Source organism: Nocardiopsis moroccensis (genome assembly GCF_055763695.1).
Genome location: NZ_CP199747.1, coordinates 2042792 through 2158134, shown reverse-complemented (window position 1 = coordinate 2158134; position 115343 = coordinate 2042792). Strand labels below are relative to the sequence as shown.

Here is a 115343-nt window from a genome sequence, read left to right as displayed (position 1 = left end):
AGACAACGCCTTGGTCGAGGTGTTCACATCGCTGTTCGAGGCCGAACTCTTGGACCGAAGGAGGTGGCGGATCCGGTTGGATTTGGCCAACGCGGTCTTCGAGTACCTGGAGATCTTCCACAATCGGCAGCGCCGGCGCTCGGTTGGCTGACACCCCTGGAGTTCGAGAAGGGGCAACCGAGCACCGTGGTCTGAGTTTGCTCTTTAACCTTTGCCCTGGTGGTGGGCCTCCAGGGTTGACGCGCGTTTGACGGTTTTGCCGACGTCGTAGCGGAACGCCGGGCGGTGGTTCTTCACCCCGGGCGGGCGTCCAGGACCGGGCCGGGAAGGTTTCGGTGCACTGGCCGGACAGGCCGCCTTCGCTCGGAAGTGGCGAAACCCCCGACGCACCCGGCAGGGGTGAGTCGGCCCGGTTCGGCGGGCCGCTCCCAGGGACGACGCAGATCCTCGGCCAGCCGACGGGCCAGACACAACTGGGCACGCGCAGCGATGACCAGCCAGGTCCACCGGTCGGCCGCCTCGTAGGAGCGGACCCTCGGGCAGGCCTACCCCGGGGTCTGCTTGAACAGGCGGAAGGTGTGCTCCAGATCGAACCGGCGCAGGAACGCCGGCCAGAGCACGTCGACCAGCTTGCCGCTTGCGCCGGTGACTGAGGACCACAGCCACACCGGTTTGGGGCCCGGTCGCCGGGCAGATACTCGACTTCCAGGCGCACCAGGGTCCCCTTGACGACGGGGAGCTCACCGTCGTGGTCCAGCCAGGGGCCGCGGTGGGTGAGCCGGGGGTGCAGCCGGTCCCAGGGGCATAGCCGTGGCGGTGCCGTAGCGGGTGGTGTCGGTGGTGGTGTCCTGGTCGGGAGCGTGCCAGCTGTCCGGCTCGGCTAGGGTGAACACCCCGCCGTACTTGCGCGGGCGTCCGATGGTGCCCGGCGGTCGGGGCAGCGTGGGCCGCAGCATGACGCGGTCGCAGCGGATCCGGCCCACCAGTTCCACGGGCAGGTCGGCCAGGACGAAGGCCAGGCGGGTGACGTCGTATTCGGCGTTCATGACGATCCAGATGTCCGGATCACCTTGGTGCCAGTGCCCGGCGGCGATGCTACGGACCACGACCTCGTGCAGCTGGGAGCCGGTGAGGGTGGTGGCGTCGCCGGTCGGGCCCAAACGCACGGCGTCCAGGACCTGGGTCCAGGAGGTGGCGGGCCTTGACCCTGGATCCTGGGGGCTCCGTAGGTGCCGCGGGAGCGTTTGTGGTGGTGGCTGATCCTCTCGGTCAGTTCGGCGTTGGCGCGCTCTCGCGAGGGGGGCCTTGCTGTGCGCGGTGGTGGTGTTTGTAGTAGCCCTGCCGCGACACACCGAGCAGCTGGGACAGGCGGGAGACGGGGTGGTGTGCCTTTTCTTCGTCGATCAGCTGGTAGATCACCTGCTGGTCTCCTCAGGCGAAGAAAGCCGTGGCCTTGCGTAGGATTTCGCGTTCCTCGCGCAGTTGGGCGTTCTCACGGCGCAGGCGGGCCAGAGCGATGATCTGCTCGCGCTACTCCGGTGGGTACGCGGGTCGGGTCTTGGGCACTGCAATCTCCTCGTTTGGTGAAAAAACACCCGAAAGCGGGCATCTGTCCACCGAACCGAAGCAACATCAGACAGTCTCGGCGGTATCGTCTTTCCCCACGCCAGGCTGGCCATCAGGGTTCACCGCCGTCGTCAGTAAAGGGGCAAGAAGCAGACCCGCGAAACCGTCTACGCCCTCACCAGCCTGGATGCCCACCAGACCACACCGGACGAGTTGGCCGCTTACCTGCGGGGGCACTGAGGTGATCCCAGCGACTTTGAAGTGGGATGAAAACGGCAACCCGGACCCTGGAGGAGGAATGGCCGTTCAGCAGACATAGACGTGGAGCCCCAGGTAGAAGGCGAGGTGTCGAATCTTGCCGGGCTACCGTGAAAGGCTCCACGTGGTCACCTATCGTGCCATCCTCGACGTCCCCAGGGAAGCCGTTCTCTTCCTGGCCCGCCTCCTGGCCGTCGAACGCACACTGCGCGGCACCCGCAAGGGGACCCGTGCCCTGCCTGCTACCACCAGGCGATCATGGTCCTGCGCCACTTCCGTGAGGGGACCGACCCCGCCACTTTGGCCCGCGACCACGGTATCGGCCGATCCACCGGCTACCGCTACATCGACGAAGCCACCGACGTTCTTGCCGACCAGGCCCCGGACCTGCACCACACCCTCCAGCAGGCTCACGAGGCGGGCGTGCCCCACCTGGCACTCGACAGGAAAGTGATCCCGACCGACCGCTGCCTGGCCAAGACCACCAGCGTCAAAGGAAAGAGCATCGACCTGTGGTACTCGGGAAAGGCCCGACACCACGGAGGCAACGTCCAAGGCATCATGGAACCGGAGGGGTTCCCCCTCTTCATCAGCGATGTCGAGCCCGGATCAGTGAACGGTCTGCCCGCGGCCCGCTCCCACGTGCTCGGCGCGCTCTACGCCTTCGCGGCCAAAGGTCTGCCCACGTTGGCTGATCTGGGGTACGAGGGTGCCGGAGTCGGCGTCCTCACCCCCATCGAGCAGCCGAGTCAGGGGCCACCACTGGCTTTGGACGACCGCACCCTCAACAAGCTCCAACGGGGTTCGCGCTGTCTGGGCGAGCGTGGGTTCGCACTGCTCACCCAGCGGTGGCGGCTGCTCCAGCACATCACTGCCAGCCCCAGCAAGATCGGGGATATCGCCAAAGCCGCCCTTGTTCTCACGCACTTCGAACACGGGCGCCTGACATGAAACTCGCTGGGATCACCTCACTGGTGTTGAGGGCCAAATTCTTCGTCGTTCTCGACCAGGCATCCGGAGGGGTCCAATTTTCGTCTAGCCCGTGTTCTTTGAGTATCGTCTACGACTGTCTGGGGCAAGAGGTCGCCGTCTTCGCTCCATTCGTGTTTTCCGCTGAGGGCGGGTTGGTTTATTGCCATGTGGAAAAATTGGATCAAGCTGCCGTCTTCGGTTACTGTGTACCGGTCCCCGGGCGACGCCTCGAATGAAATTCTTAAATTCGGTGAATCCTGGGTCCTCCTCCACTGAGTGCCCAGTGAAACCTCTGCCCCCGTTCCTTGTTCGAAACTCATCGATGTAGTCGAGTTCGTCGGCATTGATCTTTTTCAATGTCAGGGTGTACATCCTGTTGCTTGCCGTCCGAGAGTGGAGCATGTACTGCCGTAATCGGTGTTCAGGCGTACCCGCCAAGCACGGACTCGGTCCTGTCACTACCGCAGGCAAGCATCCCGGGGATCATAAAAAACGGACCTGGAACCGGAACACTAATCATCAAGCGCGTCAAGAGCATCATGCTCCATGGGCGCCTTCGGTTCGCTCGCCATGTGCTGGACCATCAGCCCCCGTGATATGCCTACACCGTCCACATCGATAGTCTTGGTGGAAGACAAAGAAAAACCACCACCACGCTCATACATGAGGACTAGGGGTTCAAACATTTCTGGCAGCTTCGGAAGCACAATCCCTGAGGCCTCCACGGCTCGCATATGCAAAGACCACAAGCATGTGTCCCGCACCAGTGGGCCATTCTCAAAAACATTGGGATTCGCAGCTACGGCATCGATCGCATCTTGGCTTGCACGAATCTCTGGAGCGATCAAAGCAGCAGCATCAAAGAAAGGCCAACCCGTCGTGTTCAGTTCCCGAGCCCACAAGGCTGACCGTCGCAGATACTCGCGCATGAGGGCCACACGAGACTTAGTGCGATCCACACGGGGATCCCAGTCAATCGCAAGAATCCTTTCCGCGAGATCTTTCACTTCTTCACTCATGCGATTCCCTTGCCTTTCAAAACAATGTCAACAATACTATCCAGGTTGGACAGGTTGTCGGCAATCTCAAACGTTGGTTTGGGCAGTCCCCACTTTGGCCACAAAGCGAAGCTGTTCCGACTACCCTCCAGAGGGGCAAGGTCGTGAGCTCCTTGGCGCTCCGGAGTCGGGGTGTAGGTGCCTTCTTCATCCCATAGGTCAGCGCTGTGGTCACGGTAAGGCATGCCCGCTTCCATGAGGCGGCTCTCCACGTACTCATGCATCATGAGACGTCGAAAATGGGCAGCCTCAGCCGCATACTTGGGTTCGTTGATACGGCCACTCTCTGCCAACTGCCAAAATTGACCGATATGATCCATCGGCGCAAATCGACCAGAACGCTGAGCACCTTCTGGAGGAACCGAAACCCCCGCGTGTTCACGGAAAAACAAGTGCTCTTTAACCTGGTTTAGAATGTCAATATCAAATCCCGTGTTGTCAGAAATATTGCGGGTGCCATATTCGAACTCACGGATCTCATCATACCTCCTCAGTGCATCCGCGCTCTCCGGGACATCGACATAAGGATGACCGTTGTAGAAGTAGGTGCCCGTCTCGTCGCGATGGCCGATATCAACCTTGTGCCCATTCTGATCAATAAAACCTTCCCCAGGGTCAAGGTTGGATTGATCGTTAGGGCTGGTTGAGCCACCTGCCCGATCCACGAACACCCTGTCTTCCGGCGCCGAATCCTGGCCGCCACTCAAAGAGGAATCAGCGTCGTTGTCATTCAGGAAATCCGGACGTTCAAGATTGGAATGCTGGCCAGCCAGTACCCCATTGTTGTTCGGCAGGGAAGTGTCTTCATTTCCGATTCGATTATTTTGGCTGAATTCCGAGTTTCTTTCTTGGTGCGTGGAATGTGCTTGGTTCGTGTCGTTCTTCTGAGGACTGAAACCAGTGGTTTCCTGATTGATGAGCGCAGGTGCACCATGCTTAGGGTTGGCGCTGCGGTCGCCGGTCTGCTGCTCAGGGGGCTCGTTGCCTGAACGGGTGTCCGAGCCGGGGGCGTCGATCTTGGTGGCGTTGGCCTGGGTTGGGGTACCGGTGGGGGTCTTCTTGGGCTCGGCGAAGGTGTCATCATCGCCTCGGCCACCCGCATAGGCGGGTTCTTCCTCGGAGCCGTTCTTCTTGGGGTTGGGCTCGACGGAATCCTTGGGGTCACCAGTCCAAGTGGGGGCTTTCTTGGCGTCGGACTTCTTGGAGCCGTCGCCTGAGTCGGCCTCACGGTTGCTTGACTCGGGTGAGACGGCTTTGTCCGCCTGGTTCAGCTCTGTGGCAGTCGGATCGGCGGACTGGCGCGGCTGGGAGGGGCGGCCAGCTACAGAGGGCTCACCGCTGCTCGAACTTCCACCGCCACTGCTGGTGCTGGCGTTCAGCCGGTCCAGGGACGCCGTCACATCGGCCATCTGGGCCGGGGTGAAGTTGCTGGCGTCCACGTTGACCACCGGGGCACCGTTACCGCCAAAGGTGGGCACCTCCGGGAGCTGCGGCAGGTCCACATCCGGACCGCGGCCGGAACTGCCCATGCCGTCCAGGATGGCCGCGCCGCGCCAGAGCATCAACGGCACACCCACCACCGCGCCCACACCCGTGGCGGTCAGCACCGCACCACCCACGGTCGCCCCGATGTTGAGCAACGCGGTACCGATCACATAACCAGGGCGCTCCCCCCACTCCTCCCAGGGCACCACCGAGTGCGCCAGGTCCTTCCAGGCCTCACCCGCCGAGCCCAACCCCGACCAGCCCAGGGAGTCACTCTCGGCGTCATACATCCCCACCAACGAGGCCGCCGAGGTCAGGTTGTCCCAGTGGTACTCCTTGAGCGAATCCCCCCAGGACTGGTTGAACCACCCCTGTGAGGAATGCGCACCCACCATCGCGCCCACATCCTCGGCCGCGCCCACACCGAAGTCCCACACCGCATCACCCACGTCGCGGACCCACCCGTGGTCGGTCTCTGCGGCGGCCTCACCCCAGGAGGTGGGGATCTCCTCCAGATCGACGCCCACCCCGTGCACGAACTGGTTCGCCTGGGGCATCGCACCGCCCAGGTCGTCCTCGCTGACGAAGTCGGTGCGCCCGGCGATACCGATGTTGATCTTGTCGGCGCAGGCGACCTCGGCTTCCTTGAAGTCCTCCACCAGGTTCGCGGCCCGCAGCAGCAGCTCTTTGTTCCTGGCGACGTTGGAGCTGTCCCCCAAGCCGAGAGGGCCATCGCCCTTGTCCCAGTCCTCGCCCTCGTCGGCGATCTCGATCCGGAAGGCGTTGACGTCGTTCTTGAGGGTGCGCCAGTCCGCCTGGATCTCGCGGACGGTCTCGGCGAAGGTCTCCAGGGCGCTGGCCACACGTTCGGTGGCCAGCTCGATCACGGCTCCGTTGGAGGTCACCGGGGCCAGGGCCGAGTACAGGTCCTCGGCCTCGGGGGCGCTGTAGCACTCGCTCAGCCCGCCCCAGGCCGAGACGATGTCATCGCCGGTCTGGGACATGTTCACGCCGCCGGTGCGCAGCTTTCTGGCGTGTGATTCCAGTATGTGGGTAAGGGTTTCGGGAACCGGGAACAGGCTGGGGTCGATCTTGCCCGCGCAGTCGATCGGCTCGATCTCTTCGGTGGGCACGGCACACCACTCCAAAAGGGGGAAAGGCAAGAGGGGAAGGGGAGGCTGCGGGGTCAGTCCGCAGGAGCCCAGGGGGTCAGGGGAAGCAAGAGGCCAATGGTGGATCCGGGGCAGAGCGACACCACCGCCCGGCGGGGGCCGGTCAGGCCCCAAGAGGTCAGACGAGGCGGCCCGCGCCAGGTCCGCCCACCGGTCCGGAGGGGGCCGTGGGGTCGGGGACCTCCCCCGCGGTGCTCTGCGCCTCGGCGGCCATCTCCAGATCGCCGTTGACGTAGGCGTTGGTGGCATCACTGGCACCCTCGATGCCACTGGCCGTCTTGGCGACCATCTCGCCCATCACCCCGAAGTAGTGCCCGCAGAACTCACCCAACGCGATACTGACCGGTGTGCTGTGCGCGGCCGACTCACTGCCGGTGATGGCCTCCTGGATGGCGTCCATGTGCCCGAGCAGGCCCTCGCCCCCGCCCTCCTCGCCGATGTAGCCGGCGACCTGGGTCAGCACCGTGCCCACCTGGCCCGGGTCCACACTCCAGCTACCCAACGCCGCCTCCCCGGGGTCGGGGGCCGAAGGCCTCGGGACGGAAGAGCCCGCTCTCCTGCTCGGGGGGTGAGTCCCACTTCTTCTGCGGGATGAACTGGAACTTCACGGGCCTGCCTCTCCGTTCTGATCCGCACCACGAGATGGCTTTGTGTTCTATGAGTCGCGCCGTGCGTAGCCGCAGTTCTGATTCTGGCGGGTTTTGTCCCGATGCGTCAGTGACTATTCAGCGGCCCGGAAGGTGGCCGAGAGAGGGGTTCGGGCGTCGGGGGAGGTCACACGCACACCAAAGGCGTGCTGCACCTCGGAGAAGACGGGCTGGCCGAAATCGGCCATGTGATGCGCTTCACGCGGTTCGGCTGGCGCGGTTCCGAACTCACCCTGGAGGAGCGGTCGTAGGGGTTCAGGCTGCACGAAGCCAGCACAACCTGAACTCTGAACTCCTGATAGCCAGAAGGGGGGACTGTCAGCACCCTGTCCACGCAACCAATGGGCATCGCCGAGCGGTTGAAACCCGGTACTCGCCAGGTCCGGTGCGTAGCCCTCGCCCACCACCTGGCCACGGTTGTGCTGTAGCCATCCGCCACCGCACCCCCGACAGGGCCGCCCCGGAACATCCGCCCCGGCGCGTCCTCTACTCGTATACCGAGGCGGGGGAGAGCGGGGCTCCCGACAAGGAGTCCGGCACGGAAACGCTGTGTTCGTGGCATGGAGGTGTGCCGGCATCACGGTGACGGGTGGGTCTGGGGCCCGTGCCTTTATTGATCCCCCGATTCCTGCGGACCACCTGGTCGTGCACGCGGCGTGGCCGACAGGGGTGACGGGTAGGACCGGGGGAGTTGTGTTCGTGCCATGGCTGTTGTGCCCGGAGGTGTGAGGGGAGGCCGGGATGCGTGTGGACGTGGGGTCGTGGCTCGCCCTGGTGAGCCGGAGCGGTTCCTTCGACGCCCGTGCGACGCTCGTGCGCGCCGGGTCCGAGGTGCACGGTGGGGGAGAGGGGCTCAGGTCCGAGCACCGGTTGGGCGTGGCCGACCCACTGCACTGGGAGTACACGGTTTCCACGGGGGGCCGACAGGCCCGCTGGTCCTGTGACGGGGACGAACTGTTGCACGTCACCGACGAGAGGACGTTCCGCAGTCCGGTTCCCGGCGGGGTCGATCCCGACGAGCCCTGGTACTTCTCCTCGTGGCCGGCGGTCGTGGACACGTGGTTGGTGGAGATGGTGCGTCCGGTGGATCTCCTCGCCAGGGTCCTGGTCGATTCCGTCGAGGAGGAGGGCGAGGGCGAACGCGGGTTCGTGCGCGTTGCGGCCCGGCCCCTGGGCAACGAACCCTCCCCGTACAGCGGTTTCTCGGTGCCCGACGGGCGGTCGTTGAGCCTGCGGCTCGACGTCGGTCTCGGATGCCTGACCGAGGTGGCGGTGACGTCCTCCGATGGCGGGCGCTCGATCCACACGCTCGCTCTGACCAGCCGGGCGGCATAGCGCGGCGCCGGGCAGGACCCCGCTTCTCCTGGAAGGGAGCGAGGGGCCGAGTTGTGAGGCGCTGCCCGTGCAGGGTGAACCGGTGCGTGCCTGCGGGCGCTGTCGGCCTTTCTGCCGCCACAGCGGCGCCCCCGGCGGAGCAGCGCGGAACGTCTGTCCCGGCGCTGTCTCTCGCCGCCGTGCGGGTTCGGCGGCATTCGGTGGCGCTCGGAAAATAATTTGATGCACATCCGGAATCCCGGAGGTGCATAGATCACTATGATTTTACCGCATTGTCTCTTATGTCGGTGCGATAAATTCGCTGGATCCTATTGATTTGCTGCGCTCCTGTGGGCATGGTGGAAGGGTGATCCACCACCCAATTATCTTGGGGGATCATGAAATCCTCTGCTGCTGCCGTTCTGGAATTTCTGTCCCCGGGTGTTGGGTCAGTGGTATCTCCGGTGGCAGGGGTAAGCGGTGTCGACGGTTTCCGTGGTTCGTTCGACCCAGGCCCCTGTAGATCCAGCCCCGCCTTTCCCTGGGCCTGAGTCGCAACGGGTTCAGGAGAACTGGGCGAACTCTTTAATTCACCGACGGCGGGCACCTTTCTCAGGAGGGTGACGGCCCCCGGGGTCGGATGCGGAGAAGGTCAGGGGCGGCAAAAGATCCGGACCCTGCCGAAATAATTCGAGTCGGTACGGATATGCCATCGGACGGAATCAGGGCTGTCATGGGCGGCCGCCTCTCGAGAAAATCATGAGGAGAATCCATGTCCTTCAAGAACATCTTCGACAACGGCGAGAACGAAGCCGGATCCGCGGAGGAGTCGGCCCGAGCCGTGTACGACAGGATCCCGGGAGCGCGGCCCGAACGGGAAGGGATCGACCCGGAGCTCGCCGAGGGGATCCCCGAGGTCGAGCGCGACCCCAAGATCGTACGTGAGACGTCGCCTGAAGCGCTCAACGTCATGAACAGCTTCATCTCCCCCATGTTCAGGAACACCCGGACCGCCGCCGCCGAGCAACGGGAGGCCGGCGAGGACCCCGCATCGACCACCGCGATGGCGTCCTCGGCCAAGGACGAGGCATTCAAGGAGGTGGAGGTGGAGATCAGCGACGAGGACCGCCCCGAGATCAGCGATGAGGAGCGGGCGAACCTGAAGAAGGACAACCAGAAGTCAACCAGGAACGTCAGGAGGACCGAAAAAGGGTTCACCGAGGGGTGAGGGAAGTCCAACAGCCTGCTCCTCGGCCCGGGAAACTGTTCACAGGAGCCGTTTTTCCGGCCTGGGTCCAGGCCTGAGAAAACGGGCCCGACCGCTGCACTGGCGATGCCGCTTCCGGTCGCGCCGGAACGGAAGTATTCCAAAGAACCGGAAGATTATCGATTTCTGCTCTGCAAGGAGGTCGATGTTTCATGGGCGAGGCCATCAAGAACAACGTGAGCACTGCTTATCTCGGCGAACGGTTCATGCGACACCCGCTGACCGGGAGGAACCTGAAGGAGCTTGAAATCGCCGAAAAGGCGTCGGGGATCCTGGAGCGGAACAGGGAAAAGCTGAAGGCGAAGGCTGAGATGAAGGCGCCCGACGGGTCGGACCGATTCGTGTATCCCACCGGGTTCTCTCTGAACAAGGGGCGGTTCGAAGATTACCCCAAGGGAGAGGACACGGCACACCAGCTCGGGTGGCGGGCCTACATGACGGTGGGCGTGCCGCTCGTCGAAGAACGAAACGACATCGTGCAGCCGCCGCCCGACGTGGTCTCCAAGCAGACGTACGTCAACCGGACGGACCCCAAACCCACCACCTGGTCGCAACACCGTGGAGTTCTCGGTCGCGAACACCATCAGCTGGTCGCTCCAGGGACAGGTGCAGCTCACCTTCGGGGCCAAGGCCATCGCGTCGCTGCAGCAGCAACTGCAGAAGAGCATGGCGCTGAACAACTCACAGAAGACCACCCTGAAGAACAGCAAGGACAACCAGGGTGTCGACATGGAGTCCCAGTCGCAGTCGACCAGCACGACCACGGCCACGAGCAGCGCGACGGGGACCGGGGAGCTGTCGGCACAGCTGATGTTGGGGATCACCGGCTCTGTCAGCGGTTCGCTGACCACCTCGTTCAAGACCTCGTCCACGCTGAGCGGGGAGGTCGGCAGCCGGGTCGACGTCCTGGCCACGCAGCGGCGCCAGGTGAGGAGGTTCGACTACGAATACCCGGTCTCCTTCGGCGGGGGAGTCGCTCTGTACTACCCCGAGCCGGTAGAGGTGAAGAGGACCCGACCGGACGGACCACCGCCGAAGGAACCGGAGTACTCGCAGGTGATCCCGTGGGAACTCGGCGAGTCCGGTGCTGGGGGCAAGACCTTCGACCTGAACGACGAGGGCAGGCCGTTCATACAGAAGGGCGAAGCCGAGCTGGTCTCCACGTTCGCCGGCGTGCACGAGGTCTTCGAACTCGAGAAACTCCACTTCGAGCTGAAGGACCACCCTCTGCACAAAGACGGTGGTGAAGAGCGCAGGAGCCCGAAGGAGGCCCCCGTCGAGGTGCGCACCGGCCTCGGGACGGCGGACGGCCTGGTGTTGGACCCGGTGGCGCAGAAGGCCTACGTCACCGACCGGTACAACGGTGGAAAGCTCTACAAGGTGGACCTTGCCAGCGGCGGAACCGACTGGGTTCTGGAGAAACTCGGCGAAGTCAACGACGTGGCGCTGGACCTGCCCGGGAACAAGGCCTACGTGGCCGACTACGGCGGCCAGCGCGTGTTCACGGTGGACCTGTCCGACCACACCGCCCCTCCGGTCACGGTCGCCGAGGGCATCCGCGTGTACGGCCTCGCGCTCGAGCTGCCGGGTAGCAGGCTCTTCGCCTCCGACTACGTACGGGGCGAGCTGGTCGAGTTCGATCTGAGCAGCGGAACCGCAGAACGGCAGCGCACCTGGGACGTGCCGAATGCCGCCGGGGTGGCATTGAACGGGGGAAAGGCGTACGTGGGCCAGTATGACCGCGGCGGGCTGTACGAGATCGACCTGGGTGCGGAGGGAGGTGCTCCGCGCGAAGTGGCCACCAACCTCGGACGAAGTGTCCGCGTGGCGCTGCACGACGGAGCCGTCGCCTACGTCTCCGACTCGACCGGCAGGCTGCATGAGGTCGTCGTGGCCGAGGTTGACGCCAAGGGTCTTCGTCGTGTCGTGGCTGACGGTCTCGGCCCGGTCTGCGGTCTCGGGCTGGACGGCGACAACGGACGGATCTACGTCAGTAACCGGCAGGGCAAACTGTTGCGGATCACCGGTGTGCTGCCCGACCGCTCGACCGAGTCCTAGAGTCTGTGCCCGCCCCCGGTGTGAGGTGGAGCCGACGCGCGGCATGGTCTTCGGCCAGCTCCAGGCCCTGCCGATTCGTCCCGGGCTCTCCCTGTTCCGGGTCGTGCGCGCCCCGGAACGGCCTCACTGAAGTCCTCGGTGCTCCGAATGGTCAGCCTGAACCCGGCATCGACGCAGTAGGTCGGTTCGCGGCTGTCCGGTACCGGTGGAACCCCGGGTTCGATCATCGCCGACAACTTCGGCCTCGGCCGTCGGGTTGCGACGATCGGCGGTTCGGACGCGGGTTCGAGACCAGCGGTTGCGGTGGCTGGAAGCGCGTCTGAGCTCCGAACGGCAGTGTCGGCCCATCGAGGCGGCACCCTCGTCCACCCCCGTGTGGCAGGCGCCCGGAAGGGGAGGGCCGCCGCGGATCCTCCGGGTGTGACGCACCGAGCGCCTCCGAAACCTCCCCGGCCGGAGGGCGGTGGCGGAACCGGTTCGTCTGTCGGACACGGCTGAGAACATGTGGGGAGTTCGACATCCCGCTGCCGCAGTGCTCCCACGTCTCGCCCCCGAGTAACAGGAGGCCCGGTGCAGTCACGCACCCTCAGCCCGACGGACATCTTCAGCCACCACACCAGGTACGTGGTCCCCCTCTTCCAACGTCCCTACGTCTGGAGCCGGGACGAACAGTGGGAACCGCTCTGGGAGGACATGCGCGTGGTCGCCGAGCGCCTCCTGGACCCCGGGAACGGAGGCTTCCCGCCCTCACCGCACTTCCTCGGGGCCGTGGTCCTGGACCAGCAGAGCACCCCTTCCGGCTACATCGCCGTGCGTAGGGTCATCGACGGGCAACAGCGCCTCACCACCCTGCAACTACTCCTGGACGCGGTACGCCGGGTCGTCCAGCGGTACGGGGAGGCCATGGACGAACAGGCACTGAAAATCCTTGTGCGCAACGAGTCGCAGATCGCGCGCCATCCCTCCGAGGTGTTCAAGGTATGGCCGACCGACCGTGACCGGGCCGGTTTCCAGGCGGTGATGGGTGAGGAAGTCGACCGCGGCCAGACGAATTCGACACTGGTGCAGGCGCACGGCTTCTTCGTCGAGGTGATCACCGAGTGGGCTCTGGGCGGTGCGCAGGACCATCCTCTCGACACCCCGGCCAAACGCCTGGGAGCCCTGGTGCACACGGTCCGGGACCACCTGCGCCTGGTCGTGATCGACCTGGAGCCGGGTGACAACGCCCAGGTGATCTTCGAGACCCTCAACCACCGGGGCAGTCCGCTCCTGGCAGCCGACCTGATCAAGAACCTGCTGTTCCAGGTCGCCGAGGGGCAGGGGGTCGACATCGATCGCCTGTACCACGAGTGCTGGGGGCCGATGGACTACGACTACTGGCGGCAGAAGGTCAGCCAGGGCAGGCGTCTGAGGCCCCGGATCGACATGTTCTTCCAGGCCTGGCTCACCATGAGACTCCGCCGGGAGATCGCCCAGGACCGCATCTTCCTCGAGTTCCGGGACCTGTTGCGACGCGAGGAGACCGGGGTCGCCGAGCTGATGGCGGAGATCGCCGCCGACGCACGCGTCTACCAGGGCATGACGGAGATGCCGTCGCATACCGTCGAGGGCACCTTCCACTACCGGGTGGTCAGGGCGCTGGACACCGCGGTCGTGGCGCCCCTGCAGTTGTGGCTGATGCGCTGGAACGAAGCCCGTATGCCCGAGGAGCAGAGGCACGTCGCGCTGCGTGCCCTGGAGAGCTGGATCGTGCGCCGCTCCCTGTGCCGGGCGACCGTCAAGGACATCAACCGGTTGGTGGTCGAACTGCTCAGGGCGGTCCACGAGTCAGGTCCCCAGCAGGCCGGCGAAGCGGTGCGCCGACACCTGGAGGACCAACGCGCGGACTCCCGCTTCTGGATCGACGACGAACAACTGCGCACGCTGCTCAGCACGGCTCCCCTCTACAAGAGCCTGACCCGTCCCAGGCTGCGAATGCTCCTGGAAGCCCTCGAGGACTCACTGCGGGGGCCCATGGGGGAGGGGCAGCAGTGCCCCCGTCAGCTCACCGTGGAACACGTGATGCCCCAGGGGTGGGGTGAGCATTGGGGTGAGGGAGTGGCCGGCGATCCCGAGGCCGAACAGCTCCGAGAGGACCGCATCCACGTTCTGGGCAATCTGACGTTGGTCAACGGCAAGCTCAACCCCGCGATGTCCAACCGCCCCTGGACGGACGAGACCGCCGCCGCGCGAGGTCTGCCCGGGAAGGGTAAGAGGGCGCTGCTGCTGGAGCACAGCACCCTCAAACTCAACGCTCACCTGGCGGTGGGCCATGAGAAGGAATGGACCGAGACCGACATCGACCAGCGCACCGAGACCCTGGTCGACCACATCGTGCGGATCTGGCCCCGATCAGGGTCGGCATCGCGCTCGGTGGTGACCACGGCCCACATCGCAGCGGGGGAGACCGAAGAGGACGACGTTCAGAACGGGTTCTCGCACAGCGTCCACCAGGGCAAGTACCGGCCCCTGTGGCGTTGGCTGCGCGACCAGGCCCAGGACCGGGTGCTGATGGCCTTCGCGGAGGTGGTCGAGGTTACCGGGATCCCGTTGCCCGAGTCCGCCTACAACCACCCCGCCCACTGGTACGGCTACCAGGGGAGCGCGCTGGCACGGGCCATTCGTGACGCCGGATGGCGGGCCACCGAGGTGGATCTGCTGGCCGAGACCGTCTGCTTCGTACGCGAGACCTCCGAAGTCTGACTCGCACCGTACCCGGGGCGGGCCTGCAACCCGCCCCGGAGTCCGGCCCTGCTTGGGAAGTCGGCGGCCGTGCCGGTTCGAGCCGGATCCTTCGTGCTGTGAAGCACACCACGGGCGCCGAGGGTGATTGGCGGAATGGATACACCCGGGGGTATGTTGTGGCCTGTATGCGGGACGGAAGGGGAACCAGATGAAGCCTGAAATGGTGGGCGACGCCATCACACGACTCAAGCGCGCCCAGGGGCAGCTCTCCGGTGTCATCTCGATGATGGAGGAGGGGGAGGACTGCGCCGCCGTCCTCCAGCAGCTGGCCGCGGTCTCCCGCGCCCTGGACCGGGCCGGGTTCAAGATCGTCGCGAGCGGCATGCGGCACTGCAACACCGCGCGTGAGCAGGGTGAGCAGCCCGAGGTCACCGAGGAGGAGTTGGAGAAGCTGTTCCTGGCCCTGGCCTGAGTGTTCGCGGGCCCCGGCCGTGCGATCGGGCGCCCGCACACCGGCCCTGACTGGCTGCCCCCCGTTCCCTACGGAGATGTACCTGCGGCTTTTGGATACTCCCCCCTGTATGGGGGGGTGGTTCCGGCTGGTCGGTCCCCCGAACCCAAAGCTCCCGTCTGCTTTCTTGATACCCCCAGGGGTGTCAGCAAGGATTTGACCCCAACGAAGGAGAGACACATGAGTGACCGCGGCATCGACGTGTACGCCGTGCGCGACCTGCTCGAAACCGATCCCCACACCCTGCTCGTCGACGTGCGTACGCCCGCCGAGTACGAGAGCTCCCACATCCCCGGTGCGGTCAACCTGCCGTTGGGGCGCGTGGACGCCCACCTGGAGCGCATCGTCGCCGACGCGGGGGGCCGCCTCGTCCTGGTCTGCCAGTCCGGCGGCCGGGCCGGGCAGTGCCAGGACAAGATGGCCGCCGCGGGCCTGCACGACACGGTCGTGATGAACGGCGGCATGAACGCCTGGGAGGCACAGCACGCCCCCGTCGAGCGCGGCCGCAAGCGGTGGGCCCTGGAACGCCAGGTCCGGCTGGTGGCCGGAGGGCTCGTCCTGACCTCCGTGCTCGCCTCCCTGGTCTGGCCCCCGGCGGTCGCGGTCGCCGGTCTCGTCGGCGCCGGCCTGGTCTTCGCCGCCGTCACCGACACCTGCGCCATGGGCATGGCCCTGTCCCGCCTGCCCTACAACCAGCCGCGCAACGACGTCGACATCGAGGACTCCCTGGCCCGGATCAGCGCCCGCGGATGACCGCAGCGGCCTGAACGACCGGGTGCGCCTCGAGGCCGAAGGTGGCACGAGGCGTTCCCTACCAGGGCCGAACTCCGCCATCTGGATACCCCCCGGAGTATCTGATCAGCAAAAACACGCCACCACACACAAGGAGCAGGACATGCTGCTGGAACGCGTCTACGATCACGACCTCGCCCAGGCGGGCTACTTCATCGGCTGCCAGGCCAGGGGAGAGGCCATCGTGGTCGACGCCCGCCGGGACATCGGCGACTACCTCGACCTGGCCCGCCGAAACGGCATGCGGATCGTGGCCGTGACCGAGACCCACATCCACGCCGACTACCTCTCCGGTACTCGTGAACTCGCCGCGGCGACCGGCGCCGCGGTCTACCTCTCCGGCGAGGGCGGTCAGGACTGGCAGTACGGCTTCGACGCCGAACGGCTCCTGGACGGTGACACCATCACGATCGGCAATCTCACCGTCCGGGCCCGCCACACCCCGGGCCACACCCCCGAACACCTGTCGTTCCTGGTGACCGACGGAGCCTTCAGCCAGGACCCGGGCTACATGCTCTCCGGCGACTTCGTCTTCGCCGGAGACCTCGGCCGCCCCGACCTGCTCGACGAGGCCGCCGACGGGGTCGACACCCGGTTCGAGGGAGCGCGTCAGCTCTTCACCAGCCTGCGCGAGGTCTTCCTGAACCTGCCCGACCACGTCCAGGTCCTGCCCGGGCACGGCGCGGGCAGCGCCTGCGGCAAGGCGCTCGGCGCGCTCCCGGGCACCACGGTCGGATACGAGCGGCTCAACGCCTGGTGGTCCCCCTACCTGCGCGAGGACGACATGGAGGGTTTCGTCGCGGAACTGCTCGACGGGCAGCCCGACGCCCACGCCTACTTCGCGCGGATGAAGCGTCAGAACAAGGAGGGGCCGCGGGTCCTGGGCCCGCTGGCCGCACTGCCCGAACTCCCCGCCGAGGAGATCGGCCGTTCCCTGGACGAGGACTCGATCGTCCTCGTCGACACCCGGTCGCACGCCGAGGTGCACCGGGGCACCGTGGCCCGGGCGCTCAACATCCCCGGGCCGGACAAGGCCGCGACCTTCGGCGCCTGGGCCCACGACCCCGAGACCGAGACCCGGCCCCTGGTCCTGCTCACCCCCGACGGGGAGACCGCACAGCAGGTACGCGACCACCTGCTGCGGGTCGGCATCGACCGCGTGGTCGGCTACACCACCGCGGTGGAGGACCTGCCGACGGTCGTGCCGCCGCTCGTCAGCCCGGAGGAACTCGACGGTTTCGGCGCCGCGCTCGTCCTGGACGTACGCAACAGGGGCGAACACGCCGAGGGCCACATCCCCGGCTCCCGCCAGCTCAGCGCGGGCCGGCTGCTGTGGCACCTCGACGAGCTTCCGACCGGCGGCACCATCGTGAGCTACTGCCAGACCGGTGTCCGCAACTCCGTGGCCGCCGCCGCCCTGCGCCGCGCGGGATACGACGTCGTCGAACTCGACCGCGGTTACCCGGACTGGGCGGCCTGGAAGCAGGACCGGGGCACCGCGGCCGAGGCCGCCACCGGTTGAACGGAGGGACGGGGGCGGAGCCCGCCCGTGCGCGTCCGTCGCGTTCGGGGCGCGGGCTCCGCCCCCGGTCCCAGGGCGGGACCGAAGGCCCCGCCGCGAACCACAGCCTCGGCCGACCGCGTTTGCGGTCCCCGGTCACGGAAGAAGAGTCAACATGGAGTTCCAGATCGTCCTCGCCCTGTGTCTCGCCGTGGTGGTGGGGCTCGCGCTCGGACTGCTCGGGGGCGGCGGTTCCATCCTGATGGTCCCGCTGCTCACCTACGTCGCCGGTATGGACCCCAGGGAGGCCATAGCCGCGTCCCTGTTCGTCGTGGGCGCCACCTCGCTGGTCAGCGTCTTCGCGCACGCACGCGCCGGAAACGTCCGGTGGCGCACCGGACTGGTCTTCGGTGCGGCCGGCATGGCGGGGGCGTTCCTCGGCGGACTGGCGGGTGGCCGCATCCCCGGCACCCTGCTGATGATCGCCTTCGCGCTGATGATGGTGGCCACCTCTGTGACCATGATCCGCGGAAGGAAGAAGGTGCCCGCCGAGGGGGCGGAGGGCGGGGTGCTTCCCCTGCGCCGCATCGTCCTCGACGGTCTGGCGGTCGGCGCGGTCACCGGCCTGGTCGGAGCCGGCGGTGGTTTCCTCGTCGTGCCCGCCCTGATGCTGCTCGGCGGACTGGCCATGCCGGCCGCCGTGGGTACCTCCCTGCTGGTGATCGCGATGAAGTCCTTCGCCGGACTCACCGGGTACCTGACGACCGTGAGCCTGGACTGGGCGCTGGTCGGCGCGGTCACCGCTCTCGCGGTCGCGGGGTCGCTCGTCGGTGCGCTCCTGACCTCGCGCCTGCCCGAAGCCGCCCTGCGCAAGGGTTTCGGGGTCTTCGTCCTGGTCATGGGCGTTCTCGTGCTGGCCCAGGAGCTTCCCGCGCCCTACGGCCTGGTTCCGGCGGTCGTGGCGGCGGTGGTGGCGGCCCTGGTCCTGGTGTGCCGCCTGATCGGCGAGCACTGTCCGCTGGTGCCGTTTTTGCGGCCGCAGACGTGACCCCCGCGTTCTCGGAGAAGGGAAGGAAATCTATCTTCCAGGATAGATTGTGCTGCTGGTGGAGGGGATCGGAAGTGAGAATGGTGAGAGGTTTCCGGATAGACCACGGAAGGATTTGATAAGAGTCTTTCCAGTTCGGAGGATCGGCTGGGCGAACCTTCGGGCAGTACCAGTGGAGGGGGCGCTTCGGTGCCCCCTCCGTGCGGCTTTTCCGGTACGTGGTCCCAGGTGGGGGAGAGGTCTTGACCGGTTAATCGGATGCTGCCTAGCCTGCTTGTCAACAGGTCGTGGAAAGCACGGAGAAATTCTGGATTTCTGCAGACGACGCCCCTCGCGAACATTGGGAAATGTTCGAACCCCATGGGCGCGAAACAGACCGTCCTGGGTCGGAGAACGGCTCGGGTCCCCCCGCTACGACCCCGGTGTGCCTCCGGGAGTTCGTGACCCAAAGAAGGACGAAAACCCATGAAGAAGTACAGGTTCCGCTCCGCCGCCGCGGTGGCCGCCGCCACCGCGCTGGTCTTCTCCCTCATGCCGGCCGGAACGGCGAGCGCGCACGGTTACATCTCCAACCCCGCCAGCCGGCAGGCCCAGTGCGCCGCCGGTGTCGTCCAGTGCGGCCAGATCCAGTGGGAGCCGCAGAGCGTCGAGGGCCCCAAGGGGTTGATGAGCTGTTCGGGCGGCAACGCGCGCTTCTCCGAACTGGACGACGACAACTACGGCTGGCAGGTCGCCAACATCGGTACCAACGCCACCTTCAACTGGATCATCACCGCCAACCACTCCACGGCCACGTGGGAGTACTTCATCAACGGCCAACTCGTGGACAGTTTCAACGACCACGGTGCCCAGCCTCCGTCCAGCTTCAGCCACAACGTCGACCTGTCCGGCTACAGCGGCAGGCAGACCGTCCTGGCCCGGTGGAACGTGGCCGACACGGGCAACGCCTTCTACGCCTGCGTGGACGTCAACATCAGGTGACGACGGCTCACCGGACCCGAGAGCGCCCCGGTTCGCATCCCCCGAGCCGGGGCGCGGTCGGGGGCAGGCGAGAACCCCGGGCACCGCTATCCCCGGGACACTTCGGGCAGCCTGTGGCCGGCCACCACGCCGATCAGGCCCAGGACGGCGAGGAAGACCAGGGCCCACACCACGCCGAGCAGTGCCAGCAGCGAACTGAGGCCGCCGACCACGAGCAGGATGAGCCCCATCGCCGAATTCGACACCGCCACGTAGGTGGTGCGCCGGTCGCCTTCCGCCATGTCGACGACGTAGGTCTTACGTCCCACCCGGATGCCGGTGTGCGTCAGCGTCAGCAGGAAGTAGCAGCTGATGAACAGCGCTGACCCCCACACCGTCGTGCCGCTGAAACCGGGCAGGGAGACGACCAGCACCAGGACGAGGACGACCGCCGAGGCGGTCGCGGCCCCGAACGTCATCAGTTTCCGGCTCGACCTGTCGGCGAGCCGACCGGCCAGGCGCCCGCCCAACAGCGCGGCGACCCCCGAGGCGATGACGTACCCGCCCAGGCCGGACAGACCGCTGGTCCCCGACCGGGTGGCCAGGGTGACCACGAACGGCGGGCTCAACGCCGACACCAGCAGGAAACCGCGCACGGCGACGAAATGCCGAAAGGAGCGGTCCTCGCGCAGCAACCGGTAGGTCCGGACGAGCCAGTCGTGCCACCGCACGGGCGGCCCGTCATCGGAGCTGCGGCTCTGCCCGGCCGAGGCCTCGTCGTCGGCCGGTTCCCGAACCCGGGCGTAGACCCAGGCCACGCCCACCCACAGGGCCGCGCCGCCGGCCAGCAACCAGGCGAGCGGCCCGGCGTCCAGTTCCTCACCACCGAACACACGGATGCCCAGCCCCAGGGTGACGGCCACCAGCCCCGCCGCGGCGGTGGCCAACCCGTTGATCTGGCCGCGCTCTCCACTGGGCACGGTGCGGCCCTGGACGTCCTTCGCGGAGACCGAACACAGGCACCGGCCCAGGGAGAACGCCGCCAGGGCGACCAGGATGACCGCACCGGCGGGGAGCCCCCGGCCCAACGCCGCGGTCGCGGCCATCACCGCCACCGACGAGGCCTGGATGAGGGAACCGGTGACGAACACCCACTTGCGGTGCCGGGCCCGCAGGATCAGCGGAGTCAGGAACGCCTGCGGCAGCATCGAACCGGACTCGCGGATGGGGACCAGCGCACCGACCAGCGCCGCGGGCACCCCCAGGGCGTGGAAGAGCCACGGCAGAACGGTCGAGGCGTTGACCACCTGGTCCCCGGAGGACTGCAGGGCGTTGGCCCAGACCAGGCGTAGACCGTTGCCCGGGACGTCACCGCGCACCCGCTCGGGCAGTTCCTCTTCCGACTCCCGGTCGCGCCTGAGCAGAGCGGAGTAGATTCTCTCGGTCGGTTTCATGCCTTCACGCTAGAGGGACGGTGCTCCCGTGCGCCGGATACGCCACCCCGCCGCACGGTCCGCGCTCCACCGGTGTCCTCACCGAGGTGCCGGGCCGGGCTTCACCCCCGTTTTCCGGCCCCGTGCCGGATACTGGTGCCATGGCGATCATCTACCGGGCCACTCTCACCCCGAGCAAACCGACTCTGATCAGTACCTGGCTGGACGGCCGGCCGTGGGCGGGCCCGGGGCCCGACGAGGTACTCGGCACGTACAGGTTCGACGACCCGGAGGGGGAGGTCGGAGTGGAGGTGTTCCTGCTCCGGCGCGGGGAACGGCTCCTCCACCTGCCGCTCACCTACCGGGCCGCGCCCCTGCCCGAGCACGGGGACCATCTCGTCGGAACCATGGAGCACTCCGTCCTCGGCACCCGCTGGGTCTACGACGGGACCGGTGACGAGGTGGCGCTCGCCTGCTTCCGGCGGGCCCTGCGTGGCGAGCAGGAACAGGCGGAACTGGAGGTCTGGGAGGAGGGCCGCATCCTGGCGCGCCGGCCGCAGCAGGTCCTGGTCTCCCGGGAGGCCGGTGGTGACGGCGCCGAGGCATCGGAAGAGGGGCGGTTGCTGCTTCCGCGGGTACTGGACGAGGAACCCGAGGGGGAGCGGCGGCTGATCGCCCGGTGGGGCGACCAGCACAGGGCGGTCGCGGCGCTGGCCCTTCCCGGCGCCGGAGGGGTTCGGTAGGGGCCGGCCGGTCAGTCGAAGTCCCAGCCGCCGTCCTCATCGGCCCCGACGTCCGCCCCGTCACCGGTTCCCGTGCCCTCGTGCAGACCGCCCAGGCTCATTACGGTCCACAGGCAGAGCAGGGTGGGGGCGGCGATCACCAGGAGACCCGTGACCATGGTTCCGCCCTGGCCCTCGGTGCCGAGGGGGTGGGAGACCAGCGCCCCGGCGAGGAGGACGGACAAGCCGAGAAGTGCCGCCAGGACGGGGCGCTTGTACTTGAAGGCGACCAGGGCCCACAGCACGGACGCGGCGGCCACGATCCCTGCCAGGAGTACGCTCAGGGACGCTGTGTTCACACGTTCCTCCTGGTCCGTTGCGCCGGGTTGGGCACTCTTCCGAGGACAGCACCCGCACCTGTCCGCCCGGCGAACCCGGGGTGACCGACGGATGGACGAACGGCGTCCCCGTGTCCGGGGGCGGTCGACAGCACGGTGCCCTGTCGGTGGTGTGTGGTTACCTTCGTCCCATGGGTGTTGAGATCGAGCGGTTCCTGCGGTTGACGGACGCGCTGCCGGAGTGCGAGCAACAGGAATCGGAGCGGTACACGACGTTCCGGGTGCGGGGCAGGCCCTTCGGATACCTGTGGCCGAGGACCGCCACCGTGGGTTTGAAGCAGACCCTGTTGGAGCAGACGGCGCTCGTGGCGGAGCGGCCCGAGGTGTTCGAGGTGCAGTTCACGGCGGGCGGGTTCGGGTGGGTGGTCGTCCATCTGGACGGGATCGACCTGGACGAACTCAGTGAGCTCACCCTGGAGGCCTGGTACCTGACCGCACCCGAGGAACTGCTCGCCGCACCGCCCACCCCGGTCTCACTGGTCCGGGCCTGAACCGGGCCAGGGGCGGGGCCGCAGCGCTGCCGTGATCACTTCGCGAAAGGCGGGTGGCGGGTGCGGCGCGGGCGTTCTCCGCCCCGCACCCGCTGAATGCCCTGGCCGCGTCGCGGTCAGGCGGCGGCGCACCGCACGTCGGGCACGCCGTTGTTGCCCTCATGTGTTCCGGTGAGGCCGAACCCGGTGCTTTCACCGGCGCCGAGGGAACCGTTCCAGCCCAGGTCGGTCGCGCTCACCTGTGCCCCGCTGCTGCTGATGTCGGCGTTCCAGCCCTGGCTGACCCGTTGGCCGTCGGCGTAGGTCCACGTCACGGTCCATCCGGTGAGGTCGGAGCCGGCGGTGACCGTCACCTCCGCCTGGAAGCCGCTCTCCCAGTCACCGGCCAGCCGGTACTCGGCCGTGCAGTCCTCGCCCGGGTCGGTGGGGTCCCCACCGGGGTCGGTGGGCTCCTCGCCCGGATCGGTGGGCTCGTCCGGAGGCTGGGGCGCGTCCACCGCCATGTCGTAGGCGGCCTGTGGCACGAACTGTCCGGCGGGTGCGATGCAGCCGTCGGCCTCGCCCGGGAGTTTGGTCCAGATGAAGGCGTCGATCAGCGGGTTGCCGGTGTCCGTGGTGCTGGGCCGACCGATCATCCGCCCGGGCGGGTCGCACCACTCGTCGTCGGGAGCGGGTCCGTTGCCGTTGCGGCTGGTGTCGACCACGGCCCCGAGCCCGGCCACACCGGTGGCGGAGATGACGGCCTCCGCGAAGGCCACCTCGTCCCCGGTCCAGTTGTAGTTGGAGGTGTTGGTGGCCACCCCGTGGGCGCTGTTCGCGATGTCGGCGCCGTTGAGCAGGTCGGCGGCCGCCTGGGGTGCCAGCCAGGAGGAATGCCCGATGTCGAAGTAGACCCGGGCCGCGGAGGAGCCCGCGATGAGCGCCTTGCCCGCGTGGGCCATCGACTCCAGGAGTTCGGAGGGGTCACTGCAGCCGCTCACCAGGGGGAGGGCGTCGGGTTCCAGGACGATGGTGGCGGGACGGTCCTCCAGGCCCGCGGCGACCTCGTCCACCCAGGCGCGGTAGGCGTCGTGGTCGGGCGCCCCGCCGTCGCTGTGGTTGCCGCAGTCGCGCCCGGGGATGTTGTAGACCACCAGGATGGGGACCTGCCCCTGGGCCTCGGCGGCGCTGACCACCGCGTCCACGTCACCGCGGACCTCGTCGGGGTTGTACTGGGTGAACCAGGTGGCCTGCGCGACCGAGGCGATACGGTCGCCGATGACCTCGGCGCGCGGGTCGTCCGGGTTCTCCTGGACCCAGACGGCCGCTGACGTGTTGGGGTTGACGTAGAACTCGGACTCCTGGGCGGCGGCCGGCGACAGGCTGAGCAGCGCCGTGCCGGTGGCCAGGGCCGTGACGGAGCCGAGGGCGGCTCCGATGGCTGTGCGTGTGCGGGACATAGCCTTCCTTCGGTGGATTGCCTCCGTTATGAACCCCCGTGTCCCGGTACCTTGCGGTGACGGGTATCCCCGAACAGGCTGGGAGCGCTCCCAGCCAGGGTCAGGCTACCGGGAGCAGCCCTCCTGCCCCAGGGGGTAACGGCTATTTTTCGCACTGATTTCCTGGAGTGGGAGGGAAGAGGGACCATCCCGGCGCGCTGCCCCGGGTGGCGGACCCGCCTGCCCGTCCCGTTCTCCGCCTCGTGCGGAGAACGGGACGGGCAAGCGCCGAGGGGACGCCGCTGTCAGGGCTCAGGTGCTCGCGGCCGCACCGGTGGCTGCCGGGGTGCGGAAGTACTGGTGGGGCTGGAAGACGCAGATGTTGGTCTCGCTCTGCACGTTGGCGTCGGTGGCCTCGACGAAGTAGGCGTAGCGGGTCTCGGCCGCCAGGTCGGCCCGTACCCGCACCGAGGAGCGGTTGAGCCCCGCGTCGGACCGGCCCCGCATCCTCTGCACGAAGATGTTGTCCCACCAGGTCAGGTTCTGGGTGTCGAACTCCCGGGCGGAGCCGCCGGTGGACAGCCGGTGGATGTAGTAGGCGTCCGGGCCGCCCAGCTGGTCCAGGGTCGTCCAGGAGCACTCCAACTCGCCGTCCACGGGCACGGTCTCCAGCTCCCGGTGGCCGGAGGGGGCGAAGGAGGCCAGGACCTCCTCCCGTCGTGCGGTGTAGTGCTCGACCAGGCGGCGGGAGGCCGCGATGTCCTGGTGCCGGGAACGGTTCCGGACCGAGCCGTCGGTCCCCACCACCTCGATGCTGTACACACCACCGGGCAGGAACCCCTCCGGCAGGTTGACCATGTACCAGTAGTAGTCGAGGGTGCGGTCGTAGATGTGGCCGTTGGTGTTCGCCGGTGTGAACGGCTGGTTGGCGAACTCCACCCGGTACCCGTCCGGGCCGCGGGCGGTGATGGAGCGCACCAGTTCGGGTGTGGGGACCCCCGGGGTGGGGTGGAAGGAGACCAGGAACTTGTGCTGTTCCCTGGGCAGCGGCGTCCCGTCGAAGTCCCAGTAGACGTCGCAGGCCATGATGTCGTGGATGCGTAGCGGGCTGTCTTCCAACGCGGTTCTCCCTCTCCGGGGGCGTTCTGGGGGCCGGGCGCCGCCCAGTCTGGGCCGGGGAGGGTGTCGCGCGCATCGGTGGAACAACCGCGATCCCGTCGGTTTCCCGCGAGGGCATCAGTGATGCCACCCGTTGGCGCCGAACCCCTGTTGACACTCGTGTCGGCGGAACGGATATTCGCTTTCCGGCGTGCCGGAGGAAACCGGTGCGCACCTCCACCCGCAGGAGAACGCAATGGGAACAGCGAAGCTTGCCCGAAGATGCCTGGCCGTGCTCGCAGGTTCGCTCATGGCCGGAGCCCTGCTCTGGGCACCCTCGGGTGCGGCGGTGGCCGCCGCACCCGAGACCGCCGGCGGCACCGGCCCCTACGAGGCCGGATACGTCACCGAATGGCGGCTGCGCGAGCACACCGTCTACCGCCCCCTGGAGCTGCCCGACAACGAACCGCTGCCGGTGGTGGCCTGGGGCAACGGCGCCTGCCGTGCCGACGGGACGTGGTTCGAGAACATCCTCACCGAGTTCGCCTCGCACGGTTTCCTGGTCATCGCCAACGGTAGGCCCGGCGGTTCCGGCAGCACCGACGCCGAGATGCTCACCGAGGCCGTCGACTGGGCGGAATCCGCGAACACCCGCCTGTTCAGCGAGTACCGCGGCAAGATCGACACCGACCGGATCGCCGTCATGGGCCAGTCGTGCGGCGGCCTGGAGACCTATGAGGTCGCCGACGACCCCCGGGTCACCACCACGGTGATCTGGAACAGCGGTATGTTCAGCGACCGCGACCCCGACCGGCTCTCCCACCTGCACGCCCCCGTCGCCTACTTCACCGGCGGCCCCGACGACATCGCCTACGGCAACGCACTCAACGACTGGCGGGACCTGCCGGACGGGCTGCCCGCCTTCATGGGCCACCTCGACGTCGGCCACTACGGAACCTTCGCCGAGCCCAACGGCGGCGAGTACGGGCGGGTCGGGACCGCCTGGCTCGAGTGGCACCTCAAGGACGACGCGGAGGCCGCGGAGCAGTTCGTCGGGCAGGACTGTGGGCTGTGCGTCGACCCCGAGTGGGACGTCGACCAGAAGAACCTGTGACCGCGTCCCCTCCCGGCGCTGACTGACCCGGCGGTGCCCGGGGACGTGTCCCCGGGCCCTTCGCGGTGGACCCGGTCGCCGGAGGCGACCAGATCCACGTTCGGCGGTTCCCCGGCTCATGGGCGGTGCGGGGAGGCCGATCTCGGGAGCGCCGGGGCACTCCACGCCCTGTTCAGGCGTAGGGATCCGCCGCCGGGAACCGTGCCTCGTCACACCCGACCCTGAGTTTGCCGACCGTGTAACCGCCGTTGATCGCGTGGAACAGGTGGAACCGGCAGTTCGAGTAGCCGGGCACGTTGGGGGCTCCGCAGCACCGTTCGGGGCCTGCAGTCCCGTAGGTCAGACAGGCATCGCACTCCCCGGGCCCGAGCTCCTCCCTGGGGACACGCCGGCACTCCGAACGGTCCGGTTCCGGGCCCTGGACGAACTCCTCGATTTCCTGGGGGGACATTCCGCTCCTTCGGGGGTGGGGCCGCGACAGGGGATCCGGTGGGCCGCCTGTGCGGGAAAGGGTTTTCTGTCGTTTCCACCCTAGGAAAACACCGTCACGGAAGTGGCCTGTTCGCCTGGTCCCGAGGTGTTTTTCGCGGCGTGGACTCCGTTGGTTTCTGCGGGATGTCGGACTATTCGGGTTTACGGAGTTCGGTGATGCAGTCGCGGTACTTGTCGACGGTGTACTGGTCCTCGGGACCCCAGGAGGTGCGCCGGCCGACCACGGTCAGGCCCGCGTCCCGGGCCCAGGCGGCGAAGGCCCCGGGGGAGACGTCGGAGCGGTTGCCGTCGTCGCGCCAACGGCGCTGGCTCAGCCAGCGCTGCGCGATCCTGCCGGGGCGCCCGGCCCTGCGGGTCAGCGGGGACATCCTCAGGGTCCAGTCGGGTTTGCCGGCGTGGTGGACGACCGCGCTCGCGCCGGGTGCCATGACGCGGGAGACCTCGCCGAGGTAACCCGTGATGACGTCGGGGTCCAGGTGCACGAAGACGTCGAAGGACCAGACGAAGTCGACCGAGGAGTCCGGTACCGGGTCCATCGAGAAGCCGGGGGTGTGGTGGACGTTGAGTTCCGGGCGGTCGGCGAAGCGCTCGCGGCAGCGGTCCAGGCAGCTCTCGTTGACGTCGACGATCCACACCTTGGGGGAGTGCGCCAGCAGGTGCTCGGTCCAGCGCCCGTGCCCGGGCCCGATCTCCAGGGCCGTGCCCCGGCCGGCCCCCGGCACCAGCAGGGTGTCGATGAGGCTGCCCTTCCACGCCTCGTAGGGTTGGCGGCAGTAGGCGGCCATGAAGGCCCACTCGTCTCCGCTCCGTTCCCAGGAGTGGGTTTTGCCCCAGGTTTTTCGGTTCCATTCTACGGTGGGCATTTTCTCTTCTTCTTCCTTTTTCTGGGTTCGGTGAATTCTTCGCGTCGTGCCGGATGATCGCCTCGGATCATATCCCGGCTCCGGTCGGGTGTTCTTCGCTGTTCGGGTCTGCAGGTGCTTTCTGTTTTTCCGTGGCTTTTGTCGGAGGGCCGGTCCCCGCTCCGCGGTAGTGCGAGACCGGTACCGGGGCGGGGTCGGGGACGGGTGCGTCCCTGCTTTTCCGGCCCCGAGCCCGGCGGAGGGCTTGCGCGGCCGGTGCGCAGGGCATGACGTTCGGGTGGGAGAACTGGTACTCGTCAGGCACGGACAGACCGAATGGAGCAGGCAGCGCCGGCACACCGGGCGCACCGACCTGCCGCTGACCGAAGAGGGGGAACGTCAGGCGCGGGCACTGCGCCCGCTGCTGGCGCAGCGGGGGTTCGAACTGGTGCTCACCAGCCCGCTGGGCAGGGCGGCGCGCACCGCGCAGCTCGCCGGGCTCACCGACACCGTGGCCCATGCCGACCTCGCCGAGTGGGACTACGGGGCCTACGAGGGGGTCACCACCGCCGAGATCCACCGGGACCGGCCGGGTTGGAACCTGTGGACCGACGGGGTGCCACCGGGGCCGCCGGACCATCCGGGAGAGAACCCCGAGCAGGTGGGGGCGCGGGCCGACCGGGTCCTCGCCGACGCGGCGTCGGCGCTCGAACGCGGCGACGTGGCGCTGGTGGCCCACAGCCACATCCTGCGCGCGCTCACGGCCCGGAGGTTGGGGCTGCCTCCTTCGGGCGGGGCCCTGTTCCGCCTCGACACCGGCTCCGTCAGCACCCTGGGTACGGAACACGGCCGCTCCGTCATCACCTCGTGGAACCGTCCCGGAGCCTAGCCCGGCAAGCGTGCCCGCCGCGGCGGTGGGACGGGCGGAAACGGAAGGAAAGCCGAAAAGCCGGTGATCCCGGGTTTCGGCTCCGTTGGGGGACTGGGTACTGACCCTGTGGATGGACATCGCAATCCGGCACGGAAACGCCCTCCCGATCCCTCGTCCACGCCCCGCACCCGATGACGGGCCACCGCCCCGGTGGTTCCCGCCGCCCGAACCACGACGTCCGATCCGCTAGGGGCGTCGTGGTCGCAGGGCCGAGCCCGATCCCCTCGTCGGGCGCGGCCCTGTGCGGGCAGCGGGCCGCAGGGGGCGGGCCGAAGGGGTGGCGAACAGCCGCCAGAATGGGGGGATGTCCAAGCGCAGCTTCCGCACCCGGCCGGCCCACTCCGCTGACCTGCCCTGCCCCTGCGGCAGGCCCACGGTGTACGGGCGGTGCTGCGGCCGGTTGCACGAGGGCTCGGCGAAGGCGGCCACCGCGGAGGACCTGATGCGTTCGCGCTACAGCGCCTTCGCGGTCGGCGACGAGGGGTACCTGCTGCGCTCATGGCACCCCGACACCCGGCCGTCCGGTGTGGACCTGGACCCCCGGACCGAGTGGGTGCGGCTGGAGATTCTCGGCACCGGTGCGGGAACCCCCTTCCACAACGAGGGCACGGTCGAGTTCCGGGCGGTCTTCCGGGAGGCAGGCCGGGAGGGTGAACTCCGCGAACACAGCCGTTTCCTGCGTCACGGGGGTGCCTGGACCTACCTCGACGCGCTGGACGGCTAGCGGCCTGACCGTAGGCGTTCCCGGCGGGCACCGGGGTCTTTGCTCCGGGACCCCGGCCCGGGTCTGTGAATCTACGTCGTAAAGACGCTGATTCCGGGAAACTGAAAAACAGCCGACCGAAGCGACCGTCGGAACGCCGCCGGCCCCCTACCCCGGGGGCCCCGCCCGGCGGGGCCGGACACCGGGTGCGGCCCCCGGGCCCCGGCTCGGACCGCCGTGCGGATCAGTGGTCCTCGCGTATCCGCTCGGCCAGCGCGCGGGCCTTGCCGGAAGTGGCGGGGTCGGGGTGGTGCCGTCCCAGGGCCTCCAGCACGGGCAGCGCGTCGGGGTGGGCGCGCAGACGGAGCAGGTCGGGGGAGTCGAGGACGATCTGCTCGACGTCGGGGGTGCCCTCGGAGGAGAGGAAGTCGGGCAGGCCCGCGTTGTCGGGGGTCATCGCCGCGGCGATCATGTCGAGGACCACCCAGGGGCCGTACTCGCCCAGCATCCGGTCGAGGCCGCGCTGGGTGAGCATCCCGGAGGAGAGAAGGACGACCGCCGCCATGCTGGCGACGGCGGGGTGCGGTGAGCGCAGCAGGGAGCGGAGTTCGGGTTCGAGTTCGGAGCTGGTCGTGTTGAGGACCTGGGTGCCCACCCAGCGGCGCAGGGCCAGGCCCTGGCCGGAGACGACCGCGGCGATCTGACGCAGCGCCCGGTGGGGGCCGCGTCGGTCCAGCCAGGGGCCGGCCTCGGCGAGCCGGTCCTCGAAGGGCAGGACGGACAGCGCGTCCAGGAACCGGGCGGCCCCGGCCTCGGCGAGGGTGTCCACGAGGGGTGCGTGGATGCCCACCTCCAACAGGAGGCGGCGGACCCCGTAGCGGCCCAGCGCGGTGAGTTCGACGGTGCAGTGGCCGTGGCCGTCCTGTTCGGGGGTGTCGGCGGGGCGGTGGTCCAGGGCGACGGCGCCGGTGTCGGAGAGCTGCCACAGCACGTGCAGCAGGGGTGAGGTCGTCCGGGGGGCCGACGGCGTGGGGGAGTCCAGCGCCTCCCTGGCCAGGGTGTCCAGGTCGGGCCGGGAACCGTCGGGGGCCTCGTAGAGGTGGCGCAGGACCCCGGGGAGCAGTTCGGGGCCGGTGGTCCCGGGGGTGGGCCGGTCGGGGCGGACCAGGTCGCCCCGGGCGTTCTCGATGGTGTGCTCGAACTCCCGGAACCACCAGGACAGCACCCGGTGGGGGTCGCGTGTCTGCTGTTCCAGGTCGTGGGCGGGCCGGGCGTGCGAGGCGTTGATCTCGACCAGGCCCAGGCGCAGGGCCGCGGACCAGGGTACGACGAAGTGGGCGACGTCGGCCGCGGAGTGGAGTCCGCCGAGCCAGGTGGTGCGTTCGGCGGGCCGCCCGGGCAGGTCGTGCGGCCAGAGCGAGAATCTGGTGATCGCGGTGCGGGCGTCGTCGATGCCGGGCACCCCGTGGTGGGTGACCGGGATGGCCGGGGCACTCCACCGGGCCAGGCTGAGGGCGTCGCACAGCAGTGGGGAGTCCAGGGCCATGCGGGCGAGGACGTCGGTGGGCAGCAGGGACACGGGCCTGGCGGCGAGCGGCGGGTGCTCCGGGTCCGACGGGTTGTGAGAGGGCACGTCCGCTCCCGGTTTCTCTTCTGGGGGTATGCGTTCTCTTCGGAGGATGTTGGTCCACACCTCTTCTACCGCTCCGGGGCGGGGCCGCGGGGCGGTTTCGCACAGATCGGTACGAACCCGGGAGCCCGGGGACCCGGTCCGCGTACACGGCCGCGGCCCGCCGCCGTCTTCGGGCCGGGCGGCCCCGGGCCGGGGCCGGGGGTGTTCGGGGCGGTGGGCATGATGATCCTCACCGTGGTTCCCGGCGCCGGGGACGTGTGGATTCGGGCGGGGCGGGTAGCCGCTGCCGGAGTCGCGCGGGGCCCGGTCGAGTGTGAACGCTTCAACCGTCGTACTTTCCGGTTCCGTCGGGGCCTGCGCTGGTGGGAGGGGTGTGTCGGAGCTGTGGGTGCCGCAGGCCGACCGGTGTTTCGCCGGGGCCGGGGCCGGGGTCGGAGGGGTCGTCACCGTGTGTAGGATTCCCCAGGCGTTCGCGTAAGTTGAGCCGCTTCCCCGTGCGCGATCTACCTCCCAGCCACAGCCCCTGCCCGGTCGGGCGCCCCGCCGCGGGCCCCGTGTGCCCGCAGGGGCACACCCATGCCCCTGCACGCCTGCGGGACCGTATTGAGAGGTAGATATATGTCCCCTGACACCGTTGGTCTCGCGCTCCTCCTGCTGGGGGTGCTGTTGCTGATCTCGAAGTTCGTCCGGGTCAGGTGGAAGCTGACGCAGCGGCTGTATCTGCCGAGCTCGATCATCGGCGGCGGTATCGCGCTGCTGCTCGGCCCGGACGTCCTCGGTTGGGCCACGGGCCTGCTGGCCGACCGGGGCGTCGCGGTCGGCTTCGCGGAACGTGCGGCCGAGGGCGGGCTCTTCGGGGCCGACATCATGTCGGTGTGGTCGGCTCTGCCGGGCCTGCTCATCTCGGTGGTCTTCGCCAGCCTCTTCCTGGGCAAACGGATGCCCAGGCTGCGTGAGGCGGTCGACCTGGCCGGGCCCAACCTGTCCTTCGGGATCACCGTCGCCAGCGGTCAGTACGTCATCGGTCTGCTGTTGGCGCTGCTGGTCCTGGGACCGTTCTTCGACGTCCCGGTCATCTCGGGTGCGCTCATCGAGATCGGTTTCCTCGGCGGCCACGGCACCGCCGCGGGGCTGGGCAGCACCTTCGACCAGGTCGGTTGGGCCCAGGGCCAGGACGTGGCCCTGGGGATGGCCACCGTCGGGCTGCTCTCCGGCGTGATCATCGGCATCATCCTGATCAACTGGGGTGTGCGCCGGGGCAGGACCAACGTGATCAGCGCGGACAGCAGGGGTACCGAAGGGGAGCAGGCCGGTCTGGTCGAGCGGGAGAACCGCACCGCCGGGTCGCTGCTGACGGTCCACCCCTCGTCGATGGACCCGTTGACCCTGCACTTCGGCCTGGTCGCCCTCGCGGTGCTCATCGGCCAGCTGCTCCTGTCGGCCCTGCAGTGGGTCGAGCAGCTGGTGTGGGCCGACTCCATCGAGGTCATGGCCTTCGTGCCGCTGTTCCCGCTGGCGATGATCGGCGGCATCATCGTGCAGCTGTTCATCGACCGGTTCGACCGCAACGACATCGTCGACGCGCGGTCGGTGGAGCGGATCCAGGGGATGTCCCTGGACGTGCTCGTCATCGCCGCCATGGCGACGCTGTCCCTGCAGGCCATCGCCGACAACATCGTCGCGTTCGCGGTCCTGTCCGTGGCGGGTGTGCTGTGGTGTCTGTGCGCCTTCCTCTTCCTGGCGCCGCGGATCATGCCGGACTACTGGTTCGAGCGGGGTATCGGCGAGTTCGGCCAGTCCCTGGGCGTCACCGCCACCGGCATGGTTCTGATGCGGGTGGCCGACCCCGAGGCCAGGACGCCGGCCTACCCGGCGTTCGGGTACAAGCAGCTCGTCTTCGAGCCGTTCTTCGGTGGTGGTCTGGTCACCGCTGCGGCGATCCCGCTGATCGTCAGTCCGATGGTCGGACCGTGGGGTTTCCTGGCGATCATGGTCGCGACGATGGCGGCCGCGCTGTTCTTCGGTCTCGTCGTGCTCCGGCGCAGGCGTCGTAGGCACGGGGCGGGTCGGGAGCGGGACCTGGTCTCCTGATCCCGGCGGTGTCCGCTGTCCGGTCCGGGGCCGGGGAGGTCGTCCGTGGGGCGGTCTCCCCGGCCCCGCTGACGTCGGTGGGGCTGCGGTTCCGGGGTGTTGCGCCAGGTGTGCTGGGCGGGACTCAGGCGGGGGGCGGTGCGTGGATTTCGGCCGCGCGGGCCCTGGCCGCGATCGACGGGTCGGGGTGGTGGCGTCCCAGGAGGCGCAGGACCTCGCGGGTTTCGGGGTGTTCGGGGTTCCACAGGCGTGGGACGTCGTTGAGCAGGAACCGGTCGATGCCCTCGGCCGCCTCGGAGCCCAGGAAGGACTTCAGTCCGGTCTCGCCCAGGCAGGTGGCCGCTGCGAACATGTCGATGGCGGTCCAGTGGCCGTAGGCGGAGGTCAGTCCGTCCTGTTCGGGGGCCGTGAGCATCCTTGAGGCCAGGAGGACCACCGAGGTCAGGCTGACCACGGTGGGGTCCCTGTTGCGGAGCAGGGCGCGGAGTTCCGGTTCGATTCGGGAGCTGATGGAGCCCAGCGCCATGGTGGCGTTCCAACGGCGCAGGGCCAGCCCGGGGCCGGACGAGGCCGAGACGATTTCCCGCAGGGCGTGGTCGGGCGGGCGCGCGTCCAGCCAGGCGGTGAGTGCGACGAGTTGGCCGTCGGGGGAGAAGTCGGCCAGGGCGTCGAGGAACTCGTCGGCGCCGAGCCGGATGAACTCCTCGGTCAGGGGTGCGGGTTGTTCCTCGGCGAGGAGTAGTTGGCGGATACCGAAGCGGCCGAGGTCGGTGAGCTGTACCCAGGCCGGTTCCGGTCGGTGGCCGTGTGTTCCGGGGGTGTGCCGGCCCAGGGTGAGTGCTCCGGCGTCGTTGAGCTGCCACAGGGCGCGGGTCAGCAGGGCGGTGCTCCAGGGCGGGTGGCGGGTGGGCAGGTAGTGGGTTTGCCGGGCGGGCAGGATTTCCTGGGTGAGCAGTCGCAGGGGGACGCGGGCTCCGTCCGGGGATTCGTAGAGGCGGCCCAGGGCGGTGTGGGGGTCGAGTCCGGCGGTGCCGCGCAGGGCGCGTTCGGCGCACTGGCGGAAGGCGAGGGTCCACCAGTGCAGGACGCGTCCGGTGGAGCCGAGCCACCGTTCGAGTTCGGGGGCGGGGCGGGCCTGTCCGGTCTCGCATTCGATCATGCCCAGGTGTTGGGCGGTGTGCCAGGGGATGAGGAAGTCCTCGGCTTGGGCGGGTGAGGTGATCTTCGCTGTCCAGGCGGAGCGGCGTTCGGGGTCGCGGCACAGGGTTCGGGGCCACAGGTCGAACTCGTTGATCGCGGTGAGGGTGTCGTGCAGGTCCGGCAGGCCGTCCGCGTCCACGGGGGTGACGGGGCCGCACCAGCGGGAGAGGCCGACGGTGGCGCGCATCAGCGGGGAGTCCAGTGCCCTGCGGGCGAGTTCCTCGGTGGGCAGCAGGGAGACCGGGCGGGCCGAGAACCGGCGGGGGGAGGGCGCTTGCGGGTGGTGGGATGACATGGGTGCCCCCGGGTTGTCCTCGCGCTGCGTTTCCTCCTCTCCTTCTACAGCGAGTGTGTGGGGCTGTGGTGCCATTTCGTGGACATCGTGGGAAGAAGGCCGCCGAAAGGGGTTTTCAGGCCTTGGACAAAAGGGGCATTCAGTAGGAAAAGCCGTATCCTGGTTCCGTTAACGGTCTGTCCGTGCCTCCGAATCCTGGAATCCCGATAGTGGGCAGGGGAGCCTCGGCCCGGACCCCGTTCCGGCGCGGCCGTGCCCGGGTCAGCGAAGGTGGGAGGCGCCGTTCAGGTCCAGGACGGCGCCCGAGGTCCAGGTGGCCTCGGGAGAGGCGAGGTAGCGCACCGCGGAGGCGACCTCCTCCGGTGCCGCGACCCGCCCGAAGGGGCTCTGGGCGCGGACCCGGTCGGTCAGTCGGGCGGACACGCGCTCGGTCTCCACGAAGCCCGGGGCCACCGAGGCCACCGTGATGCCGTGCGGGGCCAGGGCCACCGCCAGGGACTGGCCGAGCGAGTGCAGGGCGGCCTTGCCGGCCCCGTAGGCGGGGTGGTCGGGTTCGCCCTTGAAGGCGCCGCGTGAACCGACGTTGACGATGCGGCCCCCGTGGCCGCGGTCGATCATGTGCCGTGCCACCAGGTAGGAGACGTTCGCCGCCCCGAACACGTTGACCTCCACCGTCTCCCGCCAGGCCGCCTGCCACTCCTCGTAGGAGGTGTCGGCGACCGGGTGCGGGAGGTTGACGGCGGCGTTGTTCACCAGCACGTCCACGCTGCCCAGGCCCTCGACCGCCCGCTCGACCAGTGTGGCCGCGGCCTCGGGGTCGCGCAGGTCGGCCCCGGCCAGGAGGTGGCCCTGTCCGGGCAGGGCCGCCAGGGTGGCCTCCGCCTGCGCGCGGCGGGTGCCGTAGTGCACGGCGACGCGGTCCCCCGTCTCGGCGAAGGCGGCCGCCACGGCCCGGCCGACCCCTCGGGCGGCACCGGTGACCAGGACGTTGCGACTCATGGGGACCTCTCGACGGGTGCGGTGGCGCCTGTGAGGTTACCGGTCCGCGGCGGACGGCAGAAACCTGTGGAGGCGCCGCCCCGCGGCCTGGTTGAATGCGCCCATGTTGATTCGGACAGCGCTGCCCTCCGAGCGGCGGGCCATCGGTGAGCTCCGGGTCCTGGCCTACGGGGCCCGGGGTCTGCTGGACGCGAGCCCCTCCTACGCCGACACCCTCCGGGAGCTGGGCTGGCAGGGGCGGGACGAGGTGCTGGTGGCCCTGGTGGACGGGCGTGTGGCCGGCACGGTCGTGTTCGTGCCCTGGGGGCCGCACAGCGAGACCGCCCGGGGGCCGGAGGAGGCGGAGGTACGCGCCTTCGCGGTCGATCCGTCGGTGCAGCGGCGCGGGGTCGGTGCGGCTCTGGTGGGTGCGGTGGTGGACCGCGCCGGGCAGGAGGGGGTCTCCCGTCTGGTGTTGAGCACCCAGACGGTGATGCGGGGCGCGCAGCGCCTGTACGAGGCGCACGGGTTCGTCCGTCTGCCCGAACGTGACTGGTGTCCTGTTCCGGGTGTCGACCTGCTGGCCTACGGGCTCGTTCTCAAGGACTGACCTTGGACGCCCATGAGTACGCGAACCTGGACGCGACCGCTCTGGCGGCGGTGCTGCGCTCGGGTGAGGTGACCCCCGACGAGGTCGAGGCGGTGGCCAGGAAGTGTCTGGCCGCTGCCGACGCCGACCTCAACGCGCTCACCCGACCGCTCTTCGAGCCCGGACTCTCCCATGACCCGGACGGCCCGCTCGCCGGTGTGCCCTTCGTGGTCAAGGACAGTGGTCCCGTGGCCAGGGGTGTGCCCTTCACCCTGGGCAGCCGGGCGCTGCACGGGGCGGTGGGCGTGGTCGACCAGGAGGTGATGGCCCGGTTCCGGTCGGCCGGTCTGGTGGCCCTGGGGCAGAGCACCGCGCCCGAGCTGGGGTTGAGTTTCGCGACGGAGTCCTCGGCGTACGGCCTCACCCGTAACCCGTGGGACCCGGGGCGGGGGGCCGGCGGTTCCAGCGGGGGTTCGGCCGCGCTGGTGGCGGCGGGGGCGGTGCCCTTCGCGCACGGCAACGACGGCGGGGGTTCGCTCCGGGTGCCCGCCTCGGCCTGCGGTGTGGTCGGGCTCAAACCCAGCCGGGGGCGGGTGCCCTGCGGGCCGCTGGTGGGGGAGGCGGCTTTCGGGCTGGTCTGCGAGTTCGGTCTGACCCGGACCGTGCGTGACGCCGCGCTGCTGCTCGACCTGGTGGGTGCTCCGCCCGTGGGGGAGAAGCACGCGGCTCCGCCGCCGCTCCGGGGTTCCCACCTCGAAGCCCTGCGCGCCGGTCCCGGTCGGTTGCGGGTCGCGGTGAGTACCCGTCCCTGGGCGGAGACCGGGGTGGATCCGCAGGTCGCCGAGGCCGCCCGCGACGTGGGCCGGGTGCTGGAGTGGATCGGGCACGCGGTGGCCGAGGGGGCGCCGGAGCTGGAGGCCGAGGACGTGGTGGAGGCGTCACTGCTCGCCGCGATCTCGACCACGGCCGCCCTGTGCAGCGGTCCCAGGCCCCCCGACCCCGCCCTGATGGAGGCGGTTCCGGCGCGGATCCTCACCGAGACGCGGGCCTACGGCGCCCTGGACGTGGTGGCCTGTCTCCAGGCCCAGCACCGGATCACCGGGCCGGTGGGGCGCTTCTTCCAGGGGTACGACCTGTTGGTGACCCCCACCCTGGCGGGGCTGCCGCTGCCGCACGGCACCCTCGACCACGGGGCCGGGCACACGGTGCGTTCCTGGTTGCGCGACATCTACGCGCACGGCCCCTTCACCGCGCCGTTCAACGTCTCCGGCAATCCGGCTGTCAGTCTGCCGTTGGCCCAGAGCCGGGAGGGCCTGCCGGTCGGGGTACAGCTCGTGGCCGCCCACGGCCGGGAGGACCTGCTGTTGGCGGTCGCCGCCCAGTTGGAGGAGGCCGTCCCCTGGCGGGACCGTCGTCCCGTGCCGGCTCTGGGCTGAGCGGTTTCCGGCCCCCAGGGGCGTCCGGGGGCTGTGGGGGCGGGGAGGGTCTATCGGGCGAGTTCGGCGGTGCCCTTCAGCGGGCACTCCGCGGTCAGGGCCAGGACCACGTCGGCCCAGGGGCGTTCGGCCACGGTGCGGACGAAGGTTCCGGCGTCCGCGCCGACCGGTGGCAGACCGGCGTTGACCAGGGTTCGGGCGGCGGTCTCCGGTGAGGGCTGCCCGGTGATCCAGCGGTCCAGGAGGGTCTCCACGTCCACGGGACGGACCTCCTCCAGCACGGCCAGGAAGGCTTCGGCGTCCAGGGCCGTCACCGACGGGGCCAACGGCACCTCGATGCCGGACGCGTGTAGGCGGCGGGCGGCGCAGTGGTCGCCCAGGGCTGAGATGCGGTACCGCCCGTTGGCGACCTCCTGTACCGCGTCGAGGCCGGCCAGTGTTGTCAGTATCCGCTGTACGTGCTGTTCGGCGGATTCCGGGCCCGGGGTCGTACCGGGCCCGCAGGCGTGCACCAGTTCGGCGGGGGTGTGCGCACGGCCGGACAGGAAGAGTTCGGTGAGTACCAGGAACGGGGCTGGGCCGGGGATCGCGGCCATGGTGGTCAGGGCGTCCGCCCAGGCGCCGGCGGCGGCTCCGGGCCGTTCGTCCGCCCAGGCGTGCGCGGCCGGTCCGGGCAGTACGTGCAGGTAGGTGGTGCGGAGCAGGCCGGCCGAACGGGCCACGGTGAACAGGAAACGCACGTCCTGGGGCGTGGTTCCGAGGGCCTCGGCGGCCTGGGCGGTGTCGGTCGCGCAGAGGTCGTCGTGGTCGGTGCCCGGGCGCAGGAGCCGGTCCGGGTCCACCCAGGCGGCCAGTCTGGCGGCCCGGTGCAGGGTGTTGACTGCCCCGGCCCGGGCGTCCAGTTCGCTGAGGGGGGCGGGCACGAACGGCAGCAGGAGCGGGGGTTCCCCGCTCTCCCCGTATCCCAGCCGTTCCAGGAGTGGTGTGGCGGCCTCGGCCAGGGGCTCGGTTCGGGGGTCGGTGGGGGTGCCGGGGGTCAGGTCGACCTGTTCGATGGCGGTGCGCAGCCTGCGCGGGCTCTCCGTGGACAGTAGTGCGCCGCAGGAGACGAGGTGGTCGCACCAGGACAGCCAGGTGTCCCGGAGGTGTTCGGGCAGTTCCTCCCGTTCGGCGAGCAGGGCGGCGACCTCGTGCACGTCGTCGACCGTCCAGTCGCCGGGTTCGTGTGCGCCGGCGTCCTCATGGGCGCACAGGAGGAGGACGAGTGCGTCCACCTGCAGCAGGGGCGGCGGGTCGGCTTCGTTCGCCCAGTCGAGGCAGCGGGAGATAGCGGTCATGAGTCGCTCAGTCATGGCAGTGTCACCGAACGTGATGAGGGTGGCCGAAACGGGATCAGGGTAACCCGTGCGGGGACTCCCGCAGGGCGGAACGGCCAAACCCGGTCTGCGGGAGCACGCGCTCCGGTTGTCGCGCCGGCCGGTGGAAACGGGTCGGCGGCCCCGGTGTCAGGGGTTCGGGGGTGGAAATGCGGAAAAGGAACCGGCGGAATCATGAGTGCTGTGCGCCGGGCAGGGTTCGTCTGGTGCGGGTGGGCGATGGTCAATCATTGTTTCATTGGCCGGAATCGGTCATTTCCGCCGAGGGGGTGACGTTTGGGGGTGGTGGGTCGGGAAGAATCGCCGGAGGTGGTTGACGCGGCCCGTCCCCGGGGGTGGGCCTTCGGGTCAGCCCTGCTGTACCACGGCGCGAGTTCTGACTGCCCGGGGGTGATGTTTGTGGTTACCCGTGGGGAGTACATAGACCGGTAAATGCGATAACCAGTCGTATTTCTCTTTTCCGTCATCCCAGGAGGTCGTCAGCGTGGTCGGCAACAGTGAGCCGGAAAGACGCCCCGAATGGCCCGAGGACTTGGATGTCGACCAACTCCTCGGCCAGGGGTGGCGGCCCACACCCTTTCGTGAGTTCATCCTCAAGATCCACAGCCGCTGCAACCTGGCCTGCGACTACTGCTACATGTACGAGATGGCCGACCAGGGCTGGCGCCGCCAACCCCGGCGCATGGCCCGACCCACGGTCGACCGGGTCGCCGAACGCATCGCCGAACACTCCCGGGCCCACGGGCGCGAACGGGTGGACGTCGTCCTCCACGGCGGCGAGCCCCTCCTGGTCGGCCTCGACCACCTGCGGTACACGGTCCAGGCCCTGCGCAAGGCCTGCGAACCCGACGTCCACGTCGTGCTGAGGATGCAGACCAACGGGGTCCTGATCGACTCCCACTTCCTCGACCTGTTCGAGGAGCTCGGCATCCGTGTCGGGGTGAGCATCGACGGGGCCGAGGCCGACCACGACCGCCACCGCACCCGGGCCGACGGGCGAGGCACCCACGCCGAGGTGCGCTCGGGGATCGAACGGCTCAACACCCGCGGCAGCCACCTGATGTCGGGCCTGCTCACCACCGTCGACCTGGAGTCGGACCCGGTCACCACCTACGAGCACCTCCTGGAGTACGGCCCGTCCGGCGTCGACTTCCTCCTGCCCCACGGTAACTGGGACGAGCCGCCTCCGGGGTGGTCGCCGACCGAACCGCGCTACGGGGCCTGGCTGGCATCCGTGTTCGACCGGTGGTACGGAGCGGCCGAGCGCGAGACCAACATCCGCATGTTCAACGAGATCATCCGCCTCGTCCTGGGCAGTCCCTCCCGCACCGAGAGCGTCGGCCTGTCCCCGGCCGCCCTCGTGGTGGTGGAGACCGACGGCAGCATCGAACAGGTCGACAGTCTCAAGTCGGCTTTCGAGGGGGCGGCCGGTACACCCCTGCACACCTTCACGCACAGCTTCGACGACGCCCTCTACCTGCCCTCGGTCGCCGCTCGGCAGATCGGGGCCAGGGCCCTGAGCCCCACCTGTGCCGCCTGCCCGCTGTCCCGTGTCTGCGGCGGCGGGCTCTACCCGCACCGCTACCGGAGCGGGAACGGTTTCCGCAACCCCTCCGTGTACTGCGCGGACCTGTTCCACCTGATCACGCACATCCACCAGACCGTGGCCGCGGACGTGGCCCGGATCAGGGAGGGACTTTGATGCCAGACCCGGTTCCGGCTCCGGTGTTCGATGCCCTGGCACGCGGCGGCGGTGGAAGCGGGGCCACCTCCTTCCTGCGCCTGGCCCAGTTCGGCAAACACCTCATGCTGCTGCGCCGGGTCGTCGACGCGGCGCGGGAGGCACAGCACCCCGAGGCCGACCGGGTCGGCGACGCCTACGAGTTATTGGTCCGTGCCCAGGAGAACGCACCCGAGCGGGTGGCCACGGTGCTGCGCCACCCCACCGTGGGGGTGTGGGCGCGGCGGACCGCCCTGGCCCTGGCCGGACACCGTTCGGAGGAGCCCCGGACCGCCGGGATGGCGGCGGTCGCGGCCGCCGCGGCGCTGCGCGGCGGTGTCGACGCACGGATCGAGGTACCGCTGGACGGCCCCACCGTGCCGCTGCCGTCCCTGGGCCGCGCCCTGGTCGGTACGCGGGGCGGCCGGGCGCTGTTCGAGAGCGGTGGCGGCCCGGCCACGGTACGGGCGGAGCGCGGCCCCCGGGTGGTGGTCCCAGAGGACCCGCACGAGGACGCGCCCGGCTGGCACGCCCTGCGCCGGCTGTCCGCCGAGCACCGGGGCAGGCGGATCGAGCTGCTTCTGGACGACCAGGACCCCGACCGCATGCCCGGCGCCGTCCCGGTGGCCCGTCGGCTCGGTGCGCGGGAGCTCGACCACTGGCGCCGGACCCTGTGCGGGGCGTGGCGGTTGTTGGTGGACCACCACTGGACGGTGGCGGCCGAGACCGAGGACACCGTGGTCACCCTGACGCCCATCACCGCCCCGGGCGGGCGCCTGCACACCAGCGCCACCTCCCGGCACGCCTTCGGTAATCTGGGGTTGTCCACACCGCCCGACCCGGTGCTGCTGGCGCTCACCTTCGCCCACGAGGTGCAGCACGCCAAGCTCACCGCCCTGCTCGACCTGGTGGACCTCACCCTGCCCGAGGACGGGAGCCGCTACTACGCGCCCTGGCGCCCCGACCCCCGGCCCGCCTCGGGACTGCTCCAGGGGGTGTACGCCCACCTGGGGGTGGCCGGTTTCTGGCGCAGGCACCGGCACACCCTCGCGGGGGAGGGGGCCCGCAGGGCCCATGCCGAGTTCGCGCACTGGCGCCGCTCCACCGCGGACGCCTCCCGGGCCCTGGCCGGATCCGGCAGGCTCACCGCCGAGGGCCGGAGGTTCCTCGGCGCCGCCGACCGGACCCTGCGCCGCTGGCTGGCCGAGCCGGTCCCGGCCGAGGCCGAGGAGACGGCCGGGGCCGCCGCCCGCGCGCACCTGGCACGGTGGCGTGAGCGCAACGGTTGAGCCGGTTCAGAGCAGGGGCGGGTCGAAGTCGGCGACGAGCCTGCGTCCCTCGGCCAGGGCGCCGGTGAAGGGGTGCTCGCGGCCCAGGGTTCGCACGTAGCCGGTGAGGGTGCGTTCGGCCAGTTCCTCGGCCTCCTCGGTCTCCTGTTCGCCGCGCAGGTCCAGCACCAGGTTGGAGGCGCAGGCCAGGGTGCTCGGGTGCTCCTCGCCCAGCAGGGCGCGGTAGCGGCGCAGGGTGCCGCGACCCAGCCGGGCGGCGTTCTTGGCCTCGCCGAGGGCGGCCAGGTCGCCGGCCAGGTTGGTGGCGGCCGCCAGCGTGTAGTGGTGATTGCGGCCGAGCCTGGCCTCCAGGGCGGTCAGCGCCGATTCGTTCATCGACCGGGACCGGGCCGGGTCGCCGGTCAGCCGGTACAGCAGGGCCACGTTGCTGGTGCACCCGTGTTTGTAGGGGTGGTCGGCGCCGTAGGCCTGGGCGTAGCGCATGTCGGTGTCCTCGGCCAGCTCCAGGGCACCGGCCAGTTCGCCGGTCATCCGCCACAGGTTGGCCAGGCACATCGCCGCGGCGAGGGTGCTGGGGTGGTTGATGCCGTGCAGCCGCAGGTAGCGCGAGTGGGCGTCCTGGCCGAGTTCGAGCGCCTCGTCCAGTTCCCCGGACAGCCGTCGGGCGATCGCCAGGTCGACCTGGGTGCGCAGGGTGCGCGGGTCCTCGACGCCCAGCTGGTCCCGGCCGTAGGCGAGCGCGTCCTCGCCCAGGTCGCACGCCTCGGTGAAGTCGCCGGACAGGCGCACCGCCTGGGCCAGTCCGAACCAGAACGTCAGCAGCGTGGGCGAGCCGCCCGCCGGCCCGCTGCGCTTGAGCAGCATGTACGCGCGTTCGTGCTTGCGCTGTGATTCCGCGAAGTCGCTGGTCAGCGCGTAGTCCAGGGCCAGGTTGTACAGGGCGCGCAGGGTGGCGGTGTCGCCCGGCCCGAAGGCCTCCTGGTGCTGGCGCAGCACCTCCTCGTCGTGTTCGCGCGCCTGCCAGAAGTCACCGTGGGCCCGGTAGTCCGCACCGAGACCGGAGAGCACCGACAGGGTCTCCGGGTGGGCGGGGCCCAGCGTGCGGCGCATCCTGGGCAGGATGGCCCGGTTGAGGTCGTGCGACTCGACGTAGCGTCCCAGGTCGCGGAGCCGGTTGGCGTACTTGGCCTGTGCCTCCAGGACGAAGGGGTCCTCGTCGCCGGAGTCGGCCGTCCACTTCTCGATGAAGTCGCGGGCGTAGCGGCTGGCGGTCTCGTAGTTGCCGGACACGTACAGGAAGTTCAGCATGTTCAGCGCGAAGCGCCGTACCTGGGGCAGGTCGGATTCGGCGATCCCGGCCGGGCGCATGTGGGAGAGCAGTTCGAGGTAGCGCGCCTGGGCGGGTGCGTCGGTGAAGGTGTCCGGTGCCGCCGCGCTGAGCAGCGACCACACCTCGACCCGGATCGACTCCTGGGTCTGCTCGTCCAGTTCCTCGCGCAGCAGGGCCTGGATGAGCCGGTGCACCTGGATGGTGCGGTTGGCCTGGTCGAGCCGGACCAGGGCGTAGCGGCCGAGGCGGCCGATGGCCTTGCTCAACCGGATCGGGTCGGCCAGCAGTTCCGCCATCTCCGGGCGCACGGGGCCGTTCTCCACCGGGAAGAACAGGTCGCGGGGGATGGGTTCGGGGCCGAAGAAGGCGCAGCAGCGCAACAGCTCCATCGCCTCGGGCAGGTTCTCCTGGAGTTTGGCCACCGAGAGCTGCCAGGCCGCGGTCATCGGTTTGGGGTACTCGGGGGGTTTGCCCTCGCGCAGGAGCGGGCCGGTGCGCTCGGCGAGCAGGTGCAGGTACTCCCGGGTGGACATGCCCGTCTCGGACTGGAGGGCGCCGGCCTGTTCCAGGGCCAGGGGCAGGTGGCCCAGGGCCTCGGACAGTTCGACGGCCTCCTCGACGGTGATGCCCCGGGGGATGCGCCTGGTGAGGAACTCCACGCTCTCGTGTTCGGCGAACACGTTGACCGGGACGGTTTCGGCGACCCCCTCCCACCGGTGGTTGCGGGTGGTGATCAGGACGTGTCCCGGCCCCTGCGGGATGACGTCGGAGAGCTCCTCGGGTTCGTCGGCGTTGTCGAAGACCAGGAGCCAGCGCGCGTACGGTTCGCCCTTGCGCAGGGCCTCCAGGACCCCGTTGGTGGCCTCCTCCACCCCGGTCACCGCCGGACCGGGCAGGTTCAGGTGCGGTGCCAGGTGGGCCAGCGCCGAGCGCACCAGGCCCGGCTGGTCGGCCATGATCCACCAGACCAGGTCGTACTCGCTGCGGTAGCGGTGGGCGTACTCCACGGCCATCAGGGTCTTGCCGACACCGCCGTAGCCCTGGAGCGCGCGGGGGACGGCCGGGTCCGCCGGGGCGTGTGGGATCACGGCCGTGACCTGGTTGAGCAGGCCGGCGCGGAGTTCGTTGATCTGTTCGCTGCGACCGGTGAAGTTCTTGTGGCGTGGCGGGACCCTGCCCCACACCTCCGGGAATCGGTTCTTGCCCCGGTCGGGGAGGTCCCCTTGGGAAGCGGTCACGCGGTGTCCTCCGGTTTCACATAGGCCCCACCAGGCTTTGTTTTCCCGTCGGTGAAAAAAGCCCGGTGTTGTGTTGTGTGGGTGGATGTTGCCTGAGGGAGACGTATGCACAATCAGCGTAGGCGAAGAGGTTAGGGAGCGACAGGTGTGTGGTAGGAACTTCGTACGACAAAAACAAAAACGGTTCTTGGGAAAGGGCGGTGCTCACCGTCCTTTCACGGTTGGCTGTCAAAAGGTGGACGCATGGAGGGAAGCTGATGGGAGAGCACGGTTTCGCCGGGGGGTCCGCGCTGGTGGACGTGGGGGGTCTGTCGCTGCGTGACCTCGACGGGATCGGCGCTTCGGCGATCGCGGAGGCGCTGCGTACGGTGCTCGACCCCCGTGAGGCGGGCGCCGAGGCGGTGGCCGGTTTCGTGAACGACCCGGAGTAGGAAAGCGGTTTCGGAGCTTCGGGAACCGGGCCGGTTCGGGCCGTTGGTGTGGTGTGTTCCGTGCCTTCCGCCGCCGCGGTGGGGGTTCCCGGTGCGGTGCTGCGAAAAGGACACAGGAATGTCGCCGGGGCTCGAAAGGGGGGCCTGATTCGTGGCACCATGGACAGCGCTGTTTCGCGCCAGAACAGTCCCCATTTCCGCTGGCCGGGAGCTGCTTCATGACACGAGCCGCCATCGGGCGCGCGCACGGCCCGTTCGTCGGGGCCCGGCCTTTCCTTGCCCGGGACCGCCGTTTCTTCCTGGGGCGCGAGGAGGAGACGGAGGAACTGGTGCGTTCCTGGAGCCGTCACCGGCTCACCGTGCTCCACGGGGCCAACGGGGTCGGTAAGACCTCTCTGGTGTGCGCCGGGGCCGTCCCCGCCCTCACCGACCGCGGCGACACGGCCCTGGGGTCGGGGGAGCTCCGCTTCGACCCGGCTTTCCCCAGCGCGGTCCTGCCCGGGCACAACCCCTACACCCGGGCCCTGTTGGCACTCTGGGGCCCGGCGGAGTTCCCCACCCATACCCCCGGCACCTCGATCGGTGATTTCCTGCGCACCCATGAGAGCACCGACCGGCACGGGCTCGCCCGCCCCCTGTTCGCGGTCCTGGACCAGACCGAACTCCTGCTGCGCCGTTCGGCCGCGCCCGAACAGTGGCGCAGGGACTTCCTGGACGAACTGTTCGCCGCGGTGGAGGAACGGGCGGACCTGCACCTGCTGCTGACCGTGCGCACGGGCCACCTCGACGAGCTACGACGTCTGGTGGACAAACGCGAGGTCGACCACGCGGAGGTCGGGTTGGGGCCGTTCGCTCCCGGCACCGCCGTCGACGCGGTCGAGCGCTCCTTGGCCCTGGTCGGCTCCCGTGCCGGTCCGGAGGAGCCCGGCCGCCTGGTCCGGGAGGCCCGCACGGTCCGTGACCCGCGCGGTCGGCCCCGCTTGTGCTCCGACGCCGTCGACCCCGCCCTGCTGCAACTCCTGGGGGCGACCCTGTGGCAGGAGGCGGACCGGGAGGGCGCCGGCCTGGTCCCGGCCTCCGGTACCGAGGTCGACCGGGCCCTGGCCGGGTGCCTGGCCGGGGTCCTGGCGGAGGTCGCCGCCGAGCACCTGGTGCCGCCCGACGTCCCGCACGCCTGGCTGCGCCGGGTGGTGGCCGCCGGGGAGCGGGGTGTGGGCCGCTCGGCCTGCGACGATCCGGACGGGGTGCTCACCCCCGGGGTCGTGCACGCTCTGGAGGACCGTCACCTGGTCACCACGAACCGGGACGGCTCCGCCTACCTCCTGCGGCACCCGAGGCTGGCCCGCCCCCTGATGGCGCCGGCCCCGTCGTCCCACGCGCCCGGCCCGCCCCCGTGGAGCGGGTGGGGCCGCCTGGGGGCTGCCCGGGCCGCGCACACCCGGGGCGAGGCGGAGCTGGCGGCCGAGCACGCACGGCAGGCCCTGCGCGCCGACCCCGGACCGCAGCCGCGGGCCCTGCTCACCGCGCTCCTGGGTGATCTGGCCTTCGAACGCGGCGAGCACCTGGCCGCCGCCGAACACTACGCGGACGCGGCGCGGGAACGGGAGGCGGCCGGTGACGGGGCGGCGGTCTCCCGGCTGTTGGTGGCGGAGGCGCGCAACCGGTTGCTGGCCGGTGAGCGTTCGGCGGGGTTGTCGGGGTTGTCCGCAGCTGAGGGGAGGGTGCACGCCGATCCCAGCCTGCGGGCGGGGATCGGTCAGGTGCTCTGGCTCGCCGGGCAGGCGCAGTCGGCCCTGGACGTGCTGGAGGAGGCCCTCGTGGGCGGGGGCGGGGTCACCGAGGCGCGGCGGACCTGCGGGGAGATCCGGTCGGAACGGGACGGGCGAGTCGACGGAAGGAGGGCCTGAACGTGGACAGTACTGTCCTGGTGGCCCTGATCACCGGCATCGTGACGGCGGTCAGCACCCTGGGGGCCACGGCCCTGGCGGCGTACCGGGCCGAGGCGGTCGAGCGCTGGCGGGCCGAGCACGCGCTGAAACGGGAGCGGGAGTGGCGTGAGCGCGAGCGGTTGCGCGCCCGGGCGGGGGAGGTGCGTACCCGGCTGGAGGAGGTGCGGCGCGCCGTCCTCCAACTCGACATCAGCATGCGGCACATCGCCCAGTTGCGTGCGCACGGACCGCCCAAGCAGGGCGACGACGACCTGCCCGAGCAGGTCCGTCAGGCGCGCACGCACCTGTATGAGGCGGTGGTGGCTGTCGAGCGGATGCGGGACGTCCTGCCCGCGGACCGCCAGGGCCCGGCCGACGAGTTGCGTGAGGCGGTGGACCGGGTGTTCAGCCACGTCCAGGCGCGGGCAGGCCGTGGCGGGGCCGACCAGGTGCACCGGAACCTGACGGCGGGGTTGAGGGTGCTGTCCGAGGCGGTCGTGGCGGAGGCGGCCCCGGGGGCGGCTCTGGGGGCGCCCTGACCGGGGACGCCCTGACCGGGGACGCCGCCGGGGCGGGGCAGCTGGGAGAAGGCTCGCGGTCAACTACCCGTGGTTGAAGCCATGGGCTTGCAGGTAGGCGCCCGCCGCGGCCGCTCATGTTTCAGCGGGCAAGGCGATTCCTCCCGGGTGTGCACGCTCGGTCTTCCTCGCCAACAAGCAGGTGAAGCCGAGGGTGAGGATCCCGGTGGCCCCGGTCACCAGCAGCACCGTGCTGTGGATTCCCAGGGATTCGAGCGCGTAGCCCCCGCACAGCGCTCCCACGGGCAGGGCGGCGCCGCCGAGGAAGCGGACGGTGCCGGTGAGGCGGCCCAGGAGTTCCGGGGGGACGCGGCTGGTGTGGTAGGTCGTCACGGTGACGTTCATGTGCGCCCCGACGAAGCCGATCCCGCACCAGACGAGGGGGAGAGCCGCCAGCAGCCAGGAGGCCCCGGCCCGCTCTGCGACGGCGAGCAGCACGGTCAGGGCCAGCCAGGACCACAGGCACAGCGCCACCATCAGGGTGGGGGACAGCCTGCGTACCAGGAGTGGGGCCAGGACCGCGCCGAGCAGCCCTCCCGCGCCGGTGGCGGCCAGCACCAGCCCCAGCAGGAAGGCGGACAGGTCCTCGTCGGTGGCCGTCAGCATGATGACGAGCCAGACCACCTGGAACAGGGCGTTGGTGGCCGTGCACACGAGCAGTGATCCCAGGAGGAAGCGGTCCCCGCGCAGGAGGTGGAAGCCGCCGGCGAGCTCCCGGAGGAGAGGGCGTCGGGAGGTCCGGCGGGGCGGTGGGGCGGGGCGCAGCCGGGGCAGGAGCAGTGCGGCCCACAGCGCCAGGGCGCAGACGAGGGTGTCGAAGAGCGCGGGCAGTCCGTGTGCGAGGCCGTACAGGGCCCCGCCGAGCGGGCGTCCGAGCATCTGGGTGGCGTCGTTGCGGGCCTCGTTCTTGGCGGCGGCCCCGGCCAGTTCCGCACGCGGGACCAGGAGGGGGACGGCGGCCGTTCCGGCGGTGGTGTGCAGGGTGCCGCACACCCCGTGCAGGGCCGCGGCCACCGCGAGCAGGGCCACGGGGGCGTCGAACAGCAGTACCGGGGTGACCAACAGGGCCACGCAGGCGATGCGGGCGGTCAGGCCGAGGGCCATGACGGTGCGGGGGTCGTGGCGGTCCACCACGAGGCCGACCGGGATGTACAGGAGGGTGCGGGGCACCATGCCCGCGGCCGCGATCCATCCGGCCAGGACGGGGGAGCCGGTGTGGGCCAGGGCCAGGAGGGGGATCGCCAGGCCGAAGGTCATGCTTCCGAGGCCGGCCAGCGCCACGCTGCTCCACAGCAGTGCGAAGTGGGTGCGCCAGCGGTTGGCGTACCGGGCCGGACAGGTCCCCCCAACAAGTGCATCCGTTTTGGACATCGTTCTCAATGCAGGTGGAAATCGGTAGGTGCTGAAAGCTCCGGAAGGGATGTCGGGGTGACAGGTCCGAATTCTGCGGTCCCTGTGGTGCAGGGGTCGCGCTGTTCCGTCCGGTGCGGCCGACCTGGTGGGGAAGGGCCCGGATCATGCTAACCGGAAAACCGTTCCCGCCGTCCGTCGGCGTTCGGGGTGGGTGTCGGGGCAAAAGGCGTGAACCGTGGCAAAGAGGGCCGGTTCCTTTTTCCGTGCCCTTCCGGTTGATCTCAACCACGGTTGAGGGTGCATACTCCCCGGGTGCGCACACCGACGCACACCACGAATCGAGGAAAACGGTGAACGGTACACAGGACTTCCTGTCCGCCCCCGAGACGGTACGCCCGCGCCTGGCCCTGGACCGCAACGTGTGGCTGTGCACGCTGCGCGCCGACGGCTCGCCCCACGTGGTCCCGGTGTGGTTCGTCCACCTGCGCGAACGCTGGTGGATCGGGGCGTCCACCGCCTCCGTCAAGGTCCGCAACGCGCTTTGCGACCCCCGGGTGAGCCTGGCTCTGGAGGACGGCGACGCCCCTGTCGTCGCCCAGGGGCTGGCGACCGTCCACGACGGTTTCCCCACCGACGTGCTCGCCGCCTTCGGTGACCGCTACGCCTGGGACCCGCGCACCCCCTACGGTTCCGACCCGCGGCGCTCCCTCCTGGAGGTCGGCGTCACCCGCTGGCTGATGGCCGGGAGCGCCCCCGAGACCACCCCGAGCCGGGGCTGAGCCCGCCGGTGTCCTCCCGGTGCAGCAGGTGGGCCTCGGTGGGGTCCGGGCACTCCCAGCGCCGAAGGAGCCGTTCCACCGCCGGGCAGGCGGAGACATGAAATGCCCGCTGAGGCCAGGTAAGACCGGTGAACTCGCTTTTCCGGCACCGGCCGATGAAACAGGAACCAGCTGTCACCGCGAGGTGCGCAGCGCCACCGGTGCCGTGTGAGGGTGCCCCGTCCTTCAGATCGGGGCTGAATCGCGCTCGTGGAGGTCTTCCTGAGTGACCGGAGCCAGCTTCGCGACGGGCTTGCCGTGCCGAGTCAAGATCACCTCCTTCCCCTGGTAGCGCACCTCGTTGAGGAGTTCGGCGAAGTTCCTACGGGCCTCTTCGACGTTCACGGTTTCCATACCCGGAGTGTACAGAACTGCTGTACTGTGAGTTCTGTACAGATCGCACAGAAGGGGGTCGGGTGCAGTTCCGTTACCAGTACCGGCTTTACCCCGCCCCCGGCCAAAAGCAGGCTCTCGCCCGTACCTTCGGATGCGCGCGGGTCGTCTACAACGACGCCCTTCGCGCCCGCAAGGACGCACACGAAGCCGGGCAGCCCTTCCCCACGTCCGGTGACCTGTGCAAGCAGCTCATCACCCAGGCGAAGAAGACCCCTGAGCGGAGATGGCTGGCCAACGCCCCCGTCGGGGTACTCCAACAAGCGCTCCGTGATCAGGACCGGGCGTACCGGAACTTCTTCGACTCCCTGTCGGGCAAGCGCAAGGGGCCCAAGGTGGGGGAGCCCCGCTTTAAGTCCCGTAAGGACAACCGGCACACCGCCCGCTATACCCGCTCGGACCGGTGGTCGATCACCCCGGGTGGCAAGCTGCGCCTTCCGAAGGTCGGCGGGGTCAAGGTCGAATGGTCGCGTGACCTGCCCTCCACGCCTTCGTCAGTGGCGGTGATCAAGGACGCGGCCGGGCGCTACTTCGCGTCGTTCGTGGTCGAAACGGACGCCTCCGAGGTGCTGCCCGAGACCACACCGAGGTCGGCATCGACCTTGGCCTGTCCCACTTCGCCGTGCTCTCGGACGGCACGAAGGTCACCAATCCCCGCTTCCTACGCCGCGCCGAGAGGAAGCTGAAGAAGGCCCAACGCGCCCTGTCCCGCAAGGTCAAGGGGTCGAACAACCGCAAGAAAGCTATCGTCGAGGTCGCACGGGCCCACGCTCGCACGGCGGATGCGCGCCGGGACTTTCACCACAAGCTGTCCACCATGTTGATCCGCGAGAACCAAGCGGTGCACGTGGAGAACTTGGCGGTGAACGGACTCGGCAGGACACGCCTCGCGAAGTCGGTGCACGACGCGGGATGGTCCGCGTTCGTCAACATGCTGGGGTACAAGGCCGTCCGGTACGGGCGCACCTTCGTCAAGGTCGATCGTTGGTTCCCCAGTAGCAGGCTTTGCTCTGCGTGTGGAGCGATCGCCGACAGCATGCCACTGAGCGTTCGCACTTGGACGTGTGATTGCGGTGTCACTCACGACCGCGACGTCAACGCCGCGAAGAACATCCTCGCCGCCGGACGGGCGGAGAGGCTAAACGCCCGTGGAGGCGACGTAGGACCGGACCTCGGCCCGGCGGTTGCCAGCGAAGCAGGAACCCACCGGAGCGCAGTGTAGAGCTGCGCAGGAGGAATCCCCGTCGTTCACGGCGGGGAGGGCGTCAAAGGGCCGGTGCGACCGCCGCCGCCCAGGCCTTCAGCGGTGCGAACTGCCGTTCCCTGGGGCCGCCGGCCAGGTAGTGGCCCCGGCTCTGGAGCCGTAGTTCACCGCCGGGGCCGAAGCTGATCCCCGCGTTGGCCCCGTCGAGCTTCTCCTCCACGACCAGGTGCCGTCCGGCCAGGCGCCCGAACGGCGCGGCCGACAGGTCGTGGTCACCGGGTTGGAGCCGTGAGCCCCGGATGTGCCGGGTCCGCGGGTACTTGTGCAGCATGTGTCGGTTCTACACAGCACCGGGCCTCGGGGGCCACCCGTTTTCCCCGCCCGGGGAGGACCCGGAGCGGGGCGGTCTCATCGGGCCAGTCGGTCGCGGGTGCCCAGGGAGGCGGCGTCGGCGGCGGCGCGGCCCTCGTGCCAGCCCTCGGCGTCGGCGGGTCCGCGCACCCGGGACGTGGTCAGGGCGCCGAACGCCTCGTCCACCGCTGCCTGCACCGCCTTCTCCCGGGCGGCGAACACCGGGACCAGGTCGGTGCCGGTCTCGGCGGTGACCGCCTCCTCGGCGGCGCGGGCCGACTCGGTCAGCCGCTCGCCGACCCGGACCGCGAACGCGGACATGAACGAGGCCCGGAAGTCCTTCTTCGCTCCGCGCCCGGAGCGGTCCCGGGCCGATCCGCTCACCCGCATCGCCGCTTCGGCCTGCACCAGCAGCGAGGTGTACAGCAGGTCCACGGCCTCCACGTCGCCGGGGAAACCCATCACGGTGCTCAACCCCAGCTCCCGGTGCCACACGGCCCGGCAGTGGTTGGCCTCGGCGACCTCGTTCAGCAGTACCGCCCGGTGCTCCTCGTAGGGGGAGTCCACCGGGAGCCTGCGGGCCGCGGCGGCCTCGGGCTCCTCGGGGTCCTCCGTCACCAGGGCGAGGTCGATGCTGTGCCGGGCCATCATCTCCTGGGCGCGGGCGGTCAGCGCCTCGGCCTCCAGCGGGAACTCGGTGGACTCGGCCTTGGCCAGGAGCGCGCGCACCCGCTGCAGGCGGCCCCGGTCCACCGGCGCGGCGGTGCGGCCCCCGGGGCGGAAGGTGCCGGGCGGGGGTCCCAGGCGGCGCATCGGGGGCAGGACGCGCAGTACCGCCAGGAGCCGGAGCACCACCTCGACCGCCTCGAAACGCAGCAGCCCGTGTTCGGAGCCCAGCCGGGCCAGGTGCTGGTCCCCCGATGCAGGGGCGGTGGCGCCCAGGGCGCGCACCTGTTCGGCCCAGCGGGGGTCCACCGTGGCCCCGGAGTGACGTTGCAGGTCGGCGGTGACGGCGTCGGCGCACACGGCGGCGGCCAGGGGGCCGGACTCGCGGGTGACGTGCCGGACCGTTTCCGCGGGCTGCCAGCCGCGTGCCCAGGCGTCGGCCACCGCGAACAGGAGGGTGTCCAGGAGCGTGCGGCTCGCCGACTCCGCCCAGGCGGGATCCTCCACGTCGGCCAGCCGGGCGGCGGCCAGGTCCACGCCGTGGCCCTCCTGTCCGCGTACGAGGGCGTCGACGGCGCCGGTGACCACCTCCACGGGTGTGTCCGAGGGATCGGGACCGGCCCAGGCGGCCTCCGCCCGTACGTCGCCGCGTCTGCGGTCTTTCCTGCCCACGGTGGTTCTCCCTGGTCGAAGGGGACTGTCGGCCCTCGTGGGGCCGACAGGCCACCCTACCGGCCCCGGTACGGCCGGTCGGGGCGGTGGCCCGGGCGACGGTCGTGTCCGGAAGGGATGGTTCCCGTCTTGTCCCGACTCGCCCCGTGGTGGGTTCCGGTGCCCGGCACCGAAAGGTGGCCCTTTCCTCGCGGAAGCACCCCGGAAACATCGGGGACATAGCCTCGCCCCCAACCGCAGCCACCGAGGGAGTCTCCATGAGCCAGGGAACCGGGTCCACGGGCGGCGACGCCGCCCACGGCGGTGAGGGGAGAGTCGCGCGCTGCCCCCTCACCGGGGAGGGCGCCCTCCCCCTGCACCGGGCGGACGGGCCCGCCTGGGACCGGTTGCGCTCCCGGTACGGCGGCCTGGCCCCGGTGGAGATCAGCCCCGGCGTACCCGGGTGGCTCCTGCTCGGTTACCAGGAGAACCTGCAGGTGCTGCGGGACCAGACCCATTTCTCCGCGGATGCGCGCCGGTGGGCTCCCGGCGGTGTTCCGCCCGTCCGCAGCGGGGCGCTGGCCCGGGACGGCGACGAACACCAGCGTCTGCGCCTTCCGCTGGTGGAGGCGTTGGCCTCGGTGGGCACCCCGCAGTTGGTTCCGGTCGTGGAGCGCGCCGCCGTGCACCTGATCGGCAGGGTCGAGGCGCGGGGCAGCGCCGACCTCATCGGTGGGTACGCCGCCCCGCTGACGGCGCTCGTCCTCAACGAGCTCTTCGGCCTGTCCGACCCCTACGGTCATCTGCTGGCCGACCTCACAGACCGGCTGTGGAGCGGCGACCCGGAACGGGCCGAAGCTGCGGCCCCGGCCCTGCGCTCCTACTTCCGGGGGCTGGTGGCCCGTAAACGCGCCGAACCCGGCCAGGACGTCGCCAGTCTGGTCCTGGGGCACCCGCACGGGCTCACCGACGAGGAGGCGGTCGAGGCGCTGTCCCTGCTGTGGGAGACCGGGCACGAGCCCACCACCCACCTCATCGGTAACTCCCTGCTCACGCTCCTGGAGGATCCGAACGTGTGGACCGCCTACCTCGGCGGGACGCTCACCCCGGAGGACTTCGTGGACTACGTCATGTGGACGGCCCCGCCGATCCGGATGCTCGCGGGGCGCTACCCGACCATGGACCTCAGGTTCGCGGGGGCGCGGATCGGTCGGGGTGAGCCCTTGCTCTTCGGGTTCGCCTCCGCGCACACCGACCCCTCGGTGTCCAGGGGTGCCGACGATGCCATGGCGCTGGCCGGGAACCGCTCCCATCTGTCCTGGGGCGCGGGCGCCCACCGGTGTCCGGCCACCGCCTTCGCCCGGGAGCTGGTGCGCACCGCCATCGACACCGCGGTGGACCGTATGCGGGGCATGGTCATGGCGGTCGAGCCCGAGGAGCTGCGCTGGCGCACCTCGCTGACCGTGCACGGCCTGGTGGAGCTGCCGGTGTGGTTCACCCCGACGGGGGAGCGCGACCAGCGCGGGGAGGAACCCGAGCCCGAGCCCGAGTCCGGGCGTTCGCCCGTGCGTTGGGTGCGTCGCAGGAAGCGCAGGCCGGCCGCCCAGGGGGCCCGTTACCAGGCGCCCCTGGGCAAGGAGGACGAGCGGGGGGAGCGGCCCGCACGGGCCGCTCCCGTGCGGGCCGCGGGCGCCAAGCCCCGCAGGGCCGCGCCCCGGGGCGCCGGTGCGCGCTACCAGGCGCCGTTCGCGCAGGAGGAGCACACACCCGATCCCCTGGAGCGGCTTCTGCAGGCCTGGCGCCCCGGGGCCGGGAGTCCCCGGGGCTGAACGCGGTACGGGGCCGGGTTGCACGGGCACCGGACGGCACGGGGGCCGATTCCGTAACCTCAACCGGTCTCGGGGTCCACCACGACCAGCTCGGGGTGGACGCCGGCCGGGTCCTCCAGGATCGGCTGCCCACCGCCGCGCAGGTGGTGGTCGAAGTAGGCGGCGGCGTAGGTCCGGACCAGGTGCACACCGCGTTCGACCGGAAGGTCGCCGAACTGTGCCCGCCACTGCTGCGGCGTCAGCGTGTCCCGCAGCCCGAGCTGTTCCATGAGCACACCCCGGTCCAGGCCGGTGGAGTGGCCGGAGCCGGTGATCCGGATCCACTGGCGCCGGCCGGTCAGGCCCGCCCAGCGCTCGTCCCAGCCCTCCCAGGGCCGGGCCTGGTCGTTGGCGAGCAGTGCCAGCGGCCGGTCGATCTCACCTTGGAGCTGTGCCGGGTAGTAGGGGCCGTCCAGGTTCAGCCCGGCGCGCACCCGGTCCTCGGTGAGCAGGGTCTGGGCGGTGGCGGCCCCGCCCCAGGAGTGGCCGACCATCCCGGTGCGGTCGGTGTCGACCAGGTGGGACCACCGCCAGGCTCCGCCCCGTTCCAGCTCGTCCAGGAGGAAGGCCACGTCCTCGGCCCGGTTGACGGCGCCGTCCTCCCACCGCCCGGTCGCGCAGCCCCCGCACTCCGTCACGAGCCCGTCGGGGAACTCCACCGGGGCGGCCTCGTGGCGGTGGTCGACCCCGGCCACCGCGAAACCGTGGCTGGCCAGCTCCTCGCCGAGCGAGGACATCATGGTCCGGGACACGCCCGCGCCGGGGGAGAGCATCACCAGCGGCAGACCTCCGCCGGTGCGGGCGGGCGGGACGTTCGCGCGGGCGTTGGTGCCCACCCGGGTCAGGGTGTCGGCGGGCAGGTGGTCGTATCCCGGCTGGGCCAGGACCGCCTCGGACTCGGCCCCGGTCATGTAGGGGGAGGGGCGTCCGACCTCGCCGCGGGCCGGGTACCACAGGGTCACCATCAGCTCCCGGTCGCCGCCGAACCAGAGGTCCTCGCGGTCGGTGTCGACCAGGTGCAGGTCGGTGGTGCCGACCGAGGAGGGGCCGGTGGGTTCGGGCAGTGTCGCCGTCGGAGGGGGGCTCCCGGCGGTTCCGGCGGCGGCCGGGGCACCGGCCAGAGCGGTGCCCAGGGTCAGTGCACAGGTCAGGGCCAGGGCGGTGGTGCGTCCTGGCCCGGAGGGGGCGGGTGGTCCCTGGTGGGCGGGGTGGCGCATGGGGGCCTTCCTGTCGTGGTCGTGCTGCCTTCCCCGAAACGCTAGGTATCCGGGCCTGGCCGGGGCGAGGGTGTACACCGTCGGTCCCGCTGCGGGCAGCCCCGACCCGGACGGTGGGGCAGGTACCACCCGGGCCCGCCCCACCTGTGCCTCCACCCCTCTGGGCGGCCCCGGGCCTCTCAGGCGGACGGTTCCACGATCAGTACCTCCAGGGTGCGGGGGCCGTGTACGCCCTCCACCCGGTTGAGTTCGATGTCGCTGGTGGCCGAGGGGCCGCTGATCCAGGTGAGCGGGCGCACGGGGTCCAGCAGCCGCACGGCCCGGGGCACCCCGTCCACCACCTGGTCGGCGCGTACCACGCACAGGTGGTAGTCGGGGACCAGCGTGACCGCCCGGCGGCCCTGGTCGGGCCCGGCGTCCAGGACGATGGTGCCGGTCTCGGCGATCGCGACCGCGCACCCCGTCACCACCCCGTCACAGGCGTCGAGTTCGGCCACCGACAGCGGGGCCTCGGGGAAGTCGGCGATTCGCCGCGCGGTGACGTCGGCGAACCACTCTTCGGGCGCGCCCGAGGGCACCGCCACCCGGGCGGCGCCGCGCCGTTCCAGCGCCGCGGCGATCCGACCGGGCAGGTCGGCGGCGCTCACCCGCTCCACCAGCGCCTTGTAGTCCAGCAGCCGGTCCACCAGCACGTCCAGGGTCTGCCCCGTGAAGTGGTGCTCGTCGTGGCCGTGCTCCACGGGCCGCTCCACCGGCTCGTTGTCGGGTACGTCGGCCAGTGCCGCTCGCACCCGGGCCAGGACCCGTTCGCGTGATCCGCTCAACGCTCCTCCTCGCGCTCGTTCCACCACCGGCGGAAGGACTCCCCGGGGACGTCGGGTACGTCCCGGGTATCGGTCCACTTCCCGGCCATGCCGGGCAGGTGCCGGGGTATGTTCCCGCCCACCAGCCCGGCCGCGCGCTGCACGGCGTCGAGCGCCTTCGGCGAGTCGAACACCGCGTCGGCCCCGGCCATCATGGCCTTCTCGCCCAGGTGCCCGGGTGCTGAGACGACCTGCTCGCGCAGGTGGACCAGGACCTCGGGGATGTCGATGGCGACCGGGCAGACGTCGTAGCAGGCTCCGCACAGTGAGGACGCGTACGGCAGTGCCCGGTCCGCCTCCGAGGACATGCCCTGGAGTTGGGGTGTGAGGATCGCGCCGATCGGCCCCGGGTAGACCGAGCCGTAGGCGTGGCCGCCGGTGCGCTCGTAGACGGGGCAGATGTTCAGGCAGGCCGAGCAGCGGATGCAGCGCAGCGCCTGGCGGCCCACGGTGTCGGCGAGCACGTCGGTGCGGCCGTTGTCGAGCAGGACGAGGTGGAAGTTCTGCGGCCCGTCCCCCGGGGTCACCCCGGTCCAGGTGGACGTGTACGGGTTCATCCGCTCACCGGTCGAGGACCGCGGCAGTAGCTGCATGAACACTTCGAGGTCGGACCACGTGGGCACGATCTTCTCGATGCCCACCACCGAGATGAGCGTTTCGGGCAGGGTCAGGCACATGCGTCCGTTGCCCTCGGACTCCAGGACCACGAGCGTTCCGGAGTCGGCCACCGCGAAGTTGGCCCCCGAGACCGCCACCTTGGCGCGCAGGAACAGTTCACGCAGGTGGACGCGGGCCGCCTCGGCCAGTGCCTTGGGGTCGTCGGTGAGCCCCGGCGGGGCAGGCACCCCCCACTCCGACATCTGGTCCAGGAAGATCTCGCGGATCTGGGAGCGGGCCAGGTGGATGGCGGGTACCAGGATGTGGGAGGGCAGGTCCTCGCCCAGTTGGACGATCAGCTCGGCCAGGTCGGTCTCGTAGGCGGTGATCCCGGCGGCTTCGAGCGCGTTGTTCAGCTCGATCTCCTGGGTGGCCATCGACTTGACCTTGACCACCTCCTGCTCGCCGGTCTCGCGCACCAGGCGGGTGACGATCTCGTTGGCCTCGGCCGCGTCGGCGGCCCAGTGGACCGTGCCGCCCGCCCGCCGGACCGACTCCTCCAGTTGTTCCAGGTAGTGGTCCAGGTGGCGCAACGTGTGGGTTTTGACCTGCTCGCCCGCTGAGCGCAGGCGCTGCCAGTCGTCGCCCAGCTCATCGACCACGGCGTCCCGTTTGCCCCGGATGGTGTGGGTGGCCTTGTGCAGGTTGTGCCGGGTCTGCGAGTCGCCGACCGCTTCACGGGCGGCTTCGGGAAAGGGCGGAAGGCCCAGGAACGTGGCGCTCATGTGTGCGCGTACTCCTTCTCGGTGCTGGCCAGGATCTCGGCGATGTGCGCGATCCGGATGCCGGAGCGCTGGCGGGACAGGGTGCCGCCGATGTGCATCAGGCAGGAGTTGTCCACCGCGCACAGGACCTCGGCTCCGGTCCCGGTCACGTGGCGGGCCTTGTCGAAGCCCATCGCCGCGGAGACGTCGCCGTTCTTGACCGAGAACGTGCCGCCGAACCCGCAGCACTCGGTGGCGCCGGGCAGTTCGAGCAGTTCCAGGCCGCGGACGGCGCGCAGCAGCTGGTAGGGGCGGTCCCCCAGGCCGAGGAAGCGCAGCCCGTGGCAGGTGGGGTGGTAGACGACCTTGTGCGGGAAGTAGGCGCCCACGTCGGTCACCTTCAGCACGTCCACGAGGAACTCGGTGAGGTCGTACACCCGTGGGCCCAGGTCGGCCATCTTGCGGGAGAGCCGGCTACCCGTCGCGCCCAGCCTCGGGTAGTTGTCGCGCACCATCGCGGCGCACGAGGCGGAGGGGACCACGACGGCGTCGGCGTTGTCGAAGGTTTTGACGAAGCGCACCGCGAGCTTGGCCGCGGGGCGCCGGTAGCCCGTGTTGTAGTGCATCTGGCCGCAGCAGGTCTGCTCGGCGGGGAAGACCACCTCGTGGCCCAGCCGCTCCAGGAGCCGCACCACCGCACGCCCGGTGTCGGGGAAGAGTGTGTCGTTGACGCAGGTGATGAACAGCGCGATCCGCATGTGCCTCCTTCGTGCCCCCGGCTCAACACAGGCCAAGTGGTCCGACCACTTTTGCACGGTCGCTGGGGTGGAGGCAAGCGGGGCCCGGCCGGTGCGAGCGGGTAGAATCCCTGCATGACCGGTAAAAATCCAGGAAACAAAGGTGGTTGACGGCGTGCGAACCCCGGTTGCCCAGCGGACCGTCGAGCAGATCAAGGCCATGATCTCCGACGGAGAGGTAGGACCAGGGCAGCGGCTTCCCACCGAACGTGAACTCTCCACCCGGTTGGGGGTCTCCCGGGGGTCCGTGCGCGAGGCGATCCGTTCCCTGACCACCCTCGGGGTGCTGGAGGCCCGCCACGGGGCGGGCGTCTACGTCACCGCGCTGCGCCCGGCCGACCTGTTGGAGGCCTTCTCGGTCCTGGCCGAGGTCTCCCGGGACGAGACCCTGCTGGAGGTCCTCCAGGTTCGGCGGATGATCGAACCGGCGGCCACCGCCATCGCCGCCGCCCGGGCCGCCCCCGAGGACCTGGAACGCATCGGTGCCCTGCTCGACCGGATGGAGGACGGGGCGGATCCCGGCGAACCCGCCGAACACGGGGCCGCCGACCTCGGGTTCCACCAGGCCATCGTGGCCTGCGCCGGCAACGCCACGCTCTCCGCGGTCCACGCCGGACTGTCCTCGCGCACTTTCAACGAGCGGGTCTGGGCCGGACACGACGAGGCCGGTTTCACCGCCGCCCTGCACGAGGACCACCGGCGCATCCACGAGGCCCTCCTGGCCCGCGACCCCGAGGCGGCCAGGGCGGCCGCGGCCGCCCACGTGCTGCGGGTGGAGCGCTGGCTCGGTGCCCAGACCCGGCCCGGGCCAGAGCCCGCGGAGCGGGACCGCCCCCGGTGAGCGGGACCCGGGCGCCCGGTGCACGAGGGTTCAGGGACCGCGCCGACGGTCCACCCTCTCGGCGAACTCCTCGGCCCTGAGCAACCGGGACAGTTCGCCCCGTCCCGGAGCGGGTGCCCGGGCCTCCTCCGGCCCGGGCGCCTGTTCCGGGTCCTCCTGGCCGAGTTCGGCGTCGATACCGAGCGCCTCGTGGTCCTCGATCTCCTCGATCCGGTAGTCGTCCGGGTGCTCCTCCAGGTACTCCGCCACGGCGGTGTCCTGGTCCGGGGCACCCACGTCCATCTCGGCGTCCACGTCGTCGATGTCCGTCGCGTCGCGGTCGAAGTCTGCGGATTCCGTCACCGGCGGCCCCCTCGCCTCGGTTCCCCTGCTTCCGATCATGCCTGGTCGGGGCGTCAGGCGCCAGTAGGACGGGCGCGGGGTGCGAGGGGCGCCAGCCCGGCGGCACCTTCACCTCCCGGCGCTCTGACGTGCACGGAAGGGCCCGTGGTTGGCGGCTTTCGTGGGAGGGTAAGGGGTACAGCTGCACACGGCGCACACGTCGCGCGGACCGAGCACCCGCGCGCCGCGGGCACCACTGAGACGATGGATGACGAGGAGCGACCGGATGTCTGCGAGTACACCCCTCCCTCGGACCGAGGACACCGGGAACCGGTCCGGCGTGACCACCCCCCTGGACCGGCGAGAGGAGTGGTCCGGACTCGCCGAACACCGTGACCGCTTCGGCTCGACCCACCTGCGCGACCTGTTCGCCGACGACCCCGCGCGCGCCGACCGCTACACGCTCGACGTCGGCGGCCTGCACGTCGACTACTCCAAGAACCTCGTCACCGACGAGACGCTGGGCCTGCTCAACGACCTGGCCGCGGCCACGGGGGTCGCCTCGCTGCGCGACGCCATGCTGCGCGGGGACCGCATCAACCTCACCGAGGACCGGGCCGTCCTGCACACCGCCCTGCGCGCCCCGCACGGCGAGGTGGTCAGGGCGGACGGGCACGACGTGGTTCCCGAGGTGCACCGGGTCCTGGAGCGGATGGGCGCCTTCGCCGAGCGCGTCCGCTCCCGCGCCTGGCTGGGCCACACCGGCAAACCCGTGACCAGGGTGGTCAATATCGGTATCGGCGGTTCGGACCTGGGCCCGGCCATGGCCTACGAGGCGCTGCGCCCCTACACCGACCGCGGGTTGGAGTTCCGCTTCGTCTCCAACGTCGACGGCACCGACCTGAACGAGGCCCTGGTCGACGCCGACCCCGAGCGCACCCTGTTCGTGGTCGCCTCCAAGACCTTCACCACCGTCGAGACCATCACCAACGCCTCGGCTGCCCGGGACTGGCTCCTGGCCGGGCTGGGCGCGGGTTCCGACGCGGTCGCCGAGCACTTCGTCGCGGTCTCCACCAACGCCGAGAAGGTCGTCGAGTTCGGCATCGACACCGCCAACATGTTCGAGTTCTGGGACTGGGTGGGCGGCCGCTACTCCTACGACTCGGCCATCGGCCTGTCCCTCATGGTGGCCCTGGGCCCGGAACGGTTCCGGGAGATGCTGGCGGGCTTCCACCTCATGGACACCCACTTCGCCACGGCCCCGCCCGAACGCAACCTGCCGTTCCTGCTCGGTCTGCTCGGCGTCTGGTACGGCGGCTTCTTCGACGCGCAGTCGCACGCCGTGCTGCCCTACAGCCACCACATGTCGAAGTTCCCCGCCTACCTCCAGCAGCTCGACATGGAGTCCAACGGCAAGTCGGTCCAGCGTGACGGCCGTCCCGTCAACTGGCAGACCGGGCCGGTGGTGTGGGGCACCCCCGGGACCAACGGCCAGCACGCCTACTTCCAGCTGCTGCACCAGGGCACCAGGTTCGTCCCCGCCGACCTGATCGGCTTCGCGAACCCCGCACCGGACCTGAACCCGGGCCTGGTCCCCCAGCACGACCTGTTGATGGCCAACCTGTTCGCCCAGGGGCAGGCGCTGGCCTTCGGCCGCACCTCCGCCGAGGTCGCCGCGGAGGGGGTGCCCGCCGACCTGGTCCCGCACCGGACCTTCCCGGGGAACCGGCCCACCACCACGGTCCTGGCCGAGCGGCTCGACCCCTCGGTGCTCGGCCAGCTCGTCGCCCTCTACGAGCACAAGGTTTTCGTCCAGGGCGCGGTGTGGAACATCAACTCCTTCGACCAGTGGGGCGTACAGCTCGGCAAGGTCCTGGCCAAGCGGCTGGAGCCCGCCCTGACCGAGGGCGCCGAGGTTCCCGGGCTGGACCCCTCCACCGGCGGCCTGGTACGCCGCTACCGTACGCTGCGCGGTCGCTGACGGGGCCCGGCCCCGCAGTGGATCGGCCGTCCCGCCCGGGGCGCCTGTTCCGGGCGGGACGGGAAAACCGAACAGAAAACCGCCCCCTTCCGGAGAAGGGGCCGGGGGCTGACCGCATGTGGCCTCTGCGGTGTTTCCGATGGCTTGTCGGGTTATCGTCACAGTGGGTTCAGAGGAATGGCCATTCATGGCCGACCGATGTTGTCCCCCTCGGCCGAGGTGCTTCCCTCAACTCCAATTGAAGGATGTTCCCTTGCGAAACAGGAAAGCCGGACCCGTCTCCCGTTCCCTGGTCCTGGCCGCCGCGGCCGTGTTCGGCGGTGCGCTGTTGACGGCCGCGCCCGCCCAGGCCGTGACCGCCCCCGCGGCCCCCAGGCCGGGGCCGCCGCCGTCGCTCCCGCCGAGGACATCTCCGCCCAGCAGGTGTGGTGCCGTTACAAGGTGACCGCCAACGGCGGTCTGAACGTGCGGAGCGGCCCCGGGGCCAACTACGGCATCGTGGGTTCGCTGTCCCAGGGGTCCCACACCATCGCGACCCAGAGCACCACCAACGGTTTCCGGCAGTTGGGCTCGGGCCGCTGGGCCTCGGCCACGTATCTGCGCTGGGACGGCAACAACTGCCTGACCTGACGGCGGCCCGGGTCGTTACCGGGCCGCCCTCCGGGTGCGGTGCGCCGTCCACTGGCGGCGCACCGGCCTTTTTCGACTGGTAATTCAACCCTTCACCACTGGCGGAATTCCTGGTGGTTCGTGTGGGTCGGAGGTCCCTCGGGAACCGGGGCCCGTTCGGGCCCGAACGCAGAATTTTCTTCGGGTGTGTTGTGGTCCGTTTTCCGGGTCCTTCGCCCCGGCCCGGGGCGAAGGACCCCGCCCGGCGGGCCGCGACACACGGGTCCCCCCGCCGGTTCCGGTTCCGGGTGCCGACCGTCGCCGGTCGGCGCGGACGCTGGAAACCCCCTCCCCCCTCGTGCAAACTCTGCGTAGTGATGTAGTCACGAACAGAGAGGGCGGGGTGTAGGGGCACATGACCACGCCGATGGACGTCCCCGAGTCGTCCCAGCACGCCGAGCCGGAAGCGGTCGCCGCGGGGGCCAGGGGCGCCGCCAACAGGTCCCTCCGTCAGATCGCCTGGCAGCGCTTCCGCAGGGACAAGGTCGGGATGACCGGCGGGATCGTGGTCCTCCTGCTCATCCTGGTCGCGTTCCTGGCGCCCCTGCTCACGTCCTGGTTCGGTTACCCGCCCAACCAGTTCAACCAGGCACTGGTCGACCCGCTCACCGGCGGGGTCCTGCGCGACCCCGACGACCCGGCCCAGGGCCTGGACCCCTGGGGCGGCATCAGCGCACAGCACCTCCTGGGCGTCGAACCGGTCAACGGCCGCGACCTGTTCAGCCGAATCGTCCACGGCGCCCAGACCTCGCTGCTCGTCGCCACCGTCGCCACCGTGGTGTGCGTGGTCATCGGTACCGTCCTGGGCATCCTCGCCGGTTACTTCGGCGGCTGGGTCGACGTGGTCATCAGCCGGGCCATGGACATCTTCCTGGCCTTCCCCCTGCTGCTCTTCGCCATCGCCCTGGTCGGTGTCATCCCCGACGGGGCCTTCGGCCTGTCCGGGAACAACCTGCGCATCGGCGTCCTGGTGTTCATCATCGGCTTCTTCAACTGGCCCTACATCGGACGCATCGTGCGGGGCCAGACCCTCACCCTCAAGGAACGCGAGTTCGTCGAGGCCGCACGCAGCCTCGGCGCGGGCAGCGCCCACATCGTCTTCCGCGAGATCCTGCCCAACCTGATCACCCCGATCCTGGTCTACTCCACCCTGCTCATCCCCACGAACATCCTCTTCGAGGCGGCACTGAGCTTCCTCGGCGTGGGCATCAACCCGCCCATGGCGACCTGGGGCGGCATGTTGGAGAGTGCGCTGCGCTTCTACACCACCTCGCCGCACTTCGTGATCATCCCCGGCCTGGCCATCTTCGTCACCGTTCTCGCCTTCAACCTCTTCGGCGACGGCCTCCGTGACGCTTTCGACCCGCGCTCCTCCGACTGAGCGCCCGGCCCGTTCGGCACCCCTGCCCAGCCGCCCCGATCAGCCACCCGTCGGGCCGTGCACCGCACGTCCCCACCAGCGAAACCGACCAGGAGGCCAAGGTGACCACCCATCACTCCACGCGTCAGGAGCCGCCGGAGCGGCGCGGCACACTCCACCGCCGGGCAGCTCCGGCAGCCGCCGGAACCGCCATGGTGCTGCTGCTGGCCGCCTGCGGCGGCGGTGGCGGGGGAGGCGGTGCAGGAGAGTCCGACGCCGAGTTCAACGAGGGGGAGACGACGGTCGTCAACCCCTCCGACGAGACCGGCGGCACCCTGCGCTACGCCATCTCGGCCGACTTCGACTCACCCGACCCGGGCAACACCTACTACGCGTTCAGCTGGAACTTCTCCCGCTACTACGCGCGCACCCTGCTCACCTACACGCAGGCCCCCGGCGAACAGGGCATCGAAATCCAGCCCGACCTGGCCGAGGAGATGCCCGAGGCCAACGAGGACTCCACCGAGTGGACCGTCCGCATCAAGCAGGGGCTGCGTTACGAGGACGGCTCGGAGATCACCGCGCAGGACATCAAGTACGCCATCGCGCGCAGCAACTTCGGCGACCAGGCACTGCCCAACGGCCCCAAGTACTTCCAGGACCTGCTGGCCGACAGCGAGGACTACGAAGGGCCCTACGGGGAGGGGGAGGACCCGCTGGCCGGGTTCGACGGTATCGAGACACCCGACGACCACACACTGGTCTTCCACCTGAACAAGAGCTTCTCGGAGTTCCCGTACGTGCTCATCCAGCCGCAGACCGCGCCGGTGCCCGCCGACGCCGACCGGGGCGAGCAGTACCAGAGCCAGGTGGTTTCCTCGGGGCCCTACAAGTTCGACGGCGAGTACCGCCCCGGGGTCTCGCTGAACCTGGAGCGCAACGAGGAGTGGGACGCCTCCACCGACCCCACCCGCAGGGCCCTGCCGGACCGCATCGAGGTGCAGTTGGGCGTCGACCAGAACGAGATCGACCAGCGGCTCGTCAACGGCGAACTCGACGTCGACCTCGGCGGTACCGGCGTCGGACCGGCGATGAAGGGCACCCTGATCACCGACGAGGGCCAGCGCCACAACGTCGACAACCCGCAGACCAGCACCCTGCGCTACCTCAACGTCAACACCGTCATCGAGCCGCTCGACGACCTGGCCTGCCGTCAGGCCGTCATGTACGCGGCCGACCGGGACGCACTCCAACGCGCCTGGGGCGGTGACACCGGCGGTGACATCGCCACCCAGATCATGCCCGGATCGCTGCCCGGCGCGGACCCGAGCATCGACCCCTACCCCTCCGAGGACAACAAGGGCGACCTGGACATGGCCCGGGAGAAGCTGGAGGAGTGCGGCGAGCCGGACGGCTTCTCCACCTCCATCGGCGCACGTGCCGACCGTCCCGCCGACGTGAGCACCGCCGAGGCGGTCCAGCAGGCCCTGGCCCGGGTGGGCATCGAGACGGAGATCAAGCAGTACCCCTCGGACACCTACACCAACACCCAGGCCGGCTCACCCGCCTTCGTGCACGAGAACGACCTGGGGCTGACCGTGTACGGCTGGGCGCCGGACTGGGCCAGCGGTTACGGGTTCATGAGCAAGATCCTGGACGGCGACGCCATCCAGGACGCCGGGAACTCCAACATCTCCGAGCTGGACGACGAGCAGATCAACGAGTGGTTCGACGAGGTCGTCTCCGTGGAGGACGCCGACGAGCGCGCCTCGATCTACACCCAGATCGACCAGCGGGCGATGGAGCAGGCCGCGATCCTGCCGGCCGTGTTCGAACGGACGGTCCTCTACCGGCCCGCGAACCTGACCAACGTCTACTACCACGCGGGCTACTCGATGTACGACTACATGGCCCTGGGGACCACGGAGAACTAGCGGACAGCGGGCAGGGCGGCGTCTGCCGCGGGGCAGTGACCGGCTTGCGCGCCTCTCGGGGCGGGGCGCGTCCTCCGGTCCCTGCCTCTCCCGTGCCCCGGGCACCCGACCCGGGGCACGGGGCGCCCCACGAGGTCCGCGCGGCGGCGCCTACACCCCCGGGTTGTGCGCCAGGACCAGGTCGGTCAGCTCCTGGCTGGGGAAGTCCATGACCACGACACCCGTGCGGGGCGCCCGGGAGTCGCGCAGGTGGCCGGTGGCCCGGTCGTTGACACCGCTGATGCCCAGCGCGCCCCAGGCGACCTCGCGCGGGTTGGCCCACGGCGCCCCGCTGCCGCTCAGATGGTTGACGTACAGGACGCCGTCCGGGCCCGAAGCGGCCACGTCCAGGTGGTCGCGGACCTTCTCCCACTTGGCGGGGATGTCGAAGAGTGTGGGCACCCGGTAGTCGTCCTGGAGGTCGACCGAGGGGCCGTTCCAGCGGATCCCGTAGTCGCGTGCGGCGGAGAAGTCCTGGACGATGACGATGCGGCCCCGGACCTCGCCCAGGTCGGGCACGTAGGAGCCGCCCTGCCGCGGCGGCACCCACAGGTGCTCGGCCAGCAGGTCCCGGGTGTCGGGGTTCTCCTCGATGTAGTGGTTCAGGGTCTGTTCGTAACTGCGGGTGTTCTCCTCCTCGGTGTGCTCCTTCTTCATCCGCACCAGCACCGTCTCGGTCGGGTTCTGCGCCAGGAAGGCGCTGACGTCGCGGACCACGTCGGTGAAGTTCAGGTGCAGGTACTCCGAACCGTGGTGGATGGGGAAGGAGTCGCGGTAGTGGCGCGTGCGCACGTCGAGGAAGCGCACCCCGGAGTCGAGTTGCCCGGAGATCGTCAGGTCCTGGGTGCGTGACCACACCGTGCCGCGCCAGGCGCCGCTGTCGTGCGTGCCGGGGACGGACAGGGCCGACAGGCCGGTGTCGTCGGGCACCCCGGCCATCCACGCGGCGTGCGAGGGCACGGGCGCGGCGGGGGCCGTACCGGCGGTCGCCGCCGGTGCGGGGAACAGGAGAAGGGCGGACAGGGCCGCGCCCAGCAGGGGCACGCGGACAAAGGAGGGGAGCAAGGGGGGTCCTTCGTTCGGAACGGTCGTGCCTGGACTGCCGATCACCATGCCACGGGTCGGGGGCACTGTCATCCCCCGTGCCGGCTGCCGGATCCGGCCGGGGTCGGGTCCTGGGCAAGGGATCTGGCGGTGCGCGGTTCGACGCGCATGCCCCTCACGTGCGTGATCATGTCAGTACTCTGCGTTACTGTGTGCGTCCTGGGCGGGTGTTCGCCTTGCGGTACCCGTCGGCCCACCCATCCCGCCGCCGGGCGTGGCGTACCGGCGCCACGCGAGGTGCGACCGAAGACAGGAAGCACGCGCCTTGCTGACCTACATCCTGCGCCGCCTGGGCGCCGGTCTGCTGCTCCTGGCCGTGGTCACCATGGTCACCTTCGCCATCTTCTACGTGGTGCCCAGGTGGGCGGGCCGGACCACCGAGCAGCTCGCCACGATGTACGTGGGCCGGGCCCCCACCCCGGAGGCGATCCAGGCCACCATCACGCGACTGGGCCTGGACCAGCCGATCGCCGTGCAGTTCTGGGAGTTCGTCCGGGGCATCTTCCTCGGCGCCCAGTACCAGTTCGGCCGGGACACGATCGAGTGCTCCGCGCCCTGCTTCGGCTACTCCTTCCAGACCTACCAGGAGGTCTTCCCCGAGATCGTCGCCCGGCTTCCGGTGACGGCCTCGCTGGCACTGGGGGCGGGGATCATCTGGCTGGTCGGCGGTATCGCGGTGGGGGTGGTCTCCGCGGTGTGGAAGGGCAGCGTCTTCGACCGCCTGGCGATGGCGGTGGCCCTGGCGGGGGTCTCCCTGCCGATCTTCTTCACCGGGCTGCTGACCCTGGCCTTCCTGGTCCACGCCTGGGGGCTGTTCGCCACCCCGCGCTACGTGCCCTTCACCGAGGATCCGTTCGGTTGGGCGCAGGGGCTGATCCTGCCGTGGCTGACCCTGGCCTTCCTGCACGCGGCCATGTACGCGCGGCAGACCCGGGCGGGGATGCTGGAGACCCTGAACGAGGACTACATCCGCACCGCGCGGGCCAAGGGCCTGAGTGAGCACAAGGTCGTGCTCAAACACGCACTGCGCCCCACCCTGACCCCCATCGTCACGATCTTCGGCCTGGACCTGGGCCTGGTGCTGGGCGGCGCCGTCCTGACGGAACAGGTGTTCTCCCTCAACGGGATCGGCCGGTACGCGGTCCAGGCCATCACCCAGAGCGACCTGCCGGTGATTCTGGGCGTGACCCTGTTCGGCGCGTTCTTCATCGTCATCTGCAACCTGATCGTGGACCTGGTGTACCCGCTCATCGACCCGCGTGTGCGCATCCACAACTGAGAGAGGCGTCCCCGATGACCGAATCCACTCCGCCCCAGGCCGCCTCCGGCGCGGTCGTGCGCGTGGAGAACCTGCGGGTGACCTTCCCGACGATGGACGGTGACGTCCATGCGGTGAAGGGCCTCTCCTTCGAGGTGCCCGCCGGCGGTGCCCTGGGCATCGTGGGTGAGTCGGGTTCGGGCAAGAGTGTGACCTCGTTGGCCCTGATGGGGCTGCACCGGGGGAGCCGCGCCCGGATCACCGGCGCCATCGAGGTCGTGGACACCGACGTGGTGGCGGTCAGCGACAAGAAGCTGCGTTCGATGCGCGGCAACGACATCGCGATGGTCTTCCAGGACCCCATGCAGTCGCTGCACCCGCAGTACACGATCGGCAACCAGCTGGTCGAGGCGCTGCGGGTGCACCGCCCGCAGGTGTCCCGGGCCCGCGCCCGGCAGCGGGCGGTGGAGTCCCTGGAGCGGGTGGGTATCCCCGAGCCCGCCGCGCGGATCAACTCCTACCCGCACGAGTTCTCCGGCGGTATGCGCCAGCGCGCGCTGATCGCGATGGGTCTGATGTGCGATCCCAAGGTGCTGCTGGCGGATGAGCCGACCACGGCCCTGGACGTCACCGTGCAGGCCCAGATCCTGGATCTGTTGGACGAGTTGCGCCGCGAGCTGGACATGGCGCTGATCCTGGTCTCGCACGACCTGGCGGTGGTGGCCGGTTCGGTGGACGAGGTCATCGTGATGAAGCAGGGCCAGGCCGTGGAGCGGGGCGGGGTGCGCAAGGTGCTCTCCGAGCCCGAGCACCCCTACACCCAGGCCCTGTTGGCGGCGGTGCCGCGGGTGGAGGTCTCCCGGGCCGAGCGCCGCGCCCAGGACCGCGCCGACCGTGCCGAACGGGACCGGCGGGCCTCCGGTGGGGGCCCGGGCGGCTCGGCGGAGCCCGCGGGGGCGACCGAGGCCGCCCAGGCCGACCGGGAGCGGGACCGCGCGGACGGGGCGAGGACCTCCTCCGTCTCCGATACGGAGCCGGGGGAGGAGCCGGGTGAGCCGTTGTTGCGTGTTCGGGATGTGGCGCAGCGGTTCCGGGTCCGTGGCGGCACCTGGGGCAAGTCGACTGATTTTTGGGCGGTGCGTGGGGTCAGTTTTGATCTGCACCGGGGGGAGACCCTGGGTGTGGTGGGTGAGTCCGGGTCGGGTAAGAGCACCTTGTCGCGGATGATCATGCGGTTGTTGGAGCCCACCGAGGGGTCGGTGGAGTTCGAGGGTCGCGATATCACGCATATGGCGGAGCGGGAGTTGCGTCCGTTGCGTCAGCATGTGCAGATGGTGTTCCAGAACCCGTATTCGTCGTTGAATCCGCGGTTGACGATCGGGGAGAGCATCGGTACGGCGTTGAAGGTGCAGGGGGAGCGGGACGGGAAGAAGGTGCGGTCCCGGGTGCAGGAGTTGTTGGAGCGGGTGGGGTTGGAGCCGCACCATTACAACCGGTTCCCGCATGCGTTCTCGGGGGGTCAGCGGCAGCGGATCGCGATCGCGCGGGCGTTGATTCTCAAGCCGAAGCTGATTATCTGTGATGAGCCGGTGTCGGCGTTGGATGTGTCGACGCAGGATCAGGTGTTGCGGTTGTTGTCGGAGTTGCAGGACGACTTCGGGTTGACCTATATCTTCGTGGCTCATGATCTGGCGGTGGTGCGTCAGGTGAGTGATCGGGTGGCGGTCATGCGTAAGGGTGAGGTGGTGGAGATGGGGGACAGTGACTCGGTGTATGAGAGTCCGCGGAGTGAGTACACGCGGCAGTTGTTGACCGCGGCTCCGGTGCTGGACCCGGACGAGGCCCGCGAACTACGCGCCGAGCGGGTGCGGATGCGGGCCGGGGGGCTCGCCTGATCGGACGGAGGACGGGCCGACCGCCGGGCCCCGGCCCGGCGGCGTCCCCGTGGCACCTCCGGCCCGGTCAGCCGGAGAGCCCGCCGAGGAGGGCGCGCAGACCGAAACGGAACCGGGCCAGGGCTTCGGCCTCGTCGGGTGAGTCCTCCTGTCCCTGGTGTCGGACCTGGTGGGCCACCGAACCCAGGCAGTAGGAGTGCAGGGCGTCGCAGGCCCGGGGTACGTCCGGCTCGGCCAGGCCTGCCTCGGTGAAGGCCGTGTGCAGGAGGGCCCGCGTGTCCTCCTCGCCCAGGGTGTGCGGCGCGCGGTGCATCAGCAGGGACAGCGCGCCGGAGTAGGTGAGCAGACGGGCGCGGTAGGCCTCGGCCCAGGTGGTCAGGCGCTCGTCCCAGGGGCGGTCGTCGGCTTCGGCCACCTCCGCCGGGGCCTCCTCCGAACCCGGCTCCTCCTCCTCGGGCGGGCCCTGCCCCTCGGCCAGCCCGCTGACCACGCGCGCCGTGGTGACGTAGGCGGCGATCGCGTTGAACAGCTGCTCCTTGCCTCTGGGGAAGTGGTGGTAGATCGCCATGGCCTCCACGTCCAGGGCGTCGCCCAGGCGGCGCATGGACAGCCCGCCCAGTCCTCGCCCGGCGATGATGTGGAGGGCCTCGATGATGATGCGTTCACGGCTGAGACCGGCGTAGTTCCTGCTCACTCTGCTGCCTTCCGGGGGACATGGGGGCCGACGGTGTAAAGCTGGCAGTTGCGTCGGCACGACGCCAGCACCGACTCACGGCCCGGCTCGCCAGATGATCTACGTCACCCATAGGGTTGCCTCGACACGGCTGACGGTACTCCCCACGGAGAGCGCACATGCGACTTGCCAAGCAGGACAGGACTAAGGCGCGGACACACCTCGCCCGGGACCGGGAGCTGGCCGAGCGCCTGCCCCTGTTCCTGAGGTCGGTGGCCGAGGCCGAGCGGGCCTTGGACGAGGCGCGGGACAGGGGCGCCCCGGTCGAGGAGATCCACGACCGCGGCGTGGAGCTGGACGAGGCGCTGACCGAGGCGATGCGCGCCGCCTACGCGCAGGAGCGCGTCCTGGTCGGGGTCAAGGGCTACGGTGACCGTATCCAGCGTCGTAAGCGCCTGGCCCGGCCCGAGGTCAAGCAGGCCACCCAGGTCGCCGAGCGGCTGCTCACCGCCCGGGAGACCCACCGGTTGCACGGTATTCCGGGGGTGCCCCGCCCGGTCGGGTGACCACCGGCCCCTCCTGAGCCCCACGGGTCCGCCCCGTGGGGCTTCTCCGTGTGTCCGGTCGTGTCGGTTGGTGGTGGGGGTGCTGAGTACGTGCAACTCGTGTTCGGCTTTGAGGAACGGTTGGTGGTGGGCGACGGGTGGGGGATGCTGCGCGCGTGAGCGTGTCGGTTGAGGGTTGGTGGTGGGCGACGGGTGGGGGATGCTGCGCGCGTGAGCGTGTCGGTTGAGGGTTGGTGGTGGGCGACGGGTGGGCGTAGGTTTGGTACCCGCCCGGACTCCGGGCGGAAAACCGGCAAGTCACGTGGGGAGCGAAGAAGGACATGGCGGATTTCATCCGCATTGATCCAACGTCGAAGGTACCGCCCTACGAACAGATCAGGGCCGTCGTCGCGATCGCGGCGGCCAACGGGGACCTGCCGGTCGGGTACCGGCTCCCCACGGTCCGTGCGCTGGCGGGCCAGCTCTCGGTCGCGGTGAACACCGTCGCCCGCGCGTACCGGGAACTCGAACAGGCCGGGGTGGTGGAGACACGGGGCCGCTCCGGGACCTTCGTGGCCGCTGCCGGGGACGACCAGCGGGCCGAGGCCCTGGCCGCGGCCAGGGCCTACGCCGAGGTCATCACCCGGGTGGGGCTGGACCACGAGGAGGCCGTGGAGATCCTGCGCGCCGCGCTGGAGGGCTGAGCCGGGCGGGGCCGTTCGGCGGTGCTCCCGGAGCCCTGTCAGCCCCGGTCCGGCCGTCCCCGCCTCAACGGCGCAGGCCGCTCACGGAGATCAGGTAGAAGGCGATCAGCCCCGCCCAGACGATGAACATCCCGCCCGCGCCCGCCATCGCGGCGCCGATCGCGGTCGAGGGGATACTGATGCCGAGGCAGACCAGGGACAGCACCATCCGCACGTTGTTGGCGGGCAGCCCCCTGCGACCTTCGGCGTCATTGGCGCCCGCCTGGCGCGCCACGTGGTGTTTGACGCGTTCCTCGATGGTGTCGTCGACGCGTTCGACGAGGGAGGCGGCCACCGCCTCGTCGTACTCGGGGCCCAGCTCACGGCTGGCCCGCAGGGCTGCGGCGATCTCTTCCCGCTGCCGCGGGGGATTGTTCGTCATCTGCCCATGGTCGCACCGGCGGAGGGGAGGGGACAGCGACGGCGGGCGATACCAGGGGAAAACCGGGGTTCCCCCTGAACCCGGGCCCGGCCCCGCACAGCGGTGGAGCCGCTCCCCGCGGGGAACGGCTCCCTACCGTGGCGTCGCGTCCGCCGGACCCTAGCTGGCGAAGTCCAGCAGCTGCTGGGCGCGGCTGGGGTGGCGCAGCTTGGACAGCGACTGCTTCTCCAGCTGCCGGATCCGCTCCCGGGTGAGCCCCAGGTGCTTGCCGATCTCGTCGAGGGTCCGCGGCCGTCCGTCCATCAGCCCGAACCGGAGGGACATGATGGTCGCCTCACGCGGCTCCAGGTCCGACAGCGCGTTGCGCAGCTGGTCGGCCATGAGCTGGCGGTCGACCACCTCGGAGGCCTCCGAGGCGTCCACGTCCTCGATCAGGTCGCCGATGCGGGTCTCGCCGTCCTCACCGATGGTCGAGTCGAGGCTGATCGGCTGGCGGGTGACCCGCAGCAGCTCCTCGATCTGGGTCGGGGTCTTGTCCAGCTCCAGCGCCAGCTCCTCGGGCGTGGGCTCACGCCCCAGGGCCTGGTGCATGTCGCGCTCCAGGCGGCTCACCTTGCTGAGCAGCTCCAGCACGTGCACGGGCAGGCGGATGGTGCGCGCGGAGTCGGCGAACCCGCGCTGGATGGCCTGGCGGATCCACCACATGGCGTAGGTGGAGAACTTGAAGCCCTTGGTGTAGTCGAACTTCTCCACGGCGCGGATCAGGCCGAGGTTGCCCTCCTGGACCACGTCCAGCAGCGACATGCCGCGGTCGCTGTACTTCTTGGCCACGGACACGACCAGGCGGAGGTTGGCTTCGAGCATGTGCGACTTGGCCTTGCGGCCGTCCTCGGCCACCCATTCGAGCTCCTCGCGCTCGACGTCGGCCATCTCGACGGTCTCGTCGACCTCGCCGTGCAGCCCGAGGCGGTACTCGGCGTAGAGCCCGGCCTCGACCCGCTTGGCCAGGTCGACCTCCTGCTCGGCGGTGAGCAGCTGACGCCGCCCGATGGCCTTGAGGTAGGTGTGGACCGAGTCGCCCATGGCGGGTGACTGGTCGTCGAGGTCGGCCTCACCGGTTTCCGGATCGGTGGTGGCCTGGGTGGTCTCGGCCTTCTTGGTGCGCCGCGTCGAGCGGGCCTTCCTCCGGGTGGAGGGGCCCTTGCGCGGTGCGACCTTGCCGGATGTGGCCTGGGGTACCTCGTCGGTGTCGGGCACCGTCGCGATGAGAGTGTTTTCCAGCACGTCGTCCTCGGCGTCAGAGTCGGCCACCATCGCGGAGTCCTCGCCCCCGTTGGCGAGTCGGACCCCGTTCTCGGTGAGTTCACGCAGAATGGAGCGGCCGTCACTGGAGGTGACCCCGGCCGCGGAGAAAGCGGTACGTAGTTCGGAGAGGGACAGGTGTCCCTGAGCGCGCCCCTGGGCGATCAGGTCGGCCAGGGCCACGTTGGCGGTGCGGTCCTCGTCCGGAGCGCCGCCGACGGGGGCGTCGGCCTCGTGGCTCGAAGCGGCCAGGGCAGTGCTCGTCATGTGGGCACCTCCCTCCCTTCCAGGACATGTGGCACGTGGCGGAGGGTTACCGCCGACTGGACGCGCCAATATGTCCAACGTGTCGGAGAGTCAAATGTTCCCCGTCTCGATTGGATATCGGCGAGGGTGGCATAGATCACTGTGCCATGAGTGGCGGAATGCTGATCCGTGCGGGTAAAGGAACACGCTCGGCTTCGGCGCCCGGACCGCTGTGCGGCAGGCGTTCCGGACACTGGGGAGGGCGCAGGGGAGCGGACGCGTGGACCGATGGCTGCCGCCAACCGCGGACCTCCTTGGGAGAGGGGCCGAAGAAACCGGATACTCAGGTAGACGCCAGGGAGGTTCGGTAAGTTCCCCGCTTTCCGGACAGACCCACCCGGGGCCGTGCCCGCGGAGCCGCCGGAGAACAGGGGGTGCCCCGGGCCTCGCCGGTATCGGCAGGTGCCGACGGCTCTGGGAACGGCACCCGCTGCGGTCAGGGTCCCACGTGTGCGGACCGCACCGGTAAACGCCGCTTTGCCCCAGGGGCGTTGCGGGGGCGGGACCGGGCCGCGGGCCCTCAAACGGTCGGTCGGCGCAGCGCCACCAGGTCCGGCTTGCCGGAGGCCAGCATCGGCAGGGCAGGGCGCAGGTCCAGCTCCCGGGGGGCGGCGTAGGACGGCAGCCGTTCGCGGACCCGCTCGCGCAACCCCTCCAGCGTCGGCGGATCCTGTGGGTCGGCGGGGACCACGACCGCGGTCACCCGCTCGCCCCACTCGGCGTCCGGGCGGCCCACCACCACGGACTCCGCCACGGCGGGGTGTTCGGAGACGATGGCGTTCACCTGGCCGGGGACCACCTTGTGGCCGCCGGTGTTGACCACCTCGTCCATCCTGCCGAGGATGTGCAGGCGGCCGTCGGCGTCCACCCGGCCCAGGTCGTTGGTGTGCAGCCGGCGCCGTCCGGTGCCGTCCAGGGCCAGCCCCGCCTCGTCGTCGTTCGTGGCCCAGGTGTCCTCCACCGCCGCGCCCGGGGGCAGCCGGTAGCCGGTGAGCAGTGTCGGGCCGCTGAGCAGGACACGCCCGGACCCGCCGGCGGCGGAGCCGGCGATCCGGACCCGGGTCCCGTCCAGGGGGAACCCGTCGTAGACGCACCCGCCGCAGGTCTCGCTCATCCCGTAGGTGGTCACGACACGGCCGCCCGCGGCCCGGGCGGCCGCCAGCAACGCGGGCTCGGCCGCCGCGCCTCCGAGCAGGATCGTGCCGAACACCGACAGGTCGGCGCCCGCGGTCAGCAGGCGGCGCAACTGGGTGGGGACCAGGGACACGTGCGGGCGCAGTCGGCGTGCCGACTCCATGAGGGTGCCGGTGTCGAAGGCCGCGTGCACGGCCTCGGTCCCGGTGACCAGCGCGCGCATCATCACCTGGATGCCGGAGATGTGCCCGGCGGGCAGGACGCACAGCCAGGCGTCACCGGGGCGGGCGCCGATCCGGGCCACGGAGGCGAGGGCGGAGGCTCGCAGCGCGTCCGCGGACAGCTCCACGCCCTTGGGTCGGCCGGTGGAGCCGGAGGTGGTGACGACCAGCGCCGTGCCGGGCTCCGCCGGGACACCGCCGTCGAGGGCGGTGACCCCCTCGGGTGTGCGCAACGAGGAGGGGCGCATGGCGGCGAGGAGTTCGGCGGTCCGGGAGTCGGGGGTGCCGTCCGGGACGGGCAGCAGGGCGGGGCCGGTGCCGTCCAACGCGGCCGCGAGCAGCCGGTTCAGGTGTTCGGGGGCCAGGCCGCGTACTGCCTGGAGGGCGCGCCCGTCCTCGGGGGAGGGTGCCTGGGACCGGTATTCGCTCGCTTGTGCCACGGTGCCCCAGCGTACGCCGGGCGGGAAGCGGCCCGTTCCACGGGGCCGGTGCCGGGGGTGTGCCCGTCCGTCCCGGCCCGCCTGGCAGAATGCGTAGGGTTGACGCTTGGACGCGGCGGTCACGACGCCCGCGGGCGTCCGCACCGTCCCCATCCCCGTGAGGAGAAGTAGAAGCCGTGAGCAGCGTGATCGACTGGCAGCGGTCGGGCGAGTATTCCGACATCATCTACGAGACCGCGGAGGGCATCGCCAAGATCACGATCAACCGTCCAGAGCGGCACAACGCCTTCCGTCCCCAGACGCTGTTCGAGCTCCAGACGGCGTTCAACATCGCCCGGGACGACTCGGGTGTCGGTGTGATCATCTTCACCGGAGCAGGCGACCAGGCCTTCTGCTCCGGCGGTGACCAGAAGATCCGCGGCGACGACGGCTACATCGGTGACGACGCCGTCGCCCAGCAGGGCATCGGCCGCCTCAACGTACTCGACCTCCAGGTGCAGATCCGCCGTCTGCCCAAGCCGGTGATCTGCATGGTCGCGGGCTGGTCCATCGGCGGCGGCAACGTGCTCCAGGTCTGCTGCGACCTGACCATCGCGGCCGACAACGCCAAGTTCGGGCAGACCGGCCCCAAGGTCGGTTCCTTCGACGGCGGCTACGGTTCCTGGCTGCTGGCCGAGACCGTGGGTCTGAAGAAGGCCCGCGAGATCTGGTACCTGTGCCGCCAGTACAGCGCCCAGGAGGCGCTGGACATGGGCATGGTCAACACCGTCGTGCCGCTGGCGGACCTGGAGAAGGAGACCGTGCAGTGGGCCCGGGAGATGCTGGAGAAGTCCCCGCTGGCGCTGCGCATGGTCAAGGGCGCGATCAACGCGGTGAGCGACGGGGCCGCCGGGATGCAGCAGTTCGCCGGTGACGCCACGATGCTCTACTACATGAGCGAGGAGGCGCAGGAGGGCCGGGACGCCTTCAAGGAGAAGCGCAGCCCCGAGTTCGACAAGTTCCCGCGCCGCCCGTGACCGGGACCTCGGAGCCCGACCCGGCGGGGGCGCCCGCCGGGGGGCGGGCCTTCGCGATCGGCCTGCGCAACCGTTTCCGGGGCGTCACGGTCCGTGAGGGCCTGCTGGTGCGCGGCCCCGCCGGGTGGGGCGAGTTCTCGCCCTTCGCCGAGTACGGGCCGCGCGAGGCCTCCCGCTGGTGGGCGGCCTGCCATGAGGCGGCCCACCTGGGGTGGCCCGAGCCGCTGCGCGACCGTGTCCCGGTCAACGTGACCGTGCCCGCGGTGGACCCCGAGCGCGCCGCTCGGATCGTGGCGGCCGGCGGTTGCGCCACGGCCAAGGTCAAGGTGGCCGAGCGGGGGCAGGACTGGCGTGCGGACGTCGCCCGCCTCGAGGCGGTCCGCGCCGCGATCGGCCCCTCGGGCCGGGTGCGGGTGGACGCCAACGGCGCCTGGGACGTGGACACCGCCGTGCGGATGACCCGCGAGCTGGACCGGTTCGGGCTGGAGTACGTGGAGCAGCCCTGCGCGACCCTGGACGAGTTGGCCGCGGTCCGCCGCCGGGTGGACGTTCCGGTCGCCGCTGACGAGTCCGTCCGGCGGGCGGAGGACCCCCTGCGGGTACGCGCCTTTGGGGCCGCGGACATCGTGGTGCTCAAGGTCCAGCCGCTGGGCGGTGTGCGCGCCGCGCTGCGGGTCGCCGAGGCCTGCGGTCTGCCGGTGGTGGTCTCCAGCGCCGTGGAGACGTCGGTGGGGCTGTCCGCGGGTGTGGCCCTGGCGGCCGCCCTGCCCGAGCTCCCCTACGCCTGCGGCCTGGCGACCATGCAGATGCTGACCGCCGATGTCACGGCCGAGCCGCTGCTGCCCGAGGACGGCTTCCTGCCGGTCCGCCCGGCGGTCGTGGACGAGGGGGCGCTGCGGTCGGTCGAGGTCGACCCGGGAGCCTGGCGTGCGCGGGCCGAGCAGGCTCGGGCCGCGGGAGCGGAGCCGTCCGGGCCGCGGTGACGTGCGACCGGGCGGATGGGCAGGAGATCACAGCCGGTTTCGTTCGCTGTTCGGCGCCGAACGGGGTTGACTGGAAGGTCCCGGGGCCGTGCGGTCGGGTCGGATCGCATGGTGATACTGGTACATAGCCTGACGAACGAAAGACTTTGATGAATCCGTCTACCGCCCTGGCGCGGGTCCTCGTCGACGAACTGGCCCGCTGCGGGCTGGCCGAGGCCGTCGTCGCGCCCGGGTCGCGCTCGACCCCACTGGCGCTGGCCCTGGTCGCTCATCCCGGGATCCGGGTCCACGTGCGGGTGGACGAGCGTTCCGCCTCCTTCCTCGCCCTGGGGTTGGCCCGGGCCTCGCGTCGGCCGGTGGCGGTGGTGTGCACCTCCGGGACGGCGGCCGCCAACTTCCATCCGGCGGTGATGGAGGCCGACGAGAGCGCGGTCCCGCTGCTGGTGCTCACCGCGGACCGGCCGCCGGAGCTGCGCGGGACCGGGGCCAACCAGACCGCGGACCAGATCGGCCTTTACGGCGCCGCTGTGCGTATGTTCACCGAGGTCGGCACCCCCGACCCCGCCCCGGGGATGGTGGCGTACTGGCGTTCCCTGAGCTGCCGCGCCTGGGCGGCGGCCGTCGGCGGCCGTCCCGGCCCGGTCCACCTCAACGTGGCCTTCCGCGAGCCGCTCACCCCGGACGAGACCGCGGATGCCCCGACATGGACGGCCCCCCTGGACGGTCGGCCGGACGGCCGGCCGTGGATCTCCCGGCCCGGGCACGCCGCCGAGCCCGCTCCGCTCACCCTGCCCGACGTGGAGCGGGGCGTCATCGTGTGTGGTGACGGCGACTACGACCCGGTGCCCTTCCTGGCCCTGGCCGAGCTGACCGGCTGGCCCCTGCTCGCCGAACCCACCTCCAACGCCCGCCGGGCCGGAGCGGTCTCCACCTACCGTCAGCTGCTGGCCTCGCCCGGCTTCACCGCCGCGCACGCCCCCGAGCTGGTCGTGAGCGTGGGCCGCCCCAACCTCTCCCGACAGATCCTGGCCTTCCTGCGCAGCGCCGAACGGCACGTGGTGGTGACCGCGGGCGCGGTGGGGGACCCCGCGGCGAGCCTGGCCAACGACTTCTCCGACCCCGCACGGACCGCCACCGACGTGGTGGCGTCGGTCGCGCCGCCGGCCGGGGCGGACCCGAACGGCCCGCGGCGTACCGGGTGGTCCCGGGAGTGGGCGCGCGCGGAGACCGCCGCCCGGGCCGCGATCGACGGGGTGTTGGACGCCGACGAGGCGCTCTCCGAACCGCGTCTGGCCCGTGACCTGGTCTCCCAGCTCGGTGCCGGTTCGCTGCTGTTCGCCGGGTCCAGCATGCCCATCCGCGACCTGGACGCCACGATGGCGGCCCGCTGCGGGGTGCGCCTGTTGGGCAACCGGGGTGTGAGCGGGATCGACGGGACGGTGTCGACGGCGGTCGGGGCGGCCCTGGCCCACCAGGCCGAGGGCGGGGGGCGCTCCTACGCCCTGCTCGGCGACCTGGCGGTGCTGCACGACCAGAACGGCCTGATCATCGGTCCCGGTGAGCCGCGCCCGGACCTGGCGGTGGTCGTGGTCAACAACGACGGGGGCGGGATCTTCTCGGGGCTGGAGCAGGCGGGCCACCCCGACTTCGAGCGGGTCTTCGGGACCCCGCACGGGGTGTCGATGGAGCGGGTGGCCGCCGTGGCGGACCTGCCCTACACCCGCGTGGAGTGGGCCACCGACCTGCCCAAGGCACTCCTGGGCGAGGGCCTGCGCGTCGTGGAGGTGTGTACGACCCGGGCCGACAGCGCGATCCTGCGCCGCCGTGTCCAGGGGGCGGTGGACGCGGCGGTCGCGTGAGGCGACCGTTCCCGCCGGGACGGTTCCCGGCGGGAACGGGCGGTCTCCTCAGCCCCGTTCGAAGTGGCGGCGGCGCTCGAAGTCGGTGACCGTGGCCGAGAACGCCGCCAGCTCGGCGCGCCCCGCGGCGGCGTAGTGCCGCACCACGTCAGGTCCGAAGCAGGCGCGGGCGATCTCACTGCCCTCCCACGCCAGCACCGCCTCCTCCAGGGAGGCCGGCAGCCGGGGCGTCTGCTGGTCGAAGGCGTTGCCCACCGTCGGTTCGGGCAGCGGCAGCGCCTGCTCGACGCCGTACAGTCCCGACGCGATGATCGCCGCCACCGCCAGATAGGGGTTGGCGTCGCCGCCCGGCACCCGGAACTCGATCCGCGCCGACTCCCCCGAGCCCACCACCCGCACCGGGCAGGTCCGGTTGTCCAGCCCCCAGGCGATGCCGCTGGGTGCGTAGGCCTGCGGGGACAGCCGCTTGAACGAGTTCACGTTCGGGGCGTACATCAGCGCGAAGTCCCGCATGCAGGCGAGCTGGCCCGCCACGAAGTGCTCCATGTACTTCGACATCCCGTACCGGCCCGTCCCGTCGTCGGCGAAGACCGGGTCGCCGGCCTCGTCGCGCAGGGACAGGTGCACGTGGCAGGAGTTGCCCTCGCCCTCGTCGTACTTGGCCATGAAGGTCAGCGCCACCCCGGCCTGGGTGGCCAGTGCACGGGCACCCGCCTTGTACACGACGTGGTTGTCGCAGGCGCGCAGGGCGTCGTCGTAGCGGAACACGATCTCGTACTGGCCCGGGTGGCACTCCCCGCGCGCCGACTCGACCGTCATGCCGGTGCGCTCCATCGCGGTGCGGATGCGTCGCATGAGCGGGTCGATCTCGGTGACCTCGGGTACCGCGTAGTCGGAGTTGAACCGCGTGGCCGGGGTCAGGCCGCGGTAATGCGACTCGAACGCGCTCTGGTAGTCGTCCCGGAACACCAGGAACTCCAGTTCGGTTCCGGCCAGGGCCCGCCATCCGCGTTCGGCGAGCCGGTCCAGCTGGGTCCGGAGCACCTGGCGGGGCGCGACGGCCACGGGTGTTCCGTCGGCGCCGTGCGCGTCGCCCAGGACGAGCGCCGTCCCCGGGTCCCAGGGCAGGTACCGCAGGGTGGACAGGTCGGGCACGATGTCGAAGTCGCCCAGACCGCCGCCCCACGGGTCGGTGGCGTACCCCGGCCGCGCCTCCATCTCCACGTCGGTGGCCAGCAGGTACAGGCAGGCCCCGAAACCGTCCCGGACGATCCGGTCGGTGAAGTCGCCCGGGCGCACCCTGCTGCCCTGGACCCGTCCCTGCACGTCGGGCAGGGCGACGATCACGTCGGTGATCGCGCCCGAGGCGGCGTCGGCGTCCAGCCGGTCCAGGGGGACCGGGAAGGGCGGCGGGGGAGGGGAGGGCGGCAGGGTCTCGGTCAGGGGCGGCAGGCCGTCGCCGATCAGGTCACTCACGCGGCGGCCTCCCGGGCGGGTCGGTACAGCGGGTTGGGGATCGCCGGCGCGTCCAGGTGGAACTCGGCGTCGCGTTCGGCGCGGTCGTGGTAGCCGCCGCCCAGCAGCCGCTCCCGGTTCAGGCAGACCCGCTCGAACTCGGGCGCGAGCAGGTCGAACAGCGCGAAGCGCTCGGCCAGCTCCGGGAACTCCTCCTGGTAGCGCAGCACCTCGGCGCGGACCAGTTCCCAGAAGCGCTCCTCGGGTACCCCCAGGTGGTCCTGGAGCAGCGGCGCCAGGTACCGGAAGTGTCCGACCAGCAGGGACTTGGCGACCGAGGAGGTCAGTTCGGCGGCGTCGAAGCGCATGAGCACACCCAGCGCCTCGCGGGGCAGGGAGGCGTACTCGGGCAGGTCGGTGTCCAGCAGCTTCATGTCGTCGACGAAGTCCTTGACCGCCAGTCGCGCGGGCCGGTCGCGGCCGTCGAAGACCACGATGGCGTTCTCTCCGTGCGGGTTGAACGCCAGCCCGTAGCGGTAGAGCAGGTGCAGTACGGGCGGCAGGATCGCCGCGAAGAGGGCGCGCAGCCACTCCTCGGCCGCCAACCCGGAGCGCTGGACGAGTTCGGCGGTGAAGGCCCGCCCCCGCCCGTCCACGTGCAGCAGCGCCGCCAGGGTGCGGGCCCGCTCTCCTTCGTCCAGCTGGGCGGTGACGGGTTCGCGCCACAGCGCGCCCAGCAGCTGCCGGTGCCGGTAGGGGGCGTCGGGGATGTCCTCCAGGACCGGGTGGCGCACGGCCACGGCGGCGACCTCGCCCGGCAGGACGACCCGGCAGCGCTCGGACAGGAAGGCGTCCCCCGCGTGCAGGGCGCGTACCCACCGGGTGCTGGCGGGCGCGGCCCGGCACAGCTCGGTGGGGATGCCCCGGTAGACCATCGTGTTGAGGATGGCCAGCGACACCTTGACGTTGTGCCGGTCGGGTCGGGAGAGGTTGGTGAAGGTGCGGATGGACTGCTGGGGCAGGTAGTCGTCGTCGGCCTCGCCCAGGGGCACGATGAGTCCGGCGGCGAGTTCGGCTGCGAACAGCGGCACGACCACCTCGTCCCACTGCCAGGGGTGGACCGGCAGCCACACGTACTCCGCGGCGGGTGTGCCCTGGGGGCGGCCCCGGTCGAGGCTCTCGGTGAACCGCCCTACCTCGGCGGGGTCCAGCTCCCGTGCGATCAGGGCGTCCTGGTCCAGGCCGGGGACGCCGTGGTGCTCGGCGAGGGAGCGGTGCACGGCGATCCACGGCAGGTGCAGGGGGCGGCGGGCCTCGGGCGGGAAGTGTGCCCGGTCGCGGCCGGAGAAACCGACCCGGCCCTTGTTGGCGAAGATCCACGGGTGGCCGCTCTGGTGGCCCTCCAGCTCGGCGTGGGGGAGTTCGGCCAGCTCGGCGGCGCCGGTGCGGCTCTGGGCCAGTCGGCAGTCGGCGCTGAGGGTGGCGGTCAGTTCCCCCACGGTGAAGGCCTCCACCGCCGGGTCGATGAGCCCGGCCGATCCCAGGTCGCGCAGGAGTGTGAAGGGCGAGGCGGGGGTGACGGAGCCGTCGGCGGCTTCGCGCCGGGCCGTGCCGGGGCGCACGAGCCAGCCGTCCATGGTGGTGCGTCGGCCCTCGAAGAGGTAGACGGCGCCGGGGGCGACGGGGGCGCGCCACCGGTGCCCCTCGCCCTCGACGGGCGCCTGTGGTGCGGCCCCTCCCGGGCCGTCGGGGACGGGGCGCAGCGCGTACTCGAAGCACAGCTCGGCCAGCATCTTGGCGACCAGGCGGTCGCTGGCGCGGCCGAAGTGCTCGGCGGTGAGCTCGGTGGGGACGGTGGTGGGCATGGGTGGTGTCTCCGGGGAAAGGGGAGTGGTGGTCATCGCGGGGCCAGCGGGTTGTCGACCTGGCCGTGCATGACGTCGAACTCGGCGTCGCGTTCGGCGCGCTCGTGGAAGCCGCCGCCCATGAGCTGCTCCCGGTTCAGCGCGACCCGGCCCACGCGCGGCGCCAGCAGGTCGAACCAGGCGAAGCGCTCGGCCAGTTCGGGGAAGCGCTCCTGGTAGGCCAGCACCTGCTCGCGGGCCAGCGCCCACAGCTGGTCGGGGTCCACCCCGAGCTGGCATCGGACGATGTCGGCGAGGAAACGCAGGTGACCGGCGCAGATCGCCGAGAGCACCGAGTGGGCCAGCTCGCCCGGTTCCCAGCGGTGCAGTTGGGCGCGTACGTGGTCGGGGATCTCGGCGTACTCGGGCAGGTCGAAGGGCAGGAGTTCGACGTCGGACCCGAAGTCCTTCAGCGCGATGCGGGCGGGCCGGTCGCGGTCGTCGAAGACCAGGACGACGTTCTCCCCGTGCGGGGTGAAGGAGGCGCCGTAGCGGTAGAGGTAGTGCAGCACCGGCGGGAACAGCGCGCCCAGGAAGCGGCGCAGCCACTCCACGGGCTCCAGCCCCGACCGCTGGACCAGCTCGGCGACCAGGGCGCGCCCGTCGGAGCCCTCCAGCAGCAGGCAGGCCATGGTGCGGGCCCGCTCGCCGGGGGCCAGGTGGCGGTGGATCGGCTCGCGCCAGATGGTGCCCAGCAGCTCGTGGAAGCGGTAGGGGGCCTGGGGCAGCCGGTCCAGGACCGGGTGGGGCACGGTCGCCGAGGCCCGTTCGGCGAGCATGATCACCCCGGTCTCGGCGAAGTAGGGGTCGCGCTCGGCCAGGGTTCGCAGCCAGGTGCTGGTGTGCGGGGCGCAGCCGGTCTGGGTGCCCGAGAGGCCGCGCCAGACCAGGGTGTTGCGGATCATCAGCGGCACCTTGACGTTGAGCCGGTCGGGCCGGTCCAGGTTCATCAGGGTGCGGATGGACTGGAAGGGGCGGTACCGGTCGCGGCTGGTTCCGAGCCGTACCAGGCGGCCCAGGGCGAGTTCGGCGGCGAAGAGCGGGGCGATGACCTCGTCCCACTGGAAGGGGTGCACGGGAAGCCACTGGTAGGTGTCGGGGTCGCCGCCCGCCTCGCGCACGCGCCGGGCGAACTCGGCGCGCTGGTCGTCGTCGAGTTCCTCCCGGAGCAGCCCCGGGCGGTCGGTGCCGGCCATGGACTGGAAGCGGGCCAGATCGGGGTGGACGGCGATCCACACCAGCTGGAAGGCACCGCGCGCCTCGGGGGTGTAGCGCTCGGCGTCAGCGGTCGAGAAGCCCAGACGGCCCTTGTTGACGAAGATGCAGGGGTGGCCGGTCTGGTAGCCCTCCAGGTCCTCGTAGGGCAGGTCGGCCAGGGCCCCCGCGTCGGGGACGGCCTGGAGCAGGCGGGCGTCGGCGGTGTGCGTGGCCAGCAGGTCGCGGACCACCTCGGCCAGGGAGTCACCGGGCAGCCCGACGGTCTTCTGGGCGTCGGTGACGAACAGGGTGGGGTCCCAGGCGTCCTCCTCCCCCTGGTCGGTGGTGCGGGTGAATGAGTCGGGGTCCACGTGCCAGGACCCGAACCCGCCCCGGCGCGCGGTGAAGGAGTAGGCGGCCCCGTCGTCCACGGCCAGGGTCCAGCGGTCGGAGCCCTCGCCCCGGGGCGTGATCATCTCCTCGTAGGCCATCTCGCCGACCATGTGGGCGAGCAGGCGGCGGCCCGCCCGGCGCCAGATGTCGGCGGTTGGGGGCGTTGCGGTCTCAGACATGCTGGTCCCTCTCCTCACGGGCCCGCGCGCTCGGCGCGGGAGGTGTCGGGTGTGACGGGTTGTGGTGCGATGACGGGTCGGCGGGGGCCGGGGCGGGGGCGTTCGTGCGGGGCGTGCCCGGCGCCGCGGGCAGCGCGATGAGCAGCAGCGAGAGTACGGCGAACAGCGCCGCGCCGGCCGCCAGCGGCAGTCCGAGTCCGGTGGCGGCCAGCCCGGTGGCCAGGACCGGGCTGAGCAGGGTGGCGCTGACGCGGACGGTTTCCACGGCCGCGAAGGCCGGGCCGCGTGCCCGTGTCACCGCGAACACCCGCAGGTCCAGGGCGACGTGCCCCAGGCCCAGGCCCGCGCCGAAGACCACCCGGCCCAGGGCGAGCAGGCCCAGCCCCGGTGCCAGGAACTGCACGAGCAGGCCCGCCGCCGCCAGCGCGCACGCGGCCGGGAGCAGGGCCCGCCCCAGCAGGGCGTGGGCCCGTCCCGCCAGGGGGAGCACCGCCAGGACGGTCAGCTGCGGGAGCAGGAACAGCCCGGCGGACAGGGCGGGGTCGACCCCCGTCTCCTCGGCGTACACGGTGAAGAAGGGGCGCACGACCAGGCGGGCGGTCTCGGCGGCCAGTACGGCGGCGCACACCGCCGCGAGCGCGGCCAGCGTCCGTCGGCCGGGTCGGGTGGAGGGCGCGGTCCCGGCCTCGGCGTCGAGGGCGGTCGGGGTTCCGGCCTCGGCCGAGGGAGTGGCGCGCCGGGGCAGGTGGCGGTGGCACAACACGGCCAGGGCCAGGTAGAGCAGCGCGCACGAGGCGATGCCCCACCGGGGGTCGGGCAGCGCCATGATCGCCGCGCCCAGGACCGTGGCCCCCACGATCCCGACGTTGATCACGTAGGCGTGGACCGTCACGTCACGCAGCCGGTCGCCGCCGCTGCCCACGAAGGCCGGGTAGGCCAGGGCGAAGGACATGGTGACCGCCACCTGGACGGCCGAGAGCACGGTGAAGGCGGTGAAGGTCGGCGAGAGCGCGATCGCCACCTCCAGCACGGCGGCGGCCACCAGACCCCAGGTGACCAGCGAGGCCATGGTCAGGCGGCGGGCCACCAGCCTCCACAACGGCATCGCGGCCAGGGCGGTGGCCCGGCACACCCAGATGTAGGTACCGGTCGCGGCCACGTCCGTGACGCCGAACAGACGCTCGAACAGCTGGGGGTAGAACGGGCTCAGCGCCACGTCCGAGACCACGTGCATGACGACGACGAGCAGGTACAGGCGGCGGAAGGAGGGGTTGTTCACCGTCCGGCCCCGGGCGCGGGCGCACCGAAGGAGGTGAAGGCGGTGCGTTCGGGCAGCCGGTGGACGGTGCGTCCGGCGATGCTGTTGAGGATGGTGGCCGCGCGCCAGGCGCCCAGCCCCAGGTCCGGTGCGCCGACGCCGTGCGTGTGCAGTTCGGCGTTCTGCACGTGGATGGGGGCCTCCAGGGCCGGGTCGGCCGACAGGCGCAGGTCGGCGCCGATGATCGGACGTCCGCGGTCATCGGTGTGCAGGAACTCGGCGACGGGCGCCAGGAAGTCGGGGTCGCGCTGGGCGTAGCCGGAGGCGGCCACGACGGCGTCGGTGCGCACGGTGAACTCGCGGTCCTGCTCGCGATGGACGAAGGTGAGCTCGTAGCCGTCCGCCGCGCGCCGGGCCGCCCGCAGTTCGCAGTGCGCGCGCAGGCTGGCCCCGGTGGGGGCGCCGGCGATGCCGCGTTCGTAGAGCACGTCGTGGATCTCGGAGATGGTGTCGGCGCTGATGCCCTTGTACAGCTGCCACTGCTCGGGCACGGTCCGGTCCTTGACCGGTTGGGGCAGGGCGTGGAAGTAGCGGGTGTAGTCCGGGGTGAAGTGTTCCAGGCCCAGCTTGGAGTACTCCATCGGGGCGAAGGCGGGCGAGCGGGTCAGCCAGTGCACCACGGTGTCGCGGTGCGCGGCCGAGCGCAGCAGGTCGAGGAAGACCTCGGCGCCGGACTGGCCGGATCCGATCACCGTGACGTCGTCGGCCCCGGCCAGCGCGGGGGCGCGGTCCAGGTAGTGGGCGGCGTGGAAGACCCGGTCGCCCTCCAGGGCGCGCAGGGGCTCGGGCAGGACCGGCTCGGTACCGATGCCCAGGACCAGGGCGCGGGTGCGCACGCTGGAGCGCCGGCCGTGGGCGTCGAGGTAGTCCACGGTGAGTACGCCGGAGTCGTGGCGCACGGCGCTGACGCGGGCGTCGAAGGTGCACGAGTCCAGGCTGTGGGCCACCCAGCGGCAGTAGTCGTCGTACTCGCGGCGGGGCACGTGGAAGTTCTCGGAGAAGTAGAACGGGAAGAGCCGGTCGTGTGCTCGCAGGTAGGACAGGAACGACCAGCGGCTGGTGGGGTCGACCAGGCTCACCAGGTCGGCGAGGAAGGGGACCTGGAGCCGGGCGCCCTCCAGGAGCAGGCCCGGGTGCCAGGAGAAGGAGGGCCGGGCTTCCAGGAAGTGCGCGGACAGGTCGGGGACGGCGTCGGCGAGGGCGGCCAGGGCCAGGTTGAACGGGCCCAGGCCCACGCCCACGAGGTCGTGCACGTGGCCGTCGCCGGGGGAGGGTGCACTGGTCAACGGGACTCCTGGAGGTGGGCCTGCTCGGCGTCGCCGGCGTCGGCGACCAGGGCGAGCAGCGCGGCGGTGTCGTCGGGGGTGGTGTCGGGGTTGAGCAGGGTGAGTTTGAGCCACACCCGGCCGTCGATGCGGGTGCGGCCCACGACGGCGCGGCCCTGCTCCAGCAGGCGGCGGCGGAGCCGGGCGTTGACCCGGTCGCCGTGTTCGGCCTCGCCCCCGGCCCGGTAGCGGAAGACCACCGTGGTCAGGGAGGGTTCTTGGGCCAGGTCGAGCCGGGGGTCGGCGGTGACCTGGGCCGCGGCGGAGCGGGCCAGGTCGTGGCAGGCCTCGACCATGGCGCCCAGCCCGTCCGTGCCCAGGGTCCGCAGGGTCACGGCGATCTTGAACACGTCGGCGCGGCGGGTGGTGCGCAGGGAGTAGCCGAGCAGGCTCGGGTAGCCGGACTCCTCGTCGTCGGTGGGGTTGAGGTAGTCCACCGAGCGGGACAGCGGGGCGAACAGGGCGCGCTCACGGGTGAGCAGCACACCTGCGGCGACCGGTTGCCAGCCGAGTTTGTGCAGGTCCATGCCGATCGAGTGGGCGTCCTCGATGCCGGTGAGCAGGTGGCGCAGGCGCCGGGAGAAGAGCAGGCCGCCTCCGTAGGCGGCGTCCACGTGCAGCCACACGTCGAACTCGCGGGCCAGGCGGGCGATCTCGGGCAGGGGGTCGATACCGCCCAGGTCGGTGGTTCCGGCGGTGGCCACGATCGCGACGGGCAGGTCGCCGTCGGCGCGTACGCGCTCCAGGGCCGAGCGCAGGTCCTCGACCCGCATCCGGTGCCGGTCGTCGACCTCGACGGGGACCACGGCGTCCTCGCCCAGGCCGAGCAGGGCGGCCGAACGCTGGACGGAGAAGTGGGCGGCGGCGCCGCACAGGATCCGGGGGCGCGCGGGGCCCGCCGCGCGCGCGACCCCGTGGCGGCCGGGGTCGGTGCCGGCGGCGCCCAGCGCGTGGTCGCGGGCCAGCAGCAGGGCGGTGAGGTTGGATTCGGTGCCGCCGGATGTGATCACACCGCCGGCCCCCGCGCCGTGGTAGCCGACGAGGTCGGCGAGCTCGGCGACGAGTTGGGTCTCCATCGCCGTCGCGGCGGGGGACTGGTCCCAGGAGTCCAGGGACTGGTTGAGGACCGAGGCGACGGTGTCGGCGGCCACGGCCACGGCCAGGGGCGGGCAGTGCAGGTGGGCGGCGCAGTGCGGGTGGGCGGGGTCGGCGGCCCCGGCGGTCAGGGCCCCGGTCAGGCGGGGCAGCGCGGCGGTGCCGGTGGCGGTCAGGGCGTCGCGGACCGCCTCGTCGACCTCGTGCGGGGTACTGGCCGGCAGGGGGCCGCCGCGTTCGGCGGTGGCCAGGGCCAGGGTTCGCATGGCGTCGTCGACCAGCGCCGCGACGGTGGCGGGACCCCGGGGTGCTCCGGCGAGGCGCGGGGGAGGGGGCGGTCCTTGGGGAGCGAGCGGGGTGTCTCCGGGGGTGGCCAAATCGGCACTGTGGGTGATCGGCATGGGCGCGTGGTACCTGGTTTCCGTGGGTCGGTTTCTCAGACGTTCAGCGGCAGGACCAGGCAGTGGTGGCGGCGCCAACCGGCGTGCGGGGCGAGGTCGCCCACCTGCCGCCAGCCGTTGCGCAGGAAGATCTCCAGCGCGTGGGTGTTGGTCTCGGCCACCAGGCCGGCCGCGCGTTCCTCCTCGCGTCCGCTCAGCAGGAAGGGGGCCATGCGCTCGGCCAGTCCGCTGCGCCGGTAGGGGGTGCGAATGAGGGCCTCGCACACGCCGAAGGTGCGCCCGGGCCATTCGCGTGCGAGGTCGTCCTCGACGTCCGGTGCCGGGGTGAAGCCGTCCCACCAGCCCGTGGTCGTGGGCAGCGTGTAGCCGTAGACGAACGCGGCCGGCTCCCCGTCGGCGTGGCAGGAGGTGAGGCGGAAGCCCGGGCGGGCCGCGCTGAAGGCCAGGCGTTCGCGGAAAGGCGGGTCGCTGTGGTCGGGCAGGTGCAGGGCGTGCGCGTAGACCTCCTCGTAGATCTCGACCCAGGGGTCGAGGTCGTTCAGGACGTCGGTGCCGGTGAGGTTGTCGATACGCCAGGCCGTGGTGTTCTGGGGGCGGGTCGCTGCGCTCGTCGGTGCGGTGGGCACGATGGTGCGGCCTCCTCGGTCATCGGCGCGCTGGGCGCCCGGGGGTGGGGGCGGGGTGGGACGAGGGGAACATCAGGGACAAAATAATTAGGCCAGGCTAACCTAACCATGTCAAGGTCGATGTGCCGCCTGAGATTCGGATCACACCGCCTCGGAGGAATCGACGCTCACCCTCGGCGCCGCCGGGTGGGCCAGGAACGCGGGCATCGCGAACTCGTGCCCGTAGGCGCCCGCGTTGGGAAAGACCAGCGTGTCGCCCGCGCGCAGCGCCTCCACGCGTACGTCCCGGGCCAGGACGTCCTCGGGCGTGCACAGCTCGCCCGAGATCGTCACCGACGCTCCGTCCACCCGGGGCCGGGGCATCCCCTCGGGCCACGACGGCTCCGCCACCACCGCGAAGTTGTGTCGGATCTCCCACGAGGTCGGTAGCTGGAAGTGGTTGATCCCGCCCCGCACGACCGCGAAGTCGAGGCCGTAGGCGGACTTGATGTCGGTCACGCGCGCCGCGTACCACCCCGCGGGGGCGGCGATCCACCTCCCGGGCTCGAAGACGACCTCCACACCCGGGTCGGGCAGCTCCGCCAGCGCCGCCCCGAACCCCTTGACGTCGAAGGCCTCCTCGTCATCCTCGAAGGGGACGCCGAGTCCGCCGCCCACGTCCACCACCCGCAGGTCCACCCCGTGCGCGTCCGCCGTCCGCCGGGCCCACTCCAGGCACCAGCGCACGTACGCGGCATGGGCGACGGCGTCGGTGTTGCCGCTCACCGCGTGCACGTGGAAGCCCGTCAGGTCCAGGCCGGGCAGGGAGAGGGCGGTACGCACCGCCCCGTCCACGAGGGGCTCGGGCAGCCCGAAGGGGGAGGGAGTGCCGCCCATGGCCAGTGCACCGCGCACCGGGACCCGCTCGGGGTTGACGCGCAGCGTCACCGGCAGCACCGTGCCCGCGGCCACGGCGGCCGCCGAGGCCCGGTACAGCTCCAGCTCGCTCTCGGCGTTGACGACCACCTCGGCGCCGCTCTCGGCCCGCAGGCGGGCCAGGCCGGCGAGCATCTCTGGGGACTTGCCCGGGCCGCTCACGGCGATCGGACGGCCGCGGTGGCCGCCGGCGCTGTCCCGCAGGTGCGTCAGGGCGGAGCTGGCCTCGTGCAGGGACGCGGTCTCGAAACCGTCGACCGCCTCGGCCAGGTGCGCCAGGACCTCACCGAAGCCGTTGGACTTGACCGCGAAGTACACCCGTGCCCAGTCGGGCAGCGCACCGCGCAGCTCACGGGCCCGGGACGTCGCCAGGGCGGGGTCGTAGACGTAGCCCGACCCGGGGTCGGCGGCCAGGCTCCGGGCCGCCTCGCGGACGGCCCGGGGGATTCGCTCGGGGGCCAGGGCCGGGGTGTGGTCGAAGGAGCGGGGCGGTTCCATGTGTTCCCTCCGGGTTGGTGGTCCCGCCGTGCCGCCTGCGCGGCGCACGGCAGGGCGAGGGCCCGCGCGGCTGCTGCCGCACGGGCCCGGGTCGGCCCGCTCGGGGCCGGTCGCTGTCACGGCCCGACGCGTGCGGTCGGGACCGGCCTCAGCGCTGGGCGTCGACGCCGAAGATCTCGGCGATGTCGTCCAGGGTCTCGTGGGCGGCGATCAGGCCCACGCCCGAGATCCAGTAACCGTCGTCGACCTCGGTGATCTCGCCCTCCAGCTCGCTCCACAGCGGGCTGGACTGGTACTCCTCCTTGGACTCCTGGACGCCGTCGGCGCCGCCGTCGTCGTAGGTGGCCACGAACACGTGGTCGGCGTCCAGGTCGAGCAGGCGCTCCTGGCTGTGGTAGGTGATGATCTCGTCGGTCTCGGTGTCCACGCCGGGGCCGGGCTCCAGGCCCACGTCCTCCAGGATCACGCCCACGTAGGACGTGGGGGTGTACAGGCGCACACCCTCCTCGTCGCCGGCGAAGCGGGCCACCGACACGGTCGGGGCCTCGCCGCCGTTGGACTCGACGATCTCCTCGCCGATCGCGGCGGCGCGCTCCTCGTACTCGGTGAGCAGCTCCTCGGCCCGGTCCTCGGCGTTCAGGGCCCGGGCGGTCAGACGCAGGTTGTCCTTCCAGATCGCACCGGTGGTCTCGGACATGACCGTGGGCGCGATCTCGGTGAACTGGCCGTAGCCGTCGCCGTGGCGGACCTCGGCGGACAGGATCAGGTCGGGTTCGGTGGCGGCCACCAGCTCCGGGTCCAGGTCCCACAGCAGCCCCACGGGCTGGGCGTCGTCGGAGGTGCCGGTGTTCCACTCGCTGTCGCGGAGGTAGGCCGGCAGCTCGGTGACGTCCTCGGAGAACGTGGTGAAGCCCACGACGTTGCCGCCCAGGGCCAGGGTGGAGTCCACGAAGGCGGCGTCCAGCGGCAGCACGCGCTCCGGCGGCGCCGGGATCTCGGTCTCGCCCATCTGGTGCTCGACCGTCATCGGGTAGCCCTCGGCGGACTCACCCCCGGTCCCGTCGGAGGTGTCCTCGGCCGGGCCGCTCGCCCCGCAGGCGGTGAGCAGGGCGACGGCCGCGGCCGTCGCGACGGTGGGCAGGCCCGCACGGCGCAGCGGGGTCCAGGCGTTCATTCTCAGGTACTCCATCGGTTAGGGGACGATCTGGGGCATGCGAGCAGCGGGGGACATACCCCGGATGTGTAGTTCCTGGTTGGGACGTGGCAAACTTAGATCATCAAAGTGTGGCTAGGCAAACCTAACTAAGGTTGACCTGGCCTTCGTCATGATGGGAGACCTCGGTGCACGACACCAGCGGGCCGCCCCCGAGCCCCGTGGCGGCCCCCGCCCCGGACGCCTCCGACCTGCGCGGGGGCGTGCTCGGAGCCCGACGCGCACGTCGCCTCGCCGGGCTGGCGGCCCTGACGCTCGCTCTGGGAGCGGTCGTGGCCGCCAGCGTCCTGGTGGGCGCCCGCGCCCTGGACCCCGTAACCGTGTGGCAGGCGCTCGCCGGGACCGCCGACCGCGAGGCCGACATCATCGTCCACCAGATCCGGCTGCCCCGCACCGCCCTGGGCGTGCTCGCCGGGATCAGCCTGGGACTGGGCGGCGCGCTCATGCAGGGCCACACCCGCAACCCCCTCGGCGACCCCAGCATCCTCGGCGTCACCTTCGGGGCCGCCCTGGCGGTCGTCCTGGGCATCGCGCTGGCCGGCATCACCGCAGTCCAGGCCCAGTCCGCGCTCGCCTTCGGCGGTGCCGCACTCGCCGCCGTCGTCGTCTACGCCATCGGCTCCGTCCCCGGACGCGGACCCACACCCATCACCCTGGCCCTGGCCGGGACCGCCGTCAGCTGGCTGTGCTACTCCGTGGTCTCGGGGGTGGTCCTGCTGGACCAGGCCACCATGGACAACTTCCGGTTCTGGCGGGTGGGCTCCCTCGTGGGCCGCGACCCCGACATCATCCCCCAACTGCTGCCCTTCGTGATCGCAGGCGTCCTCCTGGCCCTGTCCAACGCCGGCGCACTCAACGCCCTGGCCCTGGGCGAGGACACCGCACGCGCCCTGGGACACCGGGTGGGCCGGGCCCGCCTGACAGGGCTGGTCGCCATCACCCTGCTCACCGGCGCCACCGTGGCCGCCTGCGGGCCGATCGCCTTCGTCGGCCTCATCGTGCCGCACGTGGCCCGGGCCGTCGCCGGCTCCGACCACCGGTGGCTGCTGCCCTACTCGGCCCTGATGGGCGCGGTCCTGCTGCTGACCGCCGACGTGCTCGGCCGCTTCCTCGCCCCGCCGGGCGAACTCCAGGTCGGTGTGGTCCTCGCCCTGATCGGTGCCCCCTTCTTCATCTACGTCGTCCGCCGCCGGAGGCTGCTCTCCCTATGACCTCCACCCTCACCCCCACCGACGGCCGCGAGCGCGCCCTGGCCCGTCTGGCACTGCGGTACCGGGTCCTGCGCCTGGGACCCGTGGCGCTCCCGTGGCGGCCGCGCCCGGTCCTGGCCGGCGCCGTGACGACACTGGTCATGGCCGTGCTGGTGTGGCTCAACCTCATGATCGGGGAGACCGTCCTGACACCCGGCCAGGTGTGGGCGCACATCATCGGCACCGACTACGAGCACTACTTCACCCTCTGGCGGGTGCGGATGCCCCGTGTGGTGGTCGGTCTGCTGGCCGGAGCCGCCCTGGCCGCGGCCGGAGCCGTCACCCAGACCATCATGCGCAATCCCCTGGCCAGCCCCGACCTGCTCGGTGTCACCCACGGAGCCAGCGCCGGCGTGGTCGCGGTCCTGGCGTTCGGCGGCAGCTACGGCATCGTCAGCGGCACCACGGCCTCCTTCGGCATCCCCGCCGTCGCCCTCGTGAGCGGACTGGCCTCCGGCCTGCTCTGCTACGCCCTGGCCCGGCGCGGCGGCGTCGACGGTTACCGGCTGCTGCTGGTGGGCGTGGGCATGTCGGCGGTCCTGATGAACATCACCCTGTGGATGCTCACCCTCGGCGAGGTCACCGACACCGGCCGTGCCATGGTGTGGATCGCGGGCAGCCTGACCATGCGGACCTGGACCAACGCCCTGCCCACCGCCCTGGCCCTGGCCGTGCTGCTGCCGCTGGCCCTGGTGGCCGCGCGCACCCTGGACACGCTCTCCTACAGCGACGACGTGGCCCGGGGCCTGGGCCTGCCCCTGGAACGGGCCCGCACCTCGATGCTGGTGCTGGCCGTGCTGCTGGCCGCCTTCGGAACCTCGGCCGCCGGGCCGATCCTGTTCGTCTCCCTGGCCTGCCCGCAGATCGCCCTGCGCCTGGCCCGCGCACCCAGGCCGCCGGTCCTGCTCTCCGCCCTGGTAGGGGCCGCACTGACCTGCGGCGCCGACCTCATCGCCCGCAACCTGCTGACCAACATCCAGCTCCCGGTCGGTGTGGTCACCGGCTGCCTGGGCGCCCTCTACCTCATCTACCTGCTCGTCCGCGGCAACCGAAAGGCCCAAGCGTGACCACTTCACCCAGTACAGCCGCTCAGGCCCAGGTCCCCGCCACCGAGCGCGCCCCCTCCCGGCTGAGCGCCCGTGGCCTCACCCTGGCCTACGACGACCACACCGTCGTCGACGGCCTGGACGCCGACATCGTCGAGGGCACCATCACCTGCGTGATCGGTCCCAACGGTTGCGGGAAATCCACCATGCTGCGCGCCCTGGGCCGCCTCATGCGCCCGAAGTCGGGCGTGGTCGAGCTCGACGGTCGCGACATCCACCGGGTGCCCACCCGCGAGGTGGCGCAGGTGCTGGGGGTTCTTCCGCAGCAGCCGGTCGCCCCGGACGGCCTCACCGTCGCCGACCTGGTCGCCCGGGGCCGCCACCCGTCCCAGCGGTGGTACCGGCAGTGGTCGGGCGACGACCACCAGGCGGTCTCCCGGGCCCTCGAACAGACCGGCCTGCTGGAACTGGCCGACACCCCGATCCAGGAACTGTCCGGAGGCCAGCGTCAGCGCGCGTGGATCTCGATGGTCCTGGCCCAGGGCACGGACCTGCTGCTGCTGGACGAACCCACCACGTTCCTGGACCTGGTGCACCAGGTCGACGTCCTGGACCTGGTTCAGGAACTGCACCGGCAGGGCGGGCGGACGATCGTGATGGTGCTGCACGACCTGAACCTGGCCGCGCGCTACGCCGACACCGTCATCACCATGCGCGAGGGCCGGGTGGTGGCCAGCGGGAGCCCCGCCGAGGTGCTCACCCCCGAGCTCCTGCGGCAGGCCTTCGACCTGGAGGCCGTGGTCACCGAGGACCCGGTCACCGGCGGTCCGCTCATCGTCCCCGTCGGCCGCAGCACGGGAGCCGTATGACCGTCCGGACGGTCCGCGACAAGGCGCTCTGCTACGTCGTCCGTGCGGGACGGCTGCTGGTGTTCCGCCACGTCGACCACCCGCCGGAGGAAGTCGGGCTGCAGGTCCCGGGCGGCGGTGTGCGCCCGGGCGAATCCCCGGAGGCGGCGGCCCTGCGGGAGGCCCGGGAGGAGATTGGACTGGAGGGTCTGCGCGTGGTGCGCGCGCTGGGGACCGCCGAGTACGACCTCGCCCCGTACCGGTTCGAGCTCCAGCGCCGACACTTCTTCCTGCTGGCGGTGGAGGGACCGGTGCCGCAGCGCTGGTTCTCCGCCGAGGACAACGACGGGGTCGGGGGGCCGGCCCGGTTCGAGTGCTTCTGGCTCCCGCTGGAGTCCGCACACGTGCTGCAGTCCGGTCAGGGAGCCCTGCTGGGGAGAATGTACGACTGAGGCCCGGGGTTGCTCGGAACGCGACCCGCCGGGGCGAGGCTCGTGGACGGGGGCCCGTAGGTGGTCGAGGATCAGCGTAGGGTCACACGTTGAGTGTTCGTACGACTGTGCGGAGTGAGCACCCCCGACATGTGGGGGGAGTTGTAGGTGCGTTCACCCGGGTTTCACCGGAGCGTGTGAAACCTCAGCCAAGGTCGTGAGCGACCAGGCAGGAGACCTCCTGCACGATCGCCTCCGCACCCCGGGCGGAGCCCCGCAGCTCCTCCCGGGGCGTGTGAGCGGTCACGATCCCCAAGGAGTAACGCGTGCCCGAATCCGCGACCCCGCGCCGTCGGCTTCCCCTCCTCGATCTCGTGGGCGGCGGCAGATCCCGCGCGACGTGCCACTACCGCTGCGGCGACGCCTGCTTCCACCCCGCGCCCAACACCAGCTCCAACTCCTACTTCGGTGACATCTTCCAGGGCGTCCTCTCCCGCCGCTCCGCGCTGCGCGCCGGCGCGGTGACCGCCGGGGTCAGCGCCTTCGGCCTGGCCTCCCTCACCTCGGCGGCGGCCGATCGCGGCCCGAACCGCCCCCACCCCGCGCCCCGCCTCACCTTCAAGAGCGTGCTGCCCAACAACGACGACGCGCTCACCGTGCCCAAGCACTACGAGCAGCACGTCATCATCCGCTGGGGCGACCCCGTCCTGCCCGGCGCACCCGAGTTCGACGTCAACGCCCAGACCGCCGAGGCCCAGGCCCAGCAGTTCGGCTACAACTGCGACTATGTCGGCTTCCACCAGCTCGACGACGACCACGGCCTGCTCTGGGTGAACCACGAGTACACCAACGAGAGCATCATGTTCGCGGGCTGGAACGGCGGAGCCGACGCCGACCCCGAGCAGACCCGCATCGCCATGGCCGCGCACGGCGGCTCCCTGGTCGAGCTCGAGCGCGTCGGCAGGACCGGCCAGTGGAAGCTGTCGGAGGGCGAGCGTTCCTTCAACCGCCGCGTCCACACCTCCACCCCCATGACCCTCTCGGGCCCCGCCGCCGGCAGCGACCTGCTCAGGACCGAGGCCGACCCCACGGGCACCGAGGTCCTGGGCATGCTCAACAACTGCGCGGGCGGGATGACCCCCTGGGGCACCTTCCTCAGCGGGGAGGAGAACTTCCACCAGTACTTCAGCAACGCGCCCGGCACCGCCGAGACCAACCGCTACGGGCTCAGCACCCGTGCCTCCAGCCGCCGCTGGGACCTGGTCGACGAGCGCTTCGACCTGTCCAAGCACCCCAACGAGGCCAACCGTTTCGGCTACGTCGTCGAGATCGACCCCCTCGACCCCCAGGCCAAGCCGGTCAAGCGCACCATGCTGGGCCGCTTCAAGCACGAGGGCGCCAACACCATCCTGGCCGCCGACGGGCGGGTCGTGGTGTACCTGGGCGACGACGAGCGCTTCGACTACATGTACAAGTTCGTCAGTGACGGCCGGTACGTCGAGGGTTCGCGCCGCCAGAACCTGACGCTGCTGGACTCGGGCACGCTCTACGTCGCCAGGCTCACCGGCAACAGCCCCGCCGAGGAGATCGACGGCTCCGGCGCCCTGCCCGCCGACGGGGAGTTCGACGGCTCCGGCGAGTGGATCGCCCTGTGCAACTCCACCGAGAGCTTCGTCGAAGGCTTCAGCGTCGAGGAGGTGCTGGTCCACACCCGGCTGGCGGCCGACGCCGCGGGCGCCACCAAGATGGACCGCCCCGAGGACTTCGAGCCCAGCCCGGTCACCGGCAAGGTCTACTGCGCCCTGACCAACAACTCCGCCCGTGAGCCGGGTCAGGCCGACGAGCCCAACCCGCGCGGCCCCAACCGCTACGGCCACATCCTGGAGATCATCGAGGACGGCGAGGACAACGCCGCCACGTCCTTCGGCTGGAACGTGCCGCTGGTGTGCGGTGACCCCGAGGACGACGACACCTACTACGCGGGCTTCGACAAGTCCAAGGTGATGCCGATCTCGGCGCCGGACAACCTGGCCTTCGACAAGCACGGCAACCTGTGGATCTCCACCGACGGCCAGCCCGGCTCGCTGGGCACGGCCGACGCCCTGCACGTCATGCCGGTCGAGGGCCGCTTCCGCGGCGAGCTCAAGACCTTCGCCACGGTGCCGGTGCGCGCGGAGGCCTGCGGCCCCTTCATCAGCGAGGACAACAAGACCGTCTTCCTCGCGCCGCAGCACCCGGGCGACAACGGCACCTTCGAGTCGCCGACCAGCACCTGGCCCGACGGCGACTTCCCCCGCCCGTCCGTGGCGTGCATCTGGCACCAGGCCGGCCGCGACGTCGGCCAGTGAACCGGCCGCGACAGCGGTGATCCGGACCCGGCCGGGCCCCGCGGGCCCGGCGCAGGCCACCGGCCCCGGTCCTCTCCGTCGTGGGGGAGGGACCGGGGCCGGTCCTCTTCCCGCCCCCGGGGACGAGGGACCGGGGGCGCTAGAGGGTCCGCTCGAAGCACAGGGAGCCGGGGGAGTCCGCGTAGGCGCCGAAGGCGGGCACGGGTGTGTAGCCGGAACGGGTGTAGAAGCGCACCGCATCGGGCTGGCGGTCACCGGTCTCCAATCGGAGGCACTTCCACCCCTGATCGCGCGCCCACCCCTCCAGGGCGTCCAACAACATCCCCGCCGCCCCCGAACCGCGGTGCTCGGGCAGAACGTACATGCGTTTGACCTCACCGGCTCCCTCGCCGAGGTCACGTAGGCCGCCGCAGCCCACGGCCCTGCCGGCGCCGTCGCGCACCACCGCGAACACGGCGATGTCGGCGGCGGAGGGCGGGGTCCCGGGTTCGGAGTCGGGGGTGCCGTACCGTTCGGCGATCTCCCGCCGCTGACCGGAGCGCAGCGCGGCGGCATCGGGGTCGTCCCAGGGGACCAGTTCGACGTTCACGGCACGAAGGTGCCGCAGCGGTGTTTCCAGGATGTCAAGAACTCGTTTCGGGGGCGGAACCAAGCGTTCGCATCGCTCCGGAGCCCGTGGTGGAGGGCTCAGCCCCGCGGGTCGGCGAGGGCCTCGCGCATCACCCGGAACTTCGACTCGGTCTCGGCGGCCTCCTCGGCGGGGTCCGAACCGGCCACGATCCCCCCGCCGGCGTACAGGCGCGCGCTTGAGCCGTCCACGTGGGCGCAGCGCAGCGCGATCCCCCATTCGGAGTTGCCCGCGCCGTCCAGCCAGCCGACCGGCCCGGTGTAACCGCCCCGGTCCATCCCCTCGACCTCACCGATCAGCCGCATCGCCGTTTCGGTGGGGGTCCCGCCCACGGCTGCGGTGGGGTGCAGGGCCGCCACCGCGTCCAGTGCCGAGACCCCGGGCGCGAGCCGGGCGTGGACGCGGGTGGCCAGGTGCTGGACGTTGGCGAGTCCGAGCAGGTGCGGCCAGGCGGGGACGGCCAGCTCCGCGGCGAGCGGTTCCAGCGCGGTACGCAGCGAGTCCACCGCCAGCCCGTGTTCCTCGACGTCCTTGGCCGATGCCATCATCTCCTGGCCCAGGCGCCGGTCGGACTCGGCGTCCTCACCGCGAGGGCGGGTCCCGGCCAGCACCAGCGAGGTGAGCTGGTCGCCCTCACGGCGCAGCAGCAACTCGGGGGTGGCCCCGACCATGCCGGCGACGGAGAAGGTGAAGCAGGACGGGAACCGGTTGCGCAGCCGCTCCAACAGGACTCGCACGTCCACGGGGGACTGCGCCCGGGCGATGGCGTCCCGGGCGAGTACGGCCTTCTCCAGTTCCCCGGCCCGGATGCGCCCTACGGTCCCTGCGACCGCGTCCATCCACTCCTGGCGGGTCAGTGAACCGGGCCGCCACTCCAGGGGCCCGACCGGGCGCGGCTCGGTGGCGGGACGCAGCAGCTCCTCGGGGTGCTCGCCGGGTTCGTCGGCGACGGTGGTCAGCCAGGCGCGGTCGCCCCGGCGGCCCACGAGTACCCGGGGCACGACGAGTGCCGATCCCGGGGAGGTGGGGGCGAAGGTGAAGGTGCCGAAGGTGACCAGGCCGGTGCCGGGCAGGCCCACCTCGTCCTCGACCTCGGCGTGCTCCAGCAGCCCGGCGAACCAGCGGGCCGCCTGGGCGATACGGGAGTTGTCGGTGGGGGCAGTCCCGGCGGGGGCCGCCTCGGGCTCCAACCGCGCCGCCTCGCCCCAACCCACGATCCCGTCGTCCCCGGACAACCAGGCCAGGGCCGCTCCCTCGGGCAGCCGACGGACGAGGCTGTCGGCGCGGTCGCGCAGGGGGACGGTGCGGACGAACAGTTTCGGTGGGCTCAGCACGGCGTTCACAGCAGCAGAGTCTAAATCCCGGTCCGGCACGCCGTGCCCCTGGTCCGGCGCGTACGGCGGGCCCGGGAGATCCGTGTCCCCGCCTCCTCCGGGGGCGGCGCCGGGGGCCGGAGACGGGCGGCAGGGCCGAGGAACCCGGCCGTTTCCGGTGCCCGTCCCGCGGTGTTTCGCTGACCTGGGAGAAGATTCCCGGCGATCACACTGTGCGATGTTATCCACACATTGGTCGGATCGTGTCCAAAAATTGACATCTTGCTTTAATCTGGGTCGCGGCGCGACGCCAGGGGGACGGCGGTGCGCGGACAGGCCGGAGGGAATTGTTGATGCGTTCGATGGCACGGGCCGTGACCACGCCGCGCGCCGGAACACGGTGGGCGGCGGCCGCCGCCGCGACCACGGTGCTGTTGGCCGGGTGTTCCGCGAACGGGAGCGACTCCGGGGCCGGGGACCCCGTGGCCGGAGGCGAGGGGCTGGCGGCCCCCGCCGCCTGCGCCGCCGACGGCGACAAGCGCCAGATGCGCGGCACCTGGCTCACCACGGTCCGCAACATCGACTGGCCCTCCGAGCCCGGCCTGTCCGCCGAGGAGCAGAAGGCCGAACTCGACGCGTGGCTCGACGAGTCGGTCGAAATGGGGTTGAACGCCGTCTTCCTGCACGCTCGGCCCACCGCCGACGCCGTGTACGAGTCCGATCTCGAACCCTGGGCCCGTTACCTCACCGGGGAGCAGGGCGGCGATCCGGGCTACGACCCGCTGGAGTACGCGGTCGAGGAAGCGCACGAGCGCGGCCTGGAGATGCACGCCTGGTTCAACCCCTACCGGGTGGGGCTCCAGGACCCCGACGTGGAGAACCTCGCCGACGACCACCCCGTCAGGCAGAACCCGGAATGGCTGGTCGACTACGGCACCGAGGCCTACGTCGACCCCGGCAACCCCGAGGTCCGGGAGTGGGTCACCTCCGTCATCATGGACGTGGTCGAGCGCTACGACATCGACGGCATGCACTTCGACGACTTCTTCTACCCGTACCCGAAGGACGGCGCGACCTTCGACGACGACGCCAGCTGGGAGGCGCACGGCGGCGACTTCGACGACCGCGGCGACTGGCGGCGCGAGAACGTCAACCAGCTCATGCGGGACGTGCACGGCCAGATCCAGGAGACCAAGCCCTGGGTGAGCTTCGGTGTCTCCCCGTTCGGCATCTGGCGCAACGACAGCACCGACCCCACCGGTTCGCCCAGTTCGGGCCTGCAGTCCTACGACGCCCAGTACGCGGACACCCGTGCCTGGATCGAGGAGGGCACCGTCGACTACGTCGCTCCACAGCTGTACTGGGAGCGGGGGTTCGCCACGGCCGACTACGAGGCTCTGACCGAGTGGTGGGCCGACGAGGTCGAGGGGAGCGGCGTCGACCTGTACGTGGGCCAGGCCGCCTACCGTCTCGGCGATGATGGCTGGACCGACGACGACGCGCTGAGCAGACAACTCGACTTCTCGGGTGAACTCGACCAGGTCTCCGGAGACATCTACTTCTCGATCAGGAGCCTGCGCGAGAACGGCGGCGCGGTCGAGCACCTGCTCGACACCCACTACGCCGGGCCCGCGCTGCCCCCGGTGATCGACTCGCCCGGGGCCGAGGGGCCCCTGGTCGGCGCGCCCACCGGCGTCTCCGCCCGGGAGGGCGACGGCACGGTCGAGGTCGAGTGGCAGCAGATCGAGGACGCCCGCTTCTACGCGGTCTACCGTCTTGCGGCCGACGCGGCCCAGGCCCTGGAGGACGGTGACGACCAGGCCTACTGCGCCGCGTTGGCACCGGAGAACCTGGTCGGGATGACCGGCGGTTCCACCCTGACCGACACCGAGCCCCTGGAGGACGGCGCCGGTTACGTGGTCACCGCCCTGGACGACTACCGGGTGGAGGGGCCGGTCAGCGAGATCGCGGACCCCCGCAGCTGACCCGGACCGCACCGGAGCGGCGGCGCCCGACCGGCGCCGCGGCTCCAGCGGGACCTGCGGGCCCGCCCCACGCCGGGGCGGGCCCGTTCGCATTTCCCCGGACTGGCAAAAACCACAGCAACTTGGTGAGGAAGTTATGATCTGCTAGCAGAACATCCATAACAACCTTGTAGGTGAGGCTAGTAGGTTCTTCCCATGCCGACCTTTCAGATCAGTGAGGCCGCCGAGCTGCTCGGTGTCAGCGCCGACACCGTGCGCCGCTGGGTGGACTCCGGCCGACTGCCCGCCGAGCGCGACCCCTCCGGGCGCCGTCGGCTCGACGGCGCCGAACTCGCCGCCTTCATGCGCGCCGGAGCGGACGAGGACCCCGGCCGCAGCGTCTCCTCCGCACGCAACCGCTTCCGGGGGCTGGTCACCAACGTCGTCCGCGACCGGGTGATGGCCGGGGTCGAGATCCAGGCCGGGCCGCACCGGGTGGTCTCCCTGATGAGCCGGGAGGCCGCCGACGAGCTCGGACTCCGGGTCGGGACCGTGGCGACCGCGGTCGTCAAGTCCACCAACGTCGTCGTCGAGGCCGCTGGAGGCCGGCATGCGTGAACACGCCCGGCGCCGTCCGCGCCCGGGCGGCCCCTTCCGTGGCCGGGCCGCCGCTCTGACGGCCCTGGTCCTGGGGGCGAGTGCCTGCGCTCCCGGCCCGGGTACCGGAGCAGGGGGTGAGGGCCTCGGGGCCGGCGGGGAACTCACCGTTTTCGCCGCGGCCTCCCTGATCGACGTCTTCGAGGAGATCGCGGGGTCCTTCGAGCAGGAGCGGCCGGGGGTCACGGTCACCCTCAACTTCGCGGGCAGCAGCGAACTCGCCCAACAGATCAACTCCGGCGCCCCCGCCGATGTCTTCGCCGCCGCCGACACCGCCACCATGGGGCAGGTCGTCGACGGTGCGGGCCTGGACGCCGACTGGGCCGCCGAACACGGCGGGCAGGCGCTGGTCTTCGCCACCAACACCCTGCGGATCGCCGTGCCGCCGGATAACCCGGCCGGGGTCGGCGGGCTCGCCGACCTGGCCGACGAGGACGTCTCGGTCGCCTTCTGCGCGCAGGAGGTGCCCTGCGGCTCCGCCACCGCGACCGCCCTGGAAGCGGCGGGTCTGGAGGTCGCCCCGGTCACCCTGGAGGAGGACGTGCGGGCGGTGCTCACCAAGGTCGAACTCGACGAGGTCGACGCGGGCCTGGTCTACGCCACCGACGTCGCCTCCGCCGGGGGTCGTGTCGAGGGCCTGGAGTTCCCCGGAGCCCAGGAGACCGCCAACGACTACCCGATCGGGGTCCTCGCCGGGGCCGCCGACCCGGACCTGGCCGCTGACTGGGTCGAGTTCGTCGCTGCCGAGGGCGCCCCGGCCCTGCGGGAGGCGGGGTTCGGTACACCGTGACCGCCGTCGTGACGCGCGCGAGCCGACGCGCCCCGCGCCCCCGTTCGGGGCGGGTGCCCTGGATCCTCCTCGTCCCCGCCGTGGTCGGTGTCCTCTTCCTGGTCCTTCCCTTCGCGGGGATGCTCCTGCGGGCCCCCTGGCCCACCATGGGCGCCCGTGTCACCGATCCCGACGTGGTGGCGGCCCTGTGGCTGTCACTGTCCACCGCCACCGCGGCCACCGCCGTCTCCCTGCTGTTCGGTGTCCCCCTGGCCTGGCTGCTGGCACGCACCGAGTTCCCCGGCCGCCGACTCGTGCGGGCGCTGGTCACCGTCCCCCTGGTGATCCCGCCGGTCGTCGGCGGGGTGGCCCTGCTGATGGTCCTGGGCCGCAACGGACTGGTCGGCCGGTACCTGGACGCCTGGTTCGGCCTGACCCTGCCCTTCACCTCCGCCGCCGTGGTCATCGCCCAGGTGTTCGTGGCCATGCCCTTCCTGGTCATCAGTGTGGAAGGGGCCCTGCGCGGGGCCGATCGGCGCTACGAGGAGGCCGCCGCCACCCTCGGCGCCAGCCGCGTCACGATCTTCGCCCGGGTCACCCTGCCCATGGTCCTTCCCGGTATCGCCGCCGGGGCGGTGCTGTGCTGGGCGCGGGCCCTTGGTGAGTTCGGCGCGACCATCACCTTCGCCGGGAACTTCCCCGGTACCACCCAGACCATGCCGCTGGCGGTGTACATGGCCATGCAGCGCGACCCCGAGGCCGCAGTCGTGCTCAGCCTCGTCCTGCTCCTGGTGTCCCTGGCCGTCCTGGCCACCCTGCGCGAGAGGTGGGTGAGGGCCGGATGAGGCCGACAGAGCGTGCCGCCGGGTCCCGGTCCGGGGCTTCCCGGGTTCCCGTGTCCACGGCCGGACCCGCGCTCGACGCCGAGCTGCGCCTGCGCCGGGGCGACTTCACCCTCGACGTGGCGCTGACCGCCGGACCGGGGGAGGTCCTCGCGCTGCTGGGCCCCAACGGTGCGGGCAAGTCCTCGGCGCTGCGCGCCCTGGCCGGGCTGGCCCCCCTCAGCGGGGGACACGTGTTCGTGGACGGCGCGGACGAGACCACCACGGCCGTCGAACAACGCCCCATCGGCATGGTCTTTCAGGACTATCTGCTCTTCGAGCACCTGAGCGCTTTGGACAACGTCGCCTTCGGCCCGCGCTGCCAGGGCGCGACCAGGGCCGAGGCGCGCTCCCGCGCGGCCGACCTGCTCGACCACATGGACCTGGCCGACCACGCCCGCGCGCGCCCGCGACAGCTCTCCGGTGGTCAGGCCCAGCGGGTCGCCCTGGCCCGGGCCCTGGCGGTGCGCCCCCGGCTGCTGTTGTTGGACGAACCGATGGCGGCGCTGGACGCCAGCACCCGTATCGACGTCCGGGCCCGTCTGCGCCACCTGTTGGAGGGCTTCGAGGGGGTGACGGTGCTGGTCACCCACGACCCGCTGGACGCGATGGTGCTGGCCGACCGCATCGCGGTGGTCGAGTCGGGCCGGGTGGTGCAGCGGGGCGAACCCGCCGAGGTGGCGCGGCGGCCGCGCACCTCCTACGTGGCGCGCCTGGTGGGTCTGAACCTGTTCCGGGGGGAGGCGTCCGGGGAGGTGGTGGAGCTCGCCGACCCGGCCCCCGGCGGCCGGGTCCGGGTGTCGGTGCGCGAGCCCGGCCGGGGCCCGGCCCTGGTGGCCTTCCCGCCGCGTGCGGTGGCCCTGTACCCGGAACACCCCCACGGCAGCACGCGCAACGTGTGGCGGCTGACCGTGGACGGGGTCGAACGCTTCGGCGACCAGGTCCGTGTGCATCTGCTCGGCCCGCCCTCCCTGGCCGCGGACATCACCCCCGCGGCCCTGGCCGAACTCGGCCTGTCCCGTGGGGACACGGTCTGGGCCGGGGTCAAGGCCTCCGAGGTCGAGTGTTATCCGGGCTGAGCAGGGACCGCGCGGGGCGGATCAGGGCGTGGGCCGTACGCCCCGCTGCGGGGCCGGGGGCCCGGACCGTGGTGACAAACGGCTCTCACATACCGGAACGAGATGTGCCTTTTTGGTGCCGTTCGCGAAAAACGGGTGGAAATCCTCTGCATGCTTGGATATCCGGGCCTCACCTGGGGGAGACTGTAGAACACCCGGTGACGACAGTCCTTGCCCCCGCGGCTGAGGAGGGTTCCATGTCCCTGAGAGAGCATGAGCGCAGAGTCCTCGCGGAGATCGAGCGGCAGCTCAGCGAGGACGCTCCGGACCTTGCCGGCCGCCTTGAGGCCTTCGGGAGCGATGATCCCGACGCCCCGGTTGATCCGGGGCTGCGGAGCTGGAAGCCGTGGGTCGCCTGCGGCCTGATCGCCGCGGTGACCGCGGGGCTGTTGGTGATGCTGTTCGTCCTCACCCCGAGCGCCCCGCAGCCCGAGGCGCCCGCCCCGGCCGAGACCTCACAGGAGAGCGTCCCCGGACCGGAACCGGAGGGCGATCCGGCGGACGGGCCGCCCGAACCCGCCGAACCGGTCGGATAGCCGGAGCGCTTCCCCACGACGAGGGCCCCGCCCGGGAGATCACCTCTCCCGGGCGGGGCCCGACGGCCGGTCCGGCCGCTGTCGCTCCGGGTACCGCTAGAGCGCGTTCGTGAAATCGGCTGCCAGCGGGCCGGCCACGGATCCGCCGCCGCCACCGCCGTCGACCACCACGGCGAAGGCGACGTCGCCCTTGTAACCGACCATCCAGGCGTGGGTGGGGAGTTCCTCGTCCTCCTCGGGGGTGCCGAACTCGGCGCTGCCGGTCTTGCCGTACACCTCGCCCTGGAAGGAGACGTCCTTGGCCGTGCCCTCGGTGACCACCGCGCGCATCATCGGACGCAGCGCCTCGGCGTTGCCGATCGGGTTGGGCCCGGGCAGGCCCTCCTGAGCGGGTTCGGTGACCAGCACCGGGTGCCGCCAGGAACCGTCGGCGACCGCGGCGGGAACCGTCGCCATGTGCAGCGGTGAGGTGAGGACCTGGCCCTGGCCGATGCCCTGGGCACCCATCATGGTGGAGCTGTCCACGGGCGGGAAGCTCGGCTCGTGGGTGGGCACGCCGATGTCCAGCGGGGCGTTCATACCGAACTGCTCGGCGCTGGCCTGCAGGGTCTCCGGGTTCAGGTACTGGTCGACCTCTTGCACCAGGGAGGTGTTGCAGGAGGTCGCGAACGCCTCGGTCACCGTCTGCGTGCCGTACTCGGCGCCGCCCGCGTTGCGGAACGGCCAACCGCCCAGGTCGTACTCCTCGGGGCACTCCATGGTGGCGTCCACCGAGAGGCCGTTGTCCAACAGCGAGCTGTAGGTGATGATCTTGAAGGCGGATCCGGGCGGGTACTGGCCCTCGAAGGCCCGGTTGAACCCGCCGGGGACGTTCACCGCTGCCAGGATCTCCCCGGTGGAGGGGCGTACCGCCACCAGGCCGGCGGGGTCGTCGGCCTTGATGATGGCGTTGGCGGCCGCGTTCTGGACGCCCATGTCGATGCTGGTGGTGATGTCCGTACCGTCGGAGCCGTCCAGGGACGCGACCGTGTTCTCCTCGGTGACCTCCACGGACGCCAGGTCCTCGGCCTCGGCGGCGTCCACCATCAGGATGGTGGTCGCGGCCTCCCCGGCCAGGTGCTCCTCGTAGGTGCGCTGGAGCCCGCTCACACCGACGGTGTCGCCGACGTCGTAGGCCGGGCCCAGCCGCTCGGCGTCCTCCTCGTCGGCCTCGCCCAGGGAGCCCACGATCATCTGCAGGGAGCCGGCCACGTCCGGGGTGTCCAACCGGGTGCCGTCGGCGGCCAGAATCCGGCCGCGCTCGCCCCACACCGCGGTACGGGCCAGTACCTGGCCCTCGCCCAGCCCGGGGAAGGCGACCTCGGGGGAGAACTCGACCCACCACTCCCCGTCCTCGCGCAGCAGCGGGAGTTCGCCCTCCCAGCCCCAGTCGTCGGCGTTGGTCAGGGACACGGTCACCTCGTAGGGGGCGCTGCCGGTGCCGCCCTCCGTGACGGGCGCTCCGACCTCGACGTCGACGGCCTCGACGCCCAGACCGGTGTCGATCCCGTCCATGACCGCCTCGGCGTCCGCACCGGTGGTGACGGCGGCCAGACGTGCGTAGTCCTGCTCCTCCCAGGCGGCTTCGTACTCGGCCGTGGCCTCCTCGGGCTGGGGCAGCGTGTAGACGTACCAGCCCGCTCCGGCGCCGATCAGCGCCAACACGACCACGCTCGCGACCAGGCCGATGACCAGCCCGCGGCGGGATCTGCGCCGGGGCGGCGGGGGCCCGGGGTCGTAGGCGTCGTCCTCGTGTCCGTAGGGCTCGTCCGGCCCGTCCGGGCCCTGCGGCCCCGGGGGAGCGCCCCGGTCACCATCGCCGTAGAGGAACCCGTAGCTGTCGCTCTGGTTCTCTCCGGCCTGCGGCCCGGGTTCTTCCCGGCCGGGTTCGTACGGGCCGGAGGCGGTTCCGCCGTAAGGCGCGGGTGCGGTGCCGGGATAGGGCGTGTCGCCCGCGTAGGCGGGCTGTCCCGCGTACGGGGTGCCCCACGCCTCGGGGGAGGCCCCGGGGTTCCCCTGGTTCTGGGCGGTCTGTCCCCAGTCGGGCTGCGGGCCGGTGCCCGGACCGCTCCAGCTCTCCTGCGGGGGCTGTGCGCCGGCGGGGTCGTTCCAGCCCGGCGGCGGGCCCTGCGGTTCGGCCGGTGTGCTCCAGTTGTGCTGGGCGTGGGCGGGGCCGCCCCAGGCCTCCTGCGGGCCCTGCGGTTCGGCGGGCGCGCTCCAGCCCTCGGCCTGCGGGGGCGCCGGTGCGCTCCAACTCTCCTGCGGGCCCTGCGGTTCGGCCGGTGCGCTCCAGTTGTGCTGGGCGTGGGCGGGGCCGCCCCAGGCCTCCTGCGGGCCCTGCGGTTCGGCGGGCGCGCTCCAGCCCTCGGCCTGCGGGGGCCGGGGCTCCGCAGGAGCGCCCCACGGTTCCTCACCGGGGGCAGGGGCGGCGGAGGGGTCGACGGAACGGCCCCAGGACGGCTGGTCGCCCCGGCCGGGAGCGTCCCAGCCGCCCGACGGCTCGGGCGTGCCTGCGGACTGGGCGTCCCAGCCGCGGTCGGCGTCCTGCGCGGGCTGTCCCCACTGCTGCCCGGGGCCCTGTGTCGCCTCGTCCGGTCCTGCGGGCGGGGCTTCGGGCACGGGAGCAGGGGGCACCACGGGGTCCGCGGGGCGCGGGTGATCGAACCTGAAGTCTCCGGTGTCCACGGGGCGGGCCCCGGGAGGCCGCTGGGGGATGCGGTAGGGGTTCTCCGGGCGCGGCCGATGCGCCTCTGTGCCGTCCGAATCCTCGGGCGGCCCGGAGGAATCCGGCTGCCGGGGGGACCGTTCGTCCACGCCTGACCGTCCTTCGTTACGTTTTCAGGAGATACCACGATGCCCCGCCCCCACCTCGGTGGGAGCGGGGCACGAGGATGATGGTCGGCATGGCGGTCGCCTCTCGGCGCGGGGCACAACGGGGCTCCTGGCCGTCCGATCAGCCCGCCCCGGAGGGCGGGTGCCGGACGCGGTATTCCGCGAAGGCAATAGTTGAGGCCCGGGGGACACTTGCTACCACACCGACCAACAGTGACTCTAACCCATCAGTCCGGGGAGTTGTTCCACGAACTCTGGGACAGCCGCATGTGCAATCTCACGGTGACAGACGGCACAGATCGGGTAAAGACAAGGGGCCGGTCCCGCAAAGGGGTACGGGACCGGCCGGGAAGCTCACACGAAGGCCCTAGGCCTGGCGTGCGACGCTGGTCTGTTCCTCGCGGGAGAGCAGTTTGAGGCGCTTGCGACCGCGCTCGGCGCCCAGCTCCTCCTCCTTGGCCTCGATCCGCTTCCACCCCTCCCAGGTGGTGTACTGGACACCGCGCTCGGTGAGCAGGGCCCGGAAGGAGACCGGGTCGGGCTCGGCGGCCGGGGTGAAGGACTCGCGGTCGGCGACCAGGTTGGTCACGGTCTCCAGTGCGTCACCCTTGGTGTGGCCGATGAGGCCGACCGGGCCGCGCTTGATCCACCCGGTGGCGTAGACCCCGTCGACGTGCTCCTCATCCAGGTCCAGGACCCGGCCCTCGGAGTTGGGCACCACCCCCCGCTCCTCGTCGAAGGGCAGGTCGGCCAGGGGGGAACCCAGGTAGCCGATGGCGCGGTAGACGGCCTGTACCTCGGTCTCGACGTACTCGCCGGTGCCCCTGACGTTGCCGTCGCCGGTCAGCTCCATGCGCTCGGTCCGCAGGCCGGTGACCCTGTCCTCGCCCAGGATCTCCACCGGTGAGTGCAGGAAGTGCAGGTGCAGGCGGCGTTCGGCGCCGCGCTCGTCCCGGATCGCCCAGTTCTGCAGGACCTTGACGTTGGTCTTGACCTGGTTGGATTCCTCGCAGGCCCGGAGGCTGCCCTCGTCCATCTCGAAGTCCTCGGCGTAGACCAGGACCTCGACGCCGGGCTGCTTGTCCAGCTCGCGCAGCTCCATCGGAGTGGCCTTGCACTGGGCGATGCCGCGCCGGGCGAACACGTGCACGTCGGTGATCTGCTTGGCGCGCAGGCCCTCGTAGACGTTGTCGGTGATGTCGGTGGCCAGCAGGTCGTCGGCGTCCTTGGCCAGGATGCGCGCGACGTCCACGGCCACGTTGCCCGCGCCGATGACGGCGACGCTGGTGCCGTCGACGTGCCAGGAGGGGTTGACGTCGGGGTGGGAGTCGTACCAGAAGACGAAGTCGGCGGCGCCGTGGCTGCCGGGCAGGTCGACGCCGGGGATGTCCAGCGGGCGGTCGCGGTCGCTGCCGGTGGCGAAGATGACCGCGTCGTAGTGGCGGCGCAGGTCCTCCAGCTTGAGGTCCACGCCGTACTCGACGTTGCCGTAGAAGGTGATCTCCGGCTTGTCGAGGATCTTGTGCAGGGCCCCCTGGATCTGCTTGATCCGGGGGTGGTCCGGGGCCACTCCGTAGCGGACCAGGCCGTAGGGGGAGGGCAGCTTGTCGAGGATGTCGATGCTGACGGACGTGCCGCACGCGGACAGGGTCTCGTCCTTGGTGAGCAGGTCCGCGGCGTAGATGCCCGCCGGGCCCGCACCCACGATTCCCACTCGCAGTGGTCGCGTCATCGCACAGCTCCAAGTCTTCGCGCCAGGGTCGGACGCCATAGGTAAGGCTTGCCTAATCTACCCGATGTCGCCACCGGAAAAACCCACTATAAGGGTAGGGAATTCTGTTCTCTCCGCCAGGTAGGGGGAAACGGCCTGAAGTCCGCCCGGCGCCGACAGTCCAGGTGGGAGGCCGGGTCCGAGGTCGCTGGAAGGGCCTTCAGTGTGGGGTCAACGCCCCGCCAAGGAAGAATCAGCCCCAGGATGAATGTGGGGAAAGTCACTACTGTTCGAGTTCGGCCTTGACGGAGGCGGCGTACCGGGACACCTGCTCCTGTCCGGACAGCTTGGCGATCGCGCTCATGATGGCGTCGGTCGCCTCCCGGCGCGGTTTGGCCCGTCCCGCCTGCCCCGCCCAGGGGGAGAGGTCGACCGGCTCGCCGAAGCGCACGCCCACGCGGTTGAGCGAGGGGATCCTGCGGCCGGGCGGCAGGATGCGCCCGGTGCCGGCGAGCGCCACCGGGACCACGGGCGCCCCCGTGGTCAGGGCCAGCCAGGCCAGGCCGGTCTGCCCCTTGTACAGACGGCCGTCGGGGGACCGGGTGCCCTCGGGGAAGATCCCGAAGACCTCTCCGCCGTTGATGACCTCCAGGCTGTTGTTCATCGCCTCCTGGGAGCTCTGTCCCGGCCGGCGGTCCACCGACAGCGGGCCCAGTGCCCGCAGAACTCGGGACAGCGCCTTCCTCGGCAGTGTGCTCTCGTCGAAGAGCTCCTGCTTGGCGATGAAGCGCACCGGCCTGGGGCAGGCCACCCCGATGAAGAGGGGGTCGATGAGCGCCAGGTGGTTGGCGGCCAGGATCACCGGGCCCCGCGCGGGGACGTGCTGCGTGCCCTCCACCTTCTGGGGCCACGCCACGCGACTGGCGGGCGCGACGACGGCCTTGGCTGCTCCGTACAGTGACACTATGAAGTCGCCCCTTCTCGGTGGGTCGCTGATGCTCGCGGGGTTCGCACGCACCGGACGGGGCCTCGACCCGTGGGTGTGCCCTCCGAGCTTAGCGGGGCCCGGCGGGTGGCTGTCTGGCCGAGGTGGCCGAAGAGAACTCCCCGACCCCTGCCGTGACATGCACCACACGCGCTAGGGTTATGGTCTAGACCTCTGGCCCGGGTCAGAGGCTTCTCCGGACGCGAGCGAGGAAGACAGCCATGCCGAAACTGGTCGATGTCAGCCACCAGATCACCGACGGAATGACCACCTGGCCGGGCCTGCCGGAACCGGTGATCGAGGAGAGCACCACCGTCGCGGGCGGTGTTCCCGGACACGGGAACAGCAGCGGGCGGGTCACCATGGTCGGGGCGACCGGGACCCACGTCGAAATGCCCGCCCACCGTTACCGGGACGGGGCGGACCCGGCCGACCTGGACCTGGAGAGGGTCGCCGACCTGCCCGGAGTCGTGGTTTCCGCGACCGAGGACCGTCAGATCGGCCCCGAGGCCTTCTCCGGTCCGGACCTGCGCGGACGCGCCGTCCTGGTACGCACTGGCTGGGACCGGCACTGGCGCACCGAGGCCTACGGGCGGTCCGACCACCCCCACCTGACCGAGACGGCGGCCAAGGCCCTGGTCGAGGCCGGAGCCACCCTGGTCGGCATCGACTCGGTCAGCGTCGACGACACCTCTCCCGCGGCCGAGGGCGCCCGCCCGGCACAGGCCGCCCTGCTCGCCGCGGGCATTCCGATCGTCACGCACCTGTGCCTGCTGGACCAGCTCCCCGCCGAGGGCTTCTCGTTCTACGCGGTTCCCGCCAAGGTCCGCGGCATGGCGGCCTTCCCCGTCCGGGCCTTCGCCGTGCTCGCTTAGTACCACCGCCCCATCCGCGGTGACGCTTCTATGTCAAGTGGCGGGCTGAAGAGAGACAACAGCCCGCTCTCTCACCACTTGATCAGCGACCATCGCCCGATACACCACATCCATCAAATGCCGCTTCAACGCCCGATACGCACCCTTGGTGCCCTTGGCCTCCTGCCGGGAACGCACGAACTCCCGGGCCGGCCCATGGAACCGGGCCTGCACCACAGCGATCGAGTGCAGCGCCCGGTTCACCTGCCGGTTCCCACCCCGATGCAACCGGTGCCGCTGGCGCCCCGAGGAGAACACCGGGATCGGCGCGCACCCCGCCCACCGGGCCATCCTCGCCGAGGTCTTGAACCGCGACACGTCCCCTACCTGCGAAAGCAACACCGCAGCCCAGACCACACCCACACCACGAATCCCCAACAGGTTCGGCGCCAACGGCTCCACCAACTCCTTGAGCCGCCGCTCCACCCCAGCGATACGCACCAACAGCGTGTGCACCTCACCCAGCTGCTCGGCCAGCGCCCATCGCACCACCTCACCCAGCTCGGCCCCCTCCACCAGCGCACGCACCCGTCCCACCTTGGCCCGGGTGGCCAACGCACCCTTGCCCAGGTTGTGGTCCAGTTCCCGGTGCAGCATCGCCAGCACCCGGTTGGTCAGGGCCACCCGCCGCCGCACCAGGTCCTGGCGCAGATCCACCAGCACACGCACCTGCCGCACCAGCGGATCGAGACGGTGGCGGGCCAGATCAGGGTCGGCCATCGCCGCGCGGGCCACCGCCACCGCGTCGATCACGTCGGACTTGGCGCCCACCGCCCCGCTCAGGCGGCGGTGGGCGGCCATCGCGCGCGCCGGCACCCACACCACTTCCTGGCCCGCCCCCAACAAGGCGTCAGCGATGGCCCGGCCCAGCCCGGGGCCGCCCTCGATCGCCCACAACACCGGGGCATCGCCCGCCAGAGGGCGGATCCAGGCCAGGAGCTCGCCCAGGGCCTGCGGGCCCGCGGTGACCTTCTTGGCAGTGCCCAGCCGGGTGCCGTCATCGGCCAGCGCGAGGGCCTGGTGCATGTTCTTGTGCGGATCGATGCCCACTGTCACCATGGTGGTGTCCTGTCTTTCCTTTGTTCAGGAACGGGACGACTACCAGGGCCCTGGCCCGGGGGACAGATCTACTGTGAGTTATCGGCTGCACAGGCTTCTATGAGGTCACTCCCGCGGCCAGGGTCTTGGCCTGCGGGTGCTGGTGGACAGGTCACGACAAGGTCCACGTGGGACAGATCTTGCTGGAGTCACCCCAGCCCCGCTGTCGGGCGGCTCCCGTCGAAACCCTCCCGACACACACCAGGATGAACCAGTAGATCTTGCTACCAGGGGCAAGTTCGGCGCCGAAGTTGCCCCTGGTAGCAAGATCACCGTGAAAAAAGGGGTTATGAGCTGTTCTTGGTTGAGTGTGCGCAGGTGTGTATGGGTGTGCATGAGTGGTTTCTGGCGTGATGGTGGTTGTGCTGGTGTCACGCCGGTGCGGTTGCTATGGGTGTGCGATCCGGGACACCTGGTGTGGTGTCGGTGTTCGGGCCCCCTTGCCACCAGTGCGATGGTCCGGGGCCTCCTGCGAACCCTTTGACCACACCCAGGACCGGTTCGTGAGGGAACCGGTCTCCCGGGATCGGACCACGCACAGGACGCGTGTGGCCGCCCCGGGGCCCGAGTACGCCGGGGACCAGTGCGCCCAGGACCGTTCGGGGCGCGCGGCTGAACGGGAACACTCCCGACCAGTCCACAGGAACGGTCTCTTACAGGTCGGCGTCCACGTCCTTCTGGGCCCGGCGCCGTTCGCGCTGGGCCCGGCGTTCGGCCTCCTGCTGGGCGGAGCGCTCGTCCTGGGCCACCGCGCTGGTCATCGAGTTGGCCAGCGCACGCAGCTCCATGTTGATCCGCGGATAGGCGGGCAACCGGGGCAGGGCGCCCAGCCTGGGGGTGCGCCGCTCCTCCATCGCCAGGATGAGCTCGTGGAAGGCCAGGTCCACCCGCTGGAGCGTGATCGTGCCCGCCGGATCGGGGCTGCGGTCCTGGGACAGCGCCGCCAGGGCGAGGTACCCGATGCGCTGGGTGGCCACCACCACCGGCCACAGCGGGCGGGTGGAAGCGGCCCGCGGCACGTCCCCGATCGCGCTCTCGTACACACCGCGCAGGCTCACCAGAGCCGCACGCATGTCCCGGCGCAGCCGGTAACGGCGCTCCTCGGTGAGCTCCACGTCCTGGTCCAGCACCGCCATCATGCACTGACGGGTCCTCTCCAGCACGCCCGCGATGGCCTGCGGAAGCCGGGTCGCCGACGCCTTGCGCCAGAGCAGCAGCGACCCCGCCATGCCGAAGGCCGCACCGACCAGCGTGTCGATGATCCTCGACCCCGCCAACTCGGCGACGGGGTAGGGGTTGGCGGTGTAGGACAGCAGCAGCGCCATCGGTGTCAGCAGTACCGAGGCGTAGAAGAAGTTGCGGCCCACGACCAGCTGCGTGCCGCCCTGGAACAGCCCGGCCAGGACGATGACCGCGGCCAGCGGCAGGTCGGTCGTGAGCAGCGCGACCCCGCCCAGCACACCCAGCAGGGTGCCCAGCGACCGCTGCACCGAACGGTTCAGGGTCAGCACCACGTTGCCGCCCTGCAGGACGGCGGTCGTGGTCAGCGCCACCCAGTAGTAGTGCTCCAGGCCCAACCACAGCCCGAACGCGCCCGCGAGGGTCACGGTCAACCACATGCGCAGCGCGGTGGGGCGGATCAGGGAGTCGGCGCTCAGACTGGAACGCAGCGAGTTCCACAGCGCGGGGTAGCGGTCGTCGTGCAGGTCGGCGCTGCGTTTGTCGTCCTCCTCCCCGTCGCCCCGGGCGCTCCGGTGCGCGGCTTGGGAGGCCCGCGACAGCAGGTTGTACAGGCGTGCCTCCAGCGACCGCGGGCGCATG

At 71.0% G+C, this 115343-nt stretch carries 94 protein-coding genes and 3 pseudogenes (1 of these 97 cut by a window edge); 51 read left to right on the top strand and 46 right to left on the bottom strand.

Annotated features, from left to right (window positions below; all coding sequences use genetic code 11):
• Positions 1–10 precede the first annotated feature (10 nt).
• Positions 11–151, top strand: a complete 141-nt coding sequence (locus tag ACUKCB_RS09665) for a hypothetical protein (protein WP_473040183.1) — start codon at positions 11–13, stop codon at positions 149–151.
• Between the two features lie 589 nt (positions 152–740).
• On the opposite strand, the gene ACUKCB_RS09660 is transcribed toward ACUKCB_RS09665, so the two are convergent.
• Both ACUKCB_RS09660 and ACUKCB_RS09655 read right to left on the bottom strand, forming a co-directional pair.
• Positions 741–1166, bottom strand: coding sequence for a transposase (locus ACUKCB_RS09660; protein WP_473040182.1), 426 nt, complete (start codon positions 1164–1166; stop codon positions 741–743).
• 103 nt (positions 1167–1269) lie between these two features.
• Positions 1270–1419, bottom strand: a complete 150-nt coding sequence (locus ACUKCB_RS09655) for a hypothetical protein (RefSeq protein ID WP_473040181.1) — start codon at positions 1417–1419, stop codon at positions 1270–1272.
• Positions 1420–1948: 529 nt separating this feature from the next.
• On the opposite strand from ACUKCB_RS09655, the pseudogene ACUKCB_RS09650 reads away from it, so the two are divergent.
• Positions 1949–2775: pseudogene (locus ACUKCB_RS09650) on the top strand (transposase family protein).
• Positions 2776–3308: 533 nt separating this feature from the next.
• On the opposite strand, the gene ACUKCB_RS09645 reads toward ACUKCB_RS09650, so the two are convergent.
• From ACUKCB_RS09645 to ACUKCB_RS09635, 3 genes are all read right to left on the bottom strand, one after another.
• A complete protein-coding gene (locus ACUKCB_RS09645) occupies positions 3309–3815 on the bottom strand; it encodes a hypothetical protein (RefSeq protein WP_473040180.1) in 507 nt (168 codons plus the stop codon).
• Positions 3812–6472, bottom strand: coding sequence for a hypothetical protein (locus ACUKCB_RS09640; protein WP_473040179.1), 2661 nt, complete (start codon positions 6470–6472; stop codon positions 3812–3814). The genes ACUKCB_RS09645 and ACUKCB_RS09640 overlap by 4 nt, the downstream gene beginning before the upstream one ends.
• 157 nt (positions 6473–6629) lie before the next feature.
• Positions 6630–7013, bottom strand: coding sequence for a DUF6507 family protein (locus ACUKCB_RS09635; protein WP_473038483.1), 384 nt, complete (start codon positions 7011–7013; stop codon positions 6630–6632).
• Between the two features lie 886 nt (positions 7014–7899).
• Between ACUKCB_RS09635 and ACUKCB_RS09630 the strand changes: the two genes are divergently transcribed.
• The 9 genes from ACUKCB_RS09630 (at position 7900) to ACUKCB_RS09590 (ending at position 19354) form a co-directional block, all read left to right on the top strand.
• Positions 7900–8493: a hypothetical protein gene (locus ACUKCB_RS09630; RefSeq protein ID WP_473040178.1), complete on the top strand. Its 594-nt coding sequence runs from the start codon at positions 7900–7902 to the stop codon at positions 8491–8493.
• Positions 8494–9244: 751 nt separating this feature from the next.
• Entirely contained in the window at positions 9245–9700 is a 456-nt protein-coding gene (locus tag ACUKCB_RS09625) for a hypothetical protein (protein WP_473040177.1), read from the top strand.
• Positions 9701–10297: 597 nt separating this feature from the next.
• The gene (locus ACUKCB_RS09620) at positions 10298–11797 is read left to right on the top strand and encodes a YncE family protein (protein ID WP_473040176.1); all 1500 of its coding nucleotides are present in this window, start codon (positions 10298–10300) and stop codon (positions 11795–11797) included.
• Between the two features lie 570 nt (positions 11798–12367).
• On the top strand, positions 12368–14539 hold the full coding sequence (locus ACUKCB_RS09615; RefSeq protein ID WP_473040175.1) for a DUF262 domain-containing protein: 2172 nt from the start codon (positions 12368–12370) through the stop codon (positions 14537–14539).
• 202 nt (positions 14540–14741) lie between these two features.
• On the top strand, positions 14742–14993 hold the full coding sequence (locus ACUKCB_RS09610; RefSeq protein WP_473040960.1) for a metal-sensitive transcriptional regulator: 252 nt from the start codon (positions 14742–14744) through the stop codon (positions 14991–14993).
• 219 nt (positions 14994–15212) lie between these two features.
• Positions 15213–15785, top strand: a complete 573-nt coding sequence (locus ACUKCB_RS09605) for a rhodanese-like domain-containing protein (RefSeq protein WP_473040174.1) — start codon at positions 15213–15215, stop codon at positions 15783–15785.
• 142 nt (positions 15786–15927) lie between these two features.
• On the top strand, positions 15928–17346 hold the full coding sequence (locus tag ACUKCB_RS09600) for an MBL fold metallo-hydrolase (RefSeq protein ID WP_473040173.1): 1419 nt from the start codon (positions 15928–15930) through the stop codon (positions 17344–17346).
• Between the two features lie 154 nt (positions 17347–17500).
• On the top strand, positions 17501–18373 hold the full coding sequence (locus tag ACUKCB_RS09595; RefSeq protein ID WP_473040172.1) for a sulfite exporter TauE/SafE family protein: 873 nt from the start codon (positions 17501–17503) through the stop codon (positions 18371–18373).
• A gap of 465 nt (positions 18374–18838) precedes the next feature.
• Positions 18839–19354 (top strand): lytic polysaccharide monooxygenase auxiliary activity family 9 protein, encoded by a 516-nt coding sequence (locus ACUKCB_RS09590; RefSeq protein ID WP_473040171.1) that lies wholly within the window; start codon positions 18839–18841, stop codon positions 19352–19354.
• Between the two features lie 86 nt (positions 19355–19440).
• On the opposite strand, the gene ACUKCB_RS09585 is transcribed toward ACUKCB_RS09590, so the two are convergent.
• The gene (locus ACUKCB_RS09585) at positions 19441–20787 is read right to left on the bottom strand and encodes an MFS transporter (RefSeq protein WP_473040170.1); all 1347 of its coding nucleotides are present in this window, start codon (positions 20785–20787) and stop codon (positions 19441–19443) included.
• A gap of 140 nt (positions 20788–20927) precedes the next feature.
• On the opposite strand from ACUKCB_RS09585, the gene ACUKCB_RS09580 reads away from it, so the two are divergent.
• Positions 20928–21509: a maltokinase N-terminal cap-like domain-containing protein gene (locus ACUKCB_RS09580; protein ID WP_473040169.1), complete on the top strand. Its 582-nt coding sequence runs from the start codon at positions 20928–20930 to the stop codon at positions 21507–21509.
• Positions 21510–21520: 11 nt separating this feature from the next.
• Here the strand turns inward: ACUKCB_RS09580 and ACUKCB_RS09575 are convergent, their stop codons facing one another.
• The gene (locus ACUKCB_RS09575) at positions 21521–21847 is read right to left on the bottom strand and encodes a hypothetical protein (RefSeq protein WP_473040168.1); all 327 of its coding nucleotides are present in this window, start codon (positions 21845–21847) and stop codon (positions 21521–21523) included.
• 170 nt (positions 21848–22017) lie between these two features.
• Here ACUKCB_RS09575 and ACUKCB_RS09570 point away from each other — a divergent pair, with 170 nt between their 5' ends.
• Entirely contained in the window at positions 22018–22377 is a 360-nt protein-coding gene (locus ACUKCB_RS09570) for an MmcQ/YjbR family DNA-binding protein (RefSeq protein ID WP_473040167.1), read from the top strand.
• A gap of 116 nt (positions 22378–22493) precedes the next feature.
• On the opposite strand, the gene ACUKCB_RS09565 is transcribed toward ACUKCB_RS09570, so the two are convergent.
• Both ACUKCB_RS09565 and ACUKCB_RS09560 read right to left on the bottom strand, forming a co-directional pair.
• Complete coding sequence (locus tag ACUKCB_RS09565; protein WP_473040166.1) at positions 22494–23816, bottom strand: glycoside hydrolase family 6 protein; 1323 nt, start codon at positions 23814–23816, stop codon at positions 22494–22496.
• Between the two features lie 291 nt (positions 23817–24107).
• Complete coding sequence (locus ACUKCB_RS09560; RefSeq protein ID WP_473040165.1) at positions 24108–24914, bottom strand: hypothetical protein; 807 nt, start codon at positions 24912–24914, stop codon at positions 24108–24110.
• A 235-nt stretch (positions 24915–25149) separates the two neighbouring features.
• On the opposite strand from ACUKCB_RS09560, the gene ACUKCB_RS09555 reads away from it, so the two are divergent.
• Positions 25150–26007, top strand: a complete 858-nt coding sequence (locus ACUKCB_RS09555; protein WP_473040164.1) for a poly(ethylene terephthalate) hydrolase family protein — start codon at positions 25150–25152, stop codon at positions 26005–26007.
• Between the two features lie 172 nt (positions 26008–26179).
• On the opposite strand, the gene ACUKCB_RS09550 is transcribed toward ACUKCB_RS09555, so the two are convergent.
• Entirely contained in the window at positions 26180–26458 is a 279-nt protein-coding gene (locus ACUKCB_RS09550; protein ID WP_473040163.1) for a hypothetical protein, read from the bottom strand.
• Positions 26459–26630: 172 nt separating this feature from the next.
• Positions 26631–27362 (bottom strand): class I SAM-dependent methyltransferase, encoded by a 732-nt coding sequence (locus tag ACUKCB_RS09545; RefSeq protein WP_473040162.1) that lies wholly within the window; start codon positions 27360–27362, stop codon positions 26631–26633.
• A 277-nt stretch (positions 27363–27639) separates the two neighbouring features.
• Between ACUKCB_RS09545 and ACUKCB_RS09540 the strand changes: the two genes are divergently transcribed.
• The gene (locus ACUKCB_RS09540) at positions 27640–28230 is read left to right on the top strand and encodes a histidine phosphatase family protein (RefSeq protein WP_473040161.1); all 591 of its coding nucleotides are present in this window, start codon (positions 27640–27642) and stop codon (positions 28228–28230) included.
• A gap of 346 nt (positions 28231–28576) precedes the next feature.
• Positions 28577–28996, top strand: coding sequence for a YchJ family protein (locus ACUKCB_RS09535; RefSeq protein WP_473040160.1), 420 nt, complete (start codon positions 28577–28579; stop codon positions 28994–28996).
• Positions 28997–29219: 223 nt separating this feature from the next.
• Here the strand turns inward: ACUKCB_RS09535 and ACUKCB_RS09530 are convergent, their stop codons facing one another.
• Entirely contained in the window at positions 29220–30608 is a 1389-nt protein-coding gene (locus ACUKCB_RS09530; protein WP_473040159.1) for a hypothetical protein, read from the bottom strand.
• Positions 30609–31226: 618 nt separating this feature from the next.
• On the opposite strand from ACUKCB_RS09530, the gene ACUKCB_RS09525 reads away from it, so the two are divergent.
• Positions 31227–32699, top strand: coding sequence for a sodium/glutamate symporter (locus tag ACUKCB_RS09525; RefSeq protein WP_473040158.1), 1473 nt, complete (start codon positions 31227–31229; stop codon positions 32697–32699).
• Positions 32700–32823: 124 nt separating this feature from the next.
• Here ACUKCB_RS09525 and ACUKCB_RS09520 read toward each other — a convergent pair whose 3' ends face one another.
• Together ACUKCB_RS09520 and ACUKCB_RS09515 are read right to left on the bottom strand one after the other, a co-directional pair.
• Positions 32824–34194, bottom strand: a complete 1371-nt coding sequence (locus ACUKCB_RS09520; RefSeq protein ID WP_473040157.1) for a hypothetical protein — start codon at positions 34192–34194, stop codon at positions 32824–32826.
• Between the two features lie 261 nt (positions 34195–34455).
• Positions 34456–35193, bottom strand: a complete 738-nt coding sequence (locus tag ACUKCB_RS09515; protein WP_473040156.1) for an SDR family NAD(P)-dependent oxidoreductase — start codon at positions 35191–35193, stop codon at positions 34456–34458.
• A 103-nt stretch (positions 35194–35296) separates the two neighbouring features.
• Here ACUKCB_RS09515 and ACUKCB_RS09510 point away from each other — a divergent pair, with 103 nt between their 5' ends.
• On the top strand, positions 35297–35782 hold the full coding sequence (locus ACUKCB_RS09510; RefSeq protein WP_473040155.1) for a GNAT family N-acetyltransferase: 486 nt from the start codon (positions 35297–35299) through the stop codon (positions 35780–35782).
• 2 nt (positions 35783–35784) lie between these two features.
• Positions 35785–37197, top strand: a complete 1413-nt coding sequence (locus ACUKCB_RS09505; protein WP_473040154.1) for an amidase — start codon at positions 35785–35787, stop codon at positions 37195–37197.
• A gap of 50 nt (positions 37198–37247) precedes the next feature.
• Here the strand turns inward: ACUKCB_RS09505 and ACUKCB_RS09500 are convergent, their stop codons facing one another.
• Complete coding sequence (locus ACUKCB_RS09500; RefSeq protein ID WP_473040153.1) at positions 37248–38549, bottom strand: hypothetical protein; 1302 nt, start codon at positions 38547–38549, stop codon at positions 37248–37250.
• Positions 38550–39057: 508 nt separating this feature from the next.
• Here ACUKCB_RS09500 and ACUKCB_RS09495 point away from each other — a divergent pair.
• Positions 39058–40275, top strand: a complete 1218-nt coding sequence (locus ACUKCB_RS09495) for an FxsB family cyclophane-forming radical SAM/SPASM peptide maturase (RefSeq protein ID WP_473040152.1) — start codon at positions 39058–39060, stop codon at positions 40273–40275.
• A complete protein-coding gene (locus ACUKCB_RS09490) occupies positions 40275–41582 on the top strand; it encodes an HEXXH motif domain-containing protein (protein WP_473040151.1) in 1308 nt (435 codons plus the stop codon). The genes ACUKCB_RS09495 and ACUKCB_RS09490 overlap by 1 nt, the downstream gene beginning before the upstream one ends.
• 6 nt (positions 41583–41588) lie before the next feature.
• Here ACUKCB_RS09490 and fxsT read toward each other — a convergent pair whose 3' ends face one another.
• Complete coding sequence (fxsT, locus tag ACUKCB_RS09485) at positions 41589–44150, bottom strand: FxSxx-COOH system tetratricopeptide repeat protein (protein WP_473040150.1); 2562 nt, start codon at positions 44148–44150, stop codon at positions 41589–41591.
• 257 nt (positions 44151–44407) lie between these two features.
• On the opposite strand from fxsT, the gene fxsA reads away from it, so the two are divergent.
• The 3 genes from fxsA to ACUKCB_RS09470 all read left to right on the top strand — a co-directional run bounded on the left by fxsA (position 44408) and on the right by ACUKCB_RS09470 (position 47048).
• Entirely contained in the window at positions 44408–44581 is a 174-nt protein-coding gene (fxsA, locus tag ACUKCB_RS09480) for an FxSxx-COOH cyclophane-containing RiPP peptide (RefSeq protein ID WP_473040149.1), read from the top strand.
• Positions 44582–44799: 218 nt separating this feature from the next.
• Positions 44800–46488, top strand: a complete 1689-nt coding sequence (locus ACUKCB_RS09475) for an nSTAND1 domain-containing NTPase (RefSeq protein WP_473040148.1) — start codon at positions 44800–44802, stop codon at positions 46486–46488.
• 2 nt (positions 46489–46490) lie between these two features.
• A complete protein-coding gene (locus ACUKCB_RS09470) occupies positions 46491–47048 on the top strand; it encodes a hypothetical protein (RefSeq protein ID WP_473040147.1) in 558 nt (185 codons plus the stop codon).
• Positions 47049–47162: 114 nt separating this feature from the next.
• Here ACUKCB_RS09470 and ACUKCB_RS09465 read toward each other — a convergent pair whose 3' ends face one another.
• The gene (locus ACUKCB_RS09465) at positions 47163–48458 is read right to left on the bottom strand and encodes an MFS transporter (protein WP_473040146.1); all 1296 of its coding nucleotides are present in this window, start codon (positions 48456–48458) and stop codon (positions 47163–47165) included.
• A 332-nt stretch (positions 48459–48790) separates the two neighbouring features.
• Between ACUKCB_RS09465 and ACUKCB_RS09460 the strand changes: the two genes are divergently transcribed.
• On the top strand, positions 48791–49219 hold the full coding sequence (locus tag ACUKCB_RS09460; RefSeq protein ID WP_473040145.1) for a pyridoxamine 5'-phosphate oxidase family protein: 429 nt from the start codon (positions 48791–48793) through the stop codon (positions 49217–49219).
• Positions 49220–49444: 225 nt separating this feature from the next.
• Here the strand turns inward: ACUKCB_RS09460 and ACUKCB_RS09455 are convergent, their stop codons facing one another.
• A complete protein-coding gene (locus ACUKCB_RS09455; protein WP_473040144.1) occupies positions 49445–49612 on the bottom strand; it encodes a type II toxin-antitoxin system Phd/YefM family antitoxin in 168 nt (55 codons plus the stop codon).
• A gap of 62 nt (positions 49613–49674) precedes the next feature.
• Between ACUKCB_RS09455 and ACUKCB_RS09450 the strand changes: the two are divergent.
• Positions 49675–50873: pseudogene (locus ACUKCB_RS09450) on the top strand (RNA-guided endonuclease InsQ/TnpB family protein).
• Positions 50874–50919: 46 nt separating this feature from the next.
• Here the strand turns inward: ACUKCB_RS09450 and ACUKCB_RS09445 are convergent.
• Positions 50920–51186: pseudogene (locus tag ACUKCB_RS09445) on the bottom strand (RNA ligase family protein); the annotation flags it as partial.
• A 77-nt stretch (positions 51187–51263) separates the two neighbouring features.
• Entirely contained in the window at positions 51264–52544 is a 1281-nt protein-coding gene (locus tag ACUKCB_RS09440) for a DUF2786 domain-containing protein (RefSeq protein WP_473040143.1), read from the bottom strand.
• A gap of 257 nt (positions 52545–52801) precedes the next feature.
• Between ACUKCB_RS09440 and ACUKCB_RS09435 the strand changes: the two genes are divergently transcribed.
• Positions 52802–54352, top strand: coding sequence for a cytochrome P450 family protein (locus ACUKCB_RS09435; protein WP_473040142.1), 1551 nt, complete (start codon positions 52802–52804; stop codon positions 54350–54352).
• Between the two features lie 59 nt (positions 54353–54411).
• Here ACUKCB_RS09435 and ACUKCB_RS09430 read toward each other — a convergent pair whose 3' ends face one another.
• From ACUKCB_RS09430 to ACUKCB_RS09415, 4 genes are all read right to left on the bottom strand, one after another.
• Entirely contained in the window at positions 54412–55608 is a 1197-nt protein-coding gene (locus tag ACUKCB_RS09430; protein ID WP_473040141.1) for an alpha/beta hydrolase family protein, read from the bottom strand.
• Between the two features lie 179 nt (positions 55609–55787).
• Positions 55788–56432 (bottom strand): LutC/YkgG family protein, encoded by a 645-nt coding sequence (locus tag ACUKCB_RS09425; RefSeq protein ID WP_473040140.1) that lies wholly within the window; start codon positions 56430–56432, stop codon positions 55788–55790.
• The gene (locus ACUKCB_RS09420) at positions 56429–57853 is read right to left on the bottom strand and encodes a lactate utilization protein B (RefSeq protein WP_473040139.1); all 1425 of its coding nucleotides are present in this window, start codon (positions 57851–57853) and stop codon (positions 56429–56431) included. Before ACUKCB_RS09420 ends, ACUKCB_RS09425 begins: the two co-directional genes overlap by 4 nt.
• Entirely contained in the window at positions 57850–58590 is a 741-nt protein-coding gene (locus ACUKCB_RS09415) for a (Fe-S)-binding protein (RefSeq protein WP_452544175.1), read from the bottom strand. Before ACUKCB_RS09415 ends, ACUKCB_RS09420 begins: the two co-directional genes overlap by 4 nt.
• Before the next feature lie 154 nt (positions 58591–58744).
• Between ACUKCB_RS09415 and ACUKCB_RS09410 the strand changes: the two genes are divergently transcribed.
• Positions 58745–59470, top strand: a complete 726-nt coding sequence (locus tag ACUKCB_RS09410) for a FadR/GntR family transcriptional regulator (RefSeq protein WP_473040138.1) — start codon at positions 58745–58747, stop codon at positions 59468–59470.
• 30 nt (positions 59471–59500) lie between these two features.
• On the opposite strand, the gene ACUKCB_RS09405 is transcribed toward ACUKCB_RS09410, so the two are convergent.
• Positions 59501–59812, bottom strand: a complete 312-nt coding sequence (locus tag ACUKCB_RS09405; protein WP_473040137.1) for a hypothetical protein — start codon at positions 59810–59812, stop codon at positions 59501–59503.
• 265 nt (positions 59813–60077) lie between these two features.
• Between ACUKCB_RS09405 and pgi the strand changes: the two genes are divergently transcribed.
• From pgi to ACUKCB_RS09385, 4 genes are all read left to right on the top strand, one after another.
• On the top strand, positions 60078–61772 hold the full coding sequence (gene pgi, locus ACUKCB_RS09400; RefSeq protein ID WP_473040136.1) for a glucose-6-phosphate isomerase: 1695 nt from the start codon (positions 60078–60080) through the stop codon (positions 61770–61772).
• A 441-nt stretch (positions 61773–62213) separates the two neighbouring features.
• Positions 62214–62402, top strand: a complete 189-nt coding sequence (locus tag ACUKCB_RS09395) for a hypothetical protein (RefSeq protein WP_473040135.1) — start codon at positions 62214–62216, stop codon at positions 62400–62402.
• 394 nt (positions 62403–62796) lie between these two features.
• On the top strand, positions 62797–63822 hold the full coding sequence (locus ACUKCB_RS09390) for an ABC transporter permease (protein WP_473040134.1): 1026 nt from the start codon (positions 62797–62799) through the stop codon (positions 63820–63822).
• 101 nt (positions 63823–63923) lie between these two features.
• The gene (locus ACUKCB_RS09385; RefSeq protein WP_473040133.1) at positions 63924–65735 is read left to right on the top strand and encodes an ABC transporter substrate-binding protein; all 1812 of its coding nucleotides are present in this window, start codon (positions 63924–63926) and stop codon (positions 65733–65735) included.
• 150 nt (positions 65736–65885) lie between these two features.
• Here the strand turns inward: ACUKCB_RS09385 and ACUKCB_RS09380 are convergent, their stop codons facing one another.
• Positions 65886–66839 (bottom strand): phosphatidylinositol-specific phospholipase C, encoded by a 954-nt coding sequence (locus ACUKCB_RS09380; protein ID WP_473040132.1) that lies wholly within the window; start codon positions 66837–66839, stop codon positions 65886–65888.
• 304 nt (positions 66840–67143) lie between these two features.
• Between ACUKCB_RS09380 and ACUKCB_RS09375 the strand changes: the two genes are divergently transcribed.
• On the top strand, positions 67144–68157 hold the full coding sequence (locus ACUKCB_RS09375) for an ABC transporter permease (protein ID WP_473040131.1): 1014 nt from the start codon (positions 67144–67146) through the stop codon (positions 68155–68157).
• A 14-nt stretch (positions 68158–68171) separates the two neighbouring features.
• Positions 68172–70031, top strand: a complete 1860-nt coding sequence (locus tag ACUKCB_RS09370) for an ABC transporter ATP-binding protein (RefSeq protein ID WP_473040130.1) — start codon at positions 68172–68174, stop codon at positions 70029–70031.
• Positions 70032–70098: 67 nt separating this feature from the next.
• On the opposite strand, the gene ACUKCB_RS09365 is transcribed toward ACUKCB_RS09370, so the two are convergent.
• Positions 70099–70725, bottom strand: coding sequence for a TetR family transcriptional regulator (locus tag ACUKCB_RS09365; protein ID WP_473040129.1), 627 nt, complete (start codon positions 70723–70725; stop codon positions 70099–70101).
• Between the two features lie 158 nt (positions 70726–70883).
• Between ACUKCB_RS09365 and ACUKCB_RS09360 the strand changes: the two genes are divergently transcribed.
• Complete coding sequence (locus ACUKCB_RS09360) at positions 70884–71270, top strand: hypothetical protein (protein WP_473040128.1); 387 nt, start codon at positions 70884–70886, stop codon at positions 71268–71270.
• Positions 71271–71590: 320 nt separating this feature from the next.
• Positions 71591–71953 (top strand): GntR family transcriptional regulator, encoded by a 363-nt coding sequence (locus ACUKCB_RS09355; RefSeq protein ID WP_191270737.1) that lies wholly within the window; start codon positions 71591–71593, stop codon positions 71951–71953.
• Positions 71954–72017: 64 nt separating this feature from the next.
• Here the strand turns inward: ACUKCB_RS09355 and ACUKCB_RS09350 are convergent, their stop codons facing one another.
• From ACUKCB_RS09350 to ACUKCB_RS09340, 3 genes are all read right to left on the bottom strand, one after another.
• Entirely contained in the window at positions 72018–72374 is a 357-nt protein-coding gene (locus tag ACUKCB_RS09350) for a hypothetical protein (protein ID WP_473040127.1), read from the bottom strand.
• Positions 72375–72533: 159 nt separating this feature from the next.
• Positions 72534–73943 (bottom strand): RNA polymerase sigma factor, encoded by a 1410-nt coding sequence (locus ACUKCB_RS09345; RefSeq protein ID WP_473040126.1) that lies wholly within the window; start codon positions 73941–73943, stop codon positions 72534–72536.
• Positions 73944–74502: 559 nt separating this feature from the next.
• Complete coding sequence (locus tag ACUKCB_RS09340) at positions 74503–75777, bottom strand: AMP-binding protein (RefSeq protein WP_473040125.1); 1275 nt, start codon at positions 75775–75777, stop codon at positions 74503–74505.
• A 176-nt stretch (positions 75778–75953) separates the two neighbouring features.
• On the opposite strand from ACUKCB_RS09340, the gene menB reads away from it, so the two are divergent.
• The 3 genes from menB (at position 75954) to menD (ending at position 79635) form a co-directional block, all read left to right on the top strand.
• Positions 75954–76793: a 1,4-dihydroxy-2-naphthoyl-CoA synthase gene (menB, locus tag ACUKCB_RS09335; protein ID WP_191270728.1), complete on the top strand. Its 840-nt coding sequence runs from the start codon at positions 75954–75956 to the stop codon at positions 76791–76793.
• Positions 76790–77776: an o-succinylbenzoate synthase gene (locus ACUKCB_RS09330; protein WP_473040124.1), complete on the top strand. Its 987-nt coding sequence runs from the start codon at positions 76790–76792 to the stop codon at positions 77774–77776. Before menB ends, ACUKCB_RS09330 begins: the two co-directional genes overlap by 4 nt.
• Positions 77777–77925: 149 nt before the next feature.
• Positions 77926–79635, top strand: a complete 1710-nt coding sequence (gene menD / locus ACUKCB_RS09325; protein ID WP_473040123.1) for a 2-succinyl-5-enolpyruvyl-6-hydroxy-3-cyclohexene-1-carboxylic-acid synthase — start codon at positions 77926–77928, stop codon at positions 79633–79635.
• Between the two features lie 48 nt (positions 79636–79683).
• On the opposite strand, the gene ACUKCB_RS09320 is transcribed toward menD, so the two are convergent.
• The 9 genes from ACUKCB_RS09320 to ACUKCB_RS09280 all read right to left on the bottom strand — a co-directional run bounded on the left by ACUKCB_RS09320 (position 79684) and on the right by ACUKCB_RS09280 (position 92115).
• Positions 79684–81111: a glutamine synthetase family protein gene (locus ACUKCB_RS09320; RefSeq protein WP_473040122.1), complete on the bottom strand. Its 1428-nt coding sequence runs from the start codon at positions 81109–81111 to the stop codon at positions 79684–79686.
• Positions 81108–82955, bottom strand: a complete 1848-nt coding sequence (locus ACUKCB_RS09315) for an IucA/IucC family protein (protein WP_473040121.1) — start codon at positions 82953–82955, stop codon at positions 81108–81110. The genes ACUKCB_RS09320 and ACUKCB_RS09315 overlap by 4 nt, the downstream gene beginning before the upstream one ends.
• Positions 82956–82987: 32 nt before the next feature.
• On the bottom strand, positions 82988–84763 hold the full coding sequence (locus ACUKCB_RS09310) for an IucA/IucC family protein (protein ID WP_473040120.1): 1776 nt from the start codon (positions 84761–84763) through the stop codon (positions 82988–82990).
• Positions 84756–86042: a hypothetical protein gene (locus ACUKCB_RS09305; protein ID WP_473040119.1), complete on the bottom strand. Its 1287-nt coding sequence runs from the start codon at positions 86040–86042 to the stop codon at positions 84756–84758. The genes ACUKCB_RS09310 and ACUKCB_RS09305 overlap by 8 nt, the downstream gene beginning before the upstream one ends.
• Positions 86039–87367 carry a lysine N(6)-hydroxylase/L-ornithine N(5)-oxygenase family protein gene (locus tag ACUKCB_RS09300; protein ID WP_473040118.1) on the bottom strand — a complete coding sequence of 443 codons (1329 nt, stop codon included), beginning with the start codon at positions 87365–87367 and terminating at the stop codon, positions 86039–86041. The genes ACUKCB_RS09305 and ACUKCB_RS09300 overlap by 4 nt, the downstream gene beginning before the upstream one ends.
• Complete coding sequence (locus ACUKCB_RS09295; RefSeq protein WP_473040117.1) at positions 87364–88902, bottom strand: pyridoxal phosphate-dependent decarboxylase family protein; 1539 nt, start codon at positions 88900–88902, stop codon at positions 87364–87366. The genes ACUKCB_RS09300 and ACUKCB_RS09295 overlap by 4 nt, the downstream gene beginning before the upstream one ends.
• A 35-nt stretch (positions 88903–88937) precedes the next feature.
• Positions 88938–89528, bottom strand: coding sequence for a GNAT family N-acetyltransferase (locus ACUKCB_RS09290; protein ID WP_473040116.1), 591 nt, complete (start codon positions 89526–89528; stop codon positions 88938–88940).
• Between the two features lie 141 nt (positions 89529–89669).
• Positions 89670–90941 (bottom strand): type III PLP-dependent enzyme domain-containing protein, encoded by a 1272-nt coding sequence (locus ACUKCB_RS09285; protein ID WP_473040115.1) that lies wholly within the window; start codon positions 90939–90941, stop codon positions 89670–89672.
• A gap of 148 nt (positions 90942–91089) precedes the next feature.
• Positions 91090–92115, bottom strand: a complete 1026-nt coding sequence (locus ACUKCB_RS09280; RefSeq protein WP_473040114.1) for an ABC transporter substrate-binding protein — start codon at positions 92113–92115, stop codon at positions 91090–91092.
• A 167-nt stretch (positions 92116–92282) separates the two neighbouring features.
• Between ACUKCB_RS09280 and ACUKCB_RS09275 the strand changes: the two genes are divergently transcribed.
• The 5 genes from ACUKCB_RS09275 to ACUKCB_RS09255 all read left to right on the top strand — a co-directional run bounded on the left by ACUKCB_RS09275 (position 92283) and on the right by ACUKCB_RS09255 (position 98077).
• The gene (locus ACUKCB_RS09275) at positions 92283–93365 is read left to right on the top strand and encodes a FecCD family ABC transporter permease (protein ID WP_473040113.1); all 1083 of its coding nucleotides are present in this window, start codon (positions 92283–92285) and stop codon (positions 93363–93365) included.
• Positions 93362–94471 carry a FecCD family ABC transporter permease gene (locus ACUKCB_RS09270; protein ID WP_473040112.1) on the top strand — a complete coding sequence of 370 codons (1110 nt, stop codon included), beginning with the start codon at positions 93362–93364 and terminating at the stop codon, positions 94469–94471. The genes ACUKCB_RS09275 and ACUKCB_RS09270 overlap by 4 nt, the downstream gene beginning before the upstream one ends.
• On the top strand, positions 94468–95319 hold the full coding sequence (locus ACUKCB_RS09265; RefSeq protein WP_473040111.1) for an ABC transporter ATP-binding protein: 852 nt from the start codon (positions 94468–94470) through the stop codon (positions 95317–95319). Before ACUKCB_RS09270 ends, ACUKCB_RS09265 begins: the two co-directional genes overlap by 4 nt.
• Positions 95316–95750, top strand: a complete 435-nt coding sequence (locus ACUKCB_RS09260) for an NUDIX hydrolase (RefSeq protein WP_473040110.1) — start codon at positions 95316–95318, stop codon at positions 95748–95750. The genes ACUKCB_RS09265 and ACUKCB_RS09260 overlap by 4 nt, the downstream gene beginning before the upstream one ends.
• Positions 95751–96055: 305 nt before the next feature.
• Positions 96056–98077: a PhoX family protein gene (locus ACUKCB_RS09255; protein WP_473040109.1), complete on the top strand. Its 2022-nt coding sequence runs from the start codon at positions 96056–96058 to the stop codon at positions 98075–98077.
• Positions 98078–98216: 139 nt separating this feature from the next.
• Here ACUKCB_RS09255 and ACUKCB_RS09250 read toward each other — a convergent pair whose 3' ends face one another.
• Positions 98217–98666, bottom strand: coding sequence for a GNAT family N-acetyltransferase (locus ACUKCB_RS09250; protein WP_473040108.1), 450 nt, complete (start codon positions 98664–98666; stop codon positions 98217–98219).
• 98 nt (positions 98667–98764) lie between these two features.
• The gene (locus ACUKCB_RS09245; RefSeq protein WP_473040107.1) at positions 98765–100048 is read right to left on the bottom strand and encodes an isochorismate synthase; all 1284 of its coding nucleotides are present in this window, start codon (positions 100046–100048) and stop codon (positions 98765–98767) included.
• A 323-nt stretch (positions 100049–100371) separates the two neighbouring features.
• Between ACUKCB_RS09245 and ACUKCB_RS09240 the strand changes: the two genes are divergently transcribed.
• From ACUKCB_RS09240 to ACUKCB_RS09215, 6 genes are all read left to right on the top strand, one after another.
• Positions 100372–102003, top strand: coding sequence for a glycoside hydrolase family 10-like protein (locus tag ACUKCB_RS09240; RefSeq protein WP_473040106.1), 1632 nt, complete (start codon positions 100372–100374; stop codon positions 102001–102003).
• Between the two features lie 195 nt (positions 102004–102198).
• The gene (locus ACUKCB_RS09235) at positions 102199–102600 is read left to right on the top strand and encodes a TOBE domain-containing protein (protein ID WP_473040105.1); all 402 of its coding nucleotides are present in this window, start codon (positions 102199–102201) and stop codon (positions 102598–102600) included.
• Positions 102593–103429: a molybdate ABC transporter substrate-binding protein gene (gene modA, locus ACUKCB_RS09230; protein WP_473040104.1), complete on the top strand. Its 837-nt coding sequence runs from the start codon at positions 102593–102595 to the stop codon at positions 103427–103429. The genes ACUKCB_RS09235 and modA overlap by 8 nt, the downstream gene beginning before the upstream one ends.
• Positions 103430–103437: 8 nt before the next feature.
• Positions 103438–104253 carry an ABC transporter permease gene (locus tag ACUKCB_RS09225; RefSeq protein WP_473040103.1) on the top strand — a complete coding sequence of 272 codons (816 nt, stop codon included), beginning with the start codon at positions 103438–103440 and terminating at the stop codon, positions 104251–104253.
• Positions 104250–105368 (top strand): ABC transporter ATP-binding protein, encoded by a 1119-nt coding sequence (locus ACUKCB_RS09220; protein WP_473040102.1) that lies wholly within the window; start codon positions 104250–104252, stop codon positions 105366–105368. Before ACUKCB_RS09225 ends, ACUKCB_RS09220 begins: the two co-directional genes overlap by 4 nt.
• Positions 105369–105604: 236 nt before the next feature.
• Entirely contained in the window at positions 105605–105943 is a 339-nt protein-coding gene (locus tag ACUKCB_RS09215; protein WP_473040101.1) for a DUF3040 domain-containing protein, read from the top strand.
• A gap of 96 nt (positions 105944–106039) precedes the next feature.
• Here the strand turns inward: ACUKCB_RS09215 and ACUKCB_RS09210 are convergent, their stop codons facing one another.
• The 3 genes from ACUKCB_RS09210 to ACUKCB_RS09200 form a co-directional block, all read right to left on the bottom strand.
• On the bottom strand, positions 106040–108601 hold the full coding sequence (locus ACUKCB_RS09210) for a penicillin-binding transpeptidase domain-containing protein (protein ID WP_473040100.1): 2562 nt from the start codon (positions 108599–108601) through the stop codon (positions 106040–106042).
• A 580-nt stretch (positions 108602–109181) separates the two neighbouring features.
• A complete protein-coding gene (locus ACUKCB_RS09205) occupies positions 109182–110528 on the bottom strand; it encodes an FAD-dependent oxidoreductase (protein ID WP_473040959.1) in 1347 nt (448 codons plus the stop codon).
• Between the two features lie 280 nt (positions 110529–110808).
• Positions 110809–111489 carry a lysophospholipid acyltransferase family protein gene (locus ACUKCB_RS09200; protein ID WP_473040099.1) on the bottom strand — a complete coding sequence of 227 codons (681 nt, stop codon included), beginning with the start codon at positions 111487–111489 and terminating at the stop codon, positions 110809–110811.
• Between the two features lie 242 nt (positions 111490–111731).
• On the opposite strand from ACUKCB_RS09200, the gene ACUKCB_RS09195 reads away from it, so the two are divergent.
• The gene (locus tag ACUKCB_RS09195) at positions 111732–112385 is read left to right on the top strand and encodes a cyclase family protein (protein WP_473040098.1); all 654 of its coding nucleotides are present in this window, start codon (positions 111732–111734) and stop codon (positions 112383–112385) included.
• A 33-nt stretch (positions 112386–112418) separates the two neighbouring features.
• Here the strand turns inward: ACUKCB_RS09195 and ACUKCB_RS09190 are convergent, their stop codons facing one another.
• Both ACUKCB_RS09190 and ACUKCB_RS09185 read right to left on the bottom strand, forming a co-directional pair.
• On the bottom strand, positions 112419–113483 hold the full coding sequence (locus ACUKCB_RS09190) for an IS110 family RNA-guided transposase (RefSeq protein ID WP_473036352.1): 1065 nt from the start codon (positions 113481–113483) through the stop codon (positions 112419–112421).
• 692 nt (positions 113484–114175) lie between these two features.
• On the bottom strand, positions 114176–115343 hold the 3' portion of the coding sequence (locus ACUKCB_RS09185) for an FUSC family protein (RefSeq protein WP_473040958.1). The gene runs 920 nt beyond the window's last position; the window shows 1168 of its 2088 coding nt (coding positions 921–2088); its start codon lies beyond the right edge, outside the window — the gene reads right to left on this strand; its stop codon occupies positions 114176–114178.

Excerpts from the sequence above, each read along its gene's own strand:
- ACUKCB_RS09645 (WP_473040180.1), bottom strand. The coding sequence starts at position 3,815 with ATGAGTGAAGAAGTGAAAGATCTCGCGGAAAGGATTCTTGCGATTGAC.
- ACUKCB_RS09630 (WP_473040178.1), top strand. The coding sequence starts at position 7,900 with ATGCGTGTGGACGTGGGGTCGTGGCTCGCCCTGGTGAGCCGGAGCGGT.
- ACUKCB_RS09625 (WP_473040177.1), top strand. The coding sequence starts at position 9,245 with ATGTCCTTCAAGAACATCTTCGACAACGGCGAGAACGAAGCCGGATCC.
- ACUKCB_RS09610 (WP_473040960.1), top strand. The coding sequence starts at position 14,742 with ATGGTGGGCGACGCCATCACACGACTCAAGCGCGCCCAGGGGCAGCTC.
- ACUKCB_RS09605 (WP_473040174.1), top strand. The coding sequence starts at position 15,213 with ATGAGTGACCGCGGCATCGACGTGTACGCCGTGCGCGACCTGCTCGAA.
- ACUKCB_RS09600 (WP_473040173.1), top strand. The coding sequence starts at position 15,928 with ATGCTGCTGGAACGCGTCTACGATCACGACCTCGCCCAGGCGGGCTAC.
- ACUKCB_RS09595 (WP_473040172.1), top strand. The coding sequence starts at position 17,501 with ATGGAGTTCCAGATCGTCCTCGCCCTGTGTCTCGCCGTGGTGGTGGGG.
- ACUKCB_RS09590 (WP_473040171.1), top strand. The coding sequence starts at position 18,839 with ATGAAGAAGTACAGGTTCCGCTCCGCCGCCGCGGTGGCCGCCGCCACC.
- ACUKCB_RS09585 (WP_473040170.1), bottom strand. The coding sequence starts at position 20,787 with ATGAAACCGACCGAGAGAATCTACTCCGCTCTGCTCAGGCGCGACCGG.
- ACUKCB_RS09580 (WP_473040169.1), top strand. The coding sequence starts at position 20,928 with ATGGCGATCATCTACCGGGCCACTCTCACCCCGAGCAAACCGACTCTG.
- ACUKCB_RS09570 (WP_473040167.1), top strand. The coding sequence starts at position 22,018 with ATGGGTGTTGAGATCGAGCGGTTCCTGCGGTTGACGGACGCGCTGCCG.
- ACUKCB_RS09565 (WP_473040166.1), bottom strand. The coding sequence starts at position 23,816 with ATGTCCCGCACACGCACAGCCATCGGAGCCGCCCTCGGCTCCGTCACG.
- ACUKCB_RS09555 (WP_473040164.1), top strand. The coding sequence starts at position 25,150 with ATGGGAACAGCGAAGCTTGCCCGAAGATGCCTGGCCGTGCTCGCAGGT.
- ACUKCB_RS09550 (WP_473040163.1), bottom strand. The coding sequence starts at position 26,458 with ATGTCCCCCCAGGAAATCGAGGAGTTCGTCCAGGGCCCGGAACCGGAC.
- ACUKCB_RS09545 (WP_473040162.1), bottom strand. The coding sequence starts at position 27,362 with ATGCCCACCGTAGAATGGAACCGAAAAACCTGGGGCAAAACCCACTCC.
- ACUKCB_RS09535 (WP_473040160.1), top strand. The coding sequence starts at position 28,577 with ATGTCCAAGCGCAGCTTCCGCACCCGGCCGGCCCACTCCGCTGACCTG.
- ACUKCB_RS09525 (WP_473040158.1), top strand. The coding sequence starts at position 31,227 with ATGTCCCCTGACACCGTTGGTCTCGCGCTCCTCCTGCTGGGGGTGCTG.
- ACUKCB_RS09520 (WP_473040157.1), bottom strand. The coding sequence starts at position 34,194 with ATGTCATCCCACCACCCGCAAGCGCCCTCCCCCCGCCGGTTCTCGGCC.
- ACUKCB_RS09515 (WP_473040156.1), bottom strand. The coding sequence starts at position 35,193 with ATGAGTCGCAACGTCCTGGTCACCGGTGCCGCCCGAGGGGTCGGCCGG.
- ACUKCB_RS09510 (WP_473040155.1), top strand. The coding sequence starts at position 35,297 with ATGTTGATTCGGACAGCGCTGCCCTCCGAGCGGCGGGCCATCGGTGAG.
- ACUKCB_RS09500 (WP_473040153.1), bottom strand. The coding sequence starts at position 38,549 with ATGACTGAGCGACTCATGACCGCTATCTCCCGCTGCCTCGACTGGGCG.
- ACUKCB_RS09490 (WP_473040151.1), top strand. The coding sequence starts at position 40,275 with ATGCCAGACCCGGTTCCGGCTCCGGTGTTCGATGCCCTGGCACGCGGC.
- fxsA (WP_473040149.1), top strand. The coding sequence starts at position 44,408 with ATGGGAGAGCACGGTTTCGCCGGGGGGTCCGCGCTGGTGGACGTGGGG.
- ACUKCB_RS09475 (WP_473040148.1), top strand. The coding sequence starts at position 44,800 with ATGACACGAGCCGCCATCGGGCGCGCGCACGGCCCGTTCGTCGGGGCC.
- ACUKCB_RS09465 (WP_473040146.1), bottom strand. The coding sequence starts at position 48,458 with ATGTCCAAAACGGATGCACTTGTTGGGGGGACCTGTCCGGCCCGGTAC.
- ACUKCB_RS09455 (WP_473040144.1), bottom strand. The coding sequence starts at position 49,612 with ATGGAAACCGTGAACGTCGAAGAGGCCCGTAGGAACTTCGCCGAACTC.
- ACUKCB_RS09435 (WP_473040142.1), top strand. The coding sequence starts at position 52,802 with ATGAGCCAGGGAACCGGGTCCACGGGCGGCGACGCCGCCCACGGCGGT.
- ACUKCB_RS09430 (WP_473040141.1), bottom strand. The coding sequence starts at position 55,608 with ATGCGCCACCCCGCCCACCAGGGACCACCCGCCCCCTCCGGGCCAGGA.
- ACUKCB_RS09420 (WP_473040139.1), bottom strand. The coding sequence starts at position 57,853 with ATGAGCGCCACGTTCCTGGGCCTTCCGCCCTTTCCCGAAGCCGCCCGT.
- ACUKCB_RS09415 (WP_452544175.1), bottom strand. The coding sequence starts at position 58,590 with ATGCGGATCGCGCTGTTCATCACCTGCGTCAACGACACACTCTTCCCC.
- pgi (WP_473040136.1), top strand. The coding sequence starts at position 60,078 with ATGTCTGCGAGTACACCCCTCCCTCGGACCGAGGACACCGGGAACCGG.
- ACUKCB_RS09390 (WP_473040134.1), top strand. The coding sequence starts at position 62,797 with ATGACCACGCCGATGGACGTCCCCGAGTCGTCCCAGCACGCCGAGCCG.
- ACUKCB_RS09370 (WP_473040130.1), top strand. The coding sequence starts at position 68,172 with ATGACCGAATCCACTCCGCCCCAGGCCGCCTCCGGCGCGGTCGTGCGC.
- ACUKCB_RS09360 (WP_473040128.1), top strand. The coding sequence starts at position 70,884 with ATGCGACTTGCCAAGCAGGACAGGACTAAGGCGCGGACACACCTCGCC.
- ACUKCB_RS09355 (WP_191270737.1), top strand. The coding sequence starts at position 71,591 with ATGGCGGATTTCATCCGCATTGATCCAACGTCGAAGGTACCGCCCTAC.
- ACUKCB_RS09350 (WP_473040127.1), bottom strand. The coding sequence starts at position 72,374 with ATGACGAACAATCCCCCGCGGCAGCGGGAAGAGATCGCCGCAGCCCTG.
- ACUKCB_RS09345 (WP_473040126.1), bottom strand. The coding sequence starts at position 73,943 with ATGACGAGCACTGCCCTGGCCGCTTCGAGCCACGAGGCCGACGCCCCC.
- menD (WP_473040123.1), top strand. The coding sequence starts at position 77,926 with ATGAATCCGTCTACCGCCCTGGCGCGGGTCCTCGTCGACGAACTGGCC.
- ACUKCB_RS09315 (WP_473040121.1), bottom strand. The coding sequence starts at position 82,955 with ATGCCCACCACCGTCCCCACCGAGCTCACCGCCGAGCACTTCGGCCGC.
- ACUKCB_RS09310 (WP_473040120.1), bottom strand. The coding sequence starts at position 84,763 with ATGTCTGAGACCGCAACGCCCCCAACCGCCGACATCTGGCGCCGGGCG.
- ACUKCB_RS09295 (WP_473040117.1), bottom strand. The coding sequence starts at position 88,902 with ATGCCGATCACCCACAGTGCCGATTTGGCCACCCCCGGAGACACCCCG.
- ACUKCB_RS09285 (WP_473040115.1), bottom strand. The coding sequence starts at position 90,941 with ATGGAACCGCCCCGCTCCTTCGACCACACCCCGGCCCTGGCCCCCGAG.
- ACUKCB_RS09280 (WP_473040114.1), bottom strand. The coding sequence starts at position 92,115 with ATGAACGCCTGGACCCCGCTGCGCCGTGCGGGCCTGCCCACCGTCGCG.
- ACUKCB_RS09270 (WP_473040112.1), top strand. The coding sequence starts at position 93,362 with ATGACCTCCACCCTCACCCCCACCGACGGCCGCGAGCGCGCCCTGGCC.
- ACUKCB_RS09260 (WP_473040110.1), top strand. The coding sequence starts at position 95,316 with ATGACCGTCCGGACGGTCCGCGACAAGGCGCTCTGCTACGTCGTCCGT.
- ACUKCB_RS09240 (WP_473040106.1), top strand. The coding sequence starts at position 100,372 with ATGCGTTCGATGGCACGGGCCGTGACCACGCCGCGCGCCGGAACACGG.
- ACUKCB_RS09235 (WP_473040105.1), top strand. The coding sequence starts at position 102,199 with ATGCCGACCTTTCAGATCAGTGAGGCCGCCGAGCTGCTCGGTGTCAGC.
- modA (WP_473040104.1), top strand. The coding sequence starts at position 102,593 with ATGCGTGAACACGCCCGGCGCCGTCCGCGCCCGGGCGGCCCCTTCCGT.
- ACUKCB_RS09220 (WP_473040102.1), top strand. The coding sequence starts at position 104,250 with ATGAGGCCGACAGAGCGTGCCGCCGGGTCCCGGTCCGGGGCTTCCCGG.
- ACUKCB_RS09215 (WP_473040101.1), top strand. The coding sequence starts at position 105,605 with ATGTCCCTGAGAGAGCATGAGCGCAGAGTCCTCGCGGAGATCGAGCGG.
- ACUKCB_RS09195 (WP_473040098.1), top strand. The coding sequence starts at position 111,732 with ATGCCGAAACTGGTCGATGTCAGCCACCAGATCACCGACGGAATGACC.
- ACUKCB_RS09190 (WP_473036352.1), bottom strand. The coding sequence starts at position 113,483 with ATGGTGACAGTGGGCATCGATCCGCACAAGAACATGCACCAGGCCCTC.